The organism is Rhodococcus sp. SJ-3 (genome assembly GCF_051918125.1).
GTDB lineage: Bacteria > Actinomycetota > Actinomycetes > Mycobacteriales > Mycobacteriaceae > Rhodococcus.
This window is the reverse complement of the sequence record NZ_CM123306.1, coordinates 2862181-2975952: the sequence shown is the minus strand read 5'-3', so window position 1 is coordinate 2975952 and position 113772 is coordinate 2862181. Positions and strand designations below refer to the sequence as shown.

The window sequence follows — 113772 nt, the reverse complement described above, 5'->3', positions numbered from 1 at the left end:
GCGACACGTTGTTTCTCGTCTGCGTCGAACGCTTCGATGGCCTCGCGGAGCTGCGCGGCCATCGGCCCGTCCACGGCGTTTCTGCGATCAGGGCGGTTGAGCACGATCGTGGTGACGGCACCATCGCGTTCGACGACGACATCGGGGGCACCACGGTCGGGGGCGGACATGGATCGTTTCTAACACTCTCCGGCCGGCGATTCTGCCGTATCGGGTTGTCGGACTCGCATGCGAACATATGTTCGTGTCCGACCGCGCAACAATTCTCCACGCCGATCTCGACGCGTTCTACGCGTCGGTCGAGCAACGCGACGACCCGTGGCTTCGAGGAAAACCGGTGGTGGTCGGCGGCGGGGTCGTCCTGGCAGCGAGCTACGAGGCGAAAGCATACGGAATCAAGACACCCATGCCGGGCCGTGCAGCGCGCGCTCTGTGCCCGCACGTGATCTCGATACCGCCGCGCATGGACGCGTACTCACGGGCGTCGAGGGAGGTGTTCGAGATCTTCGATCGGGTCTCACCCGTCGTCGAAGGGGTCTCCATCGACGAGGCCTTCCTCGATGTGTCGGGGCTGCGCCGCATCTCGGGTGAGCCGGCCGACATCGCGGCACACCTGCGCGCGACGGTCATGGCCGAGGTCGGCCTGCCGATCACCGTAGGTGTGGCCCGGACGAAGTTCCTCGCAAAGGTCGCGAGTGGCGTCGCGAAACCGGACGGGCTGCTCGTCGTCCCACCGGAAGGGGAACTCGAGTTCCTCCACCCGTTGCCCGTCGAACGACTGTGGGGCGTCGGCAAGGTCACCGCCTCGACTCTGCATGCGCACGGACTTCGATCGGTCGCCGATATTGCGAACGAATCCGAGTCCGACCTCATCTCGCTGCTCGGCCGGGCAACAGGCCGCCACCTGTACGCGCTCGCGACCGGACACGACCCACGGCCGGTTCACCGTCGACGCCGACGTTCGATGGGCGCCCAGCACGCGCTCGGTCGAGGAGCCCACAGCATCGAGTCGATCGACGCGACGCTGCAACTGCTCGTCGACAAGGTTGCCGCCCGGATGCGCCGCGCCCATCGGATCGGCCGCACAGTGGTGCTCAGACTCCGCTTCGCCGATTACACGCGGGCCACGCGGTCGCACACACTCGGCGTCCCCACCGCGCGCACCGACATCCTCAGCAACACGGCACGCGCCCTGCTCGAATCAGCGAGGCCGCAGGTCGCCGACTGCGGGCTCACCCTGATCGGTGTCTCGGTGACGAACTTGGACGGCGAGGGCATCGAGCAGCTCGAGCTTCCCTTCGACGAGCCGGTGCCGTCGCCCGATCCGGGCTCGAACGAGATCACCGCGACACATCGCCCGATCGACCGGCACGCCCTCGACACGGTCCTCGACGACGTCCACTGCCGGTTCGGAGCCGGGGCGCTCACGTCCGCGACGCTGCTCGGCCACGACCACAGGGAAGGTGTACCGATGCTCCCCGATTGAGAAGCACCTCAGATCGACGAGATGTCGTCGGCGCCGGGCAAGCCGTCAGCGAAATCCTTCCCCTTCTCGAAATGTTCGTGGCCGACCATCACGAACAATCCGTGCGAGCTCCCCACGATCACGTCGGGATCGGCGAGCGGGCCATCGACGATGCGTACCTCGGCGCTCGTGTAGACCTTGCGACGCACCGTCCCGTCGACTCGGGCGGTGAATTCGAGGACCGCCCCCAGCGGGATGGGGCGCTTGAAATCGGTCCCCATGTGCCCGGTGACCACGGGCTTCCGGAACACGGCGTTACATGCGAAACCCTGGACTTCGTCGAACGCGGTCATGAGGATGCCTCCGTGGATGAACCCCGGCCCGCCCTGGAAACGGGGGGCCACCTCGAATCGGCCCTTCACGGACAGCCCCTCGCCGATCGTGCACTGCATTGCGAGTCCGGTCGGCTGATCGTCGCCGCAACCGAGGCACTTGGACCAGTGCTGCGGTATCGGCGCCCCCGGACCGGGATGATCCTCGCGAAGATCAGGAACGACGAGGTCATCGGGCAAGGTCCAGAGACTACTCATGAGCAAGTAATGTAGTTGCGCGCTCGCCTACGACTTTTCCGTGGCCTGCACAAATGTGACGAGAAACGCACGCGCAGCCAGGAGGACTTCGCACATGACCGAGTCGGCCGACGCTGCGACGTTGAACGAGACGATCGCGCGTCTGGCACCCGGCACAGCTTTGCGAGACGGCCTCGAACGCATCCTGCGGGGCCGCACAGGCGGCCTGATCGTGCTCGGCTTCGACGAGCACGTCGCATCGATCTGCGACGGCGGCTTCGAACTCGATGTCGAATTCGCCCCTACCCGGTTGCGCGAGTTGTCGAAGATGGACGGCGCGGTCGTGGTGTCCACCGACGGCACCCGGATCGTGCGCGCCAACGTGCAGCTCGTGCCCGATCACCGCATCCCCACCGTCGAATCCGGTACCCGTCATCGCGCAGCCGAACGGACCGCTATCGAGACCGGGTATCCCGTGGTCTCGGTGAGCCAGTCGATGAGCATCGTGAGCGTGTACGTCGAAGGACGCAGGCATGTCATCGACGATTCCGCGATGATCCTCTCCAGGGCCAACCAGGCCGTCGCGACGCTAGAGCGGTACAAGGCTCGTCTCGACGAAGTCACCCGGCAGCTCTCGGTGGTGGAAATCGAAGACATCGTGACATTGCGCGATGCGCTCACCGTCGCGCAGCGCCTCGAAATGATGCACCGCCTTTCAGTGGAGATCGAGCAGGATGTGCTCGAGCTCGGAACCGACGGTCGGCAGCTCGCACTGCAACTCGAAGAGCTCGTCGGCGACAATCAACTCGCCAGGCAACTGCTCGTTCTGGACTACCTGGCCGGGACCGATTCACCGTCGGTCCTCGATGTGGAGCAGGCGCTCGATGCGTTGGGAGGGTTGACCGATGTCGATCTACTGGACCTGACGACACTCGCGCGGGCCTTCGGCTATCCGAACACCATCGAAGCGCTCGACACCGCAATGAGCCCCCGCGGATACCGCGTCCTCAATCGTGTTCCGAGGCTCCGGGCACGTCAGATCGACCGGCTGGTGGGTGCTTTCGGAACTCTGCAGGGTTTGCTCGCGGCGACCGCCGCGGACCTTCAGGCCGTCGAAGGGATCGGAGCGCTGTGGGCTCGCTACATCCGTGAGGGTCTCTCACGCCTGGCCGAGGCGTCGATCAATCACTACGACTAGCACTTCACGGACCAGCACTTCACGCTGTCATGTTGAACGGCTCCGGCGTGCTGCGCAGACCACCGAGTTGCCCGACGACCGTATATGCGCCCGGCTGGACCGGTTCCCGCGGCGTCGCGCACCCGGGTTCGGACGTCGTGCCGGACCACCGCACCGAGAACGCGGCCTGATCCCCGGGGCGGAGCGAACGCACGTCGGCGGTCGAGTCGGGGAAACAGTCGGTGTTCGCCCACACGCGCTGGTTGCCGTCGAGGGTGTACACGAGGACCTGCTGCAGGCCCGCACCGAGATCGCGCTCGCACGAGGACGTCCCGATATTGGTTATGACGATCGTGAATTCGGGTTCGGCTCCGACCTGGTAATTCGGCTCGCCTGCCGTCACGCGCACTGCGAGCGATTGATCCGAACACTGCCCGGGTGCCGTCGATGCCGACACCGGTGTCGTGGCCGCGCCCGAATCATCCGGTTCCGCAGCACCCGACGGGGTGGACGACCCCGAGGACGCGTTCGAGGAATTCGAACTTCCGGAACCGCCAGCGTCCGAGCCACCATCGTCCGAACCGGTCTCTGCTCCGGCTTCGACACCGGATCCGTCCGGTGTGGTCGTGGTGGTCTCGGACATCGTGGTGCCGGAGGCCGCGGGTTCCGTTTCGGGATCATCGCCGCCGGTGAAGGCGAGAACCGCCCAGATGACCAAGGCCAGCACGACCACCGCGACGACGATCGCGAGAACACGGCGTCGCCAGTAGATCTCAGGAGGAAGTGGGCCGTTGGGTTCAAACACGCTTCACACGGTATGTGTCAGCTCGGGCGATGGCCACATGGTCGTCGGCGTGTCGCGTCAGTCCGAGGTCACACCGATATCGCCGATATGGCCTTGCAGCTGTACGTGACCGTCGTCGAGCTTGTACGTCACACCCACAACAGCGCAGCGACCATCGGCGATGCGCTCCGCGATGATCTGCGAGCGTTCGGTGAGCACCTTGCCGGTTTCCACGACGTGGCGCGCCTCGAGTTCGTCGACGGTGCCGAGCCCTTCTCGACGCCCGAGGAGAATCGAGGGTGCGACCCGCTCGACGATGCTGCGGATGAATCCCGACGGGACCTCGCCGCCGTCGAGTGCGGACAATGTCGCGCCGACAGCACCGCAGCTGTCGTGTCCCAACACGACGATGAGAGGCACGTTGAGAATGTCGACCGCATACTCGATCGAGCCCAGCACGGAGCTGTCGATCACGTGACCAGCAGTTCGGACGACGAACATATCGCCGAGGCCCTGGTCGAAAATGATCTCGGCCGCGACACGGGAGTCGCCACATCCGAAGAGCACCGCGGTGGGGTGCTGGCCGTTGACGAGCTCTGCTCGGCGGTCGATGCCCTGGCTGGGGTGCAGTGGGGTGTCACTGACGAAGCGCTGATTACCTTCGGTCAGAGCTTTCCAGGCTGAGATGGGGTTCGAATTCGGCATATACCCAGTATTCACCCCCGGTGATTTCGACTTTCACGCGGGAATACTTTTACCTATGTAAACAACCGCCCAGAACGTTTCGAAAGGACGTGAGAATGCCGGTCGATGCTGGCGTATTGCTGCGCTGGTATGCAGCGCAGGCACGGGATCTACCGTGGCGCCACGAAGGCGTGACGGGATGGCAGATCCTCATGTCGGAGGTCATGTTGCAGCAGACTCCCGTCGTGCGGGTCGCGCCGATCTGGGAGGAGTGGGTCCGGCGCTGGCCGGTCCCCTCGGCGATGGCCGCATCGAGCCAGGCCGAGGTGCTGCGAGCCTGGGGCAAGCTCGGTTATCCGCGTCGGGCGTTGCGCTTGCACGAGTGCGCCGGGGTCCTCGCCGCCGAGCACGACGACCAGGTCCCCGACGATGTCGACGTCCTGCTGTCGCTGCCGGGGATCGGCGCGTACACGGCGCGAGCAGTCGCGTGTTTCGCATACGGGCAACGCGTTCCCGTGGTGGACACCAACGTGCGCCGCGTCGTCGCACGCGCCGTCCACGGCAAGGCGGAGCCCGGGAACCCTTCCACACGAAGGGACCTCGCAGACGTCGAGATTCTGCTGCCGCGCACCCGCGCGCGGGCCGCGACGTTCTCGGCTGCACTGATGGAGCTCGGCGCGACGGTGTGCACCGCGCGGAACCCCGACTGTGATCGATGCCCGCTCCCCGAATGCGCGTGGGTGCAGGCCGGCCGTCCGGCTCACGACGGCCCGGCCCGGCGCGTGCAGAAGTTCGCCGGAACCGACCGTCAAGTGCGCGGAAAACTGATGGCAGTCCTCCGCGACAGCGACACTCCGGTGGAGCGTCCGGCACTCGATCAGGTGTGGCTCACAGACCCCGGGCAGCGCGATCGGGCCCTGCATTCGTTGCTCCTCGACGGACTGGTCGAACAGACCGACGACGGACGCTTCGCGCTCGCTGGAGAAGGCGCGCGCTAGTCGAGCGAATTGACGTCCTCCCGGCCATGAACGACCGGGATTCCTCCTGCAGCGCTACCGCCACTCCGGTGGGTTCCTGTTTCACAGGGACTTACCTCCCGCTAGGCGGCAGGATTTACGGTCCCTCCGCAGGCGTTTCGCCTCTCCGCCCGTCCGGCGGCGAGGATGTTCTTGGCGGCGTTGAGGTCGCGGTCGTGGACCGCACCGCACGCCGCGCACTGCCACTCCCGCACTGAGAGCGGTTTCGGGCCGTCCTGCACTCCACACGTCGAGCACAGTTGGCTCGACGGGTAGAAACGGTCCACCTTCACGAAGGTCCGCCCATACCGGGCGGCCTTCTCCTCCACCATCCGAGTGAACATGCCCCACCCGGCATCGTGCACCGACTTCGCCAACCTCGTCCGCGCCAGCCCGGTGACACACAAGTCCTCGACGAACACCGCTTGGTTCTCGCGGATGATCGCCGTGGAGTTCTTGTGCGCCCAATCCTTGCGGGCGTCGGCCACCTTGGCGTGAGCCTTCGCGACACGAACGCGTGCCTTGGCCCGGTTGTTGCTGCCCTTCTGCTTGCGAGAGAGTGCCTGTTGCGCCTTGCAGAGTGTGCGTTCGGCGCGGCGCAAGAACTTCGGTGTGGTGATGGTCTTGCCGTCCGACAGGACCGCGAACGTCGTCAGGCCCAGGTCGATCCCCACCTCCGCATCGGACTCCGGTAACGGCACGTCGGTCGTCTCGACCACGAACGACGCGAAGTACCGACCCGCCGCGTCCTTGATGATCGACACACTCGAGGGTTCCGAGGGTAGGTCGCGTGACCAGGCGACTTTCACCTCGCCGACCTTCGCGATATACAACTTCCGGTTGCCTCGGATACTGAAGCCGTTGCGGGTGAGCCGGATCGCCTGCCGGGTGTCCTTGCGGGACCGGAACCGCGGCGGACCGACCTTGCGGCCTTTCCGCTTCCCGGCCAGTGAATCGAACCAGTTCCTGTATGCCGTTGCCGAGTCGCGCACCGACTGCACCAACACCACCGACGCCACCTCGGCCAGCCACGCCCGCTCCGGTGTGCGTTTCGCGGCGGTAATCACCTGCTTCTGCACGTCGGTGTCCGACAGTTTCACCCCGGCCGCGTGCGCGTCCTGCCGTGCACGCAACGCATCGTTGAACACCACCCGCGCGCATCCGAACGACCGGGCCAGCATGTTCTGTTGACTCGGTGTCGGGTAGACGCGGTACTGGTAGCGGAGCTGCACAGCGAGACCATAGCCACGACCACCGACATGATTGATGCGCTAACCCGCCCTGAAGGACCGGGCTTGCGCGCTACGTTCTCCGGTCAAGAACTGCTCGACCGCCGCGCGATACTCGTCGGGTTTGTCGTCGTGGACCAGATGCCCGGCACCGGCGATACGGACGTACTCGGTGCCGGGTCGGCTACTCATCTCTTGCATCTGTCCTTCGGGGGTGATGGTGAACTCGCCCTCGATGAGCAGGGCGGGGACACGAATCGAGTGCCATTCGTCCCAGAAGGCGCGGGTGCCCCATTCCTCCGAGATATCGCGGAACGTCGCGACCTCACCGTGCAGATGCCAGCCGTCGTCGCGGCGGTCGAACGAATCGAGAAAGTACTGTCCGGCCACCGGGCCGAAGAAGTCGATCACCGCCTGCTCGGTGGGGAACGGCTGCGGCCACTGCTCTACCATCGCGGCCCAGTTCGCCGCCGTACGTCCCCGGAAGTCCGGGGCCATGTCCTCGAGCACCAGCGCCGCCACACAGTCGGGATGCGCGGCGGCGAGGCACCACGCATGCAGCGCGCCCATCGAATGCCCGATGACGACGAGCGGTTCGTCGAACTTCTCGAGATGGGATGCCAGATCCGCAACGAAGGCGCCGGTGGTGAGCTCTGCGGGCGCGGGGCGTCCGTGCCCCGCCGCATCGAACGTGTGGACGTGGCCGTGCTCGCGTAGCCACGGCACGTGGGTACGCCAAGTGCGCGCGCTCCCCATCAATCCGTGCAACAGCAGGATCGGACGTCCGTTACCACCCTCGTCGTGCAACACAATCGCCCAAGGTAGCGGAGTAGGCTCGCGCGCATGGCAGTCGTGAAGATCAACGCAATCGAAATCCCCGAGGGCGCAGGCCCCGAGCTGGAGAAGCGGTTCGCCAATCGCGCGCACACCGTCGACAACTCCAAGGGCTTCCTCGGATTCCAGCTCCTCCGCCCGACTGCGGGCGAGACCCGCTACTTCGTCGTCACCCAGTGGGAGACCGAAGAGGACTTCGCTGCATGGCGTGACGGCGACGCGCGAGCCGCGCACGCGGGCGAGGCCAAGAAGCCCGTTGCGTCGGGCGCATCGCTGCTCGAGTTCGAAGTCGTCCTCGACGTCAAGAAGTCCTGATGTCCGTGCCCGGTGAATCCGGGCGTGAGTTCACCTATCCCGATGTGGGCGCAGGCCGGGGAAGTGTTTCCCCGGCCGGCTATCGGTCGCTGGAGATGACGCGTGAACTGGGCACCGGCGACCAGATTTTCGATACCGCGTCCCGGCGGCTGTTCGGCTGGCACATGCATCGCGCCGCCGGTATCCGGGTGGCGCACGGCACGCCGGGTCCCACTCCCGGACTCGATGTACGCCTCGAATGGGGCATCGGGCCCATCCGAGCGACGGCCTGGTGCCGGGTGGTCGACGTCATCGACGAGCCCGGTCGTCGCGGTTTCTCGTACGGCACGTTGACCGGGCATCCCGAGAGCGGCGAAGAGACTTTTCTCGTCGAACGTGGCACCGACGGGAACGTCACTACCCGGATCACTGCTTTTTCGCGTCCGGCACGCTGGTACACCCGGATCGCGGGGCCGCTCGGTCACCTGCTGCAACGCCGAGTCACGCAACGCTATCTCGACGGGATCACCGACGATCTGCCTCGCCTGATGTGACGGTCGCTCACACCGCGCAGGTGTCTCCCTCACATCCGTCCGCATCGGCGGCGATCGGATCTGTGGTGGGTTCTGCACTGTCGGCGTCGGCGATCGCGCGTTCGAGCAATGCGCGGAACACGTCCTCCGGCTGGGCTCCCGACACCGCGACCGCGCGGTCGGCGACGAAGAACGGGACACCGGTGACACCGAGCTGCCGGGCCTCCAGGAGGTCGGCTCGGACGGCATCGGCAGCAGCGTCGGACTCGAGATCGGTGCGGATCTCATCCGCATCCAGTCCCACCGACGCGGCGATACGCACCAGCTCCTCACGATCGTCCACAATCTTGCCGTCGACGAAATGCGCACGGAACAGTGCCTCGAGCAGTTCGTCGCGCTTGTCGCCGGCGAGGTGCAACAGACGGTGTGCGTCGAAGGTGTTCGCCGCGATCACCGTGTCGAATTCGATGTCCAGCCCGACCTGCGCGGCAGTGGCGGACACCTGGGCGAACATGTGCCGAACCTGTTCGGCGGGCATGCCCTTCATCTCGACCAGCGCCTCGATCTCGGGCTTCCTCAGGCCCGCGGGCGTCTCGGGTGCGAGCTGATACGACCGCCACGTCACCGTGACCCGGTCGCGCTGCGGGAAATCAGCGAGGGCTGCGGAAAATCGGCGCTTGCCGATGTAGCACCACGGGCAGGCAATGTCCGACCAGATCTCGATGTGGGCGGTGGGAAGGGTTGTATCGGCAGTTACGTTCACGAGTCGAACAACGGCAAGGCAGCCGCGGATTGTTCCCGATCCGCGAAGCTCGACGTCGCGCGACGCCGGTGCCCACATCGAACGGACGCTGCACCGCCGCCGAGAGACGCCGATTCTCGGCAGCGGCGCAGGGTCAGGATTCGAGTGCCGCGTCGAGCGTGATCTCGACACCCGTCAGCGCGCGGCTCACCGGGCAGATCTCTTTCGCTGTCTGCGCGGCCTTCTCGAAGCCCGCGGCGTCGAGGCCGTCGACTTCACCGCGGACGGTCAGCTTGATTCCGGTGAGTCGGAACCCCATCTCGGGGTGCGGACCGAGCGACACGTCGGCCCTGACCTCCAGGCTCTGCGGGGTGCCTCCGGCTTCGGCGATCATCGCGGACAACTGCATCGCGAAACACGTCGAGTGGGCCGCTGCGATCAGTTCTTCGGGGCTCGTCACACCGTCGGCGTCCTCGGCCGAGCGCCGTGGGAACGACACATCGAATGTGCCGCGTCCCGAGCTGGTCAATTCGACCTGGCCCGACCCGTCCTCGAGTCCACCGTTCCATGCGGTCCGTGCACTCCGTGTCGGCATTGCTGCTCCCTCCATCCGGCGCGAAACTAACAGTCTGGCCCGAACCTACGCCGATGCGTGCGCCGCAGTCTCCGGTTCGCGGACAATCGGCGAAAGCTCCACCGCCCGGTCATCGGTGACGAGCCGATAGCTTCAGCGCCTGCATGCGGATCTCGTCGCGCAGCGTCTGCGGTGCCAGAAGTTCGGCGTCGTCACCGAGTTGCCACATCACCGCTCCTGCGTGGCCCGAACCCCCGAACTCGACCTCGGTGAGACACCACCGTTCGTCTTCCGCAGGGAGTTCGGCTACCGAGATCGCGACCGCAGCGAGTTCGTCTCGGCGACTCGCGCGCACCTTCACGGTGGCGGAGACAGTGGACATACCCGCGCGGAATCGAGCCCTTCTGCGCTGCCAGATCTCGGCGAGATCGACATCTTCCGGTCGCTCGGCCTTGACGTCGAGCACTTTCACCTCATCGATACGCGAGAGCCGATAGGTGCGTTCGTCACCGCGGTGCAAGGCCACCAGGTACCACCGACCGGCAGCGCTGACGACACCGATCGGGTCGACGGTCCGCCACCCGGCGTCCCGGTCGCGCGGACGGTACCGGATTCGTAGGCGCACACCGTCGAAGACCGCCTGTTGCACCGCGCCGAGGTGGGGATCGACCGGTGGGTCCGTGATCCATCCCGACCCGGTGACCAGAATCCGTTCCGATGCCCGGATGGCCGCCGTGCGCCCTGCCTCGGGCAACGCGTCGGTGACCTTCCGCATCGCGGCGGCGAACGCGGGAGCCATGCCGAGGGCCGCCGTGTCGGCCGAGGTGCTCGCGGCGAGCAGCGCGGTTGCCTCGTCGATCGTCAACCCGGTGAGGTCGGTGGTGAAACCGGGCAGCAACGCGAAGCCTCCGGCACGGCCGCGTTCCGCATACACCGGGATGCCGGCCGACGACAGCGCCTCGACGTCACGCAGGACGGTCCGTACCGAGACCTCGAGTTCGCGGGCGATAGCCGGGGCGGTCATCCGGCCCCGGTTTCTGAGCATCAACACCAGCGAGAGCAGCCGTTCAGCGCGCATCACCGAATCATGGCACCGAAACCTGACACGAAGTGTCGTGTTTGCTTCTCGAGGTCAGGACCGTTCGGTTGCGCTGCGGTGCCGGTACGACGACGGGGACTGCCCGCAGAAGTCACTGAAGGCCCTGGCGAACGAACTACCGTTGTCGAATCCGACGGCGCGGGCGGTTTCCTGAACAGACTGCTCCGGCGACGCGAGGAGCGCCATCGCGCGCAGCATCCGAGCCTGGAGTAGGTAGCTGCGCCATGACATCCTGACGTGCTCGTCGAACAACCGCCGCAAGGTGCGTTCGGAGACCGACACTGCGCGTCCGACCTCACCGATGGTGACGTCGTGGAGATTCGCCTTCGTGAACGCCATCGCCTCGTGCACGACGGGATGGTCCGACATCGGAAGGCTCAGGAGCGCTTCGTCGGAGTCGATGGCGTCGAGGACGAGACCGCCTAGGGTCGCGAAGAAGCGCTCTGCCGCGGCGTCGTCGGACAACCTGCCGACTGGCCATCGCTGCGCGTAGATGATCATTTCGCGGATGAGGGGCGAGACGTCGAGGACGGCGGCGCGTTCGCCCTGGAATCGCACCAGTTCCGGATCGAACATCACGGCGATCGAGCGGACTCTGGGGCTCATGGTCGCCTGGTGCCGCAATCCCGCCGGTATCCACACCGCTTGCTGAGGTGGCAACAGATAGTGGGTGGTCGCGGTCTCCACTTCGACCACACCGCCGACGGCGTACTCGATCTGGTGCATGTCGTGGCTGTGCCAGTCCGTCACGAGGCTCCCGCCCTCGTAGAGGTAACTTCCGGCGGTTATCGCCGCACTGCGACGCAGACTCTTGAGGTTGTCCGATCCTGCACGATGCATGGCCGATTGCGTAGAGACGGTCATGCTTATGAACGGTACAACAGGAGTAACCGCAATGTGACGAGCAGCACCCAGGAGTGAATATGCAACTCGACGACATGATTCTCGTGAGCATCGATGACCACGTGGTCGAACCACCCGACATGTTCGCCCGCCACGTCCCGGCCAAGTACAGGGACGAAGCACCCAAGGTCATCGTCACCGAGCAAGGGGTCGACCAGTGGGTCTACCAGGGGAAGCCGACAGGGGTCAGCGGACTCAACGCGGTGGTGTCGTGGCCCGCAGAAGAATGGGGTCGCGATCCCGCGCGGTTCGCCGAGATGCGCCCCGGCGTGTACGACATCCACGAGCGCGTACGCGACATGGACCGCAACGGCATCGTCGGTTCCATGTGCTTTCCCACGTTCACCGGTTTCTCGGCACGCCACCTGAACCAGCACCAGGCCGAGGTGACCATCGTGATGGTGCAGGCCTACAACGACTGGCACATCGACGAGTGGTGCGGTGCCTACCCCGATCGGTTCCTGCCGCTCGCCCTCCTGCCCACGTGGAACGTGCCTGCGATGTGCGACGAGATCCGACGCGTCGCGGCCAAGGGCTGCCGCGCCGTCACCATGCCCGAACTCCCCCACCTCGAGGGACTGCCCAGCTACCACGACATCGACTACTGGGGCCCGGTCTTCCAGACCCTGTCCGACGAGGGCGTCGTGATGTGCCTTCACATCGGTTCGGGGTTCGGCGCCATCTCGATGGCGAAGGATGCGCCCATCGACAACCTGATCGTGCTCGCTACCCAGATCTCCGCCATCGCGGCGCAGGATCTCCTGTGGGGCCCGGCCATGCGTTCCTACCCGGACCTGAAGTTCGCCTTCTCCGAAGGCGGCATCGGCTGGATACCCTTCTTCCTCGACCGCTGCGACCGGCACTACACCAACCAGCGCTGGCTCCGTCGCGACTTCGGCGGCAAGCTGCCCAGCGAGGTCTTCAAGGAGCACTCACTCGCCTGCTACGTCACCGACCCCACCGCGCTCAAGCTGCGTCACGAGATCGGCATCGACATCATCGCGTGGGAGTGCGACTACCCCCACTCCGATTGCTTCTGGCCCGATGCGCCGGAGAAGGTACTCGGCGAGCTCGAGGCCGCGGGCGCGACCGACGCCGAGATCGACAAGATCACCTGGCAGAACTCGTGCCGCTTCTTCAACTGGGACCCGTTCTCGAAGGTCGAACGCAAGGACGCGACCGTCGGAGCGCTGCGAGCCAAGGCAACCGACGTGGACGTGTCGATCCGATCCCGCGCTGAATGGGCAAAGCTCTACGAGGCGAAGCACAAAGACTCCGTGACAGCGGGGTGAATTCGTCCGAATCGATCGAAAATACCTGACAGAGGGTGTCGTGTTCGGCATCCATGCTGTGTGTCATGACCACGATGCAGACAGACCCTCGCCCCATGTTTCGCGAAGCACTCGATTGGGTGGCCGGACTCATCGACGGAGTCCGGCCCTCCCAGTTCACCGACCCCACCCCGTGCCCTGAGTTCGACGTGAGCTCCCTCATCGGGCACCTCCTCTCCACCGTCGACCGAGGCCGCGTCATCGGCGCAGGCGGCGACCCGCACACCGTGCCCGAGGCCCGCGATGAGCCCGCCGAGGGATGGGTCGCCGCGCTGCGCACGAGCGCCGACCGGTACTGGGAGGTGTGGAACGACGACGCGATGCTCGACACGGTGGTCACCGCCCCCTGGGGCACCTTCCCCGGACGCGCCGCGGTCCTCATCGCGCTCAACGAAGCACTCGTGCACGGTTGGGACCTGGCGGTGGCAACGGGTCAACCGGCGGAGGCCGACCCGGCCCTGGCCGATGCAGCTCTCGGCATCATGCAGCGTGCACTCCCCGAGACCCCGCGGGGCGGACCCGTCCCATTCGGCCCGGTGGTGGAACCCACTCCTGCCGCAGGAGCAACCGAACGCCTCGCCAACTGGTCCGGACGACCGACCGCTGCGTGGAAGAACTGACGCCTGAACCAGCTGCCCAGCGATCTGCAACGCCGAGGGGCGGCACTCCGGATGGAGTGCCGCCCCTCGGCGTCTACGCGCGTTGTTACTGGGCTTCCGCTTCGCCCTCGCCGCTCTTCGCGAGCGCCACCGCCGGGGTGTCGGGCACCTCGGCCGGCTTCTCACTCGCCGCGAAGGTGAACTTCGCGTTCTCACCGGAACCTTCGCCGTCCCAGCCCTCGACGTCGACCAGGACGATGTGGCCTGCACCGATCTCGCCGAAGAGGATCTTCTCGGAGAGTTGATCCTCGATCTCACGCTGAATGGTGCGACGCAGCGGGCGGGCGCCGAGCACCGGATCGAATCCTCGCTTGGCCAGCAGAGACTTCGCCTTCTCGGTGAGTTCGATCCCCATGTCCTTGTTCTTGAGCTGGGTCTCGACACGACCGATCATCAGGTCGACCATCTCGATGATCTGTTCCTGCGTGAGCTGGTGGAACACGATGATGTCGTCGATACGGTTGAGGAACTCCGGGCGGAAGTGCTTCTTCAGCTCGTCGTTGACCTTGTTCTTCATCCGCTCGTAGTTCGACTGGTCTCCCTTGCCGGAGCTGAAGCCAAGGCCGACAGCCTTCGAGATGTCCGACGTACCGAGGTTCGACGTGAAGATCAGCACCGTGTTCTTGAAGTCCACCGTGCGACCCTGACCGTCGGTCAGGCGACCGTCTTCGAGGACCTGCAGGAGCGTGTTGTAGATCTCCTGATGTGCCTTCTCGATCTCGTCGAACAGCACGACGGAGAACGGCTTGCGGCGGACCTTCTCGGTGAGCTGGCCGCCCTCTTCGTATCCGACGTATCCGGGAGGCGCACCGAACAGGCGCGACGCGGTGAAGCGGTCGTGGAACTCGCCCATGTCGATCTGGATGAGCGCGTCGTCCTCGCCGAACAGGAAGTTCGCGAGTGCCTTGGACAGCTCGGTCTTACCGACACCGGACGGGCCGGCGAAGATGAACGAGCCGGAGGGCCGCTTCGGATCCTTGAGGCCGGCGCGCGTACGACGGATGGCCTTCGCGACTGCCTTGACGGCGTCCTCCTGGCCGATGATCCGCTTGTGCAGCTCTTCCTCCATACGGAGAAGACGGGTGGTCTCCTCCTCGGTGAGCTTGAACACGGGGATGCCGGTCCAGTTCGCGAGCACCTCGGCGATCTGCTCTTCGTCGACCTCTGCCACGACATCAAGATCGCCTGCACGCCACTGCTTCTCGCGCTCGGAGCGCTGTGCGACGAGCTGCTTCTCCTTGTCGCGCAGGCTCGCGGCCTTCTCGAAGTCCTGCGCGTCGATCGCCGATTCCTTCTCCCGGCGCGCGTCGGCGATCTTGTCGTCGAACTCGCGCAGGTCCGGCGGCGCGGTCATCCGGCGGATACGCATCCGAGCGCCCGCCTCATCGATGAGGTCGATCGCCTTGTCCGGCAGGAAGCGATCGTTGATGTAGCGGTCGGCGAGGGTCGCCGCAGCCACGAGCGCCTTGTCCGAGATCGAAACGCGGTGGTGCGCCTCGTAGCGGTCGCGCAGACCCTTGAGGATCTCGATGGTGTGCTCGACCGTCGGCTCACCGACCTGGACGGGCTGGAAGCGACGCTCGAGCGCTGCGTCCTTCTCGATGTACTTGCGGTACTCGTCGAGAGTGGTCGCGCCGATCGTCTGCAGTTCACCGCGAGCGAGCTTCGGCTTGAGGATCGATGCGGCGTCGATCGCGCCTTCTGCTGCACCCGCGCCGACGAGCGTATGCAGCTCGTCGATGAACAGGATGATGTCGCCGCGGCTGTTGATCTCCTTGAGGACCTTCTTGAGGCGTTCCTCGAAGTCACCGCGGTACCGGCTGCCTGCGACGAGAGAACCCAGATCGAGCGTGTAGAGCTGCTTGTCCTTGAGGGTTTCCGGAACCTCGCCGTTGACGATCGCCTGAGCCAGACCCTCGACCACGGCGGTTTTGCCGACGCCGGGCTCACCGATGAGCACCGGGTTGTTCTTGGTGCGACGGGACAGCACCTGCATGACCCGCTCGATTTCCTTCGCACGACCGATGACCGGATCGAGCTTGCCTTCGAGAGCGGCCTGCGTGAGGTTCCGGCCGAACTGGTCGAGCACGAGCGACGTCGACGGGGTGCCGGCCTCGCCGCGGCTGGTGCCGGCCTCCTGCGGTTCCTTGCCCTGGTAACCCGAGAGCAGCTGGATGACCTGCTGGCGGACACGGTTCAGGTCGGCGCCGAGCTTCACGAGCACCTGAGCTGCCACGCCTTCGCCCTCACGGATGAGGCCGAGGAGGATGTGCTCGGTACCGATGTAGTTGTGACCGAGCTGCAGCGCCTCACGGAGGCTGAGCTCGAGCACCTTCTTGGCACGGGGAGTGAACGGGATGTGCCCGGACGGGGCCTGCTGTCCCTGGCCGATGATCTCCTCGACCTGACTGCGGACACCTTCCAGGGAGATCCCCAACGACTCGAGCGACTTCGCCGCCACGCCCTCACCCTCGTGGATGAGGCCCAGGAGGATGTGCTCCGTGCCGATGTAGTTGTGGTTGAGCATCCTGGCTTCTTCTTGAGCCAGGACAACGACGCGCCGCGCGCGATCGGTGAACCTTTCGAACATCGCACTCCCTCACACTCTCGGCCGACGGATCCGGTACGAGGTTGTCCCGGACCCCGGCAGCCGCTCTTCGCTCCGGCACTCGAGTCGTTCACATCGAACCAGCGAAGGTTCCACGATCCCACTCGACACTCTAGTTGGCGTGAATTCCACCCGCTTCCCCTCCACCCCGGAAGGGGGTAGCGGAAAACACGACTACAAGAGGTAACGCTGCACGTGACGCATACGTTTCCGCAACCTGTACGCCAGAAGCGAACAGGTGGTCAGCGAGTGAGAACCTGTTGGATCAGCCGAGCTGCACTCTTCGGTGCCCGCTCCGGATCCATGAGCGCGTTCTCCGCGAGGGGACTGCCCTCCTCTCCAACCGTACCCGGTCGGAACGGACGCAGGGAACGGCCCGAACCCCGCAGGCGCTCGATCGCTGCGAGCAACGACCCCTCTTCCTCCACGGCCCGGTCCCAGGTCTGCGCATCGACGTCGAGGTGCTCGCAGAGAAGTCTGCTGCGCAGGTCTGCCGCTGCGCGAGAGACGGGATCGCCTGCACGAGCGGCTTCGAGTGCAAGATCGCATTCGGTGTCGAATCCCATGGACCGGTTGTTGAGGTTCGACGATCCGATCCGTACCAGGGTGTCGTCCATGACGACGACCTTCGCGTGCACATAGATCGGTCTCCCGGCCTCGGTCACCGGGTAGTAGGCCTCGAATCTGCCGTGGACATCAGCGGCCCACAGCAGATGCAACAGAGAACGCCTGGCACCGTCCATCGCCTTCTGCTCGAGCCAGCCCTCCGCATTGCGGGGTATCACGAGCACGATCTCGGGGCCGTCGTCCTCACGCAGCCTCGCGGCGAGTGCTTCCGCGATCGTGCGGGACGCCAGATACTGGCTCTCGAGGTACAGACTGCTCCGGGCATCCGCGATCACCGCGAGATAGAGCGCCTCGATCTCGTGGATGCCCTCACGGCCGCCGTACTCGGGCAGAGTTCTGGCGATCGACACGTCGATGTCGGTGACCGAGGGCGCGAGCCCGTCAGGCCAGATTGCGTCACGAGGACCGACGGGGTCGAGATCCACCCCTGTTGCCGAATGCCATCGCGCACGCGCCTGGTCGCCGAGTGCGCGTGCGGCCGCGCCGTCCACCGCGGCGGTGACGTCGTGCCAGGGACCGTAGCGTCGCCCGTTCGGCTCACGTCGATATCGACTGTGGTCGGGGTGATCGGAAGTGTCCCACCGGTCGACGGTCATGTCGATGCCGCCGCAGAATGCCAGCGTGTCGTCGATGACGATGATCTTCTGGTGATGGGCTGCGCCGACCGGGTGGGCGCCATCCATTTCGAAATGCACCCGCGGGCCGGTGAGCCAGTCGAGGACGAACACCGGCGTCATGCCCCTGCCTATCGCTGTGAGCGCACCGATGTTCCATTTGAGGAGGTGGATGTCGAGGTCCGGATTCTGCTTCGGGAGCCATTTCAGAAATGCGCCGAGCCGGTTCGGCCCCTCCAGCGTACGACCGCCTGGTTCGAACTTGATCCGGGTATCGAAATCCCATCCGATCAGCATGATGCGTTCGCGCGCCTGCAACATCGCCGATTTCGCGTGACGAAAATAGTCTGCTGCCTCGACGATGAAGGTGAGGCGATCGGCGTGCTCCGTCCTCCAGCATGTTTCCCCCGGCACCAGCACACGTTCGGCCATGAGCAGAGATGTTACGCCGGAAGACACCGGAGACAATGCACGCGAACGAAATGCGACAGCACCGTCGGTGTCCGCTGCTGCGGACCCCGACGGTGCTGTACAGCCTGAGCCGAAAAACTCAGTGCGCGTTGTTGTACTGCTCGATGATGTCGGCCGAGATCCGCCCACGCGCGGAGACCTGGAGATCGTTGTTTCGCGCCCATTCACGGATAGCAGCAGTTTGCTCGCGATCCGTTGTTCCCCGCGACGACTTGCTCGCCGCCGGTGCACTTTGTACGACTTTGCTGCGCTTCCGGCCGCCGACCTTACGGGCGTGCTGAATCCAGTACTCCAACTGTTCCCGCAACGCTGCCGCATTGTCTTCCGACAGATCGATCTCGTAGGTCACGCCGTCGAGTCCGAACTCTACCGACTCGTCTGCCGCCGATTCCTGGTCGACATCGTCGATAAGTGTGACGGTGACCTTCTTTGCCATGTGCTGGAAACCCTCTCCATCAAGAAATGCGCTTTCCCCCCACGGGACCAGACCACAATACCGCGCAATTAACGCATGTCTATACCGAAAGGTTTCGGACCTATTCAGCGAGTGGTCGGACGAACAATGGGGAAGAGGATAGTTTCCCTGATTCCCAGACCGGTCAGCGCCATCAGCAGCCGATCGATTCCCATCCCGGTTCCCGTGGTAGGAGGCATTCCCTGTTCCATAGCGGCGAGGAAATCCTCGTCGAGAGCCATTGCCTCGTCATCGCCCTCGGCCGCGAGACGTGCCTGATCCACGAACCGCTCGCGCTGAATTACGGGATCGACGAGTTCCGAATATCCGGTGGCAAGCTCGAAACCGCGCACATAGAGGTCCCATTTTTCCGTGACTCCGCGCACAGTGCGGTGATCACGAGTAAGCGGCGAGGTCTCGACCGGAAAATCGCGGACGAAAGTGGGCTCGTTCAACTGGTCGCTACACGTGTGCTCCCACAGCTCTTCCACAAGCTTGCCGTGGCCCCATCCCTTACCTTCGGGAATTTCGAGCCCCACCTTGCCTGCCAGAGCGGTCAATTCCGCGATCGTAGTGTCGGGTGTGACATCGGTTCCGATCGCCTGCGACAACGACGGGTACATTTCGAGGACTTTCCATTCCCCGCCGAAGTCGTATTCGGTGCCGTCCGCAAGAGTGACGACGTGGCTGCCGAACACAGCGAACGCGACCTCCTGGATCATCTCGCGAATCATCCTCGCGGAATCGTCGTACGTACCGTAGGCCTCGTAGGTCTCGAGCATCGCGAACTCCGGTGAATGCGTGGAGTCGGCACCCTCATTACGGAAATTGCGGTTGATTTCGAAGACCTTGTCGATGCCGCCGACCACACAACGCTTGAGGAACAGCTCGGGCGCGATACGCAGATACAGGTCGATGTCGAGCGCATTCGAATGCGTCACGAAGGGGCGTGCGGCAGCACCACCGTGCAGCGTCTGGAGCATCGGCGTCTCGACCTCGAGAAATCCGCGGCGCTCGAGCGCATTTCGAACCTCACGCACGACCTCGACGCGCATCCGAGCGTTCTTGCGGGCCTCCGGGCGGACGATCAGATCGACATAGCGCTGCCGAACCCGGGATTCCTCGTTCATCTCCTTGTGCGCGACAGGCAGCGGTCGCAGCGCCTTCGACGCCATCGTCCAAGAATCGGCCATGACGCTGAGTTCGCCGCGCTTGGAGCTGATCACTTCACCGTGCACGAACACGAAATCACCCAGGTCGACGAGCGCCTTCCACTCGGCGAGGGACTCCTCCCCCACGGCGGCGAGACTGACCATCACCTGCAGCTGGGTTCCGTCGCCTTCCTGCAGGGTGGCGAAGCACAGCTTGCCGGTGTTGCGCATGAAGATCACACGTCCGACCACACCGACCTGCACACCGGTCGCTGTGTCCGGTTCGAGGTCGGGGTACTCGGCACGAATCTCCGCGAGCGTGTGCGTGCGCGGCACGACGACGGGATACGCATCCTTGCCTTCGGCCAGGAGCCGTTCGCGCTTGTCGCGGCGGACCCGGATCTGTTCGGGGGTATCGTCGGGCTGCTGAACGCTGGCATCACTCACGGGTAACCAGACTATCCGAGAGCGCCACGTCACAACGTCGCAGCCGCACAGTTCCTCAGTGCGCTGTGACGCGCTCCACGTCGGCGAGGATGTGATGGGCCTGGGTGACGGCCTGAACCATCCGGGCCGCCAGGATCGCGTGGTAGCCGCCCGCCATGTGGGAGACACGACGCAGACCCCGCTGTTGCAGGCTCGCGACGAGACGGTGTGAATCGGTGCCCTCAGCTGATACCAGGATCCACTCGACATCCAGGTCGACGGCGACGGCCAGACGGCCGGGATTCGCGGGGTCGAGTCGGGCTGTGACCAGCTCCTCGGAGATCGCGAGGGCGCCGGGCAGGGTGCCCTGAGCATCGCGCTGAGCCGTGCTGCGGACATCGACGATCACCGCGCCGCGAGCAACGGCGGCAGCCAGCTCTGTGGGATAGGTGCGCTCGACGGCAAGCGGCAGAAGCGCAACCGGAGCGGAGGGCGATGAAGAAAAGGACGAGACAAGCGCAGCGCGCATGAGAAAACTCCCAGGAAGGTGTTATCGATCGAGGCGGACGTCAGCCTCGACAACACTCCTGGGCACACATGCGGCAGATCACGAGGGACATTCTTACACAGAATCGCGGCGCGCGGAAGCCTCGGCGGCTCCCCGCCTCGAGGCACGCCGTTCCTGATTCCGCTCGTAGACCAACCTCAGTCCTTCGAGGGTCAAGTCCGGTTCGTGATGCTCGAGCAGACGCGATTCCTCCATGATCAGCGGGGCACTGTCGCCGGTGGCAATCACCACGACGTCGTCACCGCCGAATCCGGGGACCTCCGTGCACACACGGCCGACGAGCCCGTCGACCATGCCGGCAAAGCCGAAAACCGCTCCGGATTGCATGCATTCGACAGTGTTCTTGCCGAGCACCGCACGCGGCCGCACGAGTTCGACCATGCGCAATGCCGCCGATTGCGACGCCAGTGCGTCCATCGAGATCTCCACCCCGGGCGCGATGCAGCCACCGAGGAACTCGCCCTTCGCGGACACCACGTCGACGCAGGTCGACGTACCGAAGTCGACGACAATGCAGGGGCCGCCGTAGAAATGGTGGGCGGCAAGACTGTTGACGATCCGGTCTGCGCCGACCTCCTTCGGATTGTCGACGAGCAGCGGAACACCCGTACGGACACCGGGTTCGACCACCACATGAGGTACCCGATCCCAGTACCGGGCGAGCATCACCCTCAACTCCCGCAACACCGACGGGACCGTCGACAGCGCAGCGACACCGGTGATCTGCTCCACGTGATCACCCAGCAACCCACGGAACGCGAAAGCGAGTTCGTCCGCGGTCATCCGCGAATCGGTGCGAATCCGCCAATCCCGCAGCAGTTTTGCGTGCGAACCGCTGCCGGTGAAAAGGCCCAGAACGATGTTGGAATTCCGGACATCGACAGCCAGGAGCACCGCTACACCATCGATGCGTCGAGAGTCGACAGCATCCGCGGGGTGATCAGACCGGACCCCTCGGGTGCGTGCGCGGGGTCGCTGCCCAGTTCGACCTGGCGGTTCTCCGCATCGACGAACACGACACGCGGCGCGTAATCCTTGCATTCCTGTTCGTTCATCACGCCGTAGGCAATGAGAATGACCAGGTCGCCGGGGCTCACGAGATGCGCTGCAGCGCCGTTGATCCCGATGACACCAGATCCACGCTCGCCGGCGATGACGTACGTCTCGAGACGGTTGCCGTTGTCGATGTCGACGATGCACACCTGCTCACCTTCGAGCAGATCCGCCGCGTCCATCAGATCCTGGTCGACCGTCACCGAACCGACGTAATGCAGGTCGGCGTGCGTCACCGTTGCGCGGTGGATCTTCGACTTCATCATGGTGCGAAACATGTCGATCCTCAGTTTCTTTCTTCTCGTCGTGAACTCGCGTCAGCGAGCGAGCAGGTCGTCTTCGGCATCAGGATCGACCGGACCGGTCGCCCGTTCGAGGAAGCCGGTCCCGACCGCGACCCCCACGTTGTCGATCAAACGGGTGGAGCCCAGTCGTGCGGCCACGAGCAGCCGACCGTCGCCTCGCTCGGGAGCTTCGCCGAGGTCGGCTCCGCGCAACTCCAAGTAGTCCACCTCGATTGCAGGTGCGGAGGCCAGCACGTCGTGCGCCGCCGACAGGATCGCGTCGGCGCCACCGGCAGCGGCATGCGCGCCCGCGACGAGCGCCGCGGACAGGACGGTGGCGATCTCTCGCTGGTCGGCGTCGAGGTAGCGGTTGCGCGACGACAGCGCGAGGCCGTCGGATTCACGGACCGTGGGCACACCGATGATCCGAACGTCGAAGTTCAGGTCGGTCACCATCTGGCGGATCAACGTGAGCTGCTGATAGTCCTTCTCGCCGAAGAACGCGCTGTTCGGTCCGACGATCTGCAGCAACTTCGCGACGACCGTGAGCATTCCTGCGAAATGCGTCGGGCGCGATCCGCCTTCGAGCTCGGCACCGAGTGGACCCGGATGGATCATCGTGCGGCGCCCGGCCGGGTACATCGCGGCGACGGACGGGACGAACACGAGTTCCACTCCGGCTTCGCGCAGCAACTCGACGTCCGCGTCAACGGTGCGCGGGTATGCGTCGAGGTCTTCGTTCGCACCGAATTGCAATGGATTGACGAAGATCGACACCACCACGACCGCGCCGGTCAGCTTGGCCTGCCGCACGAGTTCGAGGTGCCCGGTGTGGAGTGCACCCATTGTCGGTACGAGGGCCACGGTACGACCGACGCCGCGCAGCGCCTTCGTGACCTTCGTCAAGGCAGCCGGGTCGTGGTGCACGGTCAGTTCGCCGCGCACGTATCCGCGCTGTTCCGTTTCACTCACCGTGATCAGCCCCTTCGAGGATTTCCATCAGTTCCGGCTTCGAACCGGTGCGCTGTGCAGATCTCAACGACAGAGCGCGGTATCCCGCGGCGATCTGCGGATCGACGTCCTCCAGCACACGCAAGTGTGTGGCCACCGCGTCGGCGTCGCCGCGTGCCACCGGGCCGGTCAGGGCCGCCGGACCGCGCCGCAGGACGTTGTCGAGTGCTGCGGTGAGCAGCGGCGCAATGACACGCTCGGCGACTCCGCCGGGCTCGGCATCGACGAGTTGCTGGCCGAGGAGTTCGTCCCCTGCAAGTGCGGTCCGCAGGGCTTCGACGGCGTCGGACACCAGTGTGACCAGATGATTGCTGCCGTGAGCGAGAGCCGCGTGGTAGAGCGGGCGCATCGCCTCGGACACCCGGACCGGTTCACCGCCGATCTCGATGACGAGCGCCTGCGCAATCGCGTAGCCGACCTCGTCGGCGGCGGTGATCCCGAAGCACGTCGACGACAGACGTGCTGTGTCCTCGTCGTGGCCGGTGAAGGTCATCGCGGGATGGATCGCGAGCGGAGTTGCTCCGACTCCGGTCAGCGGCGCGAGGATCTCGATGCCGTGGGCACCGGAACAGTGCGCGACCAATGTTCCACGGCGCACGACCCCGGTGGCTGCAAGGCCGGAAACCAATCCGGCGAGCTCCGAATCAGGCACTGCCAGCAGGAGCAGATCGCATCTGCCCGCGACTTCGTCGACAGGCAGGATCTGAGACTCCGGCAGACGCGTGTGGGCGCGATGCTTGGACGCTTCGGACACTGCCGAACAGGCAACGACAACGTGGCCGGCACGTTCGAGCGCCGCTCCCAGTGCGGTTCCGACACGCCCTGCGGAAACGATGCCCACGGACAGCCGGGCAGGGGCAGGCGCGTTTGTGATCCCGAAGGAAGTCACGGGGGTCCTCTCGTTCGTTCCAGTCCCGCGCGGCGGGTACCAGACGTTCTGCACGACAATAGCGCGCGGCCTTTGTGACAGGCCATGGAGAAGCGGCGTGATCTACACCTCACCGAAGAGGCCCACAGGCGCGGTTCTCAGCGATCCGACGACAGGTTCGCCAGGATTTCAGCGACGGACCGTCCCTGTGCGTGGCTGCCGGACGCCTCCGCGTCACGGCGACGACGAGCCCGTCGCCCCGCCGGTATACCCGGTGTGTCCGACTTCCCGGCTGTGGCTTCGGCATCAGCTGTGGCTTCGGCATCATCGGACTCGGCCGCTCGGTCCGCATCCGACTGCTCGGCACCGGACGTCACGATCTCGGTCTCCGCCGTCAACGGCTCGTCGTCGGGCGATGCAAATGCCGGACCGGAGGGGCTCGGGGCGTTCACCCGGGGCGCACTGTCGAGTTCGCGGACGGACTCGCCCTCCAGCGCGAGACCGTCGTCGGGGAGCTTCCCGTCGAACAATGCTTCGAGGCTGCGGCGCAGCGCCGCGAGTTCGGTTCGCAGTGCGGTCATTTCGTCGGCGTCGATCCGGAGCTCGGATCGGACCTTCTCCTCGACCCCCAACTCGTATTCGCGGCGTGCCGAGATCTCGCGGTCGAGCTGCAACTCGTACACGGTCTTGAGGTCTTCCGCCTTGGCCTTGTCGAGCGCCGATTCCCGGCGGTATTTCGTCATTGCGATGGCTCCGACGACCGCGCACCACAAGGCGACGACCACAGCGATCCGTAGCATCTGAACGCTGTCGCTGAACACGAGTAACAACGAGGCAACCATCGCGAGCGCAAGCAGCCCGGCGACGATGACCGAGCCGGAACTGCGCCACGGCCGCCGATCCTTACTCTCTCGCCCCCGGGACACCATGATTACCAGGGTACTGGCCGACGCTCTGCCGGGCCTGACATCACCGCGACACCCAGTCGAATTGCGACGTTCGGCCCGCTGGGCCGAACGCACCGTCAGGTCGCGGGCTCGGACGGCTCGTCCGGATCCTCGGGTGTGCGGCAACAATGTTCGAGCCACAATGCTGCCGCGACGAGCACGACACCCGCGATCGCACCGACGATCACTCCCGAAGTGTCTTCGGACGCCGCCTGCACCGTGCCTCGCTGCGGCAGGAGATACAGCAGAAAGCCCACCCACACTCCGGCGCTTGCCGCACCGACGAGCGCAGACGCCTTCGCCAGCGCCACCGAGCGTGCCGCGGTGATGGGATGCAACTGGCGAGGTCCGTCGCCGAGCTGATGGTTGTTCACCCGCGAGCGGATCATGAATGCGAGCACCGCTTCGAGGGCAGCCACCGGATACAGCGATGCACCGGCATAGACCGGGATCGGCGGCAACGAACCGTACATGGTGCGGATCAGCAACCACGCAACCACCGCAGCGAGCAGCCCGAGAGCCAGCAGGTCGCGGATTCGCGTCGCTTTCATCATGGGCGATCCCCGGGATCGTCCTCCGCGCCCGGCGCATGATCGATCAGCGAGAGGTCGGTGCGGTGCACGCCGTCGCGTTCGGCCTCGTCGAGGTCCGAGAGCCAGTCCGAGATCGGTCGGGTGTGCCCATTCGCGGCGAGACTCGCAGCCGGTTCGACGTCGAGCCAGGGCACCAGGACGAAGGCACGCTCGTGTGCGCGAGGATGCGGCAGCAACAACTCGGGATCGTCACTGCGCACCTCCCCCGCATCGGTCCGGCAGACGACGACATCGACGTCGAGGCTTCGAGGGCCCCAATGCTGCGCTCGGACGCGAGCGGCAGCAGCTTCGAGTTCGCGTCCCAGCGTCAGCCAGTCGTACTCGTCGAAACCGTCGTCCTCGGCGACCACGACGGCGTTGAGGAAATCCTGTTGCTCGACACCACCCCACGGCGCAGTGGAGTACACACTCGACACCGCGCATACTCGCGGTCCAAGGGCGTCGACAACGGTTTTCAGATGCGCGAGCCGGTCTCCGAGGTTGGAACCGATCGACAGCACCGCGCGACTCATTCGGAGCCCCGGGTCCGATCGACCACCACCGCCACATCGGTGAAGGTCAAGGGGATCGGCGCCGACGGCTTGTGCACGGTCACCTCCACTCGCGTCACCCGGCCATCAGCCAGGACGCTGTCTGCGATCCGGCCGGCCACTGTCTCGATGAGATCGTGCGCAGGGCCGGCGACGATCGCGGCGGCCCGCTCGGCGAGTCCCCCGTAATCGAGGGTGTCGACGAGATCGTCGCTGGCTCCGGCCGGTGCCAGGTCCAGCCACGCGACGATGTCGATGAAGAAGTCCTGCCCGTCACGCTTCTCGTGATCGAACACCCCGTGGTTGCCGCGAACCTTCAGCCCGCGCAGCTCGATGCGATCACCCACCGCGTACACCTTCCGCACTGCCTCGTTGCCATGCCCGGACCACGGCGAGCGCATCGCGACTCGCCTGCACATCGTGTACTCGCACACCCCACGCACCGTGTGTCGCAGCGAGGGCCGAAACGACCGCGGTCGCGACCTCGCGCCCATCCGGCGAGCGCACCGCCCCATCGGGTGCGGCGAGCAGCGACCCCAGGAATCGTTTGCGCGACGCACCGATCAGCACCGGGAGTCCGAGTTCGGTCAGCTCGGGTAGTCGATGAAGGAGTTCCCAATTGTGATCGGGGTTCTTCACGAATCCCAGACCGGGATCGAGGACGAGGTTCTCGCGCGCGACTCCCGCCGCGAGTGCAGCATCGACCTGGGTGAGGAGTTCGTCGCGAACCTCGCGCACCACATCGTCGTAGTGGGTGCTCCCTCCGGCGTGCACGAACTCGCCGGTGGGTCGCCAGTGCATCAGAATCCACGGGACTCCCGCCGACGCCACAACCGACGCCATGTTCGGATCCGCCCGGCCTCCCGATACGTCGTTGACGATCGTCACCCCGGCTTCGATGGCAACGGCGGCAACGGACGCGCGCATGGTGTCGACGCTGGTGGCGATCCCGGCCGCAGCCAGCGCCTCGATGACAGGCGCGACGCGTGCGGCCTCGATCTCGGGGTCGACCCGGGCCGCGCCAGGACGAGTCGATTCGCCGCCGACATCGACGATGTCGACTCCGAGTTCCCTGAGCTCGAATCCGCGGGCGATCGCGGTGTCACGATCGAGATAGCGCCCTCCGTCGGAGAAGGAGTCGCTGGTGACGTTGAGTACGCCCATCACGATGGGCCACTGTGCGTCCCGCACGAGGGGCCACTGTGTGTCCGTATGGATGCTCACCGGCGCAGGATGAGATCCAGGGCTTCTGCGCGAGACGCCGAACTCGTCTGGAACAACCCGCGCACCGCGGATGTCGTGGTGCTCGCTCCCGGCTTCCGGATACCGCGCATCGCCATGCACAGGTGCTCGGCTTCGACGACGACGATGGCGCCGCGCGGCTCGAGCTTGCGCACGAGTGCGTCGGCGATCTGACTCGTCAGACGTTCCTGCACCTGCGGTCGCTTCGCGTAGAGGTCGACGAGACGGGCGAGTTTCGACAGTCCCGTCACGCGACCGGTGGGCCCGGGGATGTAGCCGACGTGGGCGACACCGTGAAACGAGACCAGGTGGTGCTCACACGTCGAGTACATCGGAATGTCGCGCACCATGACGAGTTCCTGGTGGCCTTCGTCGAAGGTGGTGTTGAGGACCTCGTCGGGAACGGTGAACAGTCCGCTGAACACCTCGCGGTAGGCCCGTGCGACACGAGCCGGGGTGTCACGCAGCCCTTCGCGCTCGGGGTCCTCGCCGACAGCGATGAGCAGTTCCCGCACGGCTGCTTCGGCCCGGGCCTGATCGAAGGGCCGACCCGACGACAGACTCAACGACTCAGTGTCGTCATGGTTGCCCGAGGTACGACTCGCCTCCGTATTGAGGTGATTCACCGACACCCGACGTCCTCCACTTTCTGGATGTGATCTGGGAACTACGCTGTTTCCGCGCGAGCTCAGCGGTGGCCTGCCGGCCCGTCCCACGGTTGCGTGGGGGGAGGCTCGGGAGGTGTCCGGCCGTCGTCGTCGCGCTGCGGGTCGGGGTCGCCGCCTGCGCCGCTCACGCCGTCCGCGTTGCCCTGCTGTGTCCAGTCGGGGTAGCCCCGCTGATAGACGCCGCCGGACTGGTCCTGCGGCTGGTTCGGCCGATCTTGCGGAGGCCATCCGGGCGCCGACCAACCCGCGGGAGCACCGTAATCGGGGCGGGTCGCGTGCCGGGGGCCGCCCGTGTACTGGTCGGCAGCCGGAGGGAAGCCCGGCATGGGTTCCGACGCGGGTGCCGGTTGCGGAGCCTGGTAGCCGTTGCCCTGACCGGACGGCTGCTGCGGCTGCTGATGCGGTGCCGGACCGGGCGCCTGCGGAGGCTGTCCCGCAGCCGGCTGTCCGAACAGCTGCTGGGTCGGAGCAGGACCGGTGGACTGAGGCGCCTGACCTGCGGGCTGCTGCGGCTGCTGGTACGGCTGCTGCTGCGGTGGCGGCGGGAACTGCTGCGGTTGCTGCGGCACCTGCGGCTGTTCCTGCGGCGCGGGCTTGGTCAGCGACGGCGGCTCCGGCGGCCACGGCTCGCCGCGTTCCTTGGCGAGTTCGCCGGGAGTCTTGATCGGCGGCTTGTCCGACGGCACACGATCACCGAAATCATTGAATGTCGTGATCCGGGGACGTTTCTCGACCGTAGCGAGAATCCGTTCGAGGTCCTTGCGGGTGAGCGTCTCGTGCTCGAGCAGTTCACCTGCGATGAGGTCGAGTGCGTCGCGATACTGGTTGAGAATCGACCAGGCTTCCGTGTGCGCAGCCTCGATCAGGTTGCGCACCTCCTCGTCGATCTCGCGTGCGATCTCATGCGAGTAGTCGGACTGCACGCCCATGGATCTGCCCAGAAACGGATCGCCCTGTTCCTGGCCGTAGCGGACGGCTCCGAGCTTCGCACTCATGCCGTACTCGGTGACCATCGCGCGGGCGATCTTGGTCGCTTGGTCGATATCGGATGACGCACCGGTGGTGGGCTCGCGGAACACCAGTTCTTCCGCGGCTCGGCCACCCATTGCCATGACGAGCCGCGCGATCATCTCCGAGCGTGTCATCAGGCCCTTGTCGTCCTCGGGCACTGTCATCGCGTGTCCGCCGGTACGGCCACGAGCAAGGATCGTGACCTTGTAGACGGGTTCGATATCGGGCATCGCCCACGCTGCGAGTGTGTGTCCGCCTTCGTGGTAGGCGGTGATCTTCTTCTCGTGCTCGCTGATGATCCGGCTCTTACGACGGGGGCCGCCGATCACGCGGTCGACAGATTCTTCGAGGATCGCCTCGGTGATGACGGTGCCGTTCTCACGGGCGGTCAGCAACGCAGCCTCGTTGACGACGTTCGCGAGATCCGCGCCGGACATACCTACGGTGCGCTTCGCGAGGCCTTCGAGGTCGGCATGCTGGTCGATCGGCTTGCCCTTGGAATGCACCTGGAGGATCGCGCGACGCCCGGCCAGATCGGGATTGCTGACGGGGATCTGCCGGTCGAAGCGACCGGGACGCAGCAGGGCGGGATCGAGGATGTCCGGGCGGTTCGTGGCCGCGATGAGGATGATTCCCTGGCGGTCGCCGAAGCCGTCCATCTCCACCAGCAATTGGTTGAGTGTCTGCTCACGCTCGTCGTGCCCGCCGCCGAGTCCTGCGCCGCGCTGACGGCCGACCGCGTCGATCTCGTCCACGAAGATGATGCACGGCGAATTCTGCTTGGCCTGCTCGAAGAGGTCGCGTACGCGCGAGGCGCCGACACCGACGAACATCTCGACGAAGTCGGAGCCGGAGATCGTGAAGAACGGGACTCCCGCTTCACCTGCGACCGCGCGGGCGAGCAGGGTCTTGCCGGTGCCGGGAGGTCCGTACAGAAGTACGCCCTTCGGGATCTTCGCGCCCAAAGCCTGGTAACGAGCAGGGTTCTGCAGGAAGTCCTTGATCTCGTAGAGCTCTTCGACGGCTTCGTTCGCGCCTGCGACGTCGGCGAAGGTCGTCTTCGGCATGTCCTTCGACAGCTGCTTGGCCTTCGACTTACCGAAGCCCATCATGCCGCCACGGCCGCCACCTTGCATCCTGCTCATCACGAAGATGAACACACCGAGCAGGATGATCATCGGCAACACGAACAGCAGAATCGACGTCAGCCAGCTCTCCTGGGTGACCTGCGTGTCGAATGATTCGGCATCGGATGCAGCGACCTTGTCGAAAACCTGCTCGGAGGCCGAGGCCGGGTACTTCGCGAGGATCTCGGTCGAGCCTTCGGTCGAGTCGTTACCGCTGTCGAGCCACAACCTGACCTGCTGCTCACGGTCGTCGATCTGCGCTTGCTTGACGTTGCCTGCGTCGAGCTGCGCGATCGCGACGGACGTATCGACCTTTGTGAAGCCGCGCGTGTCGTCGCCGAAGTAACTGAAGGCGTAGATGACCAACAGGATGCCGAGGACTATCCCCAGATTACGAAACACTGTCTTGCGGTTCATACAGGTTCGGCCGGGCCGGCCGGTCCTTTCGATAGTGGCGTCAGCAATGTGGTCGTTGTGGCGCTTCCCAGACCCGTGACCAATCGGGCACCGCAAGGTTACCGCGTGGCGCTGCCAGGACGTCCCTGCGTGGTCGGCCTACTATGTCAACGCGCGCGATCATGCCGGGGTTCCCTGCCTTTCCGGCTGTGCGTTGTGCCGTATCCGATGCGGCGGCATGTGGGAAAATCGAGCAATGGACACGCGGGACCCGGACCCGGTTTCCGAGACGGCAGCTGCCGACATCACAGTTCGTGACGCCACGCGGGTTTCCGAAAGGACACGACCCGCGGAGACCACCCGCGCGGCCGAATCCGTGCCGGTTGATCTCACCGCGACAGCACAAACACTCCCGGACATGCTGGACTCCGGCGACCCCATCACGCTCGACGACGTGGAGGCCGGACAACGCATCGACGACTTCGACCTGCTCACAGCGCTCGGAACCGGCGCATTCGGACGCGTGTTCCTCGCACGGCAGCAGTCGATGCAACGTCTCGTCGCGGTGAAAGTGTCGCGGAACAGCGGAAACGAGGCACAAACCCTCGCCCAGCTCGACCACGACTACATAGTGCGGGTCTTCGACCAGCGAATTCTGCCCGATCACGGATTACGTCTGCTGTACATGCAGTACATGCCCGGTGGAACTCTGCTGCGCGTGCTGCACAAGGTGCGACAGACACCTCCCGAGCAGCGGTCCGGTCGTCTGCTGCTCGATTGCGTCGATGGAACCCTTCAGGCAAAGGGCGAGATCAGACCGTCCGAATCACCCGTTCGAGAGCGTCTCGCGGGCCTGACGTGGCCCGAGACCGTGGCGTGGCTGGGTCGGCGTCTCGCCGAGGCACTCCACTACGCCGAGAGCCGCGGTGTGCTGCACCGCGACATCAAACCGGCGAACGTGCTGTTGACCGCCGAGGGAGTGCCCAAGCTGGCGGATTTCAACATCAGCTTCGCCGAAGCGGTGGACAGCTCGCCTGTCGCCTATCTCGGCGGCTCGATTGCATACATGTCCCCCGAACAACTCGAGGCATGCCATCCCCATCTGCCCCGCAGCGCCGCCGACCTCGACACCCGCAGCGACATCTACGCGCTCGGCGTGATGTTGTGGGAATTGCTCACCGGAAGCAGGCCCGGGGCCGATCACGGCGCGCGCGCCGCGGAGGCGCCCACGATGGACGCGCTCGACGCAATGCTGCTCGGTCGCCGCGCACCTCCGGACGGCGACGCTCTCGCACAGTTGCCGAGTGATTGCCCGCAGACTCTGCGTCGCGTGCTCGCACGGTGTCTCGCACCCGAACCCGCCGAACGGTGGGCTTCCGGCGCCGAACTGGCGCAGCAGTTCGACCTCTGTCTCGACGCACGCGCCCGCGAACTCGTGGACCCGCCGCCCGAGAGCTGGCGGGCGCGACTGCGCCGACCGGTCGTCCCGTTGATGATCGCGGCAGTCGGTCTACCCAATGTCCTGGGGGCCCTCTACAACTTCCAGCACAATCGGAATCTGATCGTCGGAGCGCTGTCGCCGGACGCACAGCTTCAATTCCAGAACATCGCGCTGATCATCAACGCCGCGGTTTTTCCCCTCGGCGCACTGGTGATCGTCTACCTCTCGCGACGACTGATCACCGTGCCCCGGGGACTGCGCCGCGGACGTCAGTACGACGCCGCCGAACTCGCGCGTGCACGGCATGACGCACTGCTCATCGCCGACCGCATCACGGCGGTGGTGATGATGCTGTGGGTGCTGTCGGGAATCTTGTTCCCGGTGATCATGGAGTCGGTGTCGGGAGCGCTCGACAGCAGGGCGATCACCCATTTCGTCACGTCGATCGTCGTGTGCGGAACGATCGCCGTGGCGTACCCGTTCTTCTTCGTCTCGTTCTACATGGTGCGGTCGATCTACCCGGCGTTCCTGTCCCACGGCGCGACCGACACCACCGATGCCCGCGAACTCGAAGGTCTGCACCGTCGCAGCATTCGGTATCTCGCCGTCGCGGCGGCAGTGCCCCTCGTCGCAGTCGCGGGGTCGACGTTCCTCACGGTCGACGAGATCGCCCAGGTCCAGCCCGCGGTGCGTGTGCTTTCCATGGGCAGTATCGCCGCATTCGTGTTCGTGTACTGGCTGTTCCGGCTCATGGAGCAGGATCTGGAGGCGCTACAGCGATCGGTCGCGGTCCGTCCGGACCACCGCTTCTCGCCGCAGTAGTCTCACTCAGCTCTCGCTGCTGTACACCTTCGGATCGAGCGTGCCGATATACGGCAGGTCGCGGTACCGCTCGTCGTAGTCCAGGCCGTAGCCCACGACGAACTCGTTGGGGATGTCGAAGCCGACGTCCGCGACCTCGACGTCGATCTTGACGGCGTCGGGCTTACGCAGCAGCGTGACGACCTCGAGCGAAGCGGGATTGCGGGTCTTGAGGTTGCGGAGCAGCCACGACAGGGTCAGTCCCGAATCGATGATGTCCTCGACGATCAGCACGTGGCGACCGGCAATGTCCTTGTCGAGGTCCTTGAGGATGCGCACTACACCGGAGGACGACGTCGACGAACCGTACGAACTGACGGCCATGAACTCCATCTGCGTCGGGATCGGCAGCGCACGAGCGAAGTCGGTCATGAAGAAGATCGCGCCCTTGAGCACGCCGATGAGAAGCAGATCGCCTTCGGGTGCACCCGGCGGATACCGTTCGGCGACCGACTCTGCCAGTTCTGCGGTGCGCTTCTCGATCTCTTCCTGCGAGATCAGCACCGACGCAATATCGCCTTCGTACACCGGGTCCTACCTACCTTCCGTCAGTCGTCCGCACACCGTTGCTGGTCGACGAACTCGAGGATCAGCCTGCCACGCCGTCGTGCCACCACCAACCTGCTCCCCCGTCCGGGACCGCGGCCGACGGCCACCGGTCCTTGCCCGCGCCATCCTCTCACCAGGGCGTCCACTGCCCGGAGGGTCCGGTCGGGCGGTGACGAGACTCCCATTTCGATCAACCACGCCCGCACCGCACGACGCCCGACCGCCGGTGGCGCCGACGCGAGCGTCGCGGTATCGAGTTGCTGCTCTCCTACTGGGGCGCCCGGTTGCCCGAGGGCGTCCGACAGCACGCTCGCCGCGGCCGCATCGAGAGCTTCACCGTCTTCGCGCAACTGCGCCGCGGTTCGCGCGAGCGCCGCAGCCACTCCACCACCGAGAGCGTCCTCTAGCAGGGGGAGAACCTCGCTCCGCAGCCGCACGCGCGTGAACCGCGAGTCCGAGTTGTGCGGATCCTCGTACGGGTCGTAGCCGAGCTCCTCACACGCCAGCCGAGTGGTGTCGCGCCGAATGCCGAGGAGAGGGCGCCCCCACGGGTCGTCGAACGACGCCATTCCACGGATCGACCGCAGACCCGAGCCGCGGCCGAGGCCGAGCAGGACGGTTTCGGCCTGATCGTCGAGAGTGTGTCCGAGCAGCACCGGATGGCCGCACCGCGCGTCGTCGAGGGCCTCGTATCGCGCGTGACGGGCGGCGGCTTCGAGTCCGCCGGGGCCGGTCACATCGACCGCTCGTACCTGCGCTGACGCGCATCCGACCGACTCCGCGAATTCGACGGCTCGTGCGGCGACCACGTCGGATCCGGCCTGTAGTCGGTGATCCACCACTACCGCGTGCACCGCATGGGCCTCGGCGACGGCGGCGGCGGTCAGGGCCGCCGAGTCGGCACCACCGGAAAGCCCGACGACGACGGTGGTCGCGCCATACTCGGTGAGCCACGCGCGCACTGCCAATCGGATCTCGTGGATCGCGGGGGTCGCGGGGAGCAGGGGTGGCGATGCCGCAGCCATCGTCAGCCCAGCACTCGCGCGATCCAGGCTTCGGGCTTGTCGATCTCGCCGAGTGTCGGCAGTGCGTCCGGCCCGGACCAGACCACGTTGAACCGCTCCATCCCCACCTTCTCCACGACGGCGTCGACGAACCTCTTGCCGTGGACGTACTGCGCGATCTTCGCGTCCATCCCGAGCAGGATGCGGATGACGCGGTGGATCGGATTGCTGCTGCGTCGCCGCCGGCTGTCGAACGCACGACGGATGCGGACCACCGAGGGAACCACTGACGGTCCGACCGCGTCCATGACATGGTCCGCGTGCCCCTCGAGAAGGGTGCCCAGCGCGAGCATCCGGTCGAGGCTTTCGCGTTGCGGTTCGGCCTGCAGCGCACGCATCAGGCCGAGCATGCCGCGCTGCGACATCGGTTTGCCTTCGGGTTCGCGCAGGTCACGGACAGCCGAGATCAGGCGCCTGGCGATGTCGCCGATCGGCTCGTCGACGGCTGCCGAGAGTTCCCCGGCGGCGTCGCGCATGAGGTCGGCCATCCAGGGTGCCTCCGCGAACTGCACCCTGTGGGTTACCTCGTGCAGGCATACCCAAAGCCGGAAGTCTGCGGTGGGCACCTTCAGGGCCCGTTCGACGGCGACGACATTCGGGGTGACCAGCAGCAGCGTCCTGGAGAACGGGTCGTACTGTCCGAGCACCGCCGAGGACAGATAGGCGAGCATCGCACCGGCCTGCGCTCCTGCGGGCTTCGCGGCCCACGAGCGGTTCTCCCCTTCGCCGACCAGTTCGGACATCGAAGCGGCAGCCGCGTGGACCCACCCCGGCCGGTCGACGACGAGTGCAGGCCGCGGCGCGGCGCCGTCCCCGAGACCGGTCAGATCCCGGACCGGCGCCTCGGCCCGATCCGACGCGGACGCGAGTTCAGCGGCCGCGGTGTCGTATGTGTAGCGCGACATCGCAGGCGCGGGCCGCGCCAGCCGCGCGCCGACTCCCGCCGCGAACGACCAATCGATCGCGTCGCCGAGTGCGCGGTCGGCGCCACTCATCGGCATCCGCATTCTCGGAGGACCGCAGCCACCGCATCGAGCGCGGGCCTGGCCTCACCGGGGGAACGATCGTTGGACAGCAACGCGAACGAGAGCACCCGACCGTCGACGTCGACGACATAGCCCGAAAGTCCACTCACCAGATTCAGTGTGCCCGTCTTGGCTCGAACCCACCCGGCTCCGGCGCGATTCGTCGCACCGTAGCGATCAGCGAGGGTGCCGGTGCCTCCGGCGACAGGCAAGTAGTCGAGTATGGGACGCAGTTCCTCACGGTCCGGTGCCGCGGCGGCCGCCATGATGGAGTCGAGCAGACCGGCGGGGATCCGGTCGTCGACCGAAAGGCCGCTGAGGTCGACAAGCGTTACCCCGGAGGTGTCGAAGCCCGCGCCCTGCAGCACACGCAGGACGGCACCGGTGGCATCGGAGAAGGAAGCCCCGACCCCGGCCTCCATCGCGACCTCACGACCGATTGCCTCGGCGAGCACATTGTCGGAACGGCTCACCATCTGGCCGAGCCGGTCGCGCAGCGGTGCCGATTGCACCGATGCCATGGGGGTCGCACCGGGAGGGGCAGACGCGAGAGCCACTGTTGCAGGATCTGCGCCGAGTGCAGTGGCAAGTGCCCGGCCCGCGTCCAGGGCGGGTGTGGCGCTGCGCGGCGATTCGTCTTCGAGCGGGTCGGATCGCCCACTGTCGAGCATCACCGGCTCGATCGGGGCAACGAAGCCCGCGGGGACGTCCTCGGGGAACCATCCGGGTGCGAGGAGCTCGCCGCTGTACGCACCGGTGTCGACGAGCACGGTGTCGACCACACTTCCGGAACGTGTGATCTGGTCGGCGAGGTCGGCGATGCGCGGAGCGCCCGGATAGAAGCCGTCCTGACCGGCGGGCTGCGCTGTCAGTGTCGGGTCGCCCCCCGCGACCAGCACGATCTCGCCCGGCCGGGATCCGGACACCACCTTCGTCGTGACCCGATGGTCGCTCGGCAGGGCGATCAGCGCCGCTGCTGCCGTGAGCAGTTTCGTGGTGGACGCCGGTGTCATCGGACGGTCGGGCTCGTGTGACCAGAGCACAGTGCCCGTCGCGGCGTCGGTGACCGATCCGGTGAATGCGCCGAGTCCCGGGTTCGCGACGGCAGCGCCGAGTGCAGTGGCGAGCCCGGAGGGGCTGGGTGCGGGGGCGGAGTCGGTGACGGCTGCGACCTGCGGCGCAGCGACGACGGGCGCGGGGGCGGGGACCACCGCGGCTGATGCAGTGCTGCGGACGTCGTACACCGCGAACGCGCCACCGACCACCAGCGCCAGGAAGCCCACGATCCAGATACCGAGCAGGATCCGGAAGCTCCGACGTTTACGGGTCTCGAGTCCGCCCTGCTTCTTGCTCTTGCCTTGCCCCGCCAACGCGCCTCCGCTGTGTCCAACACACTCGCGCCCTTGGTGGTCGCGTGGTGGTCCGGTACCTGCACCTACAGCGTAGCGTCGGGACGGTTATCCTCACTGCGGACCATCGCCGCAGATACGGACGTCGTATCGACTGGCAAACATCGACGAAGTGAGGCAAGGCGTGGAGTTCGAGGTCACCATCGAGATCCCCAAGGGGCAGCGCAACAAGTACGAGGTCGATCACGAGACCGGCCGCGTCAAGCTCGACCGCTACCTCTACACCTCCTTCGGTTACCCCGCCGACTACGGCTACATCGAGAACACTCTCGGTGAGGACGGCGATCCGCTCGACTGCCTTGTGCTGCTCCCCGAGTCCGTGTACCCCGGCGTGATCGTCGATGCACGTCCGGTCGGCATGTTCAAGATGGTCGACGAGGCAGGCGGAGACGACAAGGTCCTGGCCGTTCCGGCCGGTGACCCGCGCTGGGATCACATCCAGGACATCAGCGATGTGCCGCAGTTCGAGCTCGACGCAATCAAGCACTTCTTCGTGCATTACAAGGACCTCGAGCCGGGCAAGCATGTCGAAGCTGCCGATTGGGCGGGCCGGGCCGACGCCGAGGCCGAAGTAACCGCGTCGATCGCGCGCTTGAAGGACAACGGCGGACACTGAGTCCGTAGGACGATGCGGACACCGAAGTCCGTAGGACGACGGCAGGCACCGCGTCCCCTGAAGACGACATCTCCCGGCCGATCACGAAATCGGCCCGGAGATGTCGTCTTGCTGCAGGGTGCGTCCTAGCGCCCCTTGAACTCCGGCGTGCGCTTCTGCATCACGGCCGCGATCGCTTCGGTGAGGTCTTCGGACGGCAAGAACGCCGAGTTCCAGGCCGCGACATAACGAAGACTGTCGTCGACCTGCGCGGACCGCGTGTGGTCGAGGACGTCCTTGATGCCGTGGACCACGAGCGGGGGGTTGCCTGCGATCTCGGCCGCGCTCGCGTGCGCTGCGGCGAGTGTTGCTGCGGCGTCGTCGAAGACGTCGTTCACGAGACCGATCTTCTCGGCGCGTGCGGCGTCGATGTCCTTGCCGGTCAGCGCGAGTTCACGTAGGTGCCCGTCACCGATGATCCGGGGAAGTCGCGCGAGGCTCCCCACGTCGGCGACCATACCGACCTTGACCTCACGGACGCTGAACTGGGCGTCGGCGCTGGCGTAGCGGATGTCGGCCGCCGAGACGAGGTCGACGCCGCCGCCGATGCACCATCCCGAGATCGCAGCGACGACGGGCTTACGACAGTCGGCGACGGCCGTGATGGCGCCCTGCATGCGCTTGACCATGGCGTGGAAATCGGTGCGGGGCTTCGCCTGCGCTTTGTCGGCCAGCACCGGCCCGAGCTCACCGGCCATGCCAGGAAGGTCGAGACCGTACGAGAAGTGCTTGCCGGAGCCGGTGAGCACGACGGCGCGAACCTCGGGGTCGGTGTCGAGTTGCGCGAAGATCTGCGGTAGTTCCGACCAGAAGTCCGGCCCCATCGCGTTGCCTTTGCCCGGGCCGATGAGCGTGACCTGGGCGACGTGTTCGGTGCGCTCTACGGTGAACGCCTTCCAACTGGATGAATCAGTCATTACTCGAGAGTAATATTTGAGCGTGTAAACCGCATCGAGCTTCCGATCACGTCGATCCTTCTGGATCCGGTCACAGCAGTCACCGGTTTTCATAGGGTGGCATCATGCCCAGGCCTCTGCACCCGAATGCTGCCCGTGTCGCCGACACCCTCATCGCCCGAGGACATCACGGCCTGATCACCACGCAGTCGACGCCGGTGCGCACCGCCGAACAGGCAGCAGCCGCAGTGCGGGTCGACGTCGGAGCCATCGTCGAGTCCCTCGTACTCCTTCTCGACGAGGAGCCGATACTGGTTCTCGTCTCGGGCGCGCACCGGGTCTCACTCGAGCGGGCCGGCGCCAGGCTGGCCGGCACCCTCACTCCCGCACCCGACGACTTGATCGCCGAGGTCACCGGGCAACAACCGGGCGGTGTGGCACCGCTGGGGCACCCCACCAATCTGCCGACCTACGTCGACTGCGCTTTGGCGGGATACCCCGAACTGTGGGCATCGGGAGGGAGCCTGGACACCCTCTTCCGCACCTCGTACACCGAACTCCTGCGGATCACTGCGGGCGTCGACCTCGAGGTCGACTGATCACAACGTGCAGGAGGTCAGGATGCGAGGGCCACACGACCGTCCGGACGATCAGTGGCGCGACCTCTGCCTGCGGCGAACCTGCGCCCCAACTCCGCCGACGACGGTGAGATCTCGATGAGTCCGCGAGACTCTAGCCACGGCAGGGTTCCATCGACGATGTTGTCGACCGTGATGCCACCGGCCACCGGGATCAGGGTGACGCCGTCGGCGACCTTCACGGCATGAATATCGGCGATCAGGCCGGCCAGCCCGGTCGGAGTACCGACGTAGGACAGGCCCGCTGCTCCCCCGCCTGCCCGGCGCCACGCATCCTGAGCACGGCGACGAGCCACGCGCGCTTCGAGGTCGACGATCACTTCGAGGTCGACCAGCACCGTGAGGGCGTCGGGGTCGCGGCCTTCCGCCGAGGCATCGGCTCGTGCCCGATCGCGCAGCTTGCGCGCTTCCCGCAGATCTGCGGCGCGCACCCGCACGACGGTGCGCGGAGCAGCACTGAGGTCGAGCGGCCCACCGCCGTCGCGATCGACGGTGAGATCCGCCCACACATCTGGCCCTGAACCATCTACGAATTCGACTGCGACACGCAGGGACTCGGCTGAAGAAATACTACTGTAGGACATGAGAATTCCTCTCGATATGCCGAACTCGGCATCGAAAAAGCGGGAACGGGAACCTCGTCAGTCCGAACAGATGCAGGAGGCCGTGCGGCACAGGTCGACGTGGCGGCGGCACCACTGGGCCGCTGCCTGCGCCGAACTCCACACTGCCATGAGAAAACCCTACTGATCTCGCCGGGAATTGTCGATCGCTGCGGCGATCATCAGACGCACTCCGCCGCACCGTCGCCCGACTGCGTAAGGCCGATCCGGGTCTCCGGCGACGGGCTCCAGGCCCCCTCGACCTTGGCATACGACCACTGCGGCCCGCTCGCCACCAGCTGCCGAAGCGCCGCGAGCAGACGATCGACGTCCGCCGAGGAACTACCCAATCCCAGCGAGGCGCGCACCGCACCACCGGGAAGGCCGACGCGGGCGAGCAACGGGTGGGCGCAGAAACGCCCGTCACGAACACCGATGCCGTGTTCGGCCGAGAGGTACGCGGCTATCTCGCCGGGCTCGAAACCATCGATACCGAAGGTCACGATCCCGACGCAGTCTGCCGAATCATCCCACAGCCTAAGGATTTCCACGCCGTAGATGTCGTGCAGGCCATCGACAAGCTGCGCGCACAACAGCTCCTCGTGACGCGCAGCTGCCTCGGCGTCGTGCGACGCGAGAGTGTCGCACGCGGCAGCGATCGCCGCGACCCCCAGCACGTTCGGGGACCCGGCTTCGTGCCGGGCAGGGGCGCACGCCCATTCGGTGCGGTCGAGGGCGACCTCACGTACTGCTCCGCCCCCGGCGAGGTACGGCTCCGCGACATCGAGCCAGTCGCGACGTCCGACGAGCACCCCGGCACCGAACGGCGCGTACAGCTTGTGGCCCGAGAACGCGAGATAGTCGACGCCGAGCTCGGCGAGGTCGACGCGGCGATGCGGAACCAGCTGGGCACCGTCGACGAAGATCCGTGCGCCGCACGCGTGGGCGAGTTCGGCGAGTTCGGCAATCGGCAGCACCTCGCCGGTCACATTGGACGCTCCCGTGATGGCAAGCAGTGCCGTCGGCGCACGCTCGAGCTCGACGGCGATCCGCCACACGGTTTCCGAAACCGAATCCGCAGCTTCGACCACACGAGTGTTCTTCCACGGCAACAAGTTCGCATGATGCTCGATGTCGAGTACCACCACGTCGCCGGGGACTGCACCGGCGAGCAGGTTGATCGAATCCGTGGTGTTTCGGGTGAAGACCACGACCTGGTCCTCGTCGGCACCGACGAACCGGGAAACCGACTCACGCGACTCCTCGTAGCTCGTGGTGCTGATGCGCGAGGCATAGCCCGCACCACGGTGCACGCTGGCGTAGAACGGCAACAGCTCGGAAATCCGGTCCGTCACACTCTCCAGAGCCGGTGCGCTCGCCGCATAGTCGAAGTTCGCGTAGCTGCAGGTTCCGCCCTGCACCAGAGGAACCTGCACGTCACAGCCCGACACGCGAGCAAAGGGAGCGATACAGGTGGAAGTAGCAACAGTCATGACGAATTTCCCTCATCGATCAGGGACCCGTCGGTGATCGCCACGACGATGGTGAATCGTTCGCCGGCGGAGTCCGCGCTTGCTGCGTCCGGGTTCGGTACGTCAGCCAGGTCGTCACCCGGAGCACCCCACCGCGGCGGAGGGTTGCCGACCAGCGAGCCGGGGCTTGACGCTGGTACTCATGACCTGCCGAAGACAATGACACCGGGCACACTGCGTGTCAAGTCGGCATCCCGTCGAGGCCCTCCGCACGGTCTCCGGCCGAAAGAGAATTTCTCCTTCTGACCTGCGGAGGAACCACCATCGTGCTTTGCTCTGAGGCGTGACACCGCACACCCCCACCCGCTCGCTGCGCGTACCGAACGTTCATCTGTTGTCCACCTTCACGTGAAATAACCCGGATCGCCCACCCGAGTAGAAGGACAGCGGATTGTCTGCTCAACCCCCGCCCGCAGCCGACGACACGTCGCTCGTACCGGAAGTCTTCCTGCGCGGATCACACGCACCCGCGCCGCGCACACTCGTCGACGTACTTCGCGCCAGCGCCGAATCGCACCCCCACGCTCCTGCAATCGACGACGGCACCACGATGCTCGAGTACGCCGAACTGCTCGACCAGGTCAGCGCAGGAGCACGTGGACTCGCGGAGGCCGGTGTGGGCGCCGGCGATCGCGTCGGGGTGCGCATGTCGTCCGGATCCAAAGACCTCTACATCACCATTCTGTCCGTTCTCGCCGCAGGCGCCGCCTACGTCCCGGTAGACGCCGACGACCCCGATGAGCGTGCCGAGCTGGTCTTCTCCGAAGCAAAGGTGACCGCGATCGTCACCGATGCGGGGATCGGTCCCGGCACCGCTCCTCCTGCCGACGAACCGGACGTACGCGAACCGGCCCTCGACGACGACGCGTGGATCATCTTCACCTCGGGTTCCACCGGCACCCCGAAGGGTGTCGCCGTCACACACCGCAACGCCGCCGCCTTCGTCGACGCCGAAGCGAACCTGTTCTGCCGGGAAGAACCTCTCGGCCCAAGCGACCGGGTCCTCGCAGGTCTGTCCGTCGCATTCGACGCATCATGCGAGGAGATGTGGCTGGCCTGGCGGCACGGCGCGTGCCTCGTTCCTGCGCCGCGTTCGCTCGTGCGCTCCGGAATGGACCTCGGCCCGTGGCTGGTCTCTCGCAACATCAACGTCGTCTCCACGGTCCCGACCCTTGCGGCGATGTGGCCCGGCGAGGCACTCGAAGCAGTGCGCCTGCTCATCTTCGGCGGGGAAGCATGCCCGCCCGACCTCGCCGAGCGTCTCGCCGTGCCCGGCCGTGAAGTGTGGAACACCTACGGCCCCACCGAAGCGACGGTGGTCGCGTGCGCCGCCATCATGGACGGCACCGGACCGATCCGGATCGGTCTGCCACTCGACGGCTGGGATCTTGCGGTCGTAGACACCGAGGGCAATCCCGTCGCCGAAGGACAGTCCGGCGAGCTCGTGATCGGCGGTGTCGGGCTCGCCCGCTACCTGGACCCGGCGAAAGACGCCGAGAAGTACGCGCCCATGCCCACCCTCGGCTGGGATCGCGCCTATCGCAGCGGCGACCTCGTCGTACTCGACAGTGCGGGACTCCTTTTCCAGGGACGCGCCGACGACCAGGTCAAGATCGGCGGACGCCGCATCGAGCTCGGCGAGGTCGACAATGCCCTGCAGAACCTGCCCGGTGTCGCCGGTGGTGCGTGCGCGGTCCGCAAGACCTCGGCCGGAAGCTCGATTCTCGTCGGCTACATCGCCTCGACCGATCCCGACTTCGACGTTGCCTCCGCCCACGACCTGCTGTCCGAACAGCTTCCAGCAGCACTCGTACCGCGTCTCGCGCTCGTCGACGAGCTTCCCACTCGTACGTCCGGGAAGGTCGATCGTAATGCCCTGCCGTGGCCGCTGCCCGGCGCCGACGCCGACTCGGTCGAAGCGCTCGGACTACCTCCGACCGCCGAATGGGTCGCGGAACTGTGGTCGTCACTGCTCGGCGCCCGCATCGAAGGACTCGACGACGACTTCTTCGAACTCGGCGGAGGTTCTCTGTCCGCCGCGCAACTCGTCACCGCACTGCGTGAGCGCTATCCCGACATGACGGTCGCCGAACTCTACGACCGGCCTCGGCTCGGGTCCCTCGCCGGCTATCTCGACGAACTCGCCCCGACGGAGACCACGGGTCCGCGCGAAGTCACCCCGGTGTCGCGAGGGGCGCAGTTCCTCCAACTCGCTGCGACGGTACCCCTCACGACGTTGACCGGCCTCCAATGGATCACGTGGCTGGCGATTCTGAACAACATCATCGCAATGGCCACCGATGTTCCGTGGACCGTGACGTTGTCGTGGTGGTGGATCGCAGCAGGCGTCGTCGTGTTCCTTTCACCGCTCGGCCGGATGAGCACGGCGGTCCTGGGCGCGCGGCTACTTCTGCGCGGGCTGAAGCCAGGCAGTTATCCCCGCGGCGGCGCGGTACACCTGCGGCTGTGGACCGCGCAGCGGTTGTCGGAGGCGTCCGGCGCGACCAATCTGTCCGGTGCGCCGTGGATGCGCCAGTACGCGCGGGCGCTGGGCGCGAAGATCGGCCAGGGCGTCGACCTGCACACCCTTCCGCCGGTCACCGGCATGCTCGTGCTCGGCGACGGCTGCTCGATCGAACCCGAGGTGGATCTGTCGGGGTATTGGGTCGATGGCGACCTCGTCCACATCGGAAGCATCAGGATCGGAGCCGGTGCCTCGATCGGCGCACGCTCGTTTCTCGCCCCGGGTTCACGCGTGGGCAAGAACGCCGAGGTTGCCGCAGGATCGGCCGTATTCGGCCGCGTCAAGGCTGCGCAGCACTGGGCCGGTTCACCCGCGCAGAAAACCGGAAAAGCCGAACCGCAATGGCCTTCCGAGGATCCGCCCCGCGGCGCGCGCTGGGTCCCCATATTCGGTGTCACGTCCATCCTTCTCGCAGGACTTCCGATCATGTCGATCGGCGCGGGTGTCGCACTGCTCGTCTGGTGGGTCAAGGACACCGTGAGTGTGTCCGAGGCCGTCGTCCGTTCCCTTGCGATGCTCCCGGCAGGCGGAATTCTCACCATGGCCGTGTTCGCGGTGCTGACCTTGATCACCGTGCGGTTGCTGTCGATCGGAATGGCCGAAGGCTGGCATCCGGTCCGAAGCCGCGTCGGGTGGCAGGTCTGGGCAACCGAACGCCTGATGGATTCCTCGCGTACCTTCCTGTTCCCGCTGTACGCGTCGATGCTCACTCCGATCTGGCTGCGGCTGCTCGGCGCCGACATCGGCAAGGATGTCGAGGCCTCCACTGTCCTCATGGTCCCGAAGTTCACGAAGGTCGCGGACGGCGCCTTCCTTGCCGACGACACCATGGTCGCCTCGTACGAACTCGGCGGCGGCTGGCTGTACATTTCGCGCGCCAAGGTCGGCAAGCGGGCGTTCCTCGGAAACTCGGGCATGGCCGCACCAGGTCGTCGCGTGCCGAAGCACGGCCTCGTCGCGGTCCTGTCGGCCGCACCGGAGAAGGCGAAGTCGGGATCGTCATGGCTCGGCAGTCCCCCCGTGCGGTTGCGCCGTGCCTCCGGCGAGTCCGATTCGAGTCGCACATTCGAGCCGCCCCTGAAACTGAAGATCGCGCGCGGAGTCGTCGAGACCTTCCGCCTCGTTCCGATGATGGTCACGTTCGGAATCGGCCTGATGGTGCTGTTCTCGCTGAACTCCATTGCCGTCCATCGCGGTTACGCGACCGCGGCACTGGTCAGTGGACTCGTGCTGATGGCCGCCGGTGCGCTGGCGTGCATCATCACCATCGCAGCGAAGTGGCTCGTCGTCGGGCGCATCGGGCAGGAGGAACACCCGCTGTGGAGTTCCTTCGTATGGCGCAACGAGGTATCCGATACCTTCGTCGAGATGGTCGCCGCGCCGTGGTTCGGTCAACAGACACCCGGCACCGCCGTGATGAACTTGTGGTTACGCGGTCTCGGCGCGAAGATCGGTCGTGGTGTGTGGTGTGAAAGTTACTGGCTGCCGGAGGCCGACCTCGTCACGCTGGGACCCGGCGCGACCGTGGAGAGGGGGTGCGTGGTTCAGACCCACCTGTTCCATGATCGGATCATGTCCATGGACACCGTGACCCTCGACGCCGGCGCCACGCTCGGCCCGCAATGTGTCGCGCTCCCCGCATCGGGAATCGGCGCAGGTACCACTGTGGGGCCTGCGTCCCTCGTCATGCGCGGCGACGTGGTTCCCCCCTCCACCCGCTGGCAGGGCAATCCGATTGCGCCGTGGTCCCGGCCCGGTGATTGGTCGCCGCGATGAAGCCGCTCAAAGCAGCGAAACCGGTAGCACCTACCGGGCCCGATCGCCCGCTCGACCCGTATCTCCCCCAGAGCGGGAACCGAGGGTATCTCGTGTCGCGGTACGAGCTGGACCTGACGTACAAGGTGAGCGCCAATCGGCTCGAAGGGCGTGCCACGATCATCGCCACCACGACCGACGTCCGGGCGAAGTACACACTCGACCTCGCGCAGACCATGCGCGTGACCAAAGTGGCGCTCAATGGGCGACGCCCGTCGAAATTCACCCACCGCAACGACAAACTGACGGTCACACCCTCGCAAACCGTCCCGGTCGGGGCCGTTCTCACGTTCTCCATCCAGTACGCCGGTACCCCCGCCCCTCGGCACACCATGTGGGGTGACGTCGGTTGGGAAGAACTCGACGAGGGTGCACTGGTCGCCAGCCAGCCGAACGGTGCACCGACATGGTTTCCGTGCGACGACCATCCCGGTTCGAAGGCCACCTACCGAGTCTCGATCACTGCGGACGCACCGTTCCAGGTCATTTCCAACGGGACGTTGCTCCGCAAGACGACGAAGGCCAGTCGCACCACATGGGTGTACGAGCAACCCGAACCGATGTCGACCTATCTCGCGAGCGTGCAGATCGGGAATTACGAGGTCCGCAAGGTTGCGTCGTCGCCCGTCCCGCAGTTCGCGGTGCATCCGCCGAGGCTGCGCGCCAAGTTCGACAGGGACTTCGGACGTCAGCCGCAGATGATCGAAGTGTTCACGCGACTGTTCGGACCGTACCCGTTCGCGCATTACACCGCGCTCGTCACCGACGACGACCTCGAGATCCCGATCGAATCGCAGGGAATGTCGGTCTTCGGTGCGAACTTCTGCAGTGGCAACCGCGACGAGGAACGACTGGTGGCGCACGAGTTGGCGCACCAGTGGTTCGGAAACAGCCTAACCTTGAAACGATGGAAGGACATCTGGCTGCACGAGGGCTTCGCGTGTTATGCGGAGTGGTTGTGGTCGGAGAACTCCGGGGGATCATCGGCGCACGAACACGCGCGGATGGCGCACGCCAGGCTTGCCCGCCTGCCGCAGGACATCCTTCTGGGCGACCCCGGGCCCAAGGACATGTTCGACGACCGGATCTACAAGCGCGGTGCCCTCACATTACACGCGTTGCGACTACGTCTCGGCGACGAAAGTTTCTTCACCCTTGTTCGTATGTGGACGACCGAGTATCGGCACTCCAACGTCACCACCGACCAGTTGACCGATCTGGCAACGAGATTCACCGATGTATCGCTGCGGCCACTGTGGGATGCGTGGCTCGGGGCCACCGCACTGCCACCTCTGCCGAACGGTCGGCTTTCCTAGATCAGGGAAGGTCCACCTGCGAGGCCAGCCAGCGGCCGTCCACGAGCTCGAGCGTCATGAGGACACGACTGCGATCGAGACGCGGTTCCGGGACGACCGAGTTCGTGACCGTCTGATCGATGAACAGCAACACCTCGACGCGATCGGTCGTTGCCGACTTCACGCCGGCTTCGACCACCGTGCCTTCTGCCTGCGCGTTGTTGTCGACGAGGAGCTGGCGCAGTTCGCCGCTCGACTGCGCGTACATCTCCTTGAACTCGCCGGTGGCGCCGTTCAACACTGCATCGAAGTTGCTGTCGAGTTCACCGGGGCTGACCGAAGTCAGCGTCACCGCGTACTCCTGCGCCGTCGACAGCGCCTCGGCAGCAGCCGCATTGACGGATCTGACCTCGTGTGCCTTCCACGCGAAGAATGTCGCGCAGGCCACCGACGCCACGGTGATCACCACGAGCACGGCGGTACGGACCCGACGCATGCGTCGACCCGAATCGACTTCCGGTCCGGTGCTGTCGTGGCCGTCCTCCTCGACGGATTCCTCGGTGGCGGATTTCTCGGTGGCGTCCTGATTCACCGGATCGACGGTGTCCGCCGCGAGTTCGTCTGCTGCCAGGGTGGAACCGGTCTTGCTCATGTGCGTACTCCTTCCAGAGAGGTGTGTACCAAATCGTCGGTCATCTCGGGTAGATGTATTCGTCAGGCGGGCCACCATATGTCAGTGGAACCGACAGCGGCCCAATCGGAGTCGGGTCGGCGGTACGAGCCGGGTCTGCACCCGGCGGAAGCGCGGCCTCCCCTTCCTCCCCGGGCGGCCGGGGAGCGTTCCGGGCGCCACGGATGAGAACCGACGGATCGGGGTTGTTGCAGTAGGTATACAGGTAGGGCTCCGGAAAATCCGGGACCGCCGGTGGCCGACGAGGAAGGTCGTAATCGCAGGTGTAACGCGGATACAAATTGACGTACGCCCATATACCGCCGTCATGGAACGCTGATCCGATCGCCTCGAGTGTCGAGCCGTCCCGCTCGGTCGGGAAGAAGAACTCCTGCAGAGCCGGCACCCGTACGTATGCCATTTGCGAGACCGTCGCAAGGTTACCGAGCAGCTGCACCATCGTGGGGGAATTGTCCGCAACGATCGAGTCGAGTGCACCGAGGGTCGCGGGAGCGTTGTCGACGAATGTCCGGAAGCCCGCATCCATCGACTCGACACCCTGCAGCAATGTGGACAGGTTGGCCGAGGTGGTCTGCATCCCCGGACTTCCCTCCGCAAGCGTGTTCAGCACCACCTTACTCGTATTGAGAACCGAAACAGTCTGCGGTAACACGGAATCGAGCGTCGAGATGAGGAAGGTCCCGCCATCGATGATGTCGGACAGCTTCTCAGGGGCCTCAGGGCTCACCCCCAATTCTTCGACGATCACCTGAACCTCGGCCGGATCGATCTGCGCGAGCATGCCATCCAGATTGTGCATGAGGTCGGACAGCGGGACCGGTGTCGAGGTATCCGCCGTCGAGATCACAGCACCATCTGTCAGGTACGGCCCGTCGTCAGTGCTCGGACGGAAGTCGAGATACTGTTCCCCGGCAAGCGACAGGCCCGCGACACGAACCTCTGCCCCTTGGGGAATCTTGGTCTGTGAATCGATCGAAGCAACCGCAACAACACCGTCGTCCGTGAGGTCCACCGCCGTCACACGGCCCACCGGAACCCCGCGCAGCGTGACGTCGCGATCGGGGAGAATGCCGCCGGACTGATCGAAATGCACCTGTACCTGGATCTTTCGGTCTGCAGGATTGAGTTCGAAGACGCCGAACACCAGATAGACGATTCCGAGCACGAGAGTCGTGGCGAGCGCCGTCAAGGACAATCCGAGACGATGCCGATACCCCGTCCGGACCGCACCGACTACCGGTGCTGCCATCCGGTCTGTCACACTCATCTTCTCGGTCACCCGCCCGCTCCTGTCAACCTGCCCTGCAGACGCAGCAAGGAATGGGTGATGGCACCTACCATCGTGTCGATGTCCGACACCTCCGGCAACCGGCTTCCTGGATCCCCAGAATGTCCGGGTGACGGAATCGCTCCGAGGATGAGCTGTTGCCAGTCTGCGTCAGCGCTCGCCGACGTCGAGTTCGTCGTCTTCATGATCGGAGCGAAAAGGCTGTTGACCGCTTCGAGTGAGGCATCGGGCGAGGTCGCCGCGTTGTTGAGTTCGGCCGCGATCCGGTTGATATCGGCGACCATCGACCGCGTATCGGTACCGTTGACCGACGGCAGCTTCGCCATCTGCGTACTGATCCGATCCACCTGCGTCACGAGGTCGAGTATCTCCGCCGTGTCGCCGGCGACGACCTCGAGCGCCGGACCCGCCGCAGCAACCACCTCGCGGATCGTCGATTTCCGTTCCGCCAATGTGGCAATGAGCATGTCGGTCTGAACCAGTGAGTGTTCGATCTCGGCAGACCGCGCACCGAGTTGCGTAACCAGGCGAGCAGACTCGTCGAGAAGGCTCTCGATGTTTGCGCCCCGTCCGTCGACAGCGTGACCGAGCCCGTTCACGATCTTGGTGAGGTTGCGCACTGCACCTCCATTGACGAGGACCGACGCGGTCGAGAGCAACTCCTCGATTGTTGCGGCAGCCGACGTGTCTGCGATCGGAATTGCGTCGCCGTCGCCGAGTGGAGGTCCGGCCACAGCTTCCCCTTCGGGTGCCTGGAGCGCAACGAAGACATCTCCCAGCGGGGTCGCCGAGCGCAATTCGGCACCGCTGCCGGCAGGCACCACGACCCCCTCAGCAACGCGCATGGTCACGATCGCCTGATATCCCTCCACGGCCATCGATTCGACCTCGCCCACATCGACGCCGTCGAGCTTGACCTTGGCCTTCGTCGGGAGGTTCAACGCGTTCTCGAATGTTGCCGTGAGAGTGTACGAGTCACCACTCAAACCCGGAGCCGGCAGCGGAAGCTGCTCCAAGCCCACCGAGCAGGCCGCGGTCGACGTCACCGCAGCCATCACGCAGGCAGCGCCTACGCCTCGTCTGATACTGAGCCTCACTGGTGCATCCCCGCTAGTCCTTCGAGCATCCCCGACATCCCGAAATCCGGGCCGAGGTCGCTGACTGTGCCGGTGTCACAACCCAGATCTCGCATTCCCATGAGATTGCAGACCTCCTTGACCAATACCCCATCGAGCGCGACCCGCTCGAGCAGACCGTGCACGCGGGCGCCGCCGTTCTCCCGGTCCATGACGTGGTAAGCGTTGTTCAGCAGGAGGGGGGCCAGGTCCAAGAACTCTCCGATCTCCCGCTGATAGTCGGCGAGCGCACGGGTGAGCGTCTCGGCGTTCGTCGCCGTCGCCTGCACCGCACCGCGGTTGGCTGTCAGCAGATCATTCGTCTGCAGCAGAATGTCATTGATCATGGATCCGGTGTCGCCGAGGCCTATACCGGATTCGGCCAGCACAGCACTGAGCTGGTTCGTCACTGCCCCGAACTCACGAATGTCCTGATCATTGACTGCCGCAGCCTCGGACAGCACTGCGAGATTGTCGACGATCGCGGTCAGTTCGTTGCGCGTCTGAGCACCCCCATCAGGCCCGATCTTCAAAGCCTCCGACAATGTTCCGAGCGCAGACCGGATACTGCTACCCTGCCCGTCGGTCATCGATGCGCCGGCGCTGAGGAGTTCGGCGACAGCTCCGTTGCCCTCGCCGTCGCCTTGGAGTTCGAGCGCCATGGTATCGGCCATGGCGATAAGCCGGTCGAACTCGATGGGGGTGCGAGTCCGATCGAGTCCGATCACGGCCTCATCCTCGAGGGTGTCGCCGCCGCGATACACCGGGGTCAGTTCCACGTGCCTGTCGGTGAGTACCGATGTCGATACCGCAACTGCTTGCGCATCGGATGGAATCTCCATGTCACCGTCGATATTCATCGTCACCGCCACGTGGGTCCCCTGTGGTTCGATCGCGGTCACACGGCCGACCTTGATTCCCAGCACCGCCACGGTGTTTCCGACGTAGAGCCCCGCGCCGTTGTCGAACTTTGCAGTGACGGTGATCTCGTCGTTGCCGGCGAACCACGATCGAAACCCGATGAACGCGAGCCCCGCGACAACGGCAATCACCGCCACGATCGACAGCCATCTACGCGTCCTCATTGGCAGTCCTCGAAATACTTTGGGAGCGAATGTAGTTCGGCATTACCGCTGATCGCGCACATCCACGAGTCGATGAACGGGCCGGCAACGGAAGTGAAATCCAGTTCGGGTCCGGTGCCGGTCGCGTTCGTGAAGTTACGGATCGGCACCGGGAGAATCTGAAGAATGTTGCGGAGCAGTGCATCCTGATTTCCCAGGCTCTGCAGCATCGAGTCGAGATCCGCGATCAACGCATCGAGTGACTCGCGATCATCGACGACGATCGTATGCAACTGTTGCACAAGGCCCGTGGTCGACGACAACAACCGTTCGACCAGATTCTGCCGAAGAGCCAGCTCGTTCACCATGTCACTGCCGTCTCGTACCAACGAACCGAGGTCGCCCTGCTGGGCACGGATGATCTCCGTGAGTTCGTAGGTTGCGGTTACGAGAGATCCCACCTGATCGCGACGGTCCGCTACGACCCTCGACAGGCTCTCGACGTTCTCCAGGGCCTGCGGCATCAGAGCTGGAAGATCGTCCAGCTCCCCGGCGAGTTCGGTCAGTGTCACACCCAATCTTTCCGCGTCGACCTGCTCGAAGGTCGTTGTCGCATCGGCGAGAACAGCTTGGAGATCATAGGGGACCACGGTATTGGACAGCCTTATCCTCTTGTCCGGGATACTGCCCTCGCCTGCCGGGCGCAACTCCACATAACGCGACCCGAGCAGCGTGGTGAGTTTGATCGACGCGACTGTGTCGGCACCCAAGTTCACACCGTTGTCGATCTTCATCTCGACAATCACGTGATCACCCTCGAGTCGCGCGCCTTCGACCGTACCCACCTGGATTCCCGCCACCGTCACCCCATCCCCCGGCGCGATCTGAGCTGCCTGCACGAATTCCGCTTCATATGTCGACTTTCCGATCCCCAGGTTTGCAACCCCTACCATCGCGACCAATACTGCGACAATCATCGCGACCGTCAAGATGCCGAGGGAGACGCTACGGTACGACTCAACCGGTCGCAGCCGGAATTTCCGAGCGGATGTGGTTCCTGTCCGTGTCATGGCCGTCACCTACAGATCGGGGATTGCTTGATTTCGCCGCCGGGCGTCGCACCTGCCACGATCGACGGGATGACATGGCTCAACTCGGGAACGAGCGTTGCGTTGATGTTGCACAGGTAGGCGTTCAGGTAAGAACCGTCCTCGCTCACACGGGCCAACCCTTTGAGTAGGCCGGGGAGATTGAATCCGAAGTACTCCCACGATGGTTTGGTGTCGACGAAGTGTCCGGTGAAACCCGGTTGCCTGCGCAGGAGTTCTTGCAGGTCCGGCTGCACTTCGCCGGTGAGTGCCGCAAGACTGTCTGTCGTGGTCGCAATCCTGTCGAGAGAACCGACCAGTTCCGGGCGCCTGGCGTTCAACTCCGCGAAGATCGAATGGGCACCGCTGATCACCGAGTCGATCTCACCACTCTGCGACGCGAGATCGGAGATGATGCCGTCCAAGTTGACGATGATGTCGCCGAGGATGCGGTCCGGTTCGGCCATCGACTCCGCAAGCCTCGATGTCTCGGCCACAAGGGTGGTCACGGATCCGCTGTCGCCCTGGAGCGCGGCGATCACCGAAGCCGTAATATTGTCTACCTGCTCCGGGTCGAGCACGCTGAACAGCGGCTCGAAACCATTGAGTAACACCGAGATATCGAATGACGGCTCCGTTCGCTCGAGCGGGATCTCGGCGCCGGCTTCGAGGATCGCGGTATCCGAGTTCTGCCCCAGGGAAAGCCCGAGATAGCGCTGGCCGATGATGCTCTGATAGGTGATCGCAGCCTCCGTGTTCGCGAACACCTGCTGGGACGAGTCGATGCTGAACCCGACCCGCGCAACCGTCTCATCGAGTGAGATCGAGTCGACCCGGCCCACTCGCACGCCGGCCATCCGGACGTCGTCGCCCACACGCAAACCGGAAACGTCGCTGAACACTGCAGAATAGGAACTCGTAGAGCCCTGCACTCCTCGCTGCAGGGTGACCACGACCGGCCAGGTCAATCCCGCCGAGATCAGCAGGAACACGATCAGCCCGATCAGCGGTTTGCGTATCGTCATCGTGGCCCTCCGCCCGTCTCGGGGGTCACTCGGATGTCGACGCCGCGTGTGATGGGCCCGAGTAGGAGGTCGGCCGCCCCGCCGAAGTCACCGCCGAGGATCTGATCGACAATGTCCTTCTCTGCGGGTGCACCGACCTGACCCACGTTGCCTCCTATCGGGGCTCGCTCGATCGTGCGTGTCGATCCGAGTCGTTCGGCCACAGGTGGAGCGCCCGTGTCCGGAGCTGTGGCGCAGCTGGGCCCGGCCAGATCTCCGTACCGGGGGCAGTCAGTGCGTGTGTACTCGATGTGGGGTGTCGCCTGGAATACGAACTTGCCCGTTCCGTTCTGCTGGCCGACCGGCCAGAACTCCGTCCACCACTTCCCCGAGATCCAATTCATCCTATTGACGATCGGAGTGAACTCGTGAGCACCGTCGGCGACCACTCCCAGCACGGGTTCGAGTTGGGTGGTTATGCCGACGATTCGGTCGGTGTTGTTCTCCAGCGACGTCGCCATCGTCGAGAGCGTGTTGGCACTTCCGAAGAACAGCGTCGAGAGCTCCTCCTGCTTCTCCGCAATCGTCCGCATAGGCACGACAGCATGATTGACTGCATCGAGCAGTTCCGGAGCCGAATGCTGCAATCCTTCCACTGCATCCGCCAACGCGGACAGTGTCGACGGGCCGCCGTCGGGGGTCACGACGGCACCGACCTCGTGCACGATTCGCTGCAATTGCGCTCCCGCACGGACGATGTCGTCGCCCCTTCGATCGGTGGCCTGCGCCACGGTGGCGAGGACACCAAGGGTTTCCTGAGAGCTGAGACGCGCTGTCGCGGCCGTGAGGTCGCGAAGCTTCGTCAGTGCGGTTTGCAGTTGCACTGTGGACAAGCTCTCGTCCTGAGGGATCGTTGCCCCCTCTTCGAGATGGGGTGCGGGGCCGTTGTCGACCAACTGGACCGACGAGACGGCGAAGACGTTGCTCGGTACCACGCGCGCGGTCACCGTTGCGGGAATTCCTTCGAGATGTTCGGGCAGGATAGAGATATTCACGAGATTGGCACCGCCTCCCGCAGGGAGTTCGACGTCGTTCACTTCCCCGACGAGAACACCACGGAACTTGACGTCGGACCTGGCGGGTAAGCCGTCCCCGACGTCGGCCAGGGTCGCAGTGATGTCGTAGCCCTTGTCGAAAGCACCGCCCATCTTGACGAAAATCCCCGCGACGAACAACACGGCCACCACGAGCGCGATGCTGCCCCGCAGAACGAGGCCCCGGAGCGACACCCCGTGCGGATCGCTCTCCAACAGAAACGACATCGCCTACCCCCCGAGCCTTGCACCGGAGCCGAGACCCCAAAACAGAAGAGTAAGAAGAAGGTTCATGACAATCATCGCGGATATGCTCGCTCGCATCGCTCGCCCGGCCGCGGTACCGACGCCCTGCGGACCCCCAGCGGCGTAGTAGCCGTAGTAGCACTGGATCGTGGTGGTGATGATCACGAAGACGATCGTCTTCAATAGCGAGTAAAAAATATCGGCGCCACTGAGCACCAAGGAGAAATAGTGGTCGTAGGTTCCGGACGAGACTCCGCCTGCCATGCCGATCACAACCTGCACTGCGACATAGTTGACCGCCAGGCAGACAAGGTAGAGGGGAATCACCGCCACCACAGATGCAAGAAGCCTTGTGGTGACGAGATAGGGGATGGACCGAATCGCGAGCGTTTCCATCGCGTCGATTTCCTCGGAGATCCGCATGGCCCCGAGCTGCGCGGTGAATCGGCAACCGGCCTGCGCAGCGAAGGCGAGCGACGCCATGATGGGCGCGAGTTCACGGGTCGTGGCCGTGGACGAGATCATCCCGGTCGCGGGCTCGAGACCGAGCAGGTGCAGCGCGTTGTATCCCTCGATGGCCACGATCGCACCGGCAGCCGCGCCGAGCACGATGATCACCCCGGCCGTGCCGCCACCGACGACGAGCGAGCCGTTCCCCCACGTCACGTCGGAGAGAATCCGAAGAAACTCTTTCCGGTAGTGCCGCAGCGTGGTGGGGATCGCGGCGACTGCTCGCATCAGGAATGTCACCATGTGCCCGAGTCGGGCGATCACCGCCGCCTGACTTCTGACCGCGGTGACGATCGGCCTTACACCCGGGGGAAAATAACTGGAAGCCACTCAGAACCCCGTCCGCGGGAACAGCAGTACGTACAACTGTGTGAAGGCGACATTGACGACCATCAGAAGAAGGATCGACGCGACCACTGTGGCGTTCACCGAATTCGCCACGCCCGCCGGGCCGCCACTGGTCGACAGTCCCTTCTGACACGCGACCACCGCGACGATCGCTCCGAATACCATGGCCTTGATCATCGTGAGAACGAAGTCGCCGACGGTCGCGAAGGAAGCGAAGGTGGCGACGAAGCTACCCGGCGTCCCGTTCATCACGAACGTGTTGAAGAGGTATCCGGACAGAAATCCGACGAAGCAGACGAGTCCTGTCAAGGCAAGACCGACCAGGATCGCGGCGGCCAACCGCGGAACCACCAGCCGCCTGATCACCGAGACCCCCATCACTTCGAGAGCGTCGATCTCGTCCCTGATCTTGCGCGACCCGAGATCCGCGCACACGGCCGAGCCGGCCGCCGACGCCATCAACAGCGCGGCGACCATCGGGGCACCCTGCTTGATCACGGCAAGACCACTCGCCGCTCCGGCCAGCGAGGTCGCTCCGACCTGTCCAGCGAGCAACCCGAACTGGATGGAGAGAGTCACTCCGATCGGAATCGCAACGAACATCGTGGGGAGCGCGGACGCCGACGCCATGAATGCCGCCTGGCGGATGAACTCCGCGAAAGGGAACCGAAGGGTCGCGATGTCCACCACGAGGTGCTGGACTGTTCGGACTCCGAGCTTGCATTGTTCGCCCACTGTCGCGAGGGCGGCCACCGGGTGGCGCCGAACGTACCCGCGCGCCCATTCATCGATCTCATCAGTGGCGGACTGCTCATACGTGGAAGTGGAACCCTCTTCTGCCACAGTCGATCCCCTTCACGAGCGGAAGAATTAGAAGTGCGCAGCCGATGTCAGATCGGCCGTCGCTCATACTCTGTACGAAAGATGCTGAGCGCGTGTGCAAAAGGTCTCAATTTCCACCAGGCACGATCCCGGACCCATCACGAAGAACCAGCAGACAGGATGCGGCCGAAACCGGACGCCCCGGCCGAACACCCCCGACACCCTCGGCCGAACCGGTCACTCTACGAACGAGCATCTGACATGCATCAAAGTAGAAGAGAGTTCTCACAATTGCAATGATCATTTACAAATCGGTGTCGAAGGCGACCGGATAAGCGCTGTTATACATTCGCCTACCTGCAGAGATGGACATCAGTCGAATTTGCTCAGCACCCACTCGACGAGTTCGACCGTCTCCGCATGCCCGCCTGTCACACCCAGGGAATCTTCCATGACCAGCACTCGCGACAAGCTGGTCATGAGTACCGAGACCACGACCGAATGGATCTTCTCGGAGAGGTTCACGCGGTCGAGGATCTTGTCGAGCGCCTCCCGCTGGCCCGCGCGGAACTGTTCGGAATAGTTCGCAATCTCAGACCGCAAGGCCTCACGGTGGCGCGACATGGCGATGAACTCCATGGTCACGGCGACTCCGGCGGGATTCGTGCTGAAGTCCCACAGCGCCCGCAGCGGGTTGGGCGCGTTCATCAGATCGGCCTGCATGACCAAGCCTTCCTCGGCGCGGCGGCGGAAGATCTCCAGGAACAGGTCGTCCATCGTCCTGAAGTAGTAGTGGACCAACTGCGGCTTCAATCCAGCCCGATCAGCGACTCTTCTGGATGTCACTGCGGCGTATCCCTTTTCGATCATCAACGCCTCGGCCGCATCGAGCAGGACCGTTCGGTTCTTCGCATCCGGTGCACCGAGCCTGCGCGACGACGCCATCCATCAACCTCCGCTTCACCAGTTGCACGGCTGCAACTTTGCAACATCCCATGGGGATAACTTATGTGATGTTGACCATATCAAGCCTCATATGTTATCCATGACACGAACAATGCTAGGCAGGTGCACAGCGCTCGGAGGTCGCCCCCCCAGCCCAGACCCTCGCGCGCCAACTGTATCGAATCTAGTTGCGCTGCAATACTTTATGTCTAGTTGCGCTGCAATACTTTATGCAATATCTAGGTCCTCCAGGAGGCTCGACTTGAACGACTTCGATACGAAGGACTACTTCACAGACCCGTCCTTCGTCGCCGACCCGCACCCGTTCTTCGACTATCACCGCTCGAAGTGCCCGGTACGACGACTGGAAGCCTCACAGAACGTCATCGCAGTCACCGGATACGACGAAGTCCTGGCGGTACTTCGCGATACAGCGAACTTCTCCAATATCGTCGCGCCGATCGGTCCCTTCCCGCCGCTACCGTTCACGGTGGACGGCGACGACATCAATGCGCAGATCGACGCACATCGCGAACAGTTTCCGATGTACGAGCATCTGGTCACCATGGATCCGCCCCAGCATTCGCGGACTCGACGGCTGGTGAGCGGCCTGTTCACACCGCGCAGACTCGACGAGAACGAACACTTCATGTGGGCGCTCTCCGATCGGCTGATCGATCAGTTCCACGCGTCCGGCAAGTTCGAGGCACTCTTCGGCTACGGGGTGCCCTTCGCCCTGTTGACGATCGCCGATCTCCTCGGTGTGCCCGCCGAACATCACGAGTCGTTCGCACGTCACCTCAACGCGCAGAAGGTCGGCTCGACCGAGGGCGAGTCATTGGGCACCAACCCTCTCGAGTTCCTGGACGAGAAGTTCACGGCATTCCTCGAAGACCGCCGCCGCGAGCCGCGTGCCGACGCCCTCACGATTCTGGCCGACGCGAAGTACCCCGATGGGGAAGTCCCCGACGTCGTCGAACTCGTCCGGATCGCCACCTTCCTCTTCGGTGCCGGTCAGGACACGACGGCCCGGCTCATCACCTCGATGCTGCTCCAAATCGCCGAGAACCAGGATCTGCAGACGCAACTTCGCGAAGACCGCACCCTGATCCCGCCATTCATCGAAGAGATGCTTCGCATGGAAGGCCCCGTCAAGAGCGACTTTCGTCTTGCACGCAAGACGACGACCGTGGGGGATGTGAAGATCCCGGCAGGCACGGTGGTCATGGTGTCGCTTCCCGCGGCAAATCGCGACCCGTCGCGCTTCGAGAAGCCCCATGAGCTTCGGATCGATCGCGAGAATGCACGTGAACATGTCGCCTTCGGTCGAGGAGTCCATTCATGTCCAGGCGGGCCATTGGCACGCGTCGAGGCACGCGTGACGATCGAGCGGATCCTCGACCGCATGCGCGACATTCGGGTATCCGAAGCCCGGCACGGCCCCGCGCATGACCGTGACTTCAGCTACGAACCGACCTACATCCTGCGCGGCCTTGCCGAGCTCCATCTCGAGTTCACCCCCGTCGGCTGAAAGGACGATTTCCCACATGGTCGACAACACCAGCAGCATCGAGGCGAGGACGAGGGTCGCAGTCGTCACCGGAGCAGGCTCCGGCATCGGGCTCTCGGTCGCCCGACAACTCGCCGCGCTGCACCACCCCGTCGCGTTGCTCGACCTGAGCGGCTCCGCAGCACAGCAAGCCGCGGATGAACTGAACGAAAACGGCGCGACGGCACGCGCATTCGAGGTCGACGTCGTCGATCGGCCCGGTGTGGATGCTGCCATGGAAAAGGTCCGCGCCGAACTCGGCGCGGTGAAGATCATGGTCACGAGCGCCGGAATCGAAGCAACCGCTCCGTTCACCGACATCGATCTCTCCGACTGGAAACGCATCATCGACGTCAACCTCACCGGCACATTCAACAGCGTGCAGTCAGCAGTACCCGACATGGTCGAAGCGGGTTGGGGTCGCATCATCACGATTTCATCGTCCAGTGCACAGTCCGGCGCCCCGGATCGAGCGCACTACGTCGCGTCGAAGGGCGGAGTCATCGCACTCACCAAAGCCCTGGCATACGAACTTTCTCCGAAAGGCATTACTGCCAACACGATTCCTCCGTCCATCATCGATACTCCGATGGCGCGAGCAGCCGAGGAATCCGGCGAGATGCTGATCAACTTCGAGGCACTCGCCAGCATGACGCCCGTTCGCCGGACGGGGACACCGCACGACGTTGCGGCAGCGACAGCGTTCCTCTGCTCTGACGATGCCGGCTTCATCACCGGTCAGGTCATCGGCGTCAACGGAGGCTGGTACCTCTGACCCAAGTACGGGGAGGCATGTGGCGACTGTGATGGGAGTCGTCATTCGGGGGATGGAGAAGTGTCCGGGGGATTCTCATCGGGTCCCTCGGACACTTCCGGCGCACACCGGGTGCAAAGTCTCGTATCGGGGCAGATGGAACTGTATCGACCACCGCATCCGGACCGGAATAGTCGGAACCGAACGTGGGTACCCGACTGCACATGCCAACCACCTCGAGGGGCCCAGAAGATCCGGACCGCGATCTCTCATCACCACCACCGCACAGCGATGTCCCCGTCCCGCCTTCGGGCGCGACGCCGGATCCTGACGCCACGAGTGACCTGCACCCTGACCTCGTCAGAGGAAAGGGCATCAGACGGACCCGCACCGGCGCGTTGTGGACCGCCCTGGTTACCGGCGTCCTCATTCTGCTGTTGCTGCTGGTGTTCATCCTGCAGAATCTCGACAGCATCACGCTGGAACTGTTCGGGTGGGACTTCTCGCTGCCCCTGGGTGTGGCGTTGCTGTTCGCAGCTATTGCTGGTGCGGCGATAGTCGGACTCACAGGGGGTCTCCGGATCCTGCAACTGCGGCATGCCGCCAACAGACAGCGCAACCTCAGTGCCGGCTCACGAAGTCGCTCCTGACCAGCGACGGCAGCTCGTTCACGTTCGACACCCAGTCAGCAGCTAGTCCTGCACCGGGTTCCGCAAAATTCTCAGAACCACGAGCACCGCACACGCTGTCAGTGCGCCAGCGGCTGTCGCCATAGCCGGAGATCCCTGGAATACAACTACCGACCCTGCGCAGAGCACACAGATGACCGTGGCCATCAGGAAGACCGGCCAGTCGGTTCCAACGGTGCGGGGCCACCTGTGAATCGCGGTCGGCAGTGATGTCATATCTTCGTATACCCCCGTGCCCCACGGTTTTACACCTTCTCACCGGATCTCGACAAGCTTCGAATCCGCCGCTGTCACGATTTCAGATGCCGACCATGTCGTTCTATGCCGCCGGCGGCTGGAGAAGCAAAGGCGACCGGCGCTCGGCGTCGAGGATTGTGGCGCAGCTCGGGCACAGCATCCGCGTTGTGATCATCCAGCCGTTGGTGCAAGCGTACGTGTCGGCGATCTCTCGGCTGCCTGCAGTAACGCGATACCCGTGGTCGCAGTGATCGCACCGAAAAATCCAATGATGATATCCCGGTGTAGGAGCTGTTTCACGCTGCAGCATCGCAAATCTTTCTATCCGAGGAATAGTATCCGTACTCGCGCAACGACCGCGCAGCAGTCGACCCAGGACACTATTACCCCACGGGTCGAAGGCTGAACCGTGCCAGCTGCATATTTATGGTGGAGGCCGGAGGCGCAGGGTCAAGTCCCAGGTAGTGGTGTATCGCCTGTGATCCTTCGTAGGGGTTAGGCGCTGAGTTCGAGGACGGGGTCGGTGCTCACCTCCGTCGTCGTGTCGGTCACTGGAGCGAGTCGGCAGCGGGCGAGGACTTCGAGGCCGAGGTAGCGGCGGCCTTCGGCCCATTCGTCGGTCTGTTCGGCCAGCACGGCCCCGACGAGGCGAACGATGGCCTGCCGGTTGGGGAAGATGCCCACGGCGTCGGTGCGGCGCCGGATCTCCTTGTTCAGCCGCTCGGAGGGGTTGTTGGACCAGATCTGGGTCCAGACGTCCTTGGGGAAGGCGGTGAAGGCCAGGATGTCGGCGCGGGCGGCGTCGAGGTGCTCGGCCACCGCCGGCAGCTTGGCGGCCACGTAGTCCAGCAGCCGGTCGAACTGGGCGTGCACCGCGGCGGCGTCGGGCTGGTCGTAGACCGAGTGCAGCATCGCCTTGACCGCCGGCCACATCGACTTCGGGGTCACGCTCATGAGGTTGGCGGCGTAGTGGGTGCGGCAGCGCTGCCAGGTGGCGCCGGGAAGGTTGGCCGCGATGGCCTCGACGAGGCCGGCGTGCGCGTCTGAGGTCACGAGCCGGACCCCAGCCAGGCCGCGGGCCACGAGGTCGGCGAAGAACTCGTTCCACGCCGCCCCGGTCTCGGCCGTGGCCACCCGCATGCCCAGGACCTCGCGGTGCCCGTCACCGTTGACACCGGTCGCGATCAGGACCACGGCGTTGATGACCCGCCCGCCCTCGCGCACCTTCATGGTCAGGGCGTCGGCGGCGACGAACGTGAAGGGTCCGGCCTCGTCGAGGGGCCGGTGGCGGAAGGCCTCGACCTGGGCGTCGAGGTCGGCGGCCATCCGGGACACCTGCGACTTCGACAGGCTGTTGATGCCCAGCTGCTTGACGAGCTTGTCCATCCGGCGGGTGCTCACCCCGGCCAGATAACAGTCCGCCACCACCGTGATCAGCGCCGACTCGGCCCGCTTGCGCCGCTCGAGCAGCCACTCGGGGAAGTACGTCCCGGTGCGCAGCTTGGGGATCGCGACGTCGATCGTGCCGACCCGGGTGTCCAGGTCGCGGTGCCGGTAGCCGTTGCGCTGCGCGGTCCGGTCCGGGCTGCGTTGGCCCCACTCGGCACCGACCACCGCGTCGGCGTCGGCGGACAGCAGCGCGTTGATCACCGTCTGCAGCAGGTTGCGCATGAGGTCCGGGGAGGCTTCCGCCAGGGCCTCGCCAAGCAGGCCGGCAGGGTCGACAATGTGAGGTGCGGTCACCGTGATGCTCCGTTCGAGAGTGCTGTGAAGGGTTCACTCGAAGATCACGCGGTGGCCGCTCCACGTCTACTACGACGAGGCCGGCAACCGCGTTACACCATCATCGGGGACTCAACTAGGCGCAGCGCCGGGGCGCCTTCCTTCTCGTAAGCACCGAGCATCGAGCGCAGGTAGGCATTGTCCTCCTCGAGACGCTGATTGCGGGCATCCAGGTGAAGGATGCGTCCGATTCCGGCGATGTTGACTCCGCCGGCAACGAGTGCAGTGATGTGCCGCAAGGCCGCCACGTCGTCGGCGTCACTGTAGCGGCGGGTACCTCCGGGAGTGCGGTCCGGAGCGATCAGGCCGCGTCGTTCGTACAGCCGCAGAGTCTGCGGGTCTATACCGGTCAGGCCGGCGGTCACCGAAATGCCGTAGACCCCGGTTCGTGGACTTTGACAGCCGTAGACAGAAGTACGAGGCAGCATCCGGAGGTGACAGACGATGTTGATGCGCCCCGGCCCGTTTCGCGACTTCGATCGTTCGGGTCAGCAGTTACTCGGCACGACGGCCAGACCCGCAGTAATGCCGATGGACGCGTGGCGGGAGGGCAGCAGTTTCATCGCGGAATTCGGCTTACCTGGGGTAGATCCCGAATCCATCGACCTCGACGTCGAGCAGAACGTTCTGACGACGCCCGGTGGGCACCCGAAACCGAAACCGGCACCCCGACCGAACACCACCCGCCCCCACACGAAACCCACACACTGAAAACAACAAGAGCCAGGGAGGACAGGGACACCATCCCCGCCCTCCCTGAACTCTCTCCACCTACGAAAACACGAAAGGGACCCCACAACGTGGGGCCCCTCTCGGAACGGGTGCACGGCGGCGACCTACTCTCCCACACCCTGACGAGTGCAGTACCATCGGCGCAGACAGGCTTAGCTTCCGGGTTCGGAATGGGACCGGGCGTTTCCCCATCGCTATAACCACCGTAACTCTATGAAACACTGCAACACCCCACACCCACACAATGGATACGAAGCATGTGCTGTCTCAGACACCGCACAGTGGACGCGTAACACCTTCATGATAAGTCCTCGGCCTATTAGTACCAGTCACCTCCACACATTACTGCGCTTCCAGTTCCGGCCTATCAACCCGGTGGTCTGCCGGGGGCCTTACCCCAATAAAGGGTGAGAAACCTCATCTTGGAACAGGCTTCCCGCTTAGATGCTTTCAGCGGTTATCCCTTCCGAACGTAGCCAACCAGCCATGCCCCTGGCGGGACAACTGGCACACCAGAGGTTCGTCCGTCCCGGTCCTCTCGTACTAGGGACAGCCTTCCTCAAGTTTCTTACGCGCGCGGCGGATAGAGACCGAACTGTCTCACGACGTTCTAAACCCAGCTCGCGTGCCGCTTTAATGGGCGAACAGCCCAACCCTTGGGACCTACTCCAGCCCCAGGATGCGACGAGCCGACATCGAGGTGCCAAACCATCCCGTCGATATGGACTCTTGGGGAAGATCAGCCTGTTATCCCCGGGGTACCTTTTATCCGTTGAGCGACACCGCTTCCACATGCCGGTGCCGGATCACTAGTCCCGACTTTCGTCCCTGCTCGACCTGTCAGTCTCACAGTCAAGCTCCCTTGTGCACTTACACTCAACACCTGATTGCCAACCAGGCTGAGGGAACCTTTGGGCGCCTCCGTTACATTTTAGGAGGCAACCGCCCCAGTTAAACTACCCACCAGGCACTGTCCCTGAACCCGATCAGGGCCCGAGGTTAGACATCCAATACGATCAGAGTGGTATTTCAACAACGACTCCACAAACACTGGCGTGCCCGCTTCACAGTCTCCCACCTATCCTACACAAACCGAACCGAACACCAATACCAAGCTATAGTGAAGGTCCCGGGGTCTTTTCGTCCTGCCGCGCGTAACGAGCATCTTTACTCGTAATGCAATTTCGCCGAGTCTGTGGTCGAGACAGCAGAGAAGTCGTTACGCCATTCGTGCAGGTCGGAACTTACCCGACAAGGAATTTCGCTACCTTAGGATGGTTATAGTTACCACCGCCGTTTACTGGGGCTTAAATTCTCAGCTTCGCCACCACAAGGGCAGCTAACCGGTCCTCTTAACCTTCCAGCACCGGGCAGGCGTCAGTCCGTATACATCGTCTTACGACTTCGCACGGACCTGTGTTTTTAGTAAACAGTCGCTTCTCTCTGGTCTCTGCGACCCCACCCAGCTCACACCGTAAAGGCGATCACCAGACGAGGTCCCCCTTCTCCCGAAGTTACGGGGGCATTTTGCCGAGTTCCTTAACCACAGTTATCTCGATCGCCTCAGTATTCTCTACCTGACCACCTGTGTCGGTTTGGGGTACGGGCCATGTGAAAGCTCGCTAGAGGCTTTTCTCGGCAGCATAGGATCACTGAATTCACCACAACGGCTACGCATCACCTCTCAGGCACATGAGTGGCGGATTTGCCTACCACTCGCCCTACAGGCTTACACCGGCTATTCCACCAGCCGGCCCAGCTACCTTCCTGCGTCACCCCATCGCTTGACTACTACCACCGAAGGTCCCGTGCATCCACACACCCATCCCCCGAAGGGAACAGACCTGCTTCAGGACGGTTAGTACCAGTGATTCATCAGGGGCGCGTTCACACGGGTACGGGAATATCAACCCGTTGTCCATCGACTACGCCTGTCGGCCTCGCCTTAGGTCCCGACTCACCCTGGGCGGATTAACCTGGCCCAGGAACCCTTGGTCATTCGGCGGACGAGTTTCTCACTCGTCTTTCGCTACTCATGCCTGCATTCTCACTCGCATGGCCTCCACAACTAGTTCACACTGCTGCTTCCACGGCCACACGACGCTCCCCTACCCATCCACACCACTGCACAAGTTTCCGCAGAAACAAGCATGTGTCATGCGAATGCCGCGGCTTCGGCGGTGTACTTGAGCCCCGCTACATTGTCGGCGCAGGACCACTTGACCAGTGAGCTATTACGCACTCTTTCAAGGGTGGCTGCTTCTAAGCCAACCTCCTGGTTGTCTCAGCGATCCCACATCCTTTTCCACTTAGTACACGCTTAGGGGCCTTAGCCGGCGATCTGGGCTGTTTCCCTCTCGACTACGAAGCTTATCCCCCGCAGTCTCACTGCCGCGCTCTCACACCCTGGCATTCGGAGTTTGGCTGACGTCAGTAACCTTGTAGGGCCCATCGGCCATCCAGTAGCTCTACCTCCAGAGTGAAACACGCGACGCTGCACCTAAATGCATTTCGGGGAGAACCAGCTATCACGGAGTTTGATTGGCCTTTCACCCCTACCCACAACTCATCCCCTCAGTTTTCAACCTAAGTGGGTTCGGGCCTCCACGACGTCTTACCATCGCTTCACCCTGGCCATGGGTAGATCACTCCGCTTCGGGTCTAGAACATGCCACTGCACCGCCCTATTCGGACTCGCTTTCGCTACGGCTACCCCACACGGGTTAACCTCGCGACATGCCACTAACTCGCAGGCTCATTCTTCAAAAGGCACGCCATCACCCACCAGCCACCAAAGACTGCACAGGCTCTGACGGATTGTAAGCGCACGGTTTCAGGTACTATTTCACTCCCCTCCCGGGGTACTTTTCATCTTTCCCTCACGGTACTAGTCCGCTATCGGTCACCAGGGAGTATTCAGGCTTATCGGGTGGTCCCGACAGATTCACACCGGATTTCACGGGCCCGGTGCTACTTGGGTACCTTTCACGAGAGCCGGCAAATTTTCGTCTACGGGATTCTCACCCTCTACGACAGGCCGTTCCAGACCACTTCGACTAATCCACCGGTTTCTTACTCTCGCTCATCATGACAGTGATGAGAAGAAAAGCCCCACAACCCCACAAGTGCAACCCCTGCCAGGTATCACACACCCATGGTTTGGCCTCTTCCGCGTTCGCTCGCCACTACTGACGGAATCACATATTGTTTTCTCTTCCTGTGGGTACTGAGATGTTTCACTTCCCCACGTTCCCTCCACACGCCCTATATATTCAGGCGCGGGTAACACGACATCACTCGTGCTGGGTTTCCCCATTCGGAAATCCTCGGATCACAGCTCGGTTGACAGCTCCCCGAGGCATATCGCAGCCTCCCACGTCCTTCATCGGCTCCTGGTGCCAAGACATCCACCGTACGCTCATAAACACTTACAACAAAGATGCTCGCGTCCACTGTGCAGTTCTCAAACAACACACAACAACCCCTACCGCAAGAACACACACCGTGTCTTGTTTCGTGGATCATCGTCGCTGAAAAAACACGAAAACGTGTTCCCTCAGGACCCAACAGCGCACCGATATAACTTCCCGGATCCTTCTCCCAGAGAGAAGAACCGATGGAAAGTACTTGTCAGCGTTCCACCCATGAGCAACCGTGTCCCACATACGGAGACAAACGGCCTCTGGTCACACACATTCACCGACTCTTCGGGATGTATGGACAGATGCTCCTTAGAAAGGAGGTGATCCAGCCGCACCTTCCGGTACGGCTACCTTGTTACGACTTCGTCCCAATCGCCGATCCCACCTTCGACGGCTCCCTCCCACAAGGGGTTAGGCCACCGGCTTCGGGTGTTACCGACTTTCATGACGTGACGGGCGGTGTGTACAAGGCCCGGGAACGTATTCACCGCAGCGTTGCTGATCTGCGATTACTAGCGACTCCGACTTCACGGGGTCGAGTTGCAGACCCCGATCCGAACTGAGACCGGCTTTAAGGGATTCGCTCCACCTCACGGTATCGCAGCCCTCTGTACCGACCATTGTAGCATGTGTGAAGCCCTGGACATAAGGGGCATGATGACTTGACGTCGTCCCCACCTTCCTCCGAGTTGACCCCGGCAGTCTCCTGCGAGTCCCCACCATTACGTGCTGGCAACACAGGACAAGGGTTGCGCTCGTTGCGGGACTTAACCCAACATCTCACGACACGAGCTGACGACAGCCATGCACCACCTGTATACCGACCACAAGGGAAACCACATCTCTGCAGTCGTCCGGTATATGTCAAACCCAGGTAAGGTTCTTCGCGTTGCATCGAATTAATCCACATGCTCCGCCGCTTGTGCGGGCCCCCGTCAATTCCTTTGAGTTTTAGCCTTGCGGCCGTACTCCCCAGGCGGGGCGCTTAATGCGTTAGCTACGGCACGGATCCCGTGGAAGGAAACCCACACCTAGCGCCCACCGTTTACGGCGTGGACTACCAGGGTATCTAATCCTGTTCGCTACCCACGCTTTCGCTCCTCAGCGTCAGTTACTGCCCAGAGACCCGCCTTCGCCACCGGTGTTCCTCCTGATATCTGCGCATTTCACCGCTACACCAGGAATTCCAGTCTCCCCTGCAGTACTCGAGTTTGCCCGTATCGCCTGCAAGCCCGCAGTTGAGCTGCGGGATTTCACAGACGACGCGACAAACCGCCTACGAGCTCTTTACGCCCAGTAATTCCGGACAACGCTCGCACCCTACGTATTACCGCGGCTGCTGGCACGTAGTTGGCCGGTGCTTCTTCTCCAGGTACCGTCACTTGCGCTTCGTCCCTGGTGAAAGAGGTTTACAACCCGAAGGCCGTCATCCCTCACGCGGCGTCGCTGCATCAGGCTTTCGCCCATTGTGCAATATTCCCCACTGCTGCCTCCCGTAGGAGTCTGGGCCGTGTCTCAGTCCCAGTGTGGCCGGTCGCCCTCTCAGGCCGGCTACCCGTCGTCGCCTTGGTAGGCCATTACCCCACCAACAAGCTGATAGGCCGCGGGCTCATCCTGCACCGAAAAACTTTCCACCAAAAACCATGCAGCCTTTGGTCATATCCGGTATTAGACCCAGTTTCCCAGGCTTATCCCGAAGTGCAGGGCAGATCACCCACGTGTTACTCACCCGTTCGCCACTAATCCACCCAGCAAGCTGGGCTTCATCGTTCGACTTGCATGTGTTAAGCACGCCGCCAGCGTTCGTCCTGAGCCAGGATCAAACTCTCCGTTAAAGACTCATAATCAAAACCCCGAAGGGCTGATCAGTCAAAGACATCGAGCCAAATCACTAGCAAAAAAACTCAAACTAGCAAAACACTGACCACCACAGACGGAAGAATGTGATGATCAGCAAATTCGACCACCGAACATCATCGGTGATCGCACCAAAATAATTGGCACTGACATTCATCGGCACACTGTTGAGTTCTCAAAGAACACGCACACATCATCACTCACCGGACACATCCGGCTCGTTCCGAGGCAACTGTTCCAGCCTAGACCGTTTCACTCACGGACGCAAATCCGTGTGCGGTTCGGAACCAGGGGCGGTGCGAAACCTTACCAGAAGGTGTCGTACCAGTGAAATTCAGGCGTCTTCGTCCAACCTCGTTGTCCCTGACCGTGTGGTCCGGGTCGGTGTCCGTGTCGCTCTGACCTGGAATAAGTTACGCGAGGTCCTGCCGGAACACCAAATCGCCAGGTCATCGATGTTTACTGCTCTCAGGGCACCCAATACTTCTCCGCAAGCGCCTGTACGACGGCGTCATCTTCCTCTGCACGATCGAGCAACATCAGATCGTGATTCAGGTCCATGGCCCTGGGGTCATCTCCTTCGGCGTCCCCGAGGGGCCGGCCCCCGTCCTCTGCACGTTGCCGGAGGATCTTGTCGCGCACTCGCCTCTTCAACGACTCGCTCATGTATCGAGCATGGGCGTCACACCGCAGCTTGTCGAGAGGCGCGGAACTCCCGCCGGAGCGCATGGCGCCTAGCGATCGTCGCGGTTACGGAAGACTCGAATCGCCATCGGAAGCACAACTGCCAGGGCCCCGAGTATCAGGATGAGGGAGAACAGTTCCATCAGCATGGTGCCCATGATCCACGCAGATCCGGTGGAGCGTCGAGAACGGCGAAGGCCCCGTCCTTGTGGACGGGGCCTTCGCCTCTGAGCTGCCTGAGAGAATCGAACTCTCGACCTTTTCATTACGAGTGAAATGCTCTACCGACTGAGCTAAGGCAGCGCGCCTTGCGGCGACCGAAGTCTAGCCGAAACCCCCCCGCTCGACGCAAACCGGCAGGAAGCTCACCGGAACGCGGCGCTCAAACGAGCCGCCATTGCGGCCAACGCGAAGCGAGGTTTGACGTTCTGCGCGAGCGCTTCGCGACAGTCGAGGATCGCTTCGATGCAGTCGAGGAGCCTTTCGGGCTTGGCCCGGGAGGCGAGGTCGCGGGCGCGGTCGGTCATGTCGGGATGGTTGGGCGTCGTCACTGCACCCATCGACTGCGCAAGCGCATCCCGGTACAGCCCGGCAAGGTCGATGAGAGCACGGTCCATGATGTCGCGCTCGGTGCGGGTCTTGCGTGACTTCTGGGTGCGTTCGAGTTCCTTGAGTATTCCCGCCGAACCTCGCAGAGCACCGGCAGCTCCTTTACCCGTACCGCCGGCACCGAGGGCGGTCTTGAGTTCCTCGGTTTCGCGTTCGTCGCGGTCTGCACTGATCTCTTTGGCTTCGGCCTCTGCGCGCCGGCCGAGTTCTTCCGCAGAGGTATAGGTGGTGGCGGGTCGAAGGACGGCGCCCGCGACATCCAGAGCGCGGGCGCGGTTGTCGCGGGCAGCCGCGTCGGTGGCGAGACGTCGAGCACGACCCACATGGCCACCACTGACCGACGCGGCCCACTGCGCGGCATCCGCAGCGATACCGTCGACGTCGCGTAGGACCTGAGCGATGGAGTCGACGCTCGGGGTGATGAGCCCGACGTGCCGGCACCTCGACCGTAAGGTCACCGAGATGTCCTCCGGATCGACCGACGGTGCACACAGTAGGAAGACCGTGCGCTGCGGCGGCTCCTCGACGACCTTGAGCAGTGCGTTCGCAGCACCTTCGGTAAGGCGGTCGGCATCTTCGATGACCACGACCTGCCAACGCCCGGTACTCGGTCGCCGAGACGCGACCTGCACGATCTCGCGCATCGCCTTGACACTGATCGTCAGGCCTTCGGGAACCACACGCCGGACATCGCCGTGAGTACCCGCCATCGTCGTGGTGCACGCGTGACAGCAACCGCATCCGGGTGTCACGTCGTCGGTGCACTGCAGTGCCGCCGCGAAGCAGAGGGCTGCAACGGAGCGACCTGATCCGGGCGGACCTGTGAACAGCCAGGAGTGCGTCATCGCAGAGCCGGAGACGCCGGTGCGCGCGGCCACCGCCGCACCCACCAGATCGGTCTCGACATCGCGTTGACCGACGAGACGATCGAATACTCCGGGCATGCGGCTCAGCGTAGCGATCGGCACCGACGACCTCGGTCCGGGCAGATCAGTCTGTCGTCTCCTCGGCCGCGGTCTTCTCCGCTGCGGTCTTCTTGGCGGGAGCCTTCTTCGCTGCTGCCTTCTTGACCGCGGTCTTCTTCGCTGCGGTCTTCTTGGCGGGAGTCTTCTTCGCCGCCTTCTTGGTCGTCTTCTTCGCCGGCCCCCTGGCACGACGATCCGCCAGCAGCTCGGATGCCCGTTCGTCGGTGATCGTGCCGACCTCGTCGCCCTTGCGCAGGCTCGCGTTGGTTTCGCCGTCGGTGACGTACGGACCGAAACGGCCGTCCTTGATCACCATCGGCTTCTCGCTGACCGGATCGACACCGAGTTCACGCAATGGCGGAACTGCAGCTGCCTGGCGTCCGCGGCGCTTCGGCTCTGCGTAGATCTTCAGGGCTTCGTCGAGGGTGACCGTGAACATCTGTTCCTCGGTCGCCAGCGAACGCGAGTCGGTACCCTTTTTCAGGTACGGACCGTAGCGACCGTTCTGCGCGGTGATCTCGTCACCGGATTCCGGATCGACACCGACCACACGCGGTAGCGACAGCAACCGCAGAGCGTCATCGAGAGTGACGGACGACAACTCCATCGTCTTGAGAAGAGACGCCGTGCGCGGCTTCGGGCCGGTGGCCTTCTTCGCTGCTTTCTTCGCCGGCGCCTTCTTGGCCGCCTTCTTTGCGGCCGTCTTGGTCGCGGTCTTCGTTGCGCCGCCGCTCGTCAGCTCTTCGACCGGGACGGGCGTGACATCGGGCTCCGGCTCCGGCTCGGGCTTCGGCTCGGGCAGCAACTCGGTGACGTACGGACCGAAACGACCCTCACGAGCGACGATCTCGTGTCCGGTCGCCGGATCGACACCGAGAACCCGGCCCTCTTGCGGGGTGGAGAACAACTTCTCCGCGTATTCGAGGGTCAACTCGTCCGGCGGCAGATCCTCTGGCAGGTTCGCGCGCTGCGAGATCGGATCGGCCTCGGGATTGTCGGGGTCGACGACCATCCGCTCGAGGTACGGACCGAACCGGCCCACTCGCACGTGGATCTCGCGGCCCTCGGCATCGTCGAACAGCCGGATCGAGTTGATCTCGCGAGCATCGATGTCTTCGAGGTTCTGCCCGACCAGCTTCTTCAGGCCGCCCTTGCGTGCCACCGAATCCTCGTCGCCGTGCTCGCCGCCGAAATAGAACCGCGACAGCCAGGCACTGCGCTGCTCCTGGCCCGAGGCGATCTCATCGAGATCGTCCTCCATACCTGCGGTGAAGTCGTAGTCGACGAGCTGACCGAAATGAGCCTCGAGCAGACCGATCACCGCGAACGCCACCCACGAAGGCACCAGCGCGCTGCCACGCTTGTAGACATAGCCGCGATCGAGAATCGTCTTGATGATCGACGCGTATGTCGACGGACGACCGATGCCGAGCTCTTCGAGAGTCTTGATCAGGCTCGCTTCGGTGAAACGGGCCGGCGGGTTGGTCGAGTGCCCATCCGGGTCCAGCTTCGTCGCGGTGACCGCCGAGCCCTCGCTGAGGTTGGGTAGCCGCGACTCCGCGTCGTCCGACTGACCGCCTGCCTCCTCGTCGACGCTTTCGACGTAGGCCTTGAGGAACCCGGCGAACGTGATCGTGCGGCCGGACGACGAGAAGGTGCACACCTCCCCCGTCCCGGCGGTGCCGGTGATGCGGAGCGTGAGGGTGGTACCTCTCGCGTCGGCCATCTGCGACGCGACCGTACGCTGCCAGATCAGCTCGTACAGCTTGAACTCGTCGGTATCGAGCCGCGAATGCAGTTCGCCCGGAGTCGCGAAGACATCGCCGGCGGGCCTGATCGCCTCATGCGCTTCCTGGGCATTCTTGACCTTGCGGGTGTACTGACGGGGCGTCGCGTGGACGTATTCGGCGCCGTACAGCTGCGTGGCCTGCGAACGGGCCGCAGCGATCGCCGACTCGGACAAGGTCGTCGAGTCGGTACGCATGTAGGTGATGTAACCGTTCTCATACAACCGCTGCGCGATGCGCATCGTGCGTTCGGACGAGAACCGGAGCTTACGGCCCGCCTCCTGCTGCAGCGTGGAGGTCATGAACGGTGCATAGGGCTTGCGCGTGTACGGCTTGCTCTCGGCCGACGACACCGTCAACGCGACACCGGACAGCGCATCGGCCAGGCGACGGGCATAGGCCTCGTCGAGCACGACGACACCGTCGGTCTTCAGAACGGCGTCGGGGCCGAAGTCGCGACCCGCCGCGACGCGGGAGCCGTCGACGTTGACCAGGCGTGCGCCGAACGATCGGGGACTCGCATCTGCACCGGCATCCATGGTGGCAGCGATATCCCAGTATTCGGCAGACTTGAACGCCATGCGCTCACGTTCGCGTCGCACGATGACACGGGTCGCGACCGATTGGACTCGGCCCGCCGACAGTCGGGGCATGACTTTCTTCCACAGCACCGGGCTGACCTCGTAGCCGTACAGGCGATCGAGGATACGACGGGTTTCCTGTGCGTCGACCAGGTCGTTGTCGAGCTCTCGGGTGTTCTCGGCCGCAGCACGGATCGAGGGCTCGGTGATCTCGTGGAAGACCATCCGGCGTACCGGAACCTTGGGCTTGAGGGTCTCGAGGAGGTGCCATGCGATGGCTTCACCCTCGCGGTCGGGGTCCGTCGCGAGATAGAGCTCGTCTGCATCCTTCAGGAGCGACTTGAGCTCGGTGACCTTGGACTTCTTCTCCGGGTTGACGACGTACAGCGGCTCGAAGTCATGATCGACATCGACGCCGAGCCGAGCCCACGACTCGCCCTTGTACTTGGCGGGAACGTCGGCTGCACCGCGGGGTAGGTCGCGGATATGCCCGACGGAGGCTTCGACTACATAGTTACGCCCCAGGTAGGGGGCGATCTTCTTTGCCTTGGTCGGAGATTCGACGATGACGAGTCGGCGCGTGCCCGACGCGTTGTCCGACGTGCTTTTGTCCCGTGCTGCCACCGTGACGCCTGAACCTTCCCTTTTGCCGACATGTCCGTCTCTCGAAGACATGTATACCGACCTGTCTCCCCGACTCGGTCACACACAGGGTCGCACACACTCGGTCGATCGCTCGTCACATGTGGTGGTCGAAGTGCTCGTGACGTGGCCAGATCGCTCGGGCTTCGGAGTCGTCGGGTGGCGCTCCGATGCTCTCCGCGAGCCGCGCGATACGGCGCGGTCCCGACACTCGCAACCCTGGTGGGGCACCATGCGGGCTGATCAAGGTGGGAGCGATTCCGGCCACCATCAGAGCCTCGGAAAGTGACACATACGTGCGGGGCGCATTCGGGTCGAGCCCGAGGACGTACCGCTCACCCACCACTTCAACCCGGCCCGCTGCCAGGAACCATGCCCGCAGCGCCCCGGCACTCGGGACCCATCCGGCCGGAACACGCTTGGATCCGCCGTGCGACCACGCGGTCGCGAGCGGAACGAGCTCGGAAACGTCGGAGGTGCACACCCGCGCAGACCCGTCCGGTAAGGCATCGATCGCCGCGGTCAGACCCGTAGCAATGATCTGATCGGCGATCGCGGACGCGCGCCATGGCGCCTCGACCGTCACTGTGATCTGCGCCGAGTCGGCTGTGCGCGTCACGATTCGTCCCTGCGAGGCGAGCAACCCGCTCAGGTCGGACAATGCCGGTGGTGCAGTATCGGCGCCGAAGAAGGACAGTTGACTCACTGCTACCTCCTTGCGTATTGCCTCTTCCAGTTGTATTGCTCCGAGAAAGCCATCGTCCCCCATCGCCGGTGGCGACAGGGGACGATGGAGTGAGAGCGATCGCTCTCACAGGTGCTCGACGGAGCGCGCCGAATCAGACGGCGCGCACACCGGTGGCCTGCGGGCCCTTGGTGCCCTGCCCGACCTCGAACTCGACGCGCTGGTTCTCCTCGAGGGTGCGGAAACCGGAACCCTGGATCTCGGAGTAGTGAACGAACACGTCGGCAGAGCCGTCCTCCGGAGCAATGAAGCCGAAGCCCTTCTCCGCGTTGAACCACTTCACAGTGCCCTGTGCCATGCTTTTCCTTCTCTTTCTAACACCGGATTCGACGAGCCGCTGGGGACAGCGGCCGCCAGGTCCCGATTCCGACCGCTGTACCTTTCGAATCCCCCGTTGGAAGAGCTAAAGCACACCGCTCGCAACCACGATCCTGCGAGCGTGCACTTTCTCAAGTCTACGAACACAGAAGCTGCGACCGCGTGCCAGTCAATCATGTTCCGGGCGGTCACAACAGTAGGTATGGCACAATCGCGCCAAAATTCTGATCTTGCAGGCCGCTCGGTAGCATGACCAGCGGGTAGAGGGTTGATCCCATGCTACGCACCATCGCCTCGACCCGCACCGAATTCGATCCACCGGAGCCGACGCGTGACCAGTCCATCCCCTATCCACCACGACACGGGCACTCCCCCCGGTTACGGACAGGCGCTACTCGACCGACTGCTCGCAGGCACGCCTTCGAACGAACACCCTCTCACCTACGCAGCCGATCTACCCGCACGGAGGGCGCAACACGTCCCTTGGCCGGATTGGGCCGCCGACTGCGTCGTCGACGCGCTCCGCGAACAAGGAGTGTCGCAGCCCTGGCGACATCAGATTCACGCCGCCGATCTCGCATCTGCGGGCAGCAACGTCGTGGTGTCGACCGGCACCGCGTCGGGCAAATCCGTCGCCTACCAGCTTCCGGTCCTCACCGCGCTCGCGTCGGCCCCTCAGGCCACCGCGCTGTATCTCTCCCCCACGAAAGCTCTGGGCGCCGATCAGCTGCGCGCGGTGACGGATCTGACCGGCAGGACGGGTGAACTGTCGACAGTTCATCCGTGCGCGTATGACGGCGACACCTCCACCGAACTACGTCGATGGGCACGAAGCCATTCTCGGTGGATCTTCACCAACCCCGACATGTTGCACCTGGCGATACTGCCCGGCCACGCACGCTGGGCTCGACTGCTTCGGCGGCTACGGTACGTCGTGATCGACGAGTGTCACTCGTACCGCGGAGTCTTCGGGTCGCATGTCGCGCTGGTCATCAGACGGTTGCGCCGCCTCGCGAACCACTACGGCGCCGACCCGGTGTTCATCCTGGCATCCGCCACCACCGCCGACCCCGGAGCCGCCGCCTCACGGCTGATCGGGGCGCCGTGCAAGGAGGTCACCGAGGACGGTTCGCCACACGGTCCGCGCACCGTCGCCTTATGGGAACCGCCGCTGCTCCGGGAAGTCACCGGCGAGCGCGGCGCACCCGTACGCCGCGCTGCCGGCGCCGAGGCAGCCCGGCTTCTCGCCGACCTCGTCGTCGAAGGTGCGCGCACGCTGGCATTCGTCCGTTCACGTCATGGTGCGGAGCTCACCGCGATGGGTGCGCGGCGTCTGCTCGCCGAATCTGCACCCGAACTCGCGGACCGTGTCGCGACCTACCGCGCCGGGTATCTCGCGGAAGATCGTCGCGACCTGGAGGCCGCACTGTCCGAGGGGCGGTTACTCGGTGTCGCGAGCACCAACGCCCTCGAACTCGGGGTCGACATTGCAGGCCTCGATGCCGTGGTCGTCGCCGGATTTCCCGGCACCGTCGCGTCGTTCTGGCAGCAGAGCGGTCGGGCCGGGCGTCGCGGTCAGGGTTCTCTCGTCGTCCTGGTCGCGCGCGACGACCCACTGGACACCTACCTTGTGCATCACCCGCAGGCGCTCCTCGACAGGCCCGTCGAAGCGACCGTGACCGACCCGTCGAATCCGTATGTGCTCGGGCCACAACTGCTGTGCGCTGCCCTCGAGTTGCCGCTCTCACATGCTGAGGCCGAGGGGTTCGACGCGCAAGAGTTGCTCACGGAGCTGGCGGGACAGGGTCTGATCCGTCGGCGCCCCCACGGTTGGTTCGTCACACCGGACACCCATCCGCACGCCGAGGTCGATATCCGCGGCGGCATCGGCCATCCGGTTGCGATCGTCGAAGCCGACACCGGCCGGATGCTCGGCACCGTCGAGGCGGGACGCGCGCCGGCAACCGTCCACCCCGGCGCAGTGCACCTCCACCAGGGTGAGACCTTCGTCGTCGACGAGCTTCAGCTCGACGACGGTGTCGCGCTCGTGCACGCAGAGGATCCGGAGTGGTCGACGTCCGTTCGGGAGGTCACCGACATCCGAGTCGTGGCAGTGGAAGAGACCCGCAGATACGGGCCCGTCGCCGTGCAGATGGCCACAGTCGAAGTGACGGGGCAGGTGGTCGCCTATCTCCGGCGTCTCCCCTCGGGGGAGGTGCTCGACCAGATCGACCTGGACATGCCTGCGCAGACCCTTCCGACGCGCGCGGTGCTGTACACCGTCACGCCGGAACTGCTCGACCGGATCGGATTGACACCCGAGCGCGTTCCCGGCTCTCTGCACGCGGCCGAACACGCCGCCATCGGATTGCTCCCGCTCATCGCAACGTGCGATCGAGGCGATATCGGCGGCGTGTCCACCGATCTGCACGCCGACACGGGCCTGCCCACGGTGTTCGTCTACGACGGACATCCCGGCGGGGCCGGCTTCGCCGAACGTGGATTCTCACGGATCGTTCCGTGGCTCACTGCCACCCGCGACGCAGTGCGCGCATGCGAATGCGCCGACGGTTGCCCCTCGTGCGTGCACTCCCCCAAGTGTGGGAACGGCAACGATCCGCTCGACAAGGCCGGCGCGATCGCCCTGCTGTCCGCAATGTTGAACGGGATCGCCGGCTCACCGTGACAACCGAACGCGAGGGACCCGCTCATTCGTGCGTCCCGCGCGTTCGATTGCGCTCGGTCGTGGAATCGGACACGTCCGCCGCGGGACCGGCCCTTGCGATGGCCGACGCGTCCCGCTCACCGAACATCGGCGACACCGGAGCGTACGTCTCCACCACCGCGTCCCACCCATGGATCCGGCAACTCCGCACCCCCACATCCATACGGACGGCCACGGTCTTCGCGATCGCACAGGCCTCGTCGACTCCCTGGTCGAGTAAGGACGCGACGGCCAGCGCCCCCAGATCCGCTGCGGCCTGCACGCGGTGACGGACCACCACGACCGATCCGACGTGCAGAACGGTCGCGGTGATCGCGATGAGCGCAGCCATGATGCAGCATCCGAGGATGCTGGCGCTGCCGCGCTCGTCGTGCAGGTCCATCCGCGTCACGAGACCTCACCCGGCTCGCGCACTGCAACAGCCTCGGCTGTCAGAGTGATCATCGGAAGCAGCGGCGCGTCGACTCTCACGATCGCGACGACCAGATCGTCTTCCATACCCACTTCGATGTACGCACCGGAAGGGGCGACTCGGGCCGCGATCTCGACCGCCCGAGCATCGTCGCCCCGCGCCGCCAGTCGTGCCGCCTCCCGCGCCGCGTCCTGACATTGCACCTGTTGCGAAATACACAGCACTGCCCCGAGACACAGCGTCAGAACGGTGACGAGCGAAGCGATCGCAAGTGCGGCTTCGACTGTCACGCCGCCCTCGTCCCCCACGACGACGCGTCGAGCCCGCGCCCATGCCGTCACACCGAAGTATTGAGGGCACGTTCGACGATGCCGGTCAGCGCCGACACGATTCCGTCTCCGGTGACGACTGTGTACAACACGGCACCGAAGGCCGCCGCGGCGATGGTACCGATGGCGTATTCTGCCGTCGACATGCCGTCGTCGTCACTTACCACCTTCATGACGCGGCGGGCCAACGGCCGTTCTCGTTCTGCAGATTCGGTGAACACGAGTTTCCCCTTTCTATCGGCGCGGACGGTCCGCGTCGACGTCACAACAGCCCTGAGCCCAGGACGCCCCGGGCCAGGCCGATCACCACCGGTACGATGCCCAGGCACACGAATGCCGGTAGGAAGCACAGGCCGAGCGGACCGCTCACGAGCACCCCTGCACGTTCGATGGCGCCTGCAGCGTCGTCTTCGGCCTCCGAGCGATGCCGCACGGCGAGTTCGGACACGATGTCGGACAATGGCGCACCGGATTTCGCCGATCGCCGCGCAGCGCGAGCGAAGTCTTCGAGCAGCGGGTCGCCTTCCGCGGACCACGCGTCTGCCGGGTCGGCGCCGAGCTTCAGGCGGTCGGCTCCTCGACGGAGCGCTGCAGCGAGCACAGGCGGCGCAGATTCCGCGACCACACCCGCCGCCGATGCTGCCGGCATCCCCGCTCGCAGGCACGCGGCGAAGAGATCGAAGGCGGCGGCGGTCGCATACGGATCCTGCACGTTGCCGGTCGCGGTGCTCGTCGTCGGGCCGGGCGATCCGTGCAAAGCCTGCAGCCGCCGCGTTCCAGGGTCGGGCACGGCAACCAGTGCTGCGGCAAGACACAACGACGGCAGCAACATCGATGCGCTCACCGGCATACCCTGTCGGCGATGCGGTCGGTCCACAGCAGTCCTGCGCACACGAGCACCGTGCCGAGTACCAGCAGCACTGCACCGAGACCGCCACCGAGGAGCGTCGTCAGAGGCGACGCCCCCATGAGTTGCCCCAGTGCCACTCCGAGCGCGGGTAGCGCGGCAAGAACCGTTGCGGTGGCGCGAGCACCGGCGAGTCCTGCTGTGGTTCTGGTCCGAATCCGCAGGCGCGCAGCGAGATCGGATCGAGCCGCCGACAGCAGTTCGGCGAGTGCCAGGCCGTGACGATCTGAAACCGACCATGCATCGGCAACCCGGACGAGGCTTTCACCGATTCCGTCATGAGCAAATTTGGTTGCCGCACCGCGCAGTCCGTCGGAGGCAGATCCCCCCAACCGTGCCCGGGCCGAGGCGACACGCAGCGAGTCCGACGTCGGGCCGGTTGTTTCGCGCGCGGCCGTATCGCACGCGTCGGCGGGATGCGCACCGACGTGGAGCTCCGCGATCACCATGTCCAGGGCGGAGAGCAGGACCCGGCGTTCCGTGTCGAGAGAAGTGGCCCGTTGTCGGCGACGCAACCGGAACATGATCGTGGCGACTGCGACCGCCACGGCGACGGCAGCACCTGCTCCCACGATCAATCCTGCAGCCGACGCGACGACCACCGCGCAGAGCACGCGGTTCGGTCGGCGTAACGCTGCCGATGCAGGGGTGGCGGGCCGTCCGAGTCGCCGGCGTGCGTCGGCACCGGAAGAAGCGAGGACGGCGGCGGCCAGGCACAGGAGGGATGCAGTCACTACCGCTCCCTCGACCGCAGAATCCGTTCGAGCAGTTCCGAACCGGGCACAGCACCGTCGGCGTATGTCCACGCGGGCACCACCAGTACCCCCGCGACCGCGTCGCGTTCGAGCACCCCGATCTCGACGAGTCTCCTGGTGCCGTCGGGAGCACGGTGGACATGAAGGATCACCTGCACGGCTGCAGCAAGCTGACTGTGAAGGGCGGCACGATCGAGTCCGCCGAGGGCTGCGAGCGCTTCGAGCCGGGCGGGTACTTCGTCGGGCGAGTTCGCGTGGACTGTTCCCGCACCGCCGTCGTGACCTGTGTTCAGCGCTGTCAGTAGATCGACCACCTCGGCGCCTCGCACCTCACCGACGACGATCCGGTCGGGCCGCATCCGCAATGCCTGACGCACGAGGTCGCGCACGGTGACCTCTCCTACGCCTTCGACGTTCGGCGCTCGGGCGACGAGACGAACCACATGCGGGTGATCGGGGACGAGTTCGGCCGCGTCCTCGACGCACACGATTCGCTCCGCGGGATCCACAGCGCCGAGGAGCGCCGCCAAGATCGTCGTCTTTCCCGCCCCCGTTCCCCCGACGACGAGGAAGGCAAGGCGTCCCGCCACGATCCGGCGGAGCAATCGGTGAGCCTCGGGGTGCACTGCCCCACGTTCGACCAACGCATCGAGCCCCTGCGTGGCCGGTCTCAGCACGCGCAGCGACAGGCACGTGCCGCCCTGGGCGACGGGCGCAAGGACCGCGTGCAGACGGACGCCTAACTCGCCGTGCCCGGGGAGTCGGCCGTCGACCCACATTTGTGCGTCGTCCAGCCTGCGCCCGGCGAACAATGCGAGGCGCTGCGCGAGCCGTCGGACGGCAGCCTCGTCCGGAAAGGTCACCGACGTGAGGGTCAAACCCCCACCGCAGTCGACCCACACTCGGTCGGGTGCGGTGACCAGTACATCGGTCACGGTGGGGTCTGCAAGCAAAGCTTCGAGTGGCCCTGCTCCGGTGAGCTCGGTCTGGAGGTGGCGCAGAGCGACGAGAAGGTCCGTGTCGCCGAGTACGCCGCTTGCCTCGGCACGCAGTGCAGACGCGACACGTGCGGGCGACAGTTCCCCCGGTTCGGCCGCGAGCCGGTCGCGTACCCGGTCGAGCAGTTCGGCGTCCAGAACATTGTTCATGAGATCCTCCTCGCCCCGGTGCGACCGGGCGAGTCGAGGACCTCGAGGGCAGCAACAACGAGCGGCGAACGCCGGCGTAGGGGCAGACCGCCACGTTCGAGTGCCTCTGCGAGCCCTGGCTGAGGACGCATCGCGGCCAGCAGCGGTAGTCCGACGACGGCTGCGACATCGACAGCGCGCAGACCGCCGGGTGCTGGGCCACGCACCACGACTCCCGCCGTGGCGGCACGACCGGCGAGCCAGTCCGCTGTCCGGGCGGCAGACAACGCGCCGCTCACCCGCGCCTGGGTGACGAGCACAGTGGTGTCGGCAGCAGCGACCGCGGCTTCGGCTACCTCGTCGAACGTACGGGCTACGTCACAGACCACAGTGGCGCCCGCACGCCGTACTGCTTCGAGTACCGCGGTGAGCGGGGTTGCACCGATGCGTTCGGCACCCCGGTCGCCTGCGAGCACGCCCACTCCCGATAGCCATTCGGGTACTGCGTCGCGCAAAGCGCGAGCAGAAACAGTGCCGGAGTCGATGGTCAGTCCGGACCATCGGATGCCTGCGCGTTCTTCGAGGCCCGTGAGGGTATCGAGTCCCGCTCCGAAGGGGTCGGCGTCGACGAGAAGGACGCCGCCGGGGGCTCCCCTGGTGGCAGCCGTCCATGCCAGCGCGGCGGCGAAGGTCGAGGCGCCTGCCCCGCCACAACCACCGAGCACTGCGAACACAGTGCCTCCGCCCGCCTCGGGCTCGGCCGCTGCACCGAGAACGGCGAGCAGTTCCACTTCGTCGCCGGGAAGGCCCAGTACATGCTCGGCGCCGACCGTGGCCGCAGCCTGCCATTCGTCCAGCCCGGGCGTGTCCGGACAGACCAGCACGATCCCGGATCGGCGGGGCAACGCAGCGGCGCACACGAGCGCTTCGTCGCGGTCGACGACGACCACACCTGCGTCCAGCCATGCGCGGCGCTGCGGCAGCGCGGCCGGTTCGGCCAGTTGCCGGTCTGCTGCCGCCGCGACACGGCGCAGGCTCGCCAGCAGAGTCGCGTCGCCGATCAGCGCGAGGACGTCGTTCATGCCGCACAGCGTGCGCCGCCGAGGACCACCGTGGAAGGCCGATTCACCGGTAACGCCGAATCTGTGGATGAATCAGGCGCCTGTGGACAACTCGGCGTGATGGCTGCAACCGGGAACGGTCGTGGGCTCGGAGCGAAAACCGGTCTTGACAAAAAGACGACCCTCGCCAGGGGGGGAGGAGGCGAGGGCCGTCGGAGTTCAGCCCCGGGGGGTCGGGCTGAACACTGCCTGGATATCCAGGCTGACGCGATACTACACCTTCCATACTCAGTGTTTGCAAGTTCAAGCATCCGCGTGGCGCGGCACATCCGGGCCCCGAAAAGTGGCACCGCGGGCCCTATGGTGGAGAACGTGACAGACGCGACCGCGGATCCCGCCGAGTCCGGTCGGATCGCTGCCTTCTTCGACCTCGACAAGACCGTCATCGCCAAGTCGAGCGTCCTCGCATTCACCCGCCCGTTCTTCGAGCATGGCCTGCTCAACCGCCGCGCGGTGCTCGCGAGCAGTTACGCACAACTGCTCTTCGTACTGTCCACTGTCGACCAGGAACGCGTCGATCGGATGCGTGAGCACATCGCGCAGATGTGCAAGGGCTGGGACGTGGAGCAGATCCGTTCGATCGTGAACGAGACACTCGACGAGATCGTCACGCCGTTGGTGTATGCCGAAGCCAAGGACCTGATCGCGGACCACCGAGCCCGCGGGCACGACGTGGTGATCGTGTCGGCGTCGGGCGAGGAGGTCGTCACGCCGATCGCGCAGGCACTCGGTGCCTCCTACAGCGCCGCAAGCCGGATGCGCATCGTGGACGGGCGCTACGCCGGCGAACTCGAGTTCTACTGCTTCGGCGAGGCGAAGAGCACCGCGATGCGTGAGCTCGCAGCGGAACACGGCTACGACCTGACACGTAGTTACGCGTACTCGGATTCGGCGACGGACGTGCCGATGCTGCAGGCCGTCGGCAAGCCTCGCGCGGTCAATCCCGACCGCGCGTTGCGGCGTTGTGCGAACGAAAATCAATGGCTCATATTGACTTTCACGCGACCGGTGCCATTGTCGCGACGCGTGCGCCCGTCAGCGAAAGGACTGATCCGACTCGCCGCGGCGGGAGCCTCGGCAGCGTTGATCACCGGTGCCGCAGTCTACCTCGCCGGGCGCAGGCACGACCCCCGGCGACACCCTCGCCTCCTCCCACTCCCGAGCTGAATCTTTCCGGGCCAGGGTCTTGCCGACGCCGAAAGTACGGGGTACAAATGAGTTACGGAAGCACGGGAGGCCAAGAGCGAATCGGAAGAGAAGATTCGATCTCCCGCCCGGGTTTCCCAGCACGGACACCGAGTACCCACGCGGAGCCGATGCCACTATAAGGGCAGAAGCGTTGTGGGCCTGCGAGTTCCGAGTTCTCGAAGGCAAGACCTTCACACCCGTTGTGAAGAGCGAACCGCCGACACCCGGATCATCGCCGAGGCCGTTGACACACAACCCACACCAGCACGCATGGTAACCCGGCAGGTCCGTGCTAGCGGGTGGCGCACCGATCACGATCGGCGAGCCACCCGCTTTTGCATCGCGTGACCGAAAGCCACAGCACTGCAGCATGTTCAGAGCACAGCAACGCGTTTCGAACGGGTGCGGCGACTGTCAGTTACCTCCGAACGCCTCGGCGATCGACGTGGCTTCGCGAGCGCCTGCCTCGAGCGCACCGCAGCAGAAGATGACCCAGCCGCCGACACCCACTTCCGTGCCCTGAGCGAAGCCCGCGATCCCGTCGCGGTACGCCTGCGCTCGCCGCATCCACGTCACTTCGGGCACCCCGAGGTTGTGGGTGTCGAGTCCGGACGCCACACACACCAGCCGCGACGCCGCGCGCGCCACGAGACCGTCGGCCACAGCGAAGGGGCTCAGTGTCCTGAGCTCGCCGTGCACCACCGCCGCGAGGACCGGAGCGGGGACAGAAGTGCCTCCCGTGACCAATTGGGCGAGTGCGTCGAGCCGTTCCGCCACCCCGGGCTCCGGCCGGGGCCGACCCAGCTGCTCCGGATCGCCCACCAGATCTGCCGCGGCGAGCAGGTGTAGGCGCGCCAGCGCCTGCAACGGTGCACGGCGCCAGGTGGACACTTGAATTGCAAGCGCGTCACCGTCGAGGGACTGTGCGACGCGCAAAGCTCCCGACAGGACCGGATCGCCGGTTTCCCCGGGGGGCGGAAGCTCCGTCGATCCACCGTCGATCGCCGCCGACGCTCGCGCGGCCCGTACCGAGGCTTCTGCCGCGGTGTTCGGCCAGCCGCGTCGGTTCGTGCGGTGACGGTGAACCTCGGCGAGAGCGTCACGCGCGCGGTCTGCCGCGTCACGCACGCCGGGGAGATCGAGGATGGGCTGCAGCGGATCGGTCACGGTCCCGAACGGTACCGGCGCGAGCTGCACGCATCACCTATGGCCCGTCGCCGGACGCATGAGGAGCCACTCGTCGTCCCTGCCGACCGCCCGTCGCGTGACAACGACCGATCAGCGCATGTGAGCAGGTTGCAGCGTCGTGCAACGATGCGATCCGCGTCACAGGTGACTACGCTCACTGACGTCCGAACTGTTTTGCCACGACCCGGAAAGAGGCCACCGCACCATGACGAGCGCAGCCCAGGACCACGATCAGCAGGTGTTCCCGCCGAGTGCCGAGTTCGCCGCCACCGCCAACGCAGGTCCCGAGTTGCAGGCCGCTGCCGACGCTGATCGGCTGGCGTTCTGGGACGCCCAGGCCCAGCGGCTCGACTGGGCGACGCCCTGGACGCAGGTGCTCGACTGGTCCGACGCTCCCGTCGCGAAATGGTTCGTCGGAGGCTCCCTCAACGTCGCCTACAACTGCGTCGACCGCCACGTCGAAGCAGGCAACGGCGACCGAGTCGCGATCCACTTCGAGGGTGAACCCGGCGACTCCCGCTCACTGACGTACAACGACCTGCTCGCCGAGGTCTCGAAGGCCGCGAACACGTTCACCGACCTCGGTCTGACCGCAGGCGATCGCGTCGCGATCTACATGCCGATGATCCCCGAGGCGATCATCACGATGCTCGCTTGCGCCCGCCTCGGCCTGACCCACTCGGTGGTCTTCGGCGGCTTCTCGGCCTCGGCACTGCGTTCACGCATCGACGACGCCGAAGCCAAACTTCTCGTCACGGTCGACGGGCAGTGGCGCCGCGGCCAGGCCGCACCGCTCAAGACCGCCGCCGACGAGGCCGTCAACGGGGCCGCGTCGATCCAGAACGTACTCGTGGTCAAGCGCACCGGTATCGACGTCGAGTGGACCGACGGCCGCGATCTCTGGTGGCACGAGACGGTCGAGAAGGCCTCCCCCGAACACACGCCCGAGGCGTTCGACGCCGAACACCCCCTGTTCATCCTCTACACCTCCGGCACCACCGGAAAACCCAAGGGCATCGTCCACACCTCCGGCGGTTACCTCACCCAGGCGTCGTACACCCACCACTACGTGTTCGACCACAAGCCGGGCAAGGACGTCTACTGGTGCACCGCCGACATCGGCTGGGTCACCGGACACTCCTACATCGTGTACGGGCCGCTCTCGAACGGCGTCACCCAGATCGTCTACGAGGGCACCCCGAACTCACCGAACGAACACCGGCACTTCGAGATCATCGAGAAGTACGGCGTGTCGATCTACTACACCGCACCCACGCTGATCCGCACGTTCATGAAGTGGGGCCGCGAGATCCCCGACGCCCACGACCTGTCGTCGATCCGCCTGCTCGGCTCGGTCGGCGAGCCGATCAACCCGGAGGCGTGGCGCTGGTACCGCGAGGTCATCGGTGCGGGCAAGACCCCGATCGTCGACACCTGGTGGCAGACCGAGACCGGCGCGATCATGATCTCGCCTCTCCCCGGCATCACCGCCACCAAGCCCGGCTCTGCGATGGCACCGCTGCCCGGAATCTCCGCAAATATCGTCGACGACGAAGCCCACCCGCTCGGTGCGGGCGGAAACGGCTACCTCGTGCTCGATCAGCCGTGGCCGGCGATGCTCCGCGGAATCTGGGGTGATCCGCTGCGCTACCGCGAAACCTACTGGTCCCGGTACGAGGAGCAGGGCTGGTACTTCGCAGGCGACGGCGCCAAGTACGACGAAGACGGCGCCCTGTGGGTACTCGGACGTGTCGACGACGTCATGAACGTCTCCGGGCACCGCATCTCCACCTCCGAAGTCGAATCTGCCCTGGTCAGCCATGCCGCTGTCGCGGAAGCCGCCGTCGTCGGCGCAGCCGACGACACCACCGGTCAGGGCATCGTCGCGTATGTGATCCTGCTCGAGCACGTCGAGAACACCGGCGATGCGCTCATCAAGGAACTGCGCGATCACGTCGCCGTCGAGATCTCCCCGATCGCGAAGCCGCGGCAGATCACTGTGGTTCCCGAGCTGCCCAAGACCCGTTCCGGCAAGATCATGCGACGCCTGCTCCGCGACGTCGCCGAAGGGCGCGAACTCGGCGACACCTCGACGCTGGTGGATCCCGCGGTCTTCGACGCGATCCGTAAGAAGTAGTCCGATCCAGGCTGCGCCCTCCCGGCATCCGTCCCGGGAGGGCGCAGCCTCATCAGGAGAGCGAAGAATCCGAGGAAATCACAAAAGCCACCGCGTTGCTGTGCCACTCGTCGCCCCCTCACTGGGATCGGCGCTACTGTTACGGCGTGGGTGAGCCCACCGCAAGCAGAACGAACCAACTGAAGGGGTCGACTAGTGAGCGTCACGAACGGGAACCGGCCGGGAGACGGGGCGCCGAGCAGCATCTCGGGCATTCCGCTGACGGAGGTGCCCACCCCGACCTCGAGGGACGCAAGCATCGGCGAACTCGTCCGTGACGCGACCGCCCAGGTGTCCACACTGTTCCGCGCCGAGGTCGAGCTCGCGAAGGCGGAGGTCACCGGCGAGGTCAAGAAGGGTCTGCAGGGCAGCCTGTTCTTCATCCTCGCCCTCGCCGTTCTCATTTTCAGCTCGTTCTTCTTCTTTTTCTTCCTCGCCGAACTGCTCGACGTCTGGGTTGCCCGCTGGCTCGCCTTCCTGATCGTCTTCCTGCTGATGGTGGTCGTGACGGCGATCTTCGCGCTCATCGGTTACATGAGGGTGCGCAAGCTACGGGCGCCGAGCAAGACCATCGACTCACTCAAGCAGGCGAAGACGGTTCTGCCGATGTCCGGCGACGATGCCGAGACGCAACGTCCGCACTACGCAGCTCGTTGACGCAGCTCGACCGATCATCCACTTTGACCCCACCCGATCCGTCCACGGTCCGCTACGACGGACCGTGGGCCCACCGCGACATCCACGCCAACGGCATCCGACTCCACGCAGTCGAAGCCCATGGCGCACCGCCCGGCGCGCCGCTGGTGGTCTTCATCCACGGCTTCGGTGATCTGTGGTGGTCGTGGCGCAATCAGCTCACCGCGCTCGCCGAGGCAGGGTACCGCGCGGTCGCAATCGATCTGCGTGGCTACGGCGACACCGACAAGCCGCCCCGCGGCTACGACGGCTGGACCCTCGCCGGCGACGTCGCAGGACTGATCCGTGCGCTCGGACATACCGAAGCGGTTCTCGTCGGCCACGCCGACGGGGGGCTGGTGTGCTGGGCCACCGCCGTTCTGCACCCCCGGCTCGTCCGCGCGATCACGGTCGTGGACTCCCCGCACCCGATTTCGCTTCGCGATGCAGCCATTCGGGACCGGGCGCAGCGCAAGGCCCTGCTGCCCGGGTTCCTCGCTCATCAGCTGCCGTGGCGACCCGAACGGCTTCTCGTGCGCGACGACGGCGCCGAGATCGAACGATTGGTCCGCCTCCGTTCAGGCAGCGACTGGCAGTACAGCGCGGAATTCCCTGCCGTCGTCGACCGCCTGCGCTCAGCGGTACAGATCCCCGGAGTCGCGCACTGCAGCCTCGAGTACCAGCGGTGGGCATTCCGTAGTCAGTGGCGACCCGACGGCCGCCGGTTCATGAAGGCCATGGACGTCACCCTGACCCTCCCCGTTCTGCAGGTGCACGGTGCGCTCGATCCGTATGTGGTGGCCGCGACCTTGCGACGCTGTGTGCGACACGCGCCCGGGCGCATCATGAAGTTCATCGACGGTGCAGGGCACTACCCTCACCAGGAGAAGGCCGACGACGTCACGGCTGTCCTCCTGGACTTCATCCGCACCCTCTGATCGCGTCAGACGATGCACGCCCCGGTTTCGACGGCGGCGACCATCGAGTCGGCTATCGCGAGCTGACGACTCACCTCGGATGCCGTGAGCGCGAAACCGGTGTCGGTATCGTCGACGGCCGCACCGAACACCATGCCCAGGATCTGTCCCTGCGGGTCGACGAGCGGTCCACCGGAATTGCCCTGCTGGATGAGTCCGCGCAGTGTGTAGACCTCACGCTCGACAGTGCCGCTGCGGTAGATGTCCGGTCCCTGCAGGTCCAGGGTCTCTCGGATGCGGGCCGCGCTCGCGGTGTACGGGCCACCACCCGGATACCCCAGGACGATGGCGTCGTCGCCCGACTCCGCCGGGGTGGCAGAGAACGGAAGCGGAGCCGCGGTCAGGCCGGGAACCGCGAGGATCGCCACGTCCACCGCGGGGTCGAACAGTACGACCTCCGCGTCGAGTGCACGCCCGTTGCTCTCCACGGTCACCGCCGCGGTCCCCGCCACGACATGAGCATTCGTCATTACGCGTTCGGGCGCGACCACGAAGCCCGATCCTTCGAGTGCTTTCTGGCAACTCGGAGCGACGCCGTTGATGCGCAGCACGCTCGAATGCAGCTGTGCGGGGATCGGCCCGTCGAGCAACGTGCCGTCAGGAACGGCGACCTCTGCGATCGGTGTTCGGCCGAACGGCCCGATCACCTCGGGGAGGCCCGAGGTGTCGAGAAGCGCTGAGAACTCGTTGGGGATCGCCCGCATCCAGTCGGTGGCGAGGTTGTCGACGGTGCCGAGCACCGTCGATCCGCGCACCGCCGCGGAAATCTGCGGTTGCGCCGCGGAAGTCAACGGGACGGCCAGCAGCCAGGCAGCGATCAGGACTGCGACGGATTGGAGGCCCGCGCCGATCACACTGTCGACCGCACGGGCGCTGGGGCTGTGCATGCTGCTGCGCGCGGCACGGCCGAGCACCATGCCTGCAACCTCCCCGACCACCACCAGCACGATGATCAGCACGATCCCGGCAAGGATCCGTAGCCGTCCCTCGTCGACGTGGACGAGAACGTGAGGTGCGATGAGGATGCCTGCCACCGCCCCCAGCAGCACTCCCAGGAACGCCAGCGCCGAGGCGACCGCTCCCTGCCGAAGACCGGACGACGCCGCGATGATCACGACGAGGACGATCACCAGGTCGATCCAGTTCGATCCGGTCATGCGTCGATCACCCCCGATTCGAGTTCGGCTTGCACCACTGCCAGGTCACGAACGTCTCGGTGATCCCATTCGATCTCCCATCCAGACACCGTGAACAGGCCGGCGAGAACCCCCGCTGTGAATCCCCATACGAGCATGCCGTCGACCTGGAACGCCGGGCCCCGATACCCCATTCGGTGGGAGACCTGGAATCGATTGTCCGGGTCGAGCAGGTCGCGCACAGGTACACGCACGACACGAGCCGCCTCGGCCGGGTCGACCACCCCGACCGGGCTGGGCTTCTCCCAGTACGCCACGACCGGGGTGACGTCGAACCCCGACGGCGGAATGAACAGTTCGGGCAGCACCGCCAGCGGTCGCACTCCGTCCGGGTCGAGCCCGGTCTCCTCCTGCGCCTCGCGCAGAGCGGTTGCGATCGGACCGTCGTCCTCGGGGTCGGCAGCACCGCCGGGAAAGGCGACCTGCCCGCTGTGCTGGCGCATGGTCGCGGCGCGCTGGGTGAGCAATACCTCGGCGTCTGCAGGGAGACCTCCGCGGGCTACGGGGTCCGGCTCGGGCGAGCCGCCGAACAAGACGAGCACGGACGCCTGGCGGGTGGTCATCCCATGCGGAGCTCCGCGAGTCAGCACAGGATTGAGTCCGTGCGGATCGGTGGGCTCGCGAGTGGCTACTCCCCGCAGCCAATACGGAGTCATGCGACAACCCCCAGATGTGTCTCTACGACCTCGGCCACCTCGTCGGCGCTGCGAAACGGCTGCGGGAGCACCTTGGCGATCGAACCGTCGGCGCGCACGAGCACCGTGACAGGTAGGACTGCCGGCGCGGACACCCTAGCCTGCACGCGTCCTGAACCGTCCTGCACTCCGGGCAGCCGGACGCCGTACCGCGCGAACCGCTCAAGCGCGTTGCTCTCGTTGGGATCGGTATGCACGGTCACCACCGAGACTGCGTCGCCCGCGCGTAGCGCGAACTCCTCGAGTACGGGGAGTTCTTCGGCGCAGGGAGCGCACCACCACGCCCAGAGATTGACGACGGCGGGACGACCGGCAAGTCCGGCGGCAAGGTCGACGGAGCTACCGTCGCCCACGCACTCGAACACCAGCCCGGCGAGTGGTCCGTCCGGAGGTGCGCCGGTCGGTGCCGGACACGGCGGCAGATCCGCTGCGGCGCGAAGTGGGGCCAGCGCCTGTGCGTCGTCCTGGGGTCTGCGATCGACGGGGGCCGCAGAAGTACCCGGACCGTCGGTGGGGGTCGGCTCGGAGGTGTCGCTGTCGCGAGGCCAGATGGCGACGATCAGCGCGATCACGACGACCAGTGCTGCCAGGCTCCAGCGGCCTGCACTCGAAGGACGCACCGCCGTCACATCCCGGCGAGCTCGAGCAGATGCTCGGTCTCCGGTCCCTTCACGAGCCTCGCGGCGAGGCTCGGGTCGGTGGGTCCGATCCCGTAGGAAGGGCAGTCCTTCGCGAGCACGCACACTCCGCACGCTGGTTTACGCGCGTGGCAGACCCGCCGGCCATGGAAGATCACCCGGTGGGACAGCAGCGTCCATTCCTTGCGCTCGATGAGCTCACCGACCGCGTGTTCGACCTTCACGGGGTCGGTTTCGTCGGTCCATTTCCACCGGTTCACGAGCCGGCCGAAGTGGGTGTCGACAGTGATTCCCGGCACATCGAAGGCGTTGCCGAGGACCACATTCGCTGTCTTCCGGCCGATGCCCGGGAGCGTCACGAGGTCTTTCATCCGGCGCGGAACCTCGCCGTCGAAGCGCTCGAGCAACGCCTGCCCGAGGCCGATGAGCGAGTTGGCCTTGTTGCGATAGAAGCCGGTGGAACGGATGTACTCCTCGAGTTCCGTGCGGTCGGCTTCCGCGTACGAACGAGCGTCGGGGTAGCGGGCGAAGAGCGCAGGCGTGACCTGGTTGACTCGTACATCCGTGCACTGTGCAGACAGAATCGTCGCTACTGCGAGCTCGAGCGGAGTCGTGAAATCGAGTTCGCAATAAACGTGCGGGAAGGCATCGGCAAGACGCCGGTTCATCCGCCGCGCGCGCCGCACCAAACCGAGGCGGGACTCGGGTCCCCGGGCCCGACGTGGCCTGCGCGAGCTCCGTTCGGCGGAGCGGACAGGGCTCGAATCGAGGCTCTCGGACGGGGTCGGTTGCACCTGGACCACTGTACGTAAGACGCCGGGCTCGATACGGGGGCCGTGTCTGTTCTGAGATCTTGCCCGTGTTTACTTCCCGTCATGCAAGCTCTTGCTGTCGTACTTCTCCCGGTGCTGCTCATGCTGTTTGCACTCGCCATGGAAAGAGTCGAATCACGATTGAGTCGCTTGTCCGTTCGTCAGCAGGAGGTCGAGGAGTTTCTCGACCAGGCCGACCACGACGACGTCGACGCCCTCGCCCGCGAAGGATTCCCCGGCGCGTTGGCCCGATTCAACCGCCGGAGGCGCCGCAGCGACACCTCCGACTCTGTCGACGCTCCGGATCTCCTGGACGCGAGCCGAGCGAGCTGAAGAAGGTACCGGCCGGTAGTATTCGAGAGCGGGATCCGACATACAGAGACGGATTCCGTGGTGTCGGTCACTCACACATGCGACAGGCACAGTAGACTTGGCGTCCGTACGCCGCAATGGTGACCCTCGCCGGGATGCCGTGGACGTGCACCTGACAGCGAAGAACAACAAGAATCATCCCAAAAGGAGCGCACGTGGACGAGGTCCTGGCCAGAGCAGGCATCTTCCAAGGAGTCGAGCCCTCTGCGGTTGCGGCGCTGGTCAAGGAGCTGCAACCGGTCGATTTCCCGCGCGGCCACGTCATCTTCAACGAGGGCGAACCGGGCGACCGCCTTTACATCATCGTCTCCGGCAAGATCAAGCTCGGACGGCGCTCACCGGACGGCCGCGAGAACCTGCTGACGATCATGGGCCCCTCCGACATGTTCGGTGAGCTTTCCATCTTCGACCCGGGCCCGCGCACGTCCACCGCGACCACTGTCACCGAGGTGCGCGCGGTGAGCATGGATCGCGAGGCGCTCAAGGCGTGGATCGATCAGCGGCCCGAGATTGCGGAGCAACTCCTGCGCGTGCTCGCCCGTCGCCTGCGTCGCACCAACAACAGCCTCGCCGACCTGATCTTCACCGACGTTCCCGGTCGTGTCGCCAAGGCGCTGCTGCAACTCGCTCAGCGTTTCGGTACCCAGGAGGCGGGTGCTCTCCGCGTGACCCACGACCTGACCCAGGAAGAAATCGCACAGCTGGTGGGCGCATCTCGCGAGACGGTCAACAAGGCGCTCGCCGACTTCGCCCATCGCGGTTGGCTGCGCCTCGAAGGCAAGAGCGTGCTGATCTCGGATTCGGAGCGACTCGCGCGTCGCGCCCGCTGACGGCGACCTGCGCGGCACCCTGAACAGGTGAGGCCGGGACACCTTGGGGTGTCCCGGCCTCACCTGTTCTTTCCCTGTGCTCGAGATCTAGCTGCGCAGGTATGCCAGTTGCACGTTCACCGACTTCTCGGCCGCACCCCACAGGGACTCGTCCACATCGGCGTACACGTGTTCGACCACCTGCCGGGCCGAAGCTTCTCGGCCGAGGGCTCGCAACGCGCCCCGAACCTGATCGAGCCGCTCTTCCCGGTGCGCCAGGTACCCGCGAGCGACGGTTTCGAGGTCGGGCAGTTCCGCACCGTGCCCGGGCAGCACCGTGTACCCCTGACCTAGTGCGATGTACGACCGCAACGAACCCAGATAGTCGCCGAGGTCGCCATCCGTGTCGTCGAGCACGGTGGTTCCCCGCCCGAGGATCGTGTCGGCGGTGAGGACACTGCGATCGTCCTCGAGAACGAACGACAGCGAATCCGCGGTGTGGCCCGGTGTGGCGAGGACCCGGACACGGAGCCCAGCGGCTTCGACGACATCGCCGTCGGACAGCTCGGTACCACCACCGTGCCGATGTTCGGGCGTGACGGCGTGAACCGGGCTTCCGGTGAGCTCCGCGAAACGCTCACCACCTTCGGTGTGATCGAAATGGCGATGGCTGATGAGCGTCATCGCGACCGGAACCTGCGCGACGCGGGTGAGGTGCGCCTCGTCGAGCGGGCCCGGATCGATCACAATGCACTCGTCGCTGTCCGGGGCACGCAGGATCCACGTGTTGGTGCCCTCGAGGGACATCACCGACGGATTCTCGGCAAGCAGCACCGCCGCGTTCTCGGTTACTTGCCGTAGTTGCCCGTAGGCGGGATGAACGAGTGCCATGATCAGCGCACCTCCACCATCAGCTCCACCTCGACGGACGCGGCGAGCGGAAGTTCCGCGACACCGACTGCGGATCTCGCGTGAGCTCCGGACTCGCCGAAGATCTCGCCCAGTAGTTCCGAGGCTCCGTTGACGACACCGGGTTGTCCGGTGAATCCGTCTGCCGACGCCACGAATCCGACTACCTTCACGATGCGCACCACATTGTCGATCCCTACGAGGGCATCGACTGCGGCCAGCGCGTTGAGTGCCGAAATGCGGGCAGCGGTCTTCGCGTCGTCTGCAGACACGTCGGAGCCGACCTTTCCGACGTACGCCAAGGTTCCGTCGACCATCGGAAGCTGACCCGAGGTGTAGACGGTGTCCCCGCTGCGCAGGGCGGGAACGTATGCGGCGACCGGCTTGGCTACCGGCGGCAGGGTGATCCCGAGTTCGGACAGACGTGCGGTCCAGGTTGCGGCCACGGGGTCAGCTCTTGGGGCGCTTGAGGTACGCGACGTGCTGTTCGCCGGTGGGTCCTTGCAGGACCGTCACCAATTCCCACCCGTCAGCACCCCACGTGTCGAGAATCTGCTTGGTCGCGTGCGTGAGCAGGGGCACGGTTGCGTACTCCCACGTAGTCAATTCACTCATGACCTGACCCTATCCGGCGCCTTTCCCTGTTGACGACTTATAGGCTCGACACCGTGGCGACACAGACATCTCATTCCGGCACATGGCCGGCCAAGGCCGCGCGGGCACGACTGCACTTCGTGTCCGGCAAGGGCGGAACCGGAAAATCCACGGTCGCGGCGGCAGTCGCACTTGCCCTCGCGTCGGGGGGCCGGAAGGTCCTGCTTGTCGAGACCGAGGGCAGGCAAGGAATCGCGCAGCTGTTCGACGTGGCCCCGCTGCCTCCGGTGGAGACGAAGATCGCAACCGCCGAAGGAGGCGGAGTGGTCATGGCCCTCGCGATCGACATCGAGGCGGCATTCCTGGAATACCTCGACATGTTCTACAACCTCGGCTTCGCGGGCCGCGCGATGCGCAAGATCGGCGCGATCGAGTTCGCGACGACGCTCGCGCCCGGGCTCCGCGACGTGATCCTCACCGGCAAGATCAAGGAGACAGTGGTACGCACCGACAAGTCCGGTGAGCGCCTCTACGACGCGGTCGTGGTCGACGCTCCGCCCACCGGCCGGATCGGCAGCTTCCTCGACGTGACGAAGGCCATGGCCGATCTCGCGAAGTCGGGACCGATCCGCTCGCAGAGCGACGGTGTGGTTCGGTTGCTGCATTCCGACGAGACTGTCGTGCACCTGGTCACGTTGCTCGAGGCGCTGCCCGTTCAGGAGACCGCCGACGCGGTCGACGAATTGGAGGCAGCCGATCTGCGGATGGGCACGGTGATCGTCAACAGGACCGCACCCGAGCACCTTCCGGACTCTCTGGTCGACGACGTCGCCGACGGGCGCATCCCGGGCGAATCCATCCGGTCCGCGTTCGAGAGGGTCGGGCTGACGCTGTCGGACGACGATTTCGCCGGATTGCTCACAGAAACCATCGAGCATGCCTCGATACTGCAGGCGCAGCAGGTCAGCGCCGCCCAACTCGACGACGTGAAGGTGGCACGGATGTCTCTACCACTGCTCGCAGACGGGGTCGACCTCGGCGGACTCTACGAACTTGCAGAGCTGCTCGCCGAACAGGGCGTCCGGTGACCGAGCGGACGGTGCGCACGGCACCGGTCCTCGATGTCGCGAAGCTCCTCCACGATCCGACCTCACGGGTGATCGTGTGCTGCGGGTCGGGCGGTGTCGGTAAGACGACGACGGCGGCGTCGCTCGCCTTGCGCGCGGCGGAGCAGGGCCGCAGGGTCGTGGTGCTCACGATCGATCCGGCGAGGCGTCTGGCTCAGGCGCTCGGTGTGCAGACTCTCGACAATTCTCCGCAGAAGGTACCGCTCGAGTCCGGTGGGACCGGCGAACTGCACGCCATGATGCTGAACATGCGCCGCACATTCGACGACATGGTGCTCGAGCACTCCACGCCGGAGAAGGCCCGGCAGATCCTCGACAACCCCTTCTATCAGACGGTGGCGTCGTCGTTCTCCGGTACGCAGGAGTACATGGCGATGGAGAAACTCGGCCAGCTCGCTGCGAGCGACGAGTGGGATCTCATCGTCGTCGACACCCCGCCGTCACGGAACGCCCTCGACTTCCTCGACGCACCGAAGCGCCTCGGCGCCTTCCTCGACGGCAGGATGATCCGTATCTTCACCGCCCCCGGCCGTGGACTGGGCCGGATCGTGACAGGTGCGATGGGTTTGGCGTTGAAGGCGGTCTCGACGATCGTGGGCAGCCAGATGCTCTCGGATGCATCTGCATTCGTGCAGTCCCTGGATTCGATGTTCGGTGGGTTCCGCGAACGCGCCAACCGCACCTACCAACTCCTGCAGCAGCCCGGAACCCACTTCATGGTCGTCGCTGCCCCGGAACCGGATGCCCTGCGCGAGGCGTCGTTCTTCGTGGAACGACTGCGCGGCGACAAGATGCCGCTCGCGGGTCTCGTGCTCAACCGGACACATCCCACGTTGTCCTCGCTGCCTGCGGATCACGCGTTGACCTCGGCCGATCTCCTTGCGGAGGAGGGCGGTGCAGATGCTCCCGCAGCAGAGGCCGTGCTGCGCATCCACGCGCATCGCGCGGTGACGGCGAAACGAGAAGTCCATCTGCTGCGGGGATTCACCTCAGCAAATCCGCACGTGCCGGTCGTCGGTGTGCCCTCGCTGCCCTTCGAGGTCTCGGACCTCGAAGCGCTGCGAGCGGTGGGCGACCAATTGACCCGGCAGGTCTGATGTTCCGGGTTGCACGCACGACCTTCCCCGTCGTGCGTGCTCCGGCGTCGTTGTACAGCCGGTTACCTCATCGAGTTGCGGTCATACCGCATTCTGGTGCTGACGCTGCGCCTCGAAGAAGTCCGACCAGGACTCCACTTCCGGATGCTGCTTGAGGAGCGCACGACGCTGTCGTTCGGTCATTCCTCCCCACACTCCGAACTCGACGCGGTTGTCGAGTGCGTCCGCGCCGCACTGCAGCATCACGGGGCAGTGACGGCAGATCACCGCCGCCTTCCGCTGTGCCGCGCCTCGGACGAACAACTGATCGGGGTCTACCTCGCGGCATCGAGCCTTCGATACCCAGGCGATGCGTGCTTCTTCTTCGTCAACGTCGAGCCTGGTCATGGGGGCGGTCAGGTGCATTCAGTTCCCCTTTGCTTTCCGAACTCCGTTGTGGGGAGTTCCTGAGGACGCACAATTTGCACTTAGCATGAAAAAACTTGTACGTCTTCACTGTCGAGGTGTTATCTGCATCACACTGCTGTCTCAATCTAGGTAAACTGATGCCCGCGCGCAAGGCGAACAAAACCTTTTCTGGTACGCCCGTGCATAGCCGCACGTCGGACGGCGTTTCGTTTCCCTGGAATCGTCGACTCCTCCGGTCGGCACGTAGGGTGTACCCGTGTCGATCCGAAGTACTGTGGCGAAACTTGCCGGTTGCACGGCCCTCGGCGGTGTCCTCGTGGCCGGAATGCTCTTCCCGGCCGCAGGCGGATTCGGTTACGTGTCGAATCGCGCAGCAGACACCGTCGACAACAGTTCCGCAGAACTCGTCGAAGGGATCGTTCCCGCTGTAACGACGATGGTCGACACTGCGGGCAACCCGATCGCGTGGTTGTACGACCAACGCCGCTTCGAGGTACCGAGCGACCAGATCTCCAACGAGATGAAACTCGCGATCGTCTCCATCGAGGACAAGCGGTTTCCTGAGCATCAGGGCGTGGACTGGCAAGGCACCATCCGTGCTTTCCTCACCAACACCAGCAGCGGTCAGGTCGAACAGGGCGCGTCGACGATCGACCAGCAATATGTGAAGAACTACCTGCTGCATGTCGTGGCGAAGACCGATGCGGAACGCCGCGCGGCCATCGAAACCACGCCCGCCCGCAAGATCCGCGAGATCCGGATGGCACTGACCCTCGACGAAGAGTTGTCGAAGGACGAGATCCTCACCCGTTACCTGAACCTGGTGCCGTTCGGAAACGGTTCGTTCGGCATCCAGGACGCCGCCCAGACCTACTTCGGCATCGACGCGAAAGACCTGAGTATCGCCCAATCAGCGATGCTCGCGGGCATGGTGCAGTCCAGCTCGGCACTCAACCCGTACACGAACGAAGAAGGCGTGACCAATCGCCGCAACGTCGTGCTCGACACGATGATCGAGAACATTCCTGAGCGGGCAGACGAGATCCGGGCCGCAAAGGCAGAACCCCTCGGCGTCCTTCCCGAACCCAACACCCTGCCGCGGGGCTGCATCGAAGCGGGCGATCGCGGATTCTTCTGCGAGTACGCCCTCCAGTACCTCGCGAACTCAGGATTGTCACGAGAGCAGATCGACAAGGGCGGGTACCTCATCCGCACCACACTCGACCCCGAAGTACAGAATTCGACGAAGTCCGCGCTCGACCAGTACACGAGCCCGACCGTCGACGATGTCGCAACGGTGATGAATGTGGTCGAACCGGGTCAGGACTCCCATCGTGTCCTTGCGATGGGTTCGAGTCGTACCTACGGCCTCGACGGCGACGCCTACGAAACAGTTCAGCCGCAGCCCTACTCGCTCGCCGGGCACGGTGCCGGATCGATCTTCAAGATCTTCACGGTTGCCGCAGCGATGGAGAAGGGCCTCGGTACGAACGCCATCCTCGACGTGCCCAGTCGTTACAACGCGCAGGGTCTCGGCGATGGCGGCGCGCGGGGCTGCCCCGCCGGCTACTACTGCGTCGAGAACGCCGCGCCGTACCCGCCTGCGTTGTCGGTGACCGACGCGCTCGCTCAGTCCCCGAACACCGCCTTCGTGAAGCTGATCGAGGCGACGGGCGTCGACTCCGTCGTCGACATGTCCGTCCGATTGGGCATGCGTTCCTATTCGCAGCCCAACACCTCCGGATTCGGTGAGCAGTCGATGGCCGACATGCAGAAGGATCAGCATCTGGGCTCGTACACGCTCGGCCCCACATGGATCAACAACCTCGAATTGTCGAACGTGGCCGCCACCCTGGCCTCACACGGAAAGTGGTGCCCGCCGACCCCGATCGACGGTGTCTTCGACCGTGAGGGCAAGCCGGTGCCGATCACGCAGCAGGCGTGCGAGCAGGTCGTCGAACCCGGCCTGGCCGACACCCTCGCCAATGCGATGAGCAAGGACACCGCCGGCGGAGGTACCGCTTCCGGAGCCGCAGGCAGCACCGGATGGAACCTGCCGGTGGCAGCCAAGACCGGAACCACCGAGTCGCACATGTCGTCTGCATTCCTCGGCTTCACCAACAGGTACGCAGGGTCGGTATACACCTACGGCGACTCCCCCACGCCGGGCCAGATCTGCGCCAACCCGGTCCGTCCGTGCTACGACGGCAACCTGTTCGGCGGCACCGCCCCTGCACACACCTGGTTCACGGCCATGACTCCGATCGCCACCAAGTTCGGTTCCATCGAGCTTCCTCCGACCGACCCGCGTTACGTCCGTGGCGCAGGCAACGCTCAGGTTCCGGACGTCACGGGCCTGTCGCGGGATCGGGCCACCCAGCGCCTGCAGGACGCCGGATTCGCGGTAACCGAGTCCACGGTCAAGGCCGAAGAACGAGCAGGCATCGTCACCGGCTCCTCCCCCTCCGGCTCAGCGGTACCCGGCTCGACGGTGACGATCTTCGTCAGTGACGGTTCCGTGCGCGTCGCACCCACGACGAGTGCGACTCCCGCACGGCCGAGCGGCAGCGAGGTTCCCGATACCACGGTGCCTGCTGCCCCCGCCCCGGTTCCCGGCCGTCAAGAACCTGCCCAGACCGAGTCGGCGCCGCCGGACAGCAGTGAGTCGGAAAGCCCGGCCGCAACGACGACCCCATCGCAACCGGACAACTGACGGTCAGAGACGCGACCGCACCGCCGCGGACAAGCGCTTTCCATCGGCCTTGCCCGCGGCGATCGCGGTCGCAACCTTCATGACCTGGCCCATGTTCTTCGGACCCGGACGCGTTCCGAGCTCGTCTGCGACCCTGCCGATGGCCGTGTCGACCACGTCGACGAGCTCCGCGTCGGTCAGCGGAGTCGGCAGATACTCATCGATGATGCGTGCCTCGGCGTGCTCCTTGGCCGCGAGTTCCCCGCGACCGTTCTCGGTGTAGACCTCAGCAGCCTCACCGCGCTTCTTGGATTCACGCGACAGAACCTTGATGACCTCGTCATCGGAGAGCTCGCGCGCTTCCTTCCCCGACACCTCCTCGGTCTGGATTGCAGCAAGCAACATCCGCAGTGTCGCCAAACGTAATTGGTCCTTGGCCTTCATCGCGGCCGTCATGTCTGCGCGCAATGTGGATTTGAGTGAGGAAGAAGTGTCGGTCATACCGGGAACGCTACGCCGGGACCGTCGAAGCACGTGCGCAGACGTGCGGCGGCGGTACCCTGAAGAAGTGCCTGACCTTTCTCCCCTCACACGTGTCGCCGCGGGTACCGCGGGAGCTGCCGCTCTCGGCCTCGGTTACGCGACGCTGATCGAACGCAATGCATTCACCCTCCGGGAGGTCACCATCCCGGTCCTGGCGCCGGGCGCTTCGACACTCCGCGTGCTGCACATCAGCGACCTGCACATGATGCCGGGGCAGAAACGCAAGCAGAACTGGCTCAGGGAACTCGATCGGCTCGAACCCGATCTGGTGATCAACACGGGCGACAACCTGTCGCACCCGAAGGCGGTTCCCGCGGTCGTCCAGTCGCTCAGCGGTCTCCTTGCCCGCCCCGGACTTTTCGTGTTCGGCAGCAACGACTACTTCGCGCCGGTCCTGAAGAACCCACTCGCCTACTTCGACAAAGACCACGACCGCGTTTACGGGCCTCCGCTACCGTGGGGCGACCTGCGCGCGGCCCTCAACGAACGCGGATGGCAGGACATGACACACGTCCGACGCGATATCGAGGTCGGCGGCGTGCGCATCTCGGTGGCCGGTGTCGACGACCCGCATCTCGAACGTGATCGCTACGAGACCATCGCCGGGGCGGCCGACAAGTCCGCAGATCTTCGCCTGGGACTGACCCACTCACCCGAGCCCCGCGTGCTCGATCGTTTCGCCGACGACGGGTACGACCTCGTACTCGCCGGCCACACCCACGGCGGACAACTCTGTCTGCCGTTCTTCGGTGCCCTGGTGACCAACTGCGGCATCGACCGGTCGCGGGTGAAGGGCCCCTCGCGGTGGGGTGCGCATATGCAGCTGCATGTGTCGGCGGGAATGGGCACCTCCCCGTTCGCCCCCGCGCGCTTCTGCTGCCGTCCGGAAGCCACGCTGCTGACATTGGTTCCGGCTCCGCGTGAGGAATCGCGCAGATCCTCGGGTAGTGCCGCAGAAAGCGCAGGGACTCCCCGCTGACCGCATGGCTTCGTCATCAACCCTCAAATAGTCACTGACCAGGCGATTTAATCTTCTCGCGAGTCGTGCGGTAAGCTGACCGAGGTTCATCACGGGGTGTGGCGCAGCTTGGTAGCGCGCTTCGTTCGGGACGAAGAGGTCGTGGGTTCGAATCCCGCCACCCCGACAGTGAAGAAGCAGGTCAGAGGCCCTTTCCGCAGCGTGGGAAGGGCCTCTGACGTTTTCGGTCCGCAGTGGGTCCGCAGTAGATTCAGCCCCGATCCTCAGATGGCAGTCCGAGCAGCCAGCGCCGCCACGTCGAGCGCGTCCGCAACCGCTTCGAGATCGTCCGGAAACAGGTCCGCATACGTGTCCAACGTCAGGGCCGCCGACTTGTGCCCGAGCATCGTCTGGACGGCCTTCACATTCGCGCCTGCGGAGACCGCGAGCGACGCTGCGGTGTGCCGAAGATCGTGCGGGGTGACCATCGGGAACTCCGGCGTCACCGGCTGACCGTCGTCATCTTCCTCCTTGGTCCTCTGCTCCGCGGTGCTCTCCTGCAACCGAGCCACAGCCTTCGCGAACACGCGGGGGCGGTAGGTCGAGACACGCAAGACCTCGCCCTCCGTGGAGGTGAACACCAGCTGCTCGCGCCCCTTCCCCGCCATGAGAGCCGAGAGCTCAGGAGCTAAGTAGCGAGGGAAGGGCACCGAGCGGCGTTCGTGGTTCTTCGCGGTCGACCAGACGAGCGTTCCCTTCACCTCGGCCACCGCCTGTAGGACGTTCACTCGGCGCCGAAGCATGTCGAAGTCCTGCACTCGGAGCGCCGCCATCTCACCCCATCTCAGTCCCGTGTAGGCGAGAAACCGCACAACCTCAGCTCCGCCAACGACCTCGCGAGCGAGCTGCTCGACTTGGCCGTGGGTGAGGTATCCGCGCCGTTTGTGCTCGCGCCGGGGTGCCTTGACTCCGTCGGTGGGGTTGCGTGCGATCCTGCGGTCCTCCAAGGCTAGGTGCAACACCATCCGCAGTACCCCGAGTGCGTTCTCGACCGTTGCGGGCTTCGCCCCGGCCGCGACCATGTCGGCGATCCACTTGCGCACCGCAGAGGTCTGGATGTCCGCAACCGGCGTGCTGGCCCAGACATCCCGGACGTGCACCTTCCAGGCGTTCTCCCGGGTTGCCCGAGTGGAGGCCTTGATGTGCGCTTGTGCGCCGATCCACTGTTCGTACATCGTGTCGACCGTCGCCCTACCTGCAGACGGGGTGACGTACGTCCCGGTATGAACCTCGGCTGTGACCCGGTCAATCTCCGCCTGGGCATCTGCCTTGCGGTCGAAGGCTCGTGAGACCTCGCGCCCCTGGTCGTCGACCCACCTCGCCCGCCAACGTTTGCGGGGCGGCGGCACGTCCTTGCCTGCATCATCGACGGTCCAGCCCGACGCGTGAACCTTCCGCTTCGAGCCGTCCTCGTTCTCGATGGTCTTCCACCAGCGATCCTCGACACCGGCACGGCGATTCCGGCGCGGGCTAGGCATCCGCGGCGCCTTCTCCGGCCGCCTGGTCGAGCGCTTCGAGTAGTGCCTCCGCGATTCGCCTCACGTCGCCAGCGTCGGTCCGCAGGGGTTCGGTCAAACCCTCCTCGTCGTCGGAGTCCATCTGCTCGAGGTCAGCAAAGATCGCCGCCTGGTCCTTGGCTTCCCGCCAGCGGGCCAGCCATTCCCAGACGGCTCGATCGAGTTCACGGACACTCGAGCGTGATTCGTGCATGGCGGCTTGGACGGCCGCAAACTGGCGATCGATCTCCGGCTTGTCACCACTGAGTGCGTCAATGTGCACACCAAGCGCCAACGTCAGCTTGATGGCCTCACTGTGCCGCAGCGGCCGGGCGCCGGCTTCGATCTTCTGGATTGTTTGCTGATGGAAGGTGCCGCCGAGGCGGTTTGCCGCCTCGGCGAGGTCATGCTGGGTCATCCCTCGCGCTTGGCGGAGTTCTTGGATCCGCTGACCTATCCATTGCTCGTCCCAATCCATGCTCTTACTCACGCGGCCAACGATACAACGTTCTGGGGTACCAACTCGACCCTATCGGCTTGTTATGATGTTCTTATATCTTGTTCATGTCCAACATCATTTCATTGTCAGCAAGGAGCGAGGCAGCGTGAACAACGCAATCACCGACCGCAGCACGAAGGAACTCCTCACGACCCGCGAAGTCAGCGAGGCGTACTACATCCCGGTGGCGACACTCAGGTACTGGAGGTGCCAGGATCTGGGCCCCGAGTCCTTTGCCATCGGCCGTCGAGTCCTCTACCGACGCGAGGCATTGGAACAGTGGCTTTCCGAGCAGGAAGCCGCCACTAGGCGGGGTGGACGCAACTCGATCGATACTTCGGCGCCTCGAAATGCTCGCGGTGCCGCATGATTCACGAATCCACGAACCCGGCGGACCTTTGCGAACGCTTGCAGGCCGTTCGCCGCGAACTGCGGAGTATCGCCCACGAGTACCGGGCGCTCGACGTCGACGACCTCGATGTGGATGAGCTCGGCGAACCGATTGACCCGGACGATGCACTCACCTCGGTGTCCGGCGGGCTCATCGTCGCCCGCAGGGTGCTCGAGACTGCAGCCGAGGCTGCCTCCCGTTTACGGGAGCGGTGACCGTCAATGCAGTTGCAGCGTAGGAGCACCGGGGCATCTGCCCGCGGTCACCCGGACCCCCACAGAAATGGTGAGCGGGCCACACCTGGCAGTGCGGCCCGCTCGGAACCCATCTCCCACTCGACACCCACGTCAAGCAATGAACCGATACCGGTGAGCGGCACGCGAAGCAGCTCACCCGACAGTTCGGAGGTTCGATTGACGATTATAGGCGCCAGAACCGAAATCGGCGCCACCACCCCACATCTCCTTCCCGAGGCGCAACAGCCGCCGCGGGGCACAACTTCACAGATCACCTCGGAGAGACAATTGAATACCGCATCCGACCGCACCGGCCTCGAACAGGCCGTTGCCCACGCTGACCCTTGGACCTTCGACCCGGCCATGGCAGCGCTCAAGACCTTCGCACGCATGAATCCGGAACTCCCGTTCGAGGCGTACGACCTCGAGGAACACTTCGGCATCCACTTCGACACCCCCGCCCGCTGGGGCGCGCTCTTCCAGACCGCACACAAGGCCGGGCACATCGAACCGGTCGGCTTCACCCAGTCCCGCCGCCCTGCACGCGCTGGCGGCGTCACTCGCGTCTGGCGGGCAGCGCGGAAGTACGCGCAATGAACGGGCCCATCCCGGCTTATGAACCAGACGACCACGAGATCGCCGAAGTCCGAACGCTATACGAGCAGCAGCCCACCCGCGAGGATGAGCCGACGTGGTCCGTGGCTCTTCAAAGTCCGTACGTGAACATCGCCGCGATCCTTGACGGGGAAGCGCCGGAGCCGCTGCGCCCGACCATTCTGCAACGCGCAGATGGGCAGTCGCTCTTCTACTCAGGACAGGTCAATCTCATCTTCGGTGATCCGGAGGCAGGCAAGACCTGGGTGTGCCTCGCGGCGGTCGCTTCAGAGCTCACGGCCGGACGTCGTGCACTCATGATCGACCTCGACCACAACGGAGCTGTTGCAGTGCTCGGTCACTTGCTCAAACTTGGCGTGCTGCCTGAGACCCTGAAAGAGAACTTCCGCTATAGCGAACCCGAGAGCCCTCAGATCTTCAGGCAGGTCGTCGAAGACGTGAGCACCTGGCAGCCGTCCATCGTCATCGTCGACTCCTTGGGGGAGCTGATACCGCTTTTCAGCAGCTCTAGCAACAGCCCTGACGAGGTCACGGACGTCCACCGACGGACTCTGAAACCGATGGCGAAGTCAGGTGCTGCCGTCATCGCAGTCGATCACCGCCCTAAGAGTGAACAGGCCCGCAATCGGATCGACCCTGGCGGTACGGTGGCGAAATCCCGTGTGCTCGGCGGCTGCTCGATCAGCGTCACCGTGACGCGCCAGTTCAGGCCTGGTCATGGTGGAGCTTGCGACTTGGTAGTCGCGAAAGACCGGCACGGTGGTGTGCGGGCGCACTGCTCCTCCGCGAAGCGTCAATCGGCCGGGACATTCGAACTCACCGACCATGAGAATGGTTCCCTATCGTGGTTGATTACGCCACCAGCCGAGGTTGCCTCTTCGGAGGCCACGGAACATGCCAGTGATGTAGTTGCCAGCAAAGTCGAGGAGATCCTCGCTGCAGCAGAGCGCACCAACGCACCACCCAGGTTGGGCAGGGACGCCTTGAAGAAGTACCTGTCCGATTACGAAGACCCAGTTTCTGCGGGGAACGCCGCCTACGCCGAAGCGGTACGGCGCCGGAAGGCTGTTCGCGGTGGGGCAGTCTGATGGCGGCGACTTTGGAAAGCGCAGTTCCTACCTGTCCCGGACAGTCTCGGCCTCTCGGGACAGGTCTGCCGGGTCCGTTTCTGTCCCGAACCTCGGGACAGTCATGCGTATTACTCCAGGTCAGACCTGTCCCGGACAGTTTCAGGACAGTTTCAGGACAGGTCTCCCGTGCATTCGCGACGACCTGTCCCGGACAGACACCCCCTACGAAGTGGGGGGTGTCAGGACAGGACAGGTCGGCGAGCACCAAGTCAGGACAGACAAGAAGCGGAACGCCATGCTGCGCAACCGTCCGCAACGGGTGCTGCCGCGGCACCGCTCCGCTTCGCTCCGCGGCACCTTGCCCTCGATCTCTGTGGTCACCTCATTCACGCCAGGAGAGGACCCCACGAGAGACGCCTCCGAATGTCCTCGAGAACCACGGCATTCGAACACACCGCAACCGCGCCGGATTCCACAAACACAAGCCGCGGCAGAAGGGGTTCGATGGCAAGGCGACGGAGTCGCCGCGGCAGCACAACGAGCGAAGCGAGGCGGGAGCCGATCGATACCCCACCAACACGGCCACGAAGTACCGGTACGTCGTGGACTCAGTCCAGTCCCTATCGGGCGCTGCCGCGGCACCTTGCCCTCGATCCCCGTGGTCACCATCGCAGAAGGCTCCTTCCTGTGGCTCCTGTGGAGCACTCGACCGGCAGCAAGGCGCTCAGACCCGGGAAACGCCATATCCACGACCTCCCCTGAGACAGCCCAGCAAAGCTTCCGACACCGGAAGCCAGACTCCGACCGCATCCGCCGTTTACCGCTATCCAGCCGCTGACAGCCCCAGGAGACCCATGAACAGCACCCGTACGATCCCGCTCGTCGTCGCCGTGGCTGGCACAGCCGCGATCTGTGTGGCCGCCTTCTGGCTGTCCTACGAAGCCCTCACCGACCTCGCCGACCGGTCGGGCGTCACCACCCCGTGGCTGTGGCCGCTCATCGTCGACGGGCTCATCATCGTCGCGACCGTCGCAGTCGTCGCACGGGTGGGCACGTACGCGTGGCTGCTGCTGCTCGCCGGTGCGACTATCTCCGTTGCGGGCAACGTGCTGCACGCCTCGCTGCCCGACGGGGCACTCCCTGTGTGGTTGCGCGCCACCGTCGCCGCTGTACCCCCGATTGCGTTGGTCGCGGTTACTCACCTCGCTGTGGTCCTGCGACGGACGAATGCGATTGCCGTAGCGCACACCTCGTCCGCTGCGACTGCGCCGTCGGGGGAGGGCCGGCAGCAGCAGGTGTCCTCGCAGCTCAACCTGGGCGACACTACCGAATGCGACACTGCGACAAGCATGGCCGGGCGCGACGAAATCGCCATCGCACCGTCGTCAACAGATGGCACCGATTCGCCACACCTGCACCTGCTCACCGCTACATCTGCGACTGACGCGACAGCAGACGACGACAGCCGTGCCATGCGATCCAAAGCGGTCGCACTGATCGACCAAGGGATGCCGGTCTGCGACATCGCCGAACAGCTCGGCGTACATCGGGCGACGGTCTACAGGTGGAGGAACGCGGCAAGCTGATTGGGCATGATGCGGCGTTGCCGGGCGGCGCGATCCGTCAGGCCCGATCCGACGGCACCGTCCAGGGAACGAGCGGGCAACCAAGCCCCGGCCTGCCGAAGCAGCCGGGGCCTTCCACACACTCGTCACTCCACACGAAGCGCCGAGAACAGTCCGGTCTCGTCGTCGTAGGTCACCTGGCACGTGTACGAGACACGCAGCATCGCCCCGAAGAGGTTCTGCTCGTCCACCTCGACCGTGACCTCCCAATCGTCGGGACGCTCGACCGCCTCCGCGGTATAGAACTTCAACGTCGACGGCGTCAACGACTGCTCGCGGACCAGCTTCGAGCACAACGCGACGACCCGCTCCTTGTCGGTGCTACCGTGCGGTTGTTCGTCGGGCGGCACGAGAAGCCAAACGCCCAGAACCCCAAGAAACGCCGCGATGAGCCACGACCACCACCGACTCTTCTTCCGAGCCGGCACCGGGTCCGGGGCTGCGGAAACCCACCGGTTCAGGGTCGCGTCGAAGATGTACGGACCGTTGCGGTCCCCGTGCTGAGGGTGCGTCACGATCGGTCAATCCGGCAAAGCGGTCAGGCTGTTACAGGGGTGCGCGCGACCACCGCGCCGACCGCGACCAGTGGACATTTCAGCACCGACCAGTGGACATCCAGGTGTCCACCTACCAGTCCCTACACACCAGATACGTAGATGCTTACTAGAGAGGGGGAGTTACGTTCCGTAACGCGCACACGCGCGACCGTGGCGGCCTCTACTGGGTCGCTCCCCCGTCGAATTCTGATTCGGGCGGCGGAGCCAGTGACCTGCCCCACATGTCCACGTGCGACCTTGACACGCACGCAAAAAGCCAGGCAAGGTGGTCTTGCGCGACAGGTGTCAGAAAAATCAGACACTCAACCACGCGCCATTCGACAACCGAGCCCGACTCCTACGCGGAGCCGGGCTTTTTCGTATCCCGACCCTGCAGCCCCGGACAGCCACGTCCGGGGCTTTTCGCATTCCAGGAGCAGCCCATGGCCACCGCCACCGAACGCCGCCTCGCCGCACAGATCGCCGCCCACGAATCCTGGGCCAACACGCCGGACCGCCGCGCCCGCACCGCCGCAGCTACCCAAGCCTCAGCGGCCGCAGCCCACGAACGCGCCCTCGCCCGATACGAAGCCCAGATCGACCCCCACAACAAACTCGACCCTGCAGAACGACGCCACCGCGCCAAAAGCGTCCACCACGCCAACACCGCCCGGGCCCGACTCAAAGAGATCCGCGCCCAACGCCTCGCCACCGAAGCCGCGCAGCTCGCCAACGAAGCAGCCGCCGAAACCGCCGCACTCGGAATCTGAGCGCACAAACAGCTCAGCCCACCCTGACCTACCCCGAAGCCGAAAACTCCTGCCCTGCCCCGACTGTGCAAGCAAGAACAGCCATCCCACATCCATGACCGGATACCCATGAGCCAAACCAACACCTGCAGCCGCTGCCAAGCGCGATGGACCGCTGCCGACGTATGCCACTGCAACGGCTGCCACCACACGTTCTCCTCCCTCACCGCCTTCGAAGCCCACCGGCGCGCAAACACCTGCCGAACACCCCACGAAACCGGCCTCGTCCTCCTCGGCCGCACCTACCCCTGCTACGGCCGACCCACGAAAACCACCGCACCCTGGCTCAACCCCGCCGGCAACAACACCCCAGGAGCCGCCTGATGGCCAAAATCAAACGCACCCGAACCACCATCAACGTCACCCCCAACCCCCACACCAACGGAATCGGCATCACCCTCTTCGGAATCACCGCACTCCTCGACGAACCCGAAGCCATCCGCCTCGCCACCCAAATCGCCGACACCATCCAACAAAACCGAAGCCAACCCACCGACCACATCGAGTAGTGCATCGACCGGTCGACAGTGGCACTCGCGCGCCTACGCGTGCGCGCGAGGCCGCGCTTTCTCCATCACCTACCTGCGCGGCGAGATCCGTCGCGTCACCCGAAGGGAGCCCATGATGGCTTACTCCAAGTACGACGAAGAGCATCGCAATCACGTTCGCGCCGAGGAAGCTCGACGAGCCAATGCCGCGCATGAGCAGTCGAGGTCCGCGATCCGTGCCCAGCAGGAGGAGGCTGGTCGGTTGGCCCGTGAGCAACGGTCCGAGCAGCTGGCCGAGCAGACTGCAGTCGAGGCGTCGATCGAGGAGATCATCGAGGCGAAGCGTCGGAGGGCGACGGAGCCGCAGAATGAGATCGATCAGCTGCGGATTGATCGTGCTGCTCGCCCTGCGCGTGAGGAGCGCCGGGATGTGGCTTCGGACAGGGCGGTTGCGGAGCGGAGCGCGGAGGCTCGTCGTATGGAGGCCGAGTTTGCGCGGCGAACCGGGCGGCCCTCGTTCTTGGATCGGGTCGCTGAGAGTGTGCAGGTCTACGGGGTTGAGCAGGCTCGTCGCGAGGAGCGCAATCGGTTTCTGCGTGGAGGTGGCCGCAGGTAGGGTCTCCGCCGCGGTTCTCGCGGGTCACCACGACGGTCCGGACTCTCACCATCGACGGCGAACCATGGTTCGTCCTCGCCGACCTCTGTGCGGTTCTCGGACTCACCCGCGCGGCCTCCGCGGTCGCCGAGCGGCTGGACGATGGGGTACGGCGGACGTACCCCATCCTCGACAGCCTCGGCCGGACGCAACGAGCGACCATCGTCAACGAGTCCGGCATGTACGAGGTCGTGATTCGCAGCGACAAGCCCGACGCCGTGAACACTCAGTCGAACTGAACTTCGCGGAACGTCCCATCCGGTTCGCGCAGGTACACCGTGCTGCCCGTCCGGGTCTCGGTCTCGAGGAAATACGCTATCCGCAGGGACCGGACCAGCGCGGTGGTCTTGGTCGTGTCGTGGAATCGGGCGATCTCGGACATGCGGAGTATGTCCTCGTTCGGCAGGTTCACGGTGACCGTCGAGACGTTCTTCGAGTCGTCCTTGTGGAGGGCCATGTCGATGCCTTTCTGTGTGGACCTGCTTCTTCTGCAGACCGTAGCCGGTGCAGTGTCTGACCGGTTGGGCATCGCGTCTGGTGCGGAGCTGCCCGAGCACTCACCTCGGGCGCTGGGACCTGTGACCCGCGTGGCCTGCAGTGCACTCCTTTTCTCACCTCGACATGAAAGTTTTCTCACCTCGACATGAAAGGTCGATCTATGTCACCGAAACGAAAATCCCTACCTGAGCAAATTGTCACTACCGACGACGACGGCATTCCGAACGGTGTACTCGACTTCGACACGGTCAACCGTGCTGCGACGCGGTTGGCTTTCGAGCTCGCAGCCGTCTGTGACGACGAGCCCGCGATGGATCGTGTGACGCGTCAGTACGTCGACTTACTCGGAGGCGTCACTTATCGGTATGCGGCTGCGCTCGCGTTGAAGGGCTTGGTGGTGATGGTCCTCCGCGATGCGGTGGAGGTCGTCGAGCACGTCGCGCCGGAACTGCAGCTGCGTCAGCATCTGCGTGACGGGGCAGTCCGGGCTCGCGAGAACTTCCCGCTCGGCTGACCATAGTGCGGCGAACGCCCCGAGGGCCATGGTGAGTGCGCTGTTGCGGCCGTAGCCGGCGGCGACCGCGGTCATGCCCGCGGCCACCGCCAGTACGACGAGAGTGGCGGTCGTCAAGGATGAACCGCCGTGAACGGGAACGCGCCCGGATCACCGGGTTTGCAGAAGTCCCAGCGGATGCCGTCGCTGTCGCGGCGGACGTTGTTTCCCCAGCACTGCCGCATCTCGGCGCGCACCATGTCGAGGGTGATGTCAGCGACGTCCCCGTCGAACTCGCGGGCCTCGTGATTCATCGCGGCAGCGAACCGGCGGGCACTGTGATGCCCGTAGGCGTACCAGTAGCCGTCCTCGTTCTGGTAGATGTGCACGCCGTGCCGGGACCGGCCGAAGTCCTCCGGAGTCATCGCCTTGCCCTTGTCGTGGCCAAGGCACGTGTGCGCGCAGGCCTCCCCGTGTGGTTCGGCGTCGTAGCCGTACGGGTTGAGCGCGCACCGGTGAAGTCCCTGCTGCGGGCCGTCCGTGTGGACCCAGCCGCTACCACGGTCGATGACGGGGATTCCGCAGTGTTTGCAGATCGGATGCTGGTCGCTCATGCCGATGCCTTACGCGACAGGACACCAGGGAAGGGCTTTTCCTCAAACGTCAGCGGCACGGAACGCAGGAGTTTCACCACAGCGCCGTATCTCTCGAGGAGCTGTGCACGCCGGACGGCCGCGGAACGACTCCGATAGATCCGTTCCACCTTCGGCCAGAAGAAATCCTCGGAACCGTACCGCTCGATCCACTCTTCATCGGCCACCCAACCTGCAGGTTTCCAGTCGCTACGTTGATTCCCCGCGAGGTAACCCGGCTCATGGTCTTCGGGGTAGAGGCAGTCTTCGGGGTATTCGACTTGGAGCTTCCACACGTACTCATTCATGCTGCACCGTCTTCGATCGTGAGCTGGTTGGACAGTCCGCACTTCGCGGCGAGTTGCAGCGCGAACATCTGACGCACGTAGAGCGTCTGCCGGACCTGCCCGTTGTGGTATCGCGGCGCGTTGTGCTGCGGGCGGAGATCGAACCAGTCGAGGTACTTGGCGTAGGCGCGGTACTCGTATTCAGCGACCTTGCACTGCTTGCTGTTCGACCACCGTTCTCCGATGAGGGTCCTGTAGCAGACCTTCCGTTCGACGAGCAGCGCGTACGCCTTCCTCTCGCTGAGGCCGAACTGCGCACCCCAGGCCTTCACGATCGCGGCATCGCCATTCGCGACGTACCGGTCGTGGTAGGCGATCGCGGGGGCCGCGGATTCGAGAGCGGCGGCGATGACCGCTTTCTCCTCCTCCGATTCGAGCACCATGCGGGCGAGGTCCGCGCGGGTGACAAGTTCAGCGCGTGTGGGGCCGGGGATCTCTACCTGAGTTTCCGCAACACGCGTCTGGATCGCGAAGTACGCCTGCGCTGCGGCGACCTCCGGCTTACGCGGGTCGCCATTCATTGCGACCAGGTAGCAAGCGAAGCGGGAGAGGTGGAAGTCCTCGCGCATCTGATTCGTGCGTCCCGAAGGTTCCCGGAGCCGGGAAGCTTCCTTATCTGCGTTATGACCCTGCGCGCCCATTGAGATGATCGCGCGCTCTACTGCGTCTGCGAATCGATCCCACTTCTCGTAGCCGAGCATCGGCATGAGGTCGCGCGCTGACCAGTACTCGCTGCCGTCCGCGCGTGTTTGGCGGATCGCGTCGAACGGTGATCCTGAGGTAACGTCTGGCACTGACATCTGAGGCTCCTTCTCGGGTGTACGTGCCCCGCGGAGTTACTGCTCCGGCGGGGCTTTTTCGTGGGGGTTGGTGCGGGCGGGCCCGGTTGCTTGTTGCGAGCCGTTGGTACAGGCCCGCCCGCGGGTCTTTAGAAGGGCGAGGGCAGTTCGGAGACGTGCACGAGATGCCCGAACGCGCCCGATACGATGGTGGAAGTCCTCGCGCTGCGGGGATTCCGGGACGAGTAGGTGGACACCAGGACTGATGCTTCGAGTTGACGAAGTCGGACGATGTCTCGATTTCGACTCAGGCATATGGCGGACAGATCAGGGAGTTGCTATGGGTGAAGTTCGACCGTCGTCGCGCACTGCCGACGGCTCCCTTGCCGCGGTGTCGACTGCTGCCGACCAGACACGAAGTGCTTTGGCAGCGACGGACGCCGCAGTCGAGGGTCAGAACGCGGCGATTCGAACCGCGCACGATGGTGGCGCCACCGTTGCCCAACTCGTCGCAGCGTCAGGGCTTTCCCGTGGCGCTGTGCACAAGATCCTGGCTGCAGGCGACGGTGCCGACCGACAGGTGCGGGTGCGCCGCCTGCTGGCGGACGTCGAGTCTGCGGCCGAGCGATGCCGGCAGGCGCGTGAATGCGCAGCAGGGGCGTCCGCGGAGCGTCGTAGTTCGATCGCGAGGGCGATCGACGAAGGTGCTCGAGTGGTCGATGTGCAGCGTGCTACAGGCCTGAGTCGGGCTCGGGTGGATGCGATCCTGCAAGAGCGAGAAGCCTAGCGGGCGAGTCTCTTTAAGTCATGCCTGAGGTGAGGTTGCCTCTCACACCTATGAATTACAGGTGTCTTGACATTTGTTCATTGGGGTGTAATTTGGTGGGTAGCCAAGCACTTCTGCTGATGGCTTCCTCCCATCCCTTTCTCCCTTGGAGCAATGATGACTTCTGCTATCTCCACCTCTGCCCCAACTGCTGACCTGGCCAACCCTTCCATCCCCTCCACTATTGGAGTGCCCATTTCTGTGGGGCACAGCAACATTGAGGAGCACCTGGTGACCCTGACTGCACAGCTCCCTGAGGGCCTTGCAGACCTCACTCCCCATGCTGCCCTTGAACTGGCACAGCAGCTCATTGCAGCAGCCCTGGGAGGCTCCCCTGTCAACACTTTTGATGCTGTGGGCTCCAGGATCCTGAGCTTGGAGTATGCGGATGGGGAGTCCATGGATGTGGTCTACCAGCCCCTGGACAACCAGACCATCACAGTCTGCTCTGACTTGGAGGAAGGGCCCATTCAGACCCTGGATGGCCTGGACCCCTACCAGGCCAGGGCACTGGCCTTGATGCTTCTGCAGGCTTCCCTGACATCCTGAGTCTCTGAGAATGCCCCTGCCCCCTGGGTAGGGGCATTCTGCTGTCTCAGGTGCACATCTCAGCCCCTCATGCTTCATACCCCACCCTTCCCCTTCAGTCCTCAGGCTCCTGGGCTCCTGGGCTCCTGGGCTCCTGGGCTCCTGGGCTCCTGGGCTCCTGGGCTCCTGGGCTCCTGGGCTCCTGGGCTCCTGGGCCAGCATGCACACTTTCCATTGCAGAACAAGCCATCTCACCTAGCATTGCCCAGCTCTGACACTGACCTCCATGCAGCTCAAGCTGTACCCGGGCGTGTTCCTCGTCGACGGCTGTCCCGGCTGCTAC

The 113772-nt window shown here is 64.8% G+C and carries 114 protein-coding genes, 2 tRNA genes, 3 rRNA genes, 2 pseudogenes and 1 riboswitch (2 of these 122 cut by a window edge); of the genes and pseudogenes, 42 read left to right on the top strand and 79 right to left on the bottom strand.

The window, feature by feature from the left end:
• On the bottom strand, positions 1 to 170 hold the beginning of the coding sequence (locus tag ACTDXD_RS13770) for a crotonase/enoyl-CoA hydratase family protein (RefSeq protein ID WP_440122899.1). Its footprint begins 625 nt before the window's first position; the window shows 170 of its 795 coding nt (coding positions 1-170); its start codon is at positions 168 to 170; the stop codon falls past the left edge of the window.
• Between the two features lie 68 nt (positions 171 to 238).
• Here ACTDXD_RS13770 and dinB point away from each other — a divergent pair, with 68 nt between their 5' ends.
• Positions 239 to 1486, top strand: a complete 1248-nt coding sequence (dinB, locus tag ACTDXD_RS13765; protein ID WP_440122898.1) for a DNA polymerase IV — start codon at positions 239 to 241, stop codon at positions 1484 to 1486.
• Between the two features lie 8 nt (positions 1487 to 1494).
• On the opposite strand, the gene ACTDXD_RS13760 is transcribed toward dinB, so the two are convergent.
• Entirely contained in the window at positions 1495 to 2055 is a 561-nt protein-coding gene (locus ACTDXD_RS13760) for a PaaI family thioesterase (RefSeq protein ID WP_440122897.1), read from the bottom strand.
• A gap of 94 nt (positions 2056 to 2149) precedes the next feature.
• On the opposite strand from ACTDXD_RS13760, the gene disA reads away from it, so the two are divergent.
• Complete coding sequence (disA, locus tag ACTDXD_RS13755) at positions 2150 to 3232, top strand: DNA integrity scanning diadenylate cyclase DisA (protein ID WP_440122896.1); 1083 nt, start codon at positions 2150 to 2152, stop codon at positions 3230 to 3232.
• 19 nt (positions 3233 to 3251) lie between these two features.
• Here the strand turns inward: disA and ACTDXD_RS13750 are convergent, their stop codons facing one another.
• A complete protein-coding gene (locus ACTDXD_RS13750) occupies positions 3252 to 4016 on the bottom strand; it encodes a hypothetical protein (RefSeq protein ID WP_440122895.1) in 765 nt (254 codons plus the stop codon).
• Between the two features lie 57 nt (positions 4017 to 4073).
• Positions 4074 to 4700 (bottom strand): carbonic anhydrase, encoded by a 627-nt coding sequence (locus tag ACTDXD_RS13745; RefSeq protein ID WP_440122894.1) that lies wholly within the window; start codon positions 4698 to 4700, stop codon positions 4074 to 4076.
• 95 nt (positions 4701 to 4795) lie between these two features.
• On the opposite strand from ACTDXD_RS13745, the gene ACTDXD_RS13740 reads away from it, so the two are divergent.
• Entirely contained in the window at positions 4796 to 5677 is an 882-nt protein-coding gene (locus ACTDXD_RS13740) for an A/G-specific adenine glycosylase (RefSeq protein ID WP_440122893.1), read from the top strand.
• 101 nt (positions 5678 to 5778) lie between these two features.
• Here the strand turns inward: ACTDXD_RS13740 and ACTDXD_RS13735 are convergent, their stop codons facing one another.
• A complete protein-coding gene (locus ACTDXD_RS13735) occupies positions 5779 to 6927 on the bottom strand; it encodes an RNA-guided endonuclease InsQ/TnpB family protein (RefSeq protein ID WP_440122892.1) in 1149 nt (382 codons plus the stop codon).
• 39 nt (positions 6928 to 6966) lie between these two features.
• The gene (locus ACTDXD_RS13730; protein ID WP_440122891.1) at positions 6967 to 7734 is read right to left on the bottom strand and encodes an alpha/beta fold hydrolase; all 768 of its coding nucleotides are present in this window, start codon (positions 7732 to 7734) and stop codon (positions 6967 to 6969) included.
• 33 nt (positions 7735 to 7767) lie between these two features.
• On the opposite strand from ACTDXD_RS13730, the gene ACTDXD_RS13725 reads away from it, so the two are divergent.
• Together ACTDXD_RS13725 and ACTDXD_RS13720 are read left to right on the top strand one after the other, a co-directional pair.
• Positions 7768 to 8073: an antibiotic biosynthesis monooxygenase family protein gene (locus tag ACTDXD_RS13725; protein ID WP_054713867.1), complete on the top strand. Its 306-nt coding sequence runs from the start codon at positions 7768 to 7770 to the stop codon at positions 8071 to 8073.
• Positions 8073 to 8606: a DUF1990 family protein gene (locus ACTDXD_RS13720; RefSeq protein WP_440122890.1), complete on the top strand. Its 534-nt coding sequence runs from the start codon at positions 8073 to 8075 to the stop codon at positions 8604 to 8606. Before ACTDXD_RS13725 ends, ACTDXD_RS13720 begins: the two co-directional genes overlap by 1 nt.
• A gap of 7 nt (positions 8607 to 8613) precedes the next feature.
• Here ACTDXD_RS13720 and ACTDXD_RS13715 read toward each other — a convergent pair whose 3' ends face one another.
• From ACTDXD_RS13715 to ACTDXD_RS13700, 4 genes are all read right to left on the bottom strand, one after another.
• A complete protein-coding gene (locus ACTDXD_RS13715) occupies positions 8614 to 9426 on the bottom strand; it encodes a DsbA family oxidoreductase (protein ID WP_440122889.1) in 813 nt (270 codons plus the stop codon).
• Positions 9427 to 9481: 55 nt separating this feature from the next.
• Entirely contained in the window at positions 9482 to 9922 is a 441-nt protein-coding gene (locus ACTDXD_RS13710) for an OsmC family peroxiredoxin (protein WP_440122888.1), read from the bottom strand.
• Positions 9923 to 10031: 109 nt separating this feature from the next.
• Positions 10032 to 10979, bottom strand: coding sequence for a helix-turn-helix transcriptional regulator (locus ACTDXD_RS13705; protein ID WP_440122887.1), 948 nt, complete (start codon positions 10977 to 10979; stop codon positions 10032 to 10034).
• A 54-nt stretch (positions 10980 to 11033) separates the two neighbouring features.
• Entirely contained in the window at positions 11034 to 11864 is an 831-nt protein-coding gene (locus tag ACTDXD_RS13700) for an AraC family transcriptional regulator (RefSeq protein ID WP_440122886.1), read from the bottom strand.
• Positions 11865 to 11923: 59 nt separating this feature from the next.
• On the opposite strand from ACTDXD_RS13700, the gene ACTDXD_RS13695 reads away from it, so the two are divergent.
• Both ACTDXD_RS13695 and ACTDXD_RS13690 read left to right on the top strand, forming a co-directional pair.
• On the top strand, positions 11924 to 13195 hold the full coding sequence (locus ACTDXD_RS13695) for an amidohydrolase family protein (RefSeq protein WP_440122885.1): 1272 nt from the start codon (positions 11924 to 11926) through the stop codon (positions 13193 to 13195).
• A gap of 53 nt (positions 13196 to 13248) precedes the next feature.
• Positions 13249 to 13854, top strand: coding sequence for a TIGR03086 family metal-binding protein (locus ACTDXD_RS13690; RefSeq protein ID WP_440122884.1), 606 nt, complete (start codon positions 13249 to 13251; stop codon positions 13852 to 13854).
• Positions 13855 to 13939: 85 nt separating this feature from the next.
• Here the strand turns inward: ACTDXD_RS13690 and ACTDXD_RS13685 are convergent, their stop codons facing one another.
• The 16 genes from ACTDXD_RS13685 to ftsH form a co-directional block, all read right to left on the bottom strand.
• Entirely contained in the window at positions 13940 to 16483 is a 2544-nt protein-coding gene (locus ACTDXD_RS13685; RefSeq protein WP_440122883.1) for an ATP-dependent Clp protease ATP-binding subunit, read from the bottom strand.
• A gap of 260 nt (positions 16484 to 16743) precedes the next feature.
• Positions 16744 to 18174: a phospholipase D-like domain-containing protein gene (locus tag ACTDXD_RS13680; RefSeq protein WP_440122882.1), complete on the bottom strand. Its 1431-nt coding sequence runs from the start codon at positions 18172 to 18174 to the stop codon at positions 16744 to 16746.
• Between the two features lie 118 nt (positions 18175 to 18292).
• The gene (locus ACTDXD_RS13675) at positions 18293 to 18649 is read right to left on the bottom strand and encodes a histone-like nucleoid-structuring protein Lsr2 (protein ID WP_440122881.1); all 357 of its coding nucleotides are present in this window, start codon (positions 18647 to 18649) and stop codon (positions 18293 to 18295) included.
• Positions 18650 to 18753: 104 nt separating this feature from the next.
• A complete protein-coding gene (gene lysS, locus ACTDXD_RS13670; protein WP_440122880.1) occupies positions 18754 to 20265 on the bottom strand; it encodes a lysine--tRNA ligase in 1512 nt (503 codons plus the stop codon).
• Between the two features lie 55 nt (positions 20266 to 20320).
• A complete protein-coding gene (locus ACTDXD_RS13665) occupies positions 20321 to 20773 on the bottom strand; it encodes a rhodanese-like domain-containing protein (RefSeq protein ID WP_440122879.1) in 453 nt (150 codons plus the stop codon).
• Positions 20774 to 20866: 93 nt separating this feature from the next.
• Positions 20867 to 21706, bottom strand: a complete 840-nt coding sequence (locus ACTDXD_RS13660) for a type III pantothenate kinase (protein ID WP_440122878.1) — start codon at positions 21704 to 21706, stop codon at positions 20867 to 20869.
• 2 nt (positions 21707 to 21708) lie between these two features.
• On the bottom strand, positions 21709 to 22143 hold the full coding sequence (gene panD / locus ACTDXD_RS13655; RefSeq protein WP_440122877.1) for an aspartate 1-decarboxylase: 435 nt from the start codon (positions 22141 to 22143) through the stop codon (positions 21709 to 21711).
• 39 nt (positions 22144 to 22182) lie between these two features.
• Complete coding sequence (gene panC, locus ACTDXD_RS13650) at positions 22183 to 23121, bottom strand: pantoate--beta-alanine ligase (RefSeq protein WP_440122876.1); 939 nt, start codon at positions 23119 to 23121, stop codon at positions 22183 to 22185.
• Positions 23114 to 24049, bottom strand: coding sequence for a Rossmann-like and DUF2520 domain-containing protein (locus ACTDXD_RS13645; protein ID WP_440122875.1), 936 nt, complete (start codon positions 24047 to 24049; stop codon positions 23114 to 23116). The genes panC and ACTDXD_RS13645 overlap by 8 nt, the downstream gene beginning before the upstream one ends.
• Before the next feature lie 137 nt (positions 24050 to 24186).
• Positions 24187 to 24957: a DUF6779 domain-containing protein gene (locus ACTDXD_RS13640; RefSeq protein ID WP_440122874.1), complete on the bottom strand. Its 771-nt coding sequence runs from the start codon at positions 24955 to 24957 to the stop codon at positions 24187 to 24189.
• Between the two features lie 95 nt (positions 24958 to 25052).
• Positions 25053 to 25529 (bottom strand): DUF3180 domain-containing protein, encoded by a 477-nt coding sequence (locus tag ACTDXD_RS13635; RefSeq protein ID WP_440122873.1) that lies wholly within the window; start codon positions 25527 to 25529, stop codon positions 25053 to 25055.
• On the bottom strand, positions 25526 to 26080 hold the full coding sequence (gene folK / locus ACTDXD_RS13630; RefSeq protein WP_440122872.1) for a 2-amino-4-hydroxy-6-hydroxymethyldihydropteridine diphosphokinase: 555 nt from the start codon (positions 26078 to 26080) through the stop codon (positions 25526 to 25528). Before folK ends, ACTDXD_RS13635 begins: the two co-directional genes overlap by 4 nt.
• Positions 26077 to 26445, bottom strand: a complete 369-nt coding sequence (gene folB, locus ACTDXD_RS13625) for a dihydroneopterin aldolase (protein ID WP_440122871.1) — start codon at positions 26443 to 26445, stop codon at positions 26077 to 26079. Before folB ends, folK begins: the two co-directional genes overlap by 4 nt.
• On the bottom strand, positions 26438 to 27262 hold the full coding sequence (folP, locus tag ACTDXD_RS13620) for a dihydropteroate synthase (RefSeq protein WP_440127643.1): 825 nt from the start codon (positions 27260 to 27262) through the stop codon (positions 26438 to 26440). The genes folB and folP overlap by 8 nt, the downstream gene beginning before the upstream one ends.
• Before the next feature lie 56 nt (positions 27263 to 27318).
• A complete protein-coding gene (folE, locus tag ACTDXD_RS13615; RefSeq protein ID WP_440122870.1) occupies positions 27319 to 27972 on the bottom strand; it encodes a GTP cyclohydrolase I FolE in 654 nt (217 codons plus the stop codon).
• Between the two features lie 56 nt (positions 27973 to 28028).
• Positions 28029 to 30563, bottom strand: coding sequence for an ATP-dependent zinc metalloprotease FtsH (gene ftsH, locus ACTDXD_RS13610; protein ID WP_440122869.1), 2535 nt, complete (start codon positions 30561 to 30563; stop codon positions 28029 to 28031).
• A 235-nt stretch (positions 30564 to 30798) separates the two neighbouring features.
• Between ftsH and ACTDXD_RS13605 the strand changes: the two genes are divergently transcribed.
• Entirely contained in the window at positions 30799 to 32805 is a 2007-nt protein-coding gene (locus ACTDXD_RS13605; RefSeq protein WP_440122868.1) for a protein kinase domain-containing protein, read from the top strand.
• 6 nt (positions 32806 to 32811) lie between these two features.
• Here ACTDXD_RS13605 and hpt read toward each other — a convergent pair whose 3' ends face one another.
• The 4 genes from hpt to dacB are packed head-to-tail and all read right to left on the bottom strand — an operon-like array spanning position 32812 to position 36852.
• The gene (hpt, locus tag ACTDXD_RS13600) at positions 32812 to 33372 is read right to left on the bottom strand and encodes a hypoxanthine phosphoribosyltransferase (protein WP_440122867.1); all 561 of its coding nucleotides are present in this window, start codon (positions 33370 to 33372) and stop codon (positions 32812 to 32814) included.
• Positions 33373 to 33392: 20 nt separating this feature from the next.
• Entirely contained in the window at positions 33393 to 34418 is a 1026-nt protein-coding gene (tilS, locus tag ACTDXD_RS13595; RefSeq protein ID WP_440122866.1) for a tRNA lysidine(34) synthetase TilS, read from the bottom strand.
• A gap of 2 nt (positions 34419 to 34420) precedes the next feature.
• Positions 34421 to 35452 carry a zinc-dependent metalloprotease gene (locus tag ACTDXD_RS13590; RefSeq protein ID WP_440122865.1) on the bottom strand — a complete coding sequence of 344 codons (1032 nt, stop codon included), beginning with the start codon at positions 35450 to 35452 and terminating at the stop codon, positions 34421 to 34423.
• Positions 35449 to 36852 (bottom strand): D-alanyl-D-alanine carboxypeptidase/D-alanyl-D-alanine endopeptidase, encoded by a 1404-nt coding sequence (gene dacB / locus ACTDXD_RS13585; protein WP_440122864.1) that lies wholly within the window; start codon positions 36850 to 36852, stop codon positions 35449 to 35451. Before dacB ends, ACTDXD_RS13590 begins: the two co-directional genes overlap by 4 nt.
• 163 nt (positions 36853 to 37015) lie before the next feature.
• Between dacB and ACTDXD_RS13580 the strand changes: the two genes are divergently transcribed.
• A complete protein-coding gene (locus ACTDXD_RS13580; RefSeq protein ID WP_169688433.1) occupies positions 37016 to 37507 on the top strand; it encodes an inorganic diphosphatase in 492 nt (163 codons plus the stop codon).
• Between the two features lie 125 nt (positions 37508 to 37632).
• On the opposite strand, the gene ACTDXD_RS13575 is transcribed toward ACTDXD_RS13580, so the two are convergent.
• A complete protein-coding gene (locus ACTDXD_RS13575) occupies positions 37633 to 38463 on the bottom strand; it encodes a crotonase/enoyl-CoA hydratase family protein (protein ID WP_440122863.1) in 831 nt (276 codons plus the stop codon).
• A 104-nt stretch (positions 38464 to 38567) separates the two neighbouring features.
• Here ACTDXD_RS13575 and ACTDXD_RS13570 point away from each other — a divergent pair, with 104 nt between their 5' ends.
• Positions 38568 to 39041 (top strand): YbaK/EbsC family protein, encoded by a 474-nt coding sequence (locus ACTDXD_RS13570; protein ID WP_440122862.1) that lies wholly within the window; start codon positions 38568 to 38570, stop codon positions 39039 to 39041.
• Between the two features lie 17 nt (positions 39042 to 39058).
• Here the strand turns inward: ACTDXD_RS13570 and ACTDXD_RS13565 are convergent, their stop codons facing one another.
• Genes ACTDXD_RS13565 through ACTDXD_RS13555 form a run of 3 tightly spaced genes read right to left on the bottom strand, consistent with a single transcriptional unit; the run spans position 39059 to position 41175 of the window.
• A complete protein-coding gene (locus ACTDXD_RS13565; RefSeq protein ID WP_440122861.1) occupies positions 39059 to 39664 on the bottom strand; it encodes a hypothetical protein in 606 nt (201 codons plus the stop codon).
• A 57-nt stretch (positions 39665 to 39721) separates the two neighbouring features.
• The gene (locus ACTDXD_RS13560; protein WP_374229930.1) at positions 39722 to 39814 is read right to left on the bottom strand and encodes a putative leader peptide; all 93 of its coding nucleotides are present in this window, start codon (positions 39812 to 39814) and stop codon (positions 39722 to 39724) included.
• A 50-nt stretch (positions 39815 to 39864) separates the two neighbouring features.
• Positions 39865 to 41175, bottom strand: coding sequence for an aminotransferase class V-fold PLP-dependent enzyme (locus ACTDXD_RS13555; protein WP_440122860.1), 1311 nt, complete (start codon positions 41173 to 41175; stop codon positions 39865 to 39867).
• Positions 41176 to 41245: 70 nt separating this feature from the next.
• Positions 41246 to 41362: riboswitch (SAM riboswitch) on the bottom strand.
• 243 nt (positions 41363 to 41605) lie between these two features.
• On the opposite strand from ACTDXD_RS13555, the gene ACTDXD_RS13550 reads away from it, so the two are divergent.
• Positions 41606 to 45514 (top strand): Pls/PosA family non-ribosomal peptide synthetase, encoded by a 3909-nt coding sequence (locus tag ACTDXD_RS13550; protein ID WP_440122859.1) that lies wholly within the window; start codon positions 41606 to 41608, stop codon positions 45512 to 45514.
• Complete coding sequence (locus tag ACTDXD_RS13545) at positions 45511 to 46869, top strand: M1 family metallopeptidase (RefSeq protein WP_440122858.1); 1359 nt, start codon at positions 45511 to 45513, stop codon at positions 46867 to 46869. The genes ACTDXD_RS13550 and ACTDXD_RS13545 overlap by 4 nt, the downstream gene beginning before the upstream one ends.
• A 1-nt stretch (position 46870) precedes the next feature.
• Here ACTDXD_RS13545 and ACTDXD_RS13540 read toward each other — a convergent pair whose 3' ends face one another.
• From ACTDXD_RS13540 to ACTDXD_RS13495, 10 genes are all read right to left on the bottom strand, one after another.
• The gene (locus ACTDXD_RS13540) at positions 46871 to 47500 is read right to left on the bottom strand and encodes a hypothetical protein (RefSeq protein WP_440122857.1); all 630 of its coding nucleotides are present in this window, start codon (positions 47498 to 47500) and stop codon (positions 46871 to 46873) included.
• Positions 47501 to 47540: 40 nt separating this feature from the next.
• Positions 47541 to 48818 carry an MlaD family protein gene (locus tag ACTDXD_RS13535; RefSeq protein ID WP_440122856.1) on the bottom strand — a complete coding sequence of 426 codons (1278 nt, stop codon included), beginning with the start codon at positions 48816 to 48818 and terminating at the stop codon, positions 47541 to 47543.
• A complete protein-coding gene (locus tag ACTDXD_RS13530; protein ID WP_440122855.1) occupies positions 48815 to 49924 on the bottom strand; it encodes an MCE family protein in 1110 nt (369 codons plus the stop codon). Before ACTDXD_RS13530 ends, ACTDXD_RS13535 begins: the two co-directional genes overlap by 4 nt.
• Positions 49921 to 51027: an MCE family protein gene (locus ACTDXD_RS13525; RefSeq protein ID WP_440122854.1), complete on the bottom strand. Its 1107-nt coding sequence runs from the start codon at positions 51025 to 51027 to the stop codon at positions 49921 to 49923. The genes ACTDXD_RS13530 and ACTDXD_RS13525 overlap by 4 nt, the downstream gene beginning before the upstream one ends.
• Positions 51024 to 52076, bottom strand: coding sequence for an MCE family protein (locus ACTDXD_RS13520; RefSeq protein WP_440122853.1), 1053 nt, complete (start codon positions 52074 to 52076; stop codon positions 51024 to 51026). Before ACTDXD_RS13520 ends, ACTDXD_RS13525 begins: the two co-directional genes overlap by 4 nt.
• A 5-nt stretch (positions 52077 to 52081) precedes the next feature.
• A complete protein-coding gene (locus tag ACTDXD_RS13515; RefSeq protein ID WP_440122852.1) occupies positions 52082 to 53119 on the bottom strand; it encodes an MCE family protein in 1038 nt (345 codons plus the stop codon).
• Entirely contained in the window at positions 53116 to 54420 is a 1305-nt protein-coding gene (locus ACTDXD_RS13510; protein ID WP_440122851.1) for an MlaD family protein, read from the bottom strand. The genes ACTDXD_RS13515 and ACTDXD_RS13510 overlap by 4 nt, the downstream gene beginning before the upstream one ends.
• A 3-nt stretch (positions 54421 to 54423) precedes the next feature.
• On the bottom strand, positions 54424 to 55278 hold the full coding sequence (locus ACTDXD_RS13505; protein WP_440122850.1) for an ABC transporter permease: 855 nt from the start codon (positions 55276 to 55278) through the stop codon (positions 54424 to 54426).
• Positions 55279 to 56139, bottom strand: a complete 861-nt coding sequence (locus ACTDXD_RS13500; RefSeq protein ID WP_440122849.1) for an MlaE family ABC transporter permease — start codon at positions 56137 to 56139, stop codon at positions 55279 to 55281. It lies immediately after the preceding gene.
• 351 nt (positions 56140 to 56490) lie between these two features.
• Positions 56491 to 57063 (bottom strand): TetR/AcrR family transcriptional regulator, encoded by a 573-nt coding sequence (locus ACTDXD_RS13495; protein WP_440122848.1) that lies wholly within the window; start codon positions 57061 to 57063, stop codon positions 56491 to 56493.
• A 262-nt stretch (positions 57064 to 57325) separates the two neighbouring features.
• Between ACTDXD_RS13495 and ACTDXD_RS13490 the strand changes: the two genes are divergently transcribed.
• The 3 genes from ACTDXD_RS13490 (at position 57326) to ACTDXD_RS13480 (ending at position 60016) form a co-directional block, all read left to right on the top strand.
• On the top strand, positions 57326 to 58594 hold the full coding sequence (locus ACTDXD_RS13490) for a cytochrome P450 (protein WP_440122847.1): 1269 nt from the start codon (positions 57326 to 57328) through the stop codon (positions 58592 to 58594).
• Positions 58595 to 58610: 16 nt separating this feature from the next.
• Positions 58611 to 59387 carry an SDR family NAD(P)-dependent oxidoreductase gene (locus ACTDXD_RS13485; protein ID WP_440127476.1) on the top strand — a complete coding sequence of 259 codons (777 nt, stop codon included), beginning with the start codon at positions 58611 to 58613 and terminating at the stop codon, positions 59385 to 59387.
• Positions 59388 to 59590: 203 nt separating this feature from the next.
• Positions 59591 to 60016, top strand: a complete 426-nt coding sequence (locus ACTDXD_RS13480) for a lipopolysaccharide assembly protein LapA domain-containing protein (RefSeq protein ID WP_440127475.1) — start codon at positions 59591 to 59593, stop codon at positions 60014 to 60016.
• Positions 60017 to 60787: 771 nt separating this feature from the next.
• Here ACTDXD_RS13480 and ACTDXD_RS13475 read toward each other — a convergent pair.
• The gene (locus ACTDXD_RS13475; protein WP_106386906.1) at positions 60788 to 62035 is read right to left on the bottom strand and encodes an IS256 family transposase; all 1248 of its coding nucleotides are present in this window, start codon (positions 62033 to 62035) and stop codon (positions 60788 to 60790) included.
• 92 nt (positions 62036 to 62127) lie between these two features.
• Positions 62128 to 62502, bottom strand: coding sequence for a MerR family transcriptional regulator (locus tag ACTDXD_RS13470; protein ID WP_440127474.1), 375 nt, complete (start codon positions 62500 to 62502; stop codon positions 62128 to 62130).
• Positions 62503 to 62518: 16 nt separating this feature from the next.
• Here ACTDXD_RS13470 and ACTDXD_RS13465 point away from each other — a divergent pair.
• Positions 62519 to 62728, top strand: a pseudogene (locus ACTDXD_RS13465) (hypothetical protein); the annotation flags it as partial.
• Between the two features lie 169 nt (positions 62729 to 62897).
• Here ACTDXD_RS13465 and rrf read toward each other — a convergent pair.
• From rrf to ACTDXD_RS13420, 9 genes are all read right to left on the bottom strand, one after another.
• Positions 62898 to 63014: ribosomal RNA gene (rrf, locus tag ACTDXD_RS13460) — 5S ribosomal RNA — on the bottom strand.
• A gap of 91 nt (positions 63015 to 63105) precedes the next feature.
• Positions 63106 to 66240: ribosomal RNA gene (locus ACTDXD_RS13455) — 23S ribosomal RNA — on the bottom strand.
• A 301-nt stretch (positions 66241 to 66541) separates the two neighbouring features.
• Positions 66542 to 68063: ribosomal RNA gene (locus tag ACTDXD_RS13450) — 16S ribosomal RNA — on the bottom strand.
• The 16S, 23S and 5S rRNA genes sit together here, the layout of an rRNA operon.
• A gap of 490 nt (positions 68064 to 68553) precedes the next feature.
• Complete coding sequence (locus tag ACTDXD_RS13445) at positions 68554 to 68751, bottom strand: hypothetical protein (RefSeq protein WP_440127473.1); 198 nt, start codon at positions 68749 to 68751, stop codon at positions 68554 to 68556.
• A 248-nt stretch (positions 68752 to 68999) separates the two neighbouring features.
• A tRNA-Thr gene (locus ACTDXD_RS13440) sits at positions 69000 to 69072 on the bottom strand.
• A 62-nt stretch (positions 69073 to 69134) separates the two neighbouring features.
• Positions 69135 to 70322 (bottom strand): DNA polymerase III subunit delta', encoded by a 1188-nt coding sequence (locus tag ACTDXD_RS13435; RefSeq protein WP_440127472.1) that lies wholly within the window; start codon positions 70320 to 70322, stop codon positions 69135 to 69137.
• Between the two features lie 46 nt (positions 70323 to 70368).
• Positions 70369 to 73335 (bottom strand): type I DNA topoisomerase, encoded by a 2967-nt coding sequence (gene topA / locus ACTDXD_RS13430; protein ID WP_440127471.1) that lies wholly within the window; start codon positions 73333 to 73335, stop codon positions 70369 to 70371.
• A gap of 115 nt (positions 73336 to 73450) precedes the next feature.
• Positions 73451 to 74059 (bottom strand): hypothetical protein, encoded by a 609-nt coding sequence (locus ACTDXD_RS13425; RefSeq protein WP_440127470.1) that lies wholly within the window; start codon positions 74057 to 74059, stop codon positions 73451 to 73453.
• Positions 74060 to 74192: 133 nt separating this feature from the next.
• Positions 74193 to 74396: a cold-shock protein gene (locus ACTDXD_RS13420; protein WP_005248460.1), complete on the bottom strand. Its 204-nt coding sequence runs from the start codon at positions 74394 to 74396 to the stop codon at positions 74193 to 74195.
• A gap of 351 nt (positions 74397 to 74747) precedes the next feature.
• Between ACTDXD_RS13420 and ACTDXD_RS13415 the strand changes: the two genes are divergently transcribed.
• Positions 74748 to 77102 (top strand): DEAD/DEAH box helicase, encoded by a 2355-nt coding sequence (locus ACTDXD_RS13415; protein WP_440127469.1) that lies wholly within the window; start codon positions 74748 to 74750, stop codon positions 77100 to 77102.
• 22 nt (positions 77103 to 77124) lie between these two features.
• On the opposite strand, the gene ACTDXD_RS13410 is transcribed toward ACTDXD_RS13415, so the two are convergent.
• From ACTDXD_RS13410 to ssd, 7 genes are all read right to left on the bottom strand, one after another.
• Positions 77125 to 77523, bottom strand: coding sequence for an Rv3654c family TadE-like protein (locus tag ACTDXD_RS13410; protein WP_440127642.1), 399 nt, complete (start codon positions 77521 to 77523; stop codon positions 77125 to 77127).
• 5 nt (positions 77524 to 77528) lie between these two features.
• Positions 77529 to 77843 carry a TadE family type IV pilus minor pilin gene (locus ACTDXD_RS13405; RefSeq protein WP_440127468.1) on the bottom strand — a complete coding sequence of 105 codons (315 nt, stop codon included), beginning with the start codon at positions 77841 to 77843 and terminating at the stop codon, positions 77529 to 77531.
• A gap of 47 nt (positions 77844 to 77890) precedes the next feature.
• A complete protein-coding gene (locus tag ACTDXD_RS13400; protein WP_440127641.1) occupies positions 77891 to 78055 on the bottom strand; it encodes a DUF4244 domain-containing protein in 165 nt (54 codons plus the stop codon).
• An 89-nt stretch (positions 78056 to 78144) separates the two neighbouring features.
• Complete coding sequence (locus ACTDXD_RS13395) at positions 78145 to 78732, bottom strand: type II secretion system F family protein (protein ID WP_440127467.1); 588 nt, start codon at positions 78730 to 78732, stop codon at positions 78145 to 78147.
• Positions 78723 to 79523 carry a type II secretion system F family protein gene (locus ACTDXD_RS13390; protein ID WP_440127466.1) on the bottom strand — a complete coding sequence of 267 codons (801 nt, stop codon included), beginning with the start codon at positions 79521 to 79523 and terminating at the stop codon, positions 78723 to 78725. Before ACTDXD_RS13390 ends, ACTDXD_RS13395 begins: the two co-directional genes overlap by 10 nt.
• On the bottom strand, positions 79523 to 80692 hold the full coding sequence (locus ACTDXD_RS13385) for a TadA family conjugal transfer-associated ATPase (RefSeq protein ID WP_440127465.1): 1170 nt from the start codon (positions 80690 to 80692) through the stop codon (positions 79523 to 79525). The genes ACTDXD_RS13390 and ACTDXD_RS13385 overlap by 1 nt, the downstream gene beginning before the upstream one ends.
• Positions 80689 to 81753, bottom strand: a complete 1065-nt coding sequence (ssd, locus tag ACTDXD_RS13380; RefSeq protein ID WP_440127464.1) for a septum site-determining protein Ssd — start codon at positions 81751 to 81753, stop codon at positions 80689 to 80691. Before ssd ends, ACTDXD_RS13385 begins: the two co-directional genes overlap by 4 nt.
• A 339-nt stretch (positions 81754 to 82092) precedes the next feature.
• On the opposite strand from ssd, the gene ACTDXD_RS13375 reads away from it, so the two are divergent.
• Complete coding sequence (locus ACTDXD_RS13375; RefSeq protein WP_440127463.1) at positions 82093 to 82959, top strand: HAD-IB family hydrolase; 867 nt, start codon at positions 82093 to 82095, stop codon at positions 82957 to 82959.
• Positions 82960 to 83394: 435 nt separating this feature from the next.
• Here ACTDXD_RS13375 and ACTDXD_RS13370 read toward each other — a convergent pair whose 3' ends face one another.
• Complete coding sequence (locus ACTDXD_RS13370; protein WP_440127462.1) at positions 83395 to 84147, bottom strand: oxidoreductase; 753 nt, start codon at positions 84145 to 84147, stop codon at positions 83395 to 83397.
• A gap of 226 nt (positions 84148 to 84373) precedes the next feature.
• Here ACTDXD_RS13370 and acs point away from each other — a divergent pair, with 226 nt between their 5' ends.
• The 3 genes from acs to ACTDXD_RS13355 all read left to right on the top strand — a co-directional run bounded on the left by acs (position 84374) and on the right by ACTDXD_RS13355 (position 87957).
• Complete coding sequence (acs, locus tag ACTDXD_RS13365) at positions 84374 to 86305, top strand: acetate--CoA ligase (protein ID WP_440127461.1); 1932 nt, start codon at positions 84374 to 84376, stop codon at positions 86303 to 86305.
• Positions 86306 to 86500: 195 nt separating this feature from the next.
• On the top strand, positions 86501 to 87001 hold the full coding sequence (locus ACTDXD_RS13360) for a phage holin family protein (RefSeq protein ID WP_440127460.1): 501 nt from the start codon (positions 86501 to 86503) through the stop codon (positions 86999 to 87001).
• A 23-nt stretch (positions 87002 to 87024) separates the two neighbouring features.
• On the top strand, positions 87025 to 87957 hold the full coding sequence (locus tag ACTDXD_RS13355) for an alpha/beta fold hydrolase (protein ID WP_440127640.1): 933 nt from the start codon (positions 87025 to 87027) through the stop codon (positions 87955 to 87957).
• A 5-nt stretch (positions 87958 to 87962) separates the two neighbouring features.
• On the opposite strand, the gene ACTDXD_RS13350 is transcribed toward ACTDXD_RS13355, so the two are convergent.
• From ACTDXD_RS13350 to nth, 4 genes are read right to left on the bottom strand one after another with little or no spacing between them, the layout of a single operon-like run.
• Positions 87963 to 89153, bottom strand: coding sequence for a MarP family serine protease (locus ACTDXD_RS13350; protein WP_440127459.1), 1191 nt, complete (start codon positions 89151 to 89153; stop codon positions 87963 to 87965).
• Complete coding sequence (locus tag ACTDXD_RS13345; RefSeq protein WP_440127458.1) at positions 89150 to 89848, bottom strand: NUDIX hydrolase; 699 nt, start codon at positions 89846 to 89848, stop codon at positions 89150 to 89152. The genes ACTDXD_RS13350 and ACTDXD_RS13345 overlap by 4 nt, the downstream gene beginning before the upstream one ends.
• On the bottom strand, positions 89845 to 90507 hold the full coding sequence (locus tag ACTDXD_RS13340; protein ID WP_440127457.1) for a TlpA family protein disulfide reductase: 663 nt from the start codon (positions 90505 to 90507) through the stop codon (positions 89845 to 89847). Before ACTDXD_RS13340 ends, ACTDXD_RS13345 begins: the two co-directional genes overlap by 4 nt.
• A 5-nt stretch (positions 90508 to 90512) precedes the next feature.
• Entirely contained in the window at positions 90513 to 91319 is an 807-nt protein-coding gene (gene nth, locus ACTDXD_RS13335; RefSeq protein WP_440127456.1) for an endonuclease III, read from the bottom strand.
• An 81-nt stretch (positions 91320 to 91400) separates the two neighbouring features.
• On the opposite strand from nth, the gene ACTDXD_RS13330 reads away from it, so the two are divergent.
• Positions 91401 to 91670 (top strand): hypothetical protein, encoded by a 270-nt coding sequence (locus ACTDXD_RS13330; RefSeq protein WP_440127455.1) that lies wholly within the window; start codon positions 91401 to 91403, stop codon positions 91668 to 91670.
• Positions 91671 to 91864: 194 nt separating this feature from the next.
• A complete protein-coding gene (locus tag ACTDXD_RS13325) occupies positions 91865 to 92539 on the top strand; it encodes a cyclic nucleotide-binding domain-containing protein (protein ID WP_054805733.1) in 675 nt (224 codons plus the stop codon).
• A gap of 87 nt (positions 92540 to 92626) precedes the next feature.
• Here the strand turns inward: ACTDXD_RS13325 and ACTDXD_RS13320 are convergent, their stop codons facing one another.
• The 3 genes from ACTDXD_RS13320 to ACTDXD_RS13310 are packed head-to-tail and all read right to left on the bottom strand — an operon-like array spanning position 92627 to position 94042.
• Positions 92627 to 93409 (bottom strand): MBL fold metallo-hydrolase, encoded by a 783-nt coding sequence (locus ACTDXD_RS13320; RefSeq protein WP_440127454.1) that lies wholly within the window; start codon positions 93407 to 93409, stop codon positions 92627 to 92629.
• 2 nt (positions 93410 to 93411) lie between these two features.
• On the bottom strand, positions 93412 to 93873 hold the full coding sequence (locus tag ACTDXD_RS13315; RefSeq protein WP_440127453.1) for a RidA family protein: 462 nt from the start codon (positions 93871 to 93873) through the stop codon (positions 93412 to 93414).
• Positions 93874 to 93877: 4 nt separating this feature from the next.
• The gene (locus tag ACTDXD_RS13310) at positions 93878 to 94042 is read right to left on the bottom strand and encodes a DUF4177 domain-containing protein (RefSeq protein WP_169690656.1); all 165 of its coding nucleotides are present in this window, start codon (positions 94040 to 94042) and stop codon (positions 93878 to 93880) included.
• A 53-nt stretch (positions 94043 to 94095) separates the two neighbouring features.
• Between ACTDXD_RS13310 and ACTDXD_RS13305 the strand changes: the two genes are divergently transcribed.
• Both ACTDXD_RS13305 and ACTDXD_RS13300 read left to right on the top strand, forming a co-directional pair.
• Positions 94096 to 95109: an ArsA-related P-loop ATPase gene (locus tag ACTDXD_RS13305; protein WP_440127452.1), complete on the top strand. Its 1014-nt coding sequence runs from the start codon at positions 94096 to 94098 to the stop codon at positions 95107 to 95109.
• Positions 95106 to 96245: an ArsA family ATPase gene (locus tag ACTDXD_RS13300; protein ID WP_440127451.1), complete on the top strand. Its 1140-nt coding sequence runs from the start codon at positions 95106 to 95108 to the stop codon at positions 96243 to 96245. The genes ACTDXD_RS13305 and ACTDXD_RS13300 overlap by 4 nt, the downstream gene beginning before the upstream one ends.
• An 81-nt stretch (positions 96246 to 96326) precedes the next feature.
• On the opposite strand, the gene ACTDXD_RS13295 is transcribed toward ACTDXD_RS13300, so the two are convergent.
• Positions 96327 to 96650, bottom strand: coding sequence for a WhiB family transcriptional regulator (locus ACTDXD_RS13295; RefSeq protein ID WP_054810128.1), 324 nt, complete (start codon positions 96648 to 96650; stop codon positions 96327 to 96329).
• Positions 96651 to 96927: 277 nt separating this feature from the next.
• On the opposite strand from ACTDXD_RS13295, the gene ACTDXD_RS13290 reads away from it, so the two are divergent.
• Complete coding sequence (locus tag ACTDXD_RS13290; protein ID WP_440127639.1) at positions 96928 to 99366, top strand: transglycosylase domain-containing protein; 2439 nt, start codon at positions 96928 to 96930, stop codon at positions 99364 to 99366.
• 3 nt (positions 99367 to 99369) lie between these two features.
• Here the strand turns inward: ACTDXD_RS13290 and ACTDXD_RS13285 are convergent, their stop codons facing one another.
• Positions 99370 to 99846: a GatB/YqeY domain-containing protein gene (locus tag ACTDXD_RS13285; protein ID WP_440127450.1), complete on the bottom strand. Its 477-nt coding sequence runs from the start codon at positions 99844 to 99846 to the stop codon at positions 99370 to 99372.
• Positions 99847 to 99913: 67 nt separating this feature from the next.
• Here ACTDXD_RS13285 and ACTDXD_RS13280 point away from each other — a divergent pair, with 67 nt between their 5' ends.
• Both ACTDXD_RS13280 and ACTDXD_RS13275 read left to right on the top strand, forming a co-directional pair.
• The gene (locus tag ACTDXD_RS13280; protein ID WP_440127449.1) at positions 99914 to 100867 is read left to right on the top strand and encodes a metallophosphoesterase; all 954 of its coding nucleotides are present in this window, start codon (positions 99914 to 99916) and stop codon (positions 100865 to 100867) included.
• A 92-nt stretch (positions 100868 to 100959) separates the two neighbouring features.
• A tRNA-Pro gene (locus ACTDXD_RS13275) sits at positions 100960 to 101033 on the top strand.
• 97 nt (positions 101034 to 101130) lie between these two features.
• Here the strand turns inward: ACTDXD_RS13275 and ACTDXD_RS13270 are convergent.
• Positions 101131 to 102384 carry a tyrosine-type recombinase/integrase gene (locus ACTDXD_RS13270; protein ID WP_440127448.1) on the bottom strand — a complete coding sequence of 418 codons (1254 nt, stop codon included), beginning with the start codon at positions 102382 to 102384 and terminating at the stop codon, positions 101131 to 101133.
• Positions 102377 to 102892 carry a helix-turn-helix domain-containing protein gene (locus ACTDXD_RS13265; protein ID WP_440127447.1) on the bottom strand — a complete coding sequence of 172 codons (516 nt, stop codon included), beginning with the start codon at positions 102890 to 102892 and terminating at the stop codon, positions 102377 to 102379. Before ACTDXD_RS13265 ends, ACTDXD_RS13270 begins: the two co-directional genes overlap by 8 nt.
• Positions 102893 to 103007: 115 nt before the next feature.
• Here ACTDXD_RS13265 and ACTDXD_RS13260 point away from each other — a divergent pair, with 115 nt between their 5' ends.
• The 5 genes from ACTDXD_RS13260 to ACTDXD_RS13240 all read left to right on the top strand — a co-directional run bounded on the left by ACTDXD_RS13260 (position 103008) and on the right by ACTDXD_RS13240 (position 106799).
• Positions 103008 to 103271: a helix-turn-helix transcriptional regulator gene (locus ACTDXD_RS13260; RefSeq protein ID WP_440127446.1), complete on the top strand. Its 264-nt coding sequence runs from the start codon at positions 103008 to 103010 to the stop codon at positions 103269 to 103271.
• Positions 103268 to 103507, top strand: a complete 240-nt coding sequence (locus ACTDXD_RS13255) for a hypothetical protein (protein WP_440127445.1) — start codon at positions 103268 to 103270, stop codon at positions 103505 to 103507. The genes ACTDXD_RS13260 and ACTDXD_RS13255 overlap by 4 nt, the downstream gene beginning before the upstream one ends.
• 309 nt (positions 103508 to 103816) lie before the next feature.
• Complete coding sequence (locus ACTDXD_RS13250; protein ID WP_440127444.1) at positions 103817 to 104125, top strand: hypothetical protein; 309 nt, start codon at positions 103817 to 103819, stop codon at positions 104123 to 104125.
• Positions 104126 to 104247: 122 nt separating this feature from the next.
• Entirely contained in the window at positions 104248 to 105231 is a 984-nt protein-coding gene (locus ACTDXD_RS13245; RefSeq protein ID WP_440127443.1) for an AAA family ATPase, read from the top strand.
• Between the two features lie 836 nt (positions 105232 to 106067).
• Positions 106068 to 106799, top strand: coding sequence for a helix-turn-helix domain-containing protein (locus ACTDXD_RS13240; RefSeq protein WP_440127442.1), 732 nt, complete (start codon positions 106068 to 106070; stop codon positions 106797 to 106799).
• Positions 106800 to 106924: 125 nt separating this feature from the next.
• On the opposite strand, the gene ACTDXD_RS13235 is transcribed toward ACTDXD_RS13240, so the two are convergent.
• Positions 106925 to 107353: a hypothetical protein gene (locus ACTDXD_RS13235; protein WP_440127441.1), complete on the bottom strand. Its 429-nt coding sequence runs from the start codon at positions 107351 to 107353 to the stop codon at positions 106925 to 106927.
• A gap of 464 nt (positions 107354 to 107817) precedes the next feature.
• Between ACTDXD_RS13235 and ACTDXD_RS13230 the strand changes: the two genes are divergently transcribed.
• From ACTDXD_RS13230 to ACTDXD_RS13210, 5 genes and pseudogenes are all read left to right on the top strand, one after another.
• Positions 107818 to 108144 (top strand): hypothetical protein, encoded by a 327-nt coding sequence (locus tag ACTDXD_RS13230; protein WP_440127440.1) that lies wholly within the window; start codon positions 107818 to 107820, stop codon positions 108142 to 108144.
• A gap of 108 nt (positions 108145 to 108252) precedes the next feature.
• Entirely contained in the window at positions 108253 to 108507 is a 255-nt protein-coding gene (locus tag ACTDXD_RS13225) for an FDXHR family putative zinc-binding protein (RefSeq protein ID WP_440127439.1), read from the top strand.
• Positions 108507 to 108692, top strand: coding sequence for a hypothetical protein (locus ACTDXD_RS13220; protein ID WP_440127438.1), 186 nt, complete (start codon positions 108507 to 108509; stop codon positions 108690 to 108692). The genes ACTDXD_RS13225 and ACTDXD_RS13220 overlap by 1 nt, the downstream gene beginning before the upstream one ends.
• Before the next feature lie 112 nt (positions 108693 to 108804).
• Positions 108805 to 109287, top strand: a complete 483-nt coding sequence (locus ACTDXD_RS13215) for a hypothetical protein (RefSeq protein ID WP_440127437.1) — start codon at positions 108805 to 108807, stop codon at positions 109285 to 109287.
• A 47-nt stretch (positions 109288 to 109334) separates the two neighbouring features.
• Positions 109335 to 109565: pseudogene (locus ACTDXD_RS13210) on the top strand (BRO-N domain-containing protein); the annotation flags it as partial.
• Here the strand turns inward: ACTDXD_RS13210 and ACTDXD_RS13205 are convergent.
• Complete coding sequence (locus tag ACTDXD_RS13205) at positions 109553 to 109783, bottom strand: hypothetical protein (RefSeq protein WP_440127436.1); 231 nt, start codon at positions 109781 to 109783, stop codon at positions 109553 to 109555. The pseudogene ACTDXD_RS13210 and the gene ACTDXD_RS13205 overlap by 13 nt on opposite strands.
• Before the next feature lie 201 nt (positions 109784 to 109984).
• Here ACTDXD_RS13205 and ACTDXD_RS13200 point away from each other — a divergent pair, with 201 nt between their 5' ends.
• Complete coding sequence (locus tag ACTDXD_RS13200; RefSeq protein WP_440127435.1) at positions 109985 to 110338, top strand: hypothetical protein; 354 nt, start codon at positions 109985 to 109987, stop codon at positions 110336 to 110338.
• Positions 110339 to 110451: 113 nt separating this feature from the next.
• Here the strand turns inward: ACTDXD_RS13200 and ACTDXD_RS13195 are convergent, their stop codons facing one another.
• The 3 genes from ACTDXD_RS13195 to ACTDXD_RS13185 are packed head-to-tail and all read right to left on the bottom strand — an operon-like array spanning position 110452 to position 112096.
• Entirely contained in the window at positions 110452 to 110931 is a 480-nt protein-coding gene (locus ACTDXD_RS13195; protein ID WP_440127434.1) for a hypothetical protein, read from the bottom strand.
• Complete coding sequence (locus ACTDXD_RS13190; RefSeq protein WP_440127433.1) at positions 110928 to 111257, bottom strand: hypothetical protein; 330 nt, start codon at positions 111255 to 111257, stop codon at positions 110928 to 110930. Before ACTDXD_RS13190 ends, ACTDXD_RS13195 begins: the two co-directional genes overlap by 4 nt.
• Positions 111254 to 112096 (bottom strand): BRO family protein, encoded by an 843-nt coding sequence (locus ACTDXD_RS13185; protein WP_440127432.1) that lies wholly within the window; start codon positions 112094 to 112096, stop codon positions 111254 to 111256. Before ACTDXD_RS13185 ends, ACTDXD_RS13190 begins: the two co-directional genes overlap by 4 nt.
• Positions 112097 to 112415: 319 nt before the next feature.
• Between ACTDXD_RS13185 and ACTDXD_RS13180 the strand changes: the two genes are divergently transcribed.
• From ACTDXD_RS13180 to ACTDXD_RS13170, 3 genes are all read left to right on the top strand, one after another.
• Positions 112416 to 112862: a hypothetical protein gene (locus ACTDXD_RS13180; RefSeq protein WP_440127431.1), complete on the top strand. Its 447-nt coding sequence runs from the start codon at positions 112416 to 112418 to the stop codon at positions 112860 to 112862.
• 270 nt (positions 112863 to 113132) lie between these two features.
• Entirely contained in the window at positions 113133 to 113450 is a 318-nt protein-coding gene (locus ACTDXD_RS13175; protein WP_440127430.1) for a hypothetical protein, read from the top strand.
• Between the two features lie 265 nt (positions 113451 to 113715).
• Positions 113716 to 113772 carry the beginning of a hypothetical protein gene (locus ACTDXD_RS13170; RefSeq protein ID WP_440127429.1) on the top strand. 219 nt of this gene lie beyond the right edge of the window, so only the first 57 of its 276 coding nucleotides appear in the window; the start codon lies at positions 113716 to 113718; its stop codon lies beyond the right edge, outside the window.

Coding starts and splice junctions, on each gene's coding strand:
- ACTDXD_RS13715 (WP_440122889.1), bottom strand. CDS start 9,426: ATGTGGGCACCGGCGTCGCGCGACGTCGAGCTTCGCGGATCGGGAACA.
- ACTDXD_RS13180 (WP_440127431.1), top strand. CDS start 112,416: ATGGGTGAAGTTCGACCGTCGTCGCGCACTGCCGACGGCTCCCTTGCC.
- ACTDXD_RS13560 (WP_374229930.1), bottom strand. CDS start 39,814: ATGGCAGTGTGGAGTTCGGCGCAGGCAGCGGCCCAGTGGTGCCGCCGC.
- ACTDXD_RS13400 (WP_440127641.1), bottom strand. CDS start 78,055: ATGAAGGTGGTAAGTGACGACGACGGCATGTCGACGGCAGAATACGCC.
- ACTDXD_RS13680 (WP_440122882.1), bottom strand. CDS start 18,174: ATGGCCGAACGTGTGCTGGTGCCGGGGGAAACATGCTGGAGGACGGAG.
- tilS (WP_440122866.1), bottom strand. CDS start 34,418: ATGGCTGCGGCATCGCCACCCCTGCTCCCCGCGACCCCCGCGATCCAC.
- ACTDXD_RS13705 (WP_440122887.1), bottom strand. CDS start 10,979: ATGCGCGCTGAACGGCTGCTCTCGCTGGTGTTGATGCTCAGAAACCGG.
- ACTDXD_RS13320 (WP_440127454.1), bottom strand. CDS start 93,409: ATGGCACTCGTTCATCCCGCCTACGGGCAACTACGGCAAGTAACCGAG.
- folP (WP_440127643.1), bottom strand. CDS start 27,262: ATGGGCGTACTCAACGTCACCAGCGACTCCTTCTCCGACGGAGGGCGC.
- ACTDXD_RS13710 (WP_440122888.1), bottom strand. CDS start 9,922: ATGCCGACACGGAGTGCACGGACCGCATGGAACGGTGGACTCGAGGAC.
- ACTDXD_RS13495 (WP_440122848.1), bottom strand. CDS start 57,063: ATGGCGTCGTCGCGCAGGCTCGGTGCACCGGATGCGAAGAACCGAACG.
- ACTDXD_RS13310 (WP_169690656.1), bottom strand. CDS start 94,042: ATGAGTGAATTGACTACGTGGGAGTACGCAACCGTGCCCCTGCTCACG.
- ACTDXD_RS13575 (WP_440122863.1), bottom strand. CDS start 38,463: ATGACTGATTCATCCAGTTGGAAGGCGTTCACCGTAGAGCGCACCGAA.
- ACTDXD_RS13485 (WP_440127476.1), top strand. CDS start 58,611: ATGGTCGACAACACCAGCAGCATCGAGGCGAGGACGAGGGTCGCAGTC.
- ACTDXD_RS13205 (WP_440127436.1), bottom strand. CDS start 109,783: ATGGCCCTCCACAAGGACGACTCGAAGAACGTCTCGACGGTCACCGTG.
- ACTDXD_RS13695 (WP_440122885.1), top strand. CDS start 11,924: ATGCAACTCGACGACATGATTCTCGTGAGCATCGATGACCACGTGGTC.
- ACTDXD_RS13555 (WP_440122860.1), bottom strand. CDS start 41,175: ATGACTGTTGCTACTTCCACCTGTATCGCTCCCTTTGCTCGCGTGTCG.
- ACTDXD_RS13740 (WP_440122893.1), top strand. CDS start 4,796: ATGCCGGTCGATGCTGGCGTATTGCTGCGCTGGTATGCAGCGCAGGCA.
- ACTDXD_RS13215 (WP_440127437.1), top strand. CDS start 108,805: ATGATGGCTTACTCCAAGTACGACGAAGAGCATCGCAATCACGTTCGC.
- ftsH (WP_440122869.1), bottom strand. CDS start 30,563: ATGAACCGCAAGACAGTGTTTCGTAATCTGGGGATAGTCCTCGGCATC.
- ACTDXD_RS13510 (WP_440122851.1), bottom strand. CDS start 54,420: ATGTCGTTTCTGTTGGAGAGCGATCCGCACGGGGTGTCGCTCCGGGGC.
- disA (WP_440122896.1), top strand. CDS start 2,150: ATGACCGAGTCGGCCGACGCTGCGACGTTGAACGAGACGATCGCGCGT.
- acs (WP_440127461.1), top strand. CDS start 84,374: ATGACGAGCGCAGCCCAGGACCACGATCAGCAGGTGTTCCCGCCGAGT.
- ACTDXD_RS13760 (WP_440122897.1), bottom strand. CDS start 2,055: ATGAGTAGTCTCTGGACCTTGCCCGATGACCTCGTCGTTCCTGATCTT.
- ACTDXD_RS13525 (WP_440122854.1), bottom strand. CDS start 51,027: ATGAGGACGCGTAGATGGCTGTCGATCGTGGCGGTGATTGCCGTTGTC.
- ACTDXD_RS13385 (WP_440127465.1), bottom strand. CDS start 80,692: ATGAACAATGTTCTGGACGCCGAACTGCTCGACCGGGTACGCGACCGG.
- ACTDXD_RS13255 (WP_440127445.1), top strand. CDS start 103,268: ATGATTCACGAATCCACGAACCCGGCGGACCTTTGCGAACGCTTGCAG.
- ACTDXD_RS13700 (WP_440122886.1), bottom strand. CDS start 11,864: ATGACCGTCTCTACGCAATCGGCCATGCATCGTGCAGGATCGGACAAC.
- ACTDXD_RS13635 (WP_440122873.1), bottom strand. CDS start 25,529: ATGATGAAAGCGACGCGAATCCGCGACCTGCTGGCTCTCGGGCTGCTC.
- ACTDXD_RS13225 (WP_440127439.1), top strand. CDS start 108,253: ATGAGCCAAACCAACACCTGCAGCCGCTGCCAAGCGCGATGGACCGCT.
- ACTDXD_RS13195 (WP_440127434.1), bottom strand. CDS start 110,931: ATGAGCGACCAGCATCCGATCTGCAAACACTGCGGAATCCCCGTCATC.
- ACTDXD_RS13410 (WP_440127642.1), bottom strand. CDS start 77,523: ATGGACCTGCACGACGAGCGCGGCAGCGCCAGCATCCTCGGATGCTGC.
- panD (WP_440122877.1), bottom strand. CDS start 22,143: ATGTTTCGCACCATGATGAAGTCGAAGATCCACCGCGCAACGGTGACG.
- ACTDXD_RS13295 (WP_054810128.1), bottom strand. CDS start 96,650: ATGCACCTGACCGCCCCCATGACCAGGCTCGACGTTGACGAAGAAGAA.
- folK (WP_440122872.1), bottom strand. CDS start 26,080: ATGAGTCGCGCGGTGCTGTCGATCGGTTCCAACCTCGGAGACCGGCTC.
- ACTDXD_RS13420 (WP_005248460.1), bottom strand. CDS start 74,396: ATGGCACAGGGCACTGTGAAGTGGTTCAACGCGGAGAAGGGCTTCGGC.
- ACTDXD_RS13470 (WP_440127474.1), bottom strand. CDS start 62,502: ATGCTGCCTCGTACTTCTGTCTACGGCTGTCAAAGTCCACGAACCGGG.
- ACTDXD_RS13565 (WP_440122861.1), bottom strand. CDS start 39,664: ATGTCCTACAGTAGTATTTCTTCAGCCGAGTCCCTGCGTGTCGCAGTC.
- ACTDXD_RS13240 (WP_440127442.1), top strand. CDS start 106,068: ATGAACAGCACCCGTACGATCCCGCTCGTCGTCGCCGTGGCTGGCACA.
- ACTDXD_RS13445 (WP_440127473.1), bottom strand. CDS start 68,751: ATGAGCGAGTCGTTGAAGAGGCGAGTGCGCGACAAGATCCTCCGGCAA.
- dinB (WP_440122898.1), top strand. CDS start 239: ATGTTCGTGTCCGACCGCGCAACAATTCTCCACGCCGATCTCGACGCG.
- ACTDXD_RS13675 (WP_440122881.1), bottom strand. CDS start 18,649: ATGGCAAAGAAGGTCACCGTCACACTTATCGACGATGTCGACCAGGAA.
- ACTDXD_RS13690 (WP_440122884.1), top strand. CDS start 13,249: ATGCTGTGTGTCATGACCACGATGCAGACAGACCCTCGCCCCATGTTT.
- ACTDXD_RS13220 (WP_440127438.1), top strand. CDS start 108,507: ATGGCCAAAATCAAACGCACCCGAACCACCATCAACGTCACCCCCAAC.
- ACTDXD_RS13540 (WP_440122857.1), bottom strand. CDS start 47,500: ATGAGCAAGACCGGTTCCACCCTGGCAGCAGACGAACTCGCGGCGGAC.
- ACTDXD_RS13395 (WP_440127467.1), bottom strand. CDS start 78,732: ATGCCGGTGAGCGCATCGATGTTGCTGCCGTCGTTGTGTCTTGCCGCA.
- ACTDXD_RS13515 (WP_440122852.1), bottom strand. CDS start 53,119: ATGACGATACGCAAACCGCTGATCGGGCTGATCGTGTTCCTGCTGATC.
- ACTDXD_RS13545 (WP_440122858.1), top strand. CDS start 45,511: ATGAAGCCGCTCAAAGCAGCGAAACCGGTAGCACCTACCGGGCCCGAT.
- ACTDXD_RS13350 (WP_440127459.1), bottom strand. CDS start 89,153: ATGACCGGATCGAACTGGATCGACCTGGTGATCGTCCTCGTCGTGATC.
- ssd (WP_440127464.1), bottom strand. CDS start 81,753: ATGAACGACGTCCTCGCGCTGATCGGCGACGCGACTCTGCTGGCGAGC.
- ACTDXD_RS13185 (WP_440127432.1), bottom strand. CDS start 112,096: ATGTCAGTGCCAGACGTTACCTCAGGATCACCGTTCGACGCGATCCGC.
- ACTDXD_RS13435 (WP_440127472.1), bottom strand. CDS start 70,322: ATGCCCGGAGTATTCGATCGTCTCGTCGGTCAACGCGATGTCGAGACC.
- ACTDXD_RS13285 (WP_440127450.1), bottom strand. CDS start 99,846: ATGACCGACACTTCTTCCTCACTCAAATCCACATTGCGCGCAGACATG.
- ACTDXD_RS13665 (WP_440122879.1), bottom strand. CDS start 20,773: ATGCGCGCTGCGCTTGTCTCGTCCTTTTCTTCATCGCCCTCCGCTCCG.
- ACTDXD_RS13200 (WP_440127435.1), top strand. CDS start 109,985: ATGTCACCGAAACGAAAATCCCTACCTGAGCAAATTGTCACTACCGAC.
- ACTDXD_RS13520 (WP_440122853.1), bottom strand. CDS start 52,076: ATGACACGGACAGGAACCACATCCGCTCGGAAATTCCGGCTGCGACCG.
- ACTDXD_RS13375 (WP_440127463.1), top strand. CDS start 82,093: ATGGTGGAGAACGTGACAGACGCGACCGCGGATCCCGCCGAGTCCGGT.
- ACTDXD_RS13480 (WP_440127475.1), top strand. CDS start 59,591: ATGCCAACCACCTCGAGGGGCCCAGAAGATCCGGACCGCGATCTCTCA.
- ACTDXD_RS13685 (WP_440122883.1), bottom strand. CDS start 16,483: ATGTTCGAAAGGTTCACCGATCGCGCGCGGCGCGTCGTTGTCCTGGCT.
- ACTDXD_RS13270 (WP_440127448.1), bottom strand. CDS start 102,384: ATGCCTAGCCCGCGCCGGAATCGCCGTGCCGGTGTCGAGGATCGCTGG.
- ACTDXD_RS13570 (WP_440122862.1), top strand. CDS start 38,568: ATGCCCAGGCCTCTGCACCCGAATGCTGCCCGTGTCGCCGACACCCTC.
- ACTDXD_RS13745 (WP_440122894.1), bottom strand. CDS start 4,700: ATGCCGAATTCGAACCCCATCTCAGCCTGGAAAGCTCTGACCGAAGGT.
- ACTDXD_RS13720 (WP_440122890.1), top strand. CDS start 8,073: ATGTCCGTGCCCGGTGAATCCGGGCGTGAGTTCACCTATCCCGATGTG.
- ACTDXD_RS13330 (WP_440127455.1), top strand. CDS start 91,401: ATGCAAGCTCTTGCTGTCGTACTTCTCCCGGTGCTGCTCATGCTGTTT.
- ACTDXD_RS13590 (WP_440122865.1), bottom strand. CDS start 35,452: ATGAGTGGCGCCGACCGCGCACTCGGCGACGCGATCGATTGGTCGTTC.
- ACTDXD_RS13605 (WP_440122868.1), top strand. CDS start 30,799: ATGGACACGCGGGACCCGGACCCGGTTTCCGAGACGGCAGCTGCCGAC.
- ACTDXD_RS13640 (WP_440122874.1), bottom strand. CDS start 24,957: ATGGTGTCCCGGGGGCGAGAGAGTAAGGATCGGCGGCCGTGGCGCAGT.
- ACTDXD_RS13725 (WP_054713867.1), top strand. CDS start 7,768: ATGGCAGTCGTGAAGATCAACGCAATCGAAATCCCCGAGGGCGCAGGC.
- ACTDXD_RS13230 (WP_440127440.1), top strand. CDS start 107,818: ATGGCCACCGCCACCGAACGCCGCCTCGCCGCACAGATCGCCGCCCAC.
- ACTDXD_RS13190 (WP_440127433.1), bottom strand. CDS start 111,257: ATGAATGAGTACGTGTGGAAGCTCCAAGTCGAATACCCCGAAGACTGC.
- ACTDXD_RS13345 (WP_440127458.1), bottom strand. CDS start 89,848: ATGACTCCGTATTGGCTGCGGGGAGTAGCCACTCGCGAGCCCACCGAT.